The organism is Streptomyces iakyrus (genome assembly GCF_000717055.1).
Lineage (GTDB): Bacteria > Actinomycetota > Actinomycetes > Streptomycetales > Streptomycetaceae > Streptomyces > Streptomyces iakyrus.
On the sequence record NZ_JNXI01000002.1, the window covers coordinates 1 to 115,343 of the forward strand.

Sequence of the window (115,343 nt, forward strand, 5' to 3'; positions counted from 1 at the left end):
GGTGGCGAACGCGTTGGGCAGGTCCATCCGGGAGACGGCCACGCGCGGTTTGGGCATGTCCGCGGTGGCGCACAGCCGGTCGATGACGCCGTGCAGCTGGGGCTGCTCCTCGGGAGTGACGATGCGGCCGCGCATCGCGAACAGGGCGATCCGGTCGGAGAACCAGAACTGCGCCGCCAGCAGACCGGCGGCGATGACCACCACCAGCACCCACGACCTCAGCAGCGCGATCAGCACGGCGACGAACGCCACGTACAGCAGGCCGAGCAGGAACATCGTCAGGCCCATACGGGCGGTCAGCCCCCGGTCGGGAGCGAAGCGGCTGCGCACGGTCATCACCCCTCATCAGCCCGGGATCAGGCCCTCGTCGGCCAGCAGCGCCCGCACCTCGTGCAGGCTGGTGTCCTCGTCGGGGAGGATCAGGTCGGAGGGCGCGAGCGTGTCGGCCGGGAGCGGGGTGCCCAGGGCGCGTACGGCGTCCAGCAGCTCCCGCAGCCAGATGGCGAACGCCGACTCGTCGCCGTCGGCGGCGACCGACTGCAGCACGGCGTCCAACTCGTTGAGCTTGTCCAGGTGGGTGTCGGCGATCTCGTACTGGCCCTCGCCGAGAATCCGCATGATCACGACGGTGCCTCCTTGCCAGGCCCCCGGTCCGCGTCCGCGTCATCGCGGCTCTCCAGTGCGGGCGTCGGTTCGGAGGCGGCGGTGAGCTCGCCCTTCATCCGGGCCAGCTCCAGCTCGATGTCACCGCCCGCGGACGCCCTGTCCAGCTCGGCCTGGATGTCGTCACGGCCGGCCGGGAGAGTGGCGTCCTCCAGGGCGCCGGAGGCGATCAGCTCGTCCAGCGCTCCGGCACGGGCCTGCAACTGCTCGGTCTTGTCCTCGGCCCGCTGGATGGCCATCCCGACATCACCCATCTCCTCACCGATGCCGGTGACCGCCTCGGTGATCCGGGTCTGCGCCTCGGCGGCGGTGTAGGTGGCCTTGATGGTCTCCTTGCGGGTCCGGAAGGCATCCACCTTCGCCTCGAGGCGTTGCGAGGCCAGGGTGAGTTTCTCCTCCTGGGCCTGCAGCGCGACATGCTGGCCTTGCAGGTCGGCGAGCTGCGCGGTCACCGTCGTCCGACGTCCCAGGGCTTCGCGGGCGAGGTCTTCCCGCCCGACGGCGAGAGCCTGTTGGGCCTGCCCCTGGAGCTTGCCGCCGGCCTGCTCCAAGGTGGCCATCTGCAGTTCGAGGCGCTTGCGGCTGGTAGCGACGTCCGCGACGCCGCGACGCACCCGCAGCAGCAACTCCTGCTGCTGCCCGTAGGAGTAGTCCAGCACCTCACGCGGATCCTCGGCGCGGTCCAGCGCCTTGTTCGCCTTGATCCGGAACAGATCCGCGATACGACGAGCGATGCTGCTCATGGTCGGCCCGTCCCTTCTTCGTGGTCCGAGGTGAGTACCTCTGGTGCGCGTGCCGCTCAGTGCTGGTGCGGGCCCTTCTTCGTCAATCCGGTCCGCCCTGGGCCGTCAGGCTGGTGGTCCGGATGGCTCGTCTCGTCCCCGCGCTTGTACGGCGCCTTGCCATGACCGCCATGACCTCCGTGCATGAAGGCCATGCTGAGCGGGCAGGCCGCCACGAGGGCAATGAGGAGCAGTACGTACGGGGGGACACCGAGCCAGAGCAGTACGACGGCGGCGACGGCCGCGACCGCGATGCCGGTGAGCAGTTTCGGTTTCATCTCCGGCTCCCAAGGTTCTTTGTGGCCAGAATTCCCTTGACCTCCACGTTCCCTCGCCTAGGGCAACCCCGCATGGGTACTAAGGGCATTAGCACTGGGCCGAAAGGCCCTCGTCCCGATTCCGCTCATTCCGACCCCGTCTCCCCAGCACGGTTGGTGTGGAGTGTGAGGCGGAGCCAGCAGCCCCAGCCGACCGGCTGAGCGGCCCAGAAGCTGACGACGCGGTACAGCAGCGCGGCGGCGATCGCCTGGTCGGCAGGAATGCCTTGGACGACGAGCAGGGTGCTCAGGCTGGCCTCGGCGATGCCCAGGCTGCCGGGGGTCAGGCGCAGGCTGATGGAGATCTGGGTCAGCCCGTAGGCGATGAGGAGGCTTCGCCACGGCACGTCGATGCCGAGTGCCCACAGGGCGGCCGTCAGCGCGGCGGCGTCGCACACCCAGTTGCCCAGCGCCATTCCGAAGGGGCGGCGCCAGCCCCAGACGCCGGGCTGGATGGTCTCGGCCTGGTGCAGGACGTCGGCGAGGAGTCGTCCCAGCCGTTCACCAGCACGCCATCGCGCGCCGACGTACCGCCCCACGCGCCGTATCGCGCGGCGCAAACGTGATGACCGGGTGAGGCAGACGGCCGCCACGATCACGGCCGCAAGCACCGCCGCAGACGTGAGCACCACGGTCCGCAGTCCCGCACCCGGTCCACCCGGGTCGGCCAGCAGGGCACCCAGCGCCAGCAGCAGCGCGAGGGCCAGTACGGACAGGGCCCCGGCGACGACCAGCATGGCGGCGGCGAGCGCCAGGTCGATGCCCCGGCGGCGCAGCTGGCGGATCACCCACGCGACGGCCAGGGCGCTACCGCCCGGAAGCGCGCCAGCCATCGCGTTGGCTCCGAACGCGAGCCCCGTCATCGTGGCCAGGCCCGGCCGTGCCCGCGCGCCGCGCAGCAACCACCGCTGGAGAGCGGCGAGCCAGACGAAGGAGGCCGCTTCGAGGACGAGGGCCACCGTCAGTTTCGGGATGCTGACGTGCGCGAGAAGACGGGAGGTGGCGGCCAGTTCATGGCGATGCGTGACGGCCGCCACGGCTGCGACCGCGACGACGGCGATCGCACCGGCCCACCATGCCCACACCTGCCACCGGGGCCGCCGGGCCGTCTTCGCGGTGGCGGTCGGCGGGGCCGGTCCGTGGCGAAGATCGTCCGAGGACACGGGAAGGTCGCTCGCTTCGCTGCCGGTCGTTGTCATGGTCTGCTGCTGCCGATGCGAGCCGGGCGGGCCGCCAGGACCTGACGCAGCTCCGCGGCGGCCTGTTCGGGAGGGACGGGATTGACCGCGATGCCGGTGCCGAGTTCGAAGCCGGCGGGCTCGGTCAGACGGGGGGCGATCTGGAGGTGCCAGGCGAAGTAGGCGGTCATCTCCTCGCCGTTGGGGGCACTGATCAAAGCGTAGTTGTAGGGGACGTCGCCGAGCAGATCGCGCAGCCCCGTGAGGACCCGGCGCAGGAGTACGGCGGTCTGCTCCAGGTCCTCGTCACAGGCGTCGGCGAAGGATGCCTGGTGGCGGCGGGGCACGATCCAGGTCTCGTACGGGGTACGGGCGGCGTACGGGGCCAGCGCGGCGGTGTGGTCGGTGGCGGTGATGACGCGCTCGCCATCGGCGAGTTCGGCGGCAGTGTGGTCGACGTACAGGCAGTTGCCGTGGTCGTCGTAGTAGGCGCGGGCGACATCGAACAGCTGACGGAAGCGGGCGGGCACGATTGGGGTGGCGACGATCTGCGAGTGCGGGTGGGGCAGCGAGGTGCCAGCCGCGGCTCCGTGGTTGCGGAAGGGCAGGACGAGGCCGGGGCGGCGGTCGCGCAGAGCGAGGCAGCGGGTGCGGTAGGCGCGCAGGATGTCGGCGACGGCGGTGTCGTCGCCGTCGGGCAGGTCCCAGTCGTGGTCGGGTGATTCGATGACGACCTCGTGGCTGCCGATGCCCTCCGCTTCGGTGTGCAGTCCGGTGGTGTGGTGGCGGGCGGGCCGGGCGGCGGGGGCCACCACGGGGTAGCGGTTGGGCACCACCCGCAGCCGCCAGGCGCCGGGCGCGGTGTCGACGGCGGCGGGCAGGCGCCACAGCTCGGGCGGGGTGGCCTCCTCACGGCCGGGGCAGAAGGGGCAGGCCGGATCAGCGGCAGGAAGCCGGCGTACCGGCGATCCGGCCGGCGTGGGCATCCGCTGAGGGCGCTCGCGGCGTCCGGGCGCGATGGCCACCCAGTCGCGGGTGAACGGGTCCCGGCGCAACTCGGACATGACGGCCGCTCCTTCACGGCTCACGCGGTGGCGGACGCGCCGCGGGCGGCTCGTGCCACGGCGCGCCAGAACAGGTCGGGATCGGCGGCGAACTGGCGGGCGCAGGAGGCGGAGCAGAACCGGAACTCCTGTCCCCGGTATTCCGTGCGGTGGACCCCAGCACCGTCCACCCGCATCCCGCAGACCGGGTCCCTCGCCTCACCCGCCGTGCCTGCGGCCGCCAGCGCCCTGGGGGCGGCCAGGGTGTGGCCGAGCAGGCTGGTGATCAGCCGAAGTTCGTCGCCGATCAGGCGGGGCAGCAGGAAACGCTCGCGCACCAGCTCCCGCCCCGCGGCGGCGAAGCGGCGGGCTTTCCCCGGGTCGGCGAGCAGGCCGAGGACGGCATCGGCGCACTCGTCAGGCGTGTCCACCAGGAGTCCGCCGACCCCGTCCGGCAGTTGCAGCGGGATGCCTCCGGCCCGGCCCGCGACCACCGGAGTGCCCTTCCAGGTCGCCTCGGAGACCACCAGGCCGAAGCCCTCCCGCAGCGACTTCTGGATGACCACGTCCGCGTGCCTCTGGAAGGCGTTGACCTCGATGTTACCCACCCCGGTGAGGTTGGTGAACAGCGAGATGTCCGGATCATCGGCCGCGGCGGACGTGATCTGCCGGTAGACCCGCCAGCCCTCCGGGTCGTCCAGCGCCATCGACCCGACCAGTGCCAGCTGCGCGCCCGGCACCTGGCGTTTGACCGTCCGGTAGGCGTCGATGACGCCGAGCGGGTCCTTCCAGGGGTCGAAGCGGGAGACCTGCACCAGCAGCGGGCGTGCGGTGTCCACGCCGATCCAGTCCAGCACGCCGGCGGCGAATGCCTCATCGATGGGCATGTTCTTCGGGCTGAGCGGATCGATGGCCGGTGGAATGATCTCCACCCGGTTCACCGGGATGCCGGGCGGGACGAACGCTCCCAGGGTGAAGACGGCGGCGTCGTAGACGGAGAGCAGCGGGCGCAGGCGATCCCAGACGTGCGGGTTGGGCTGGGAGCTGTCGATGTGGCAGCGCCACACCCACTTCGCCCCGCCCCGGCCGTGCCGGTGCGGCAGGGCCAGCGGCTGCGGGTCGTGCACGATGACGATGTCGTACGACTCCTCCAGCTGGGCGGCGACCTGCTCCGAGGCGGCGTCGTACACCTGCCACTGCTCGTCGGTCAGGCCCCGCGGATCGCCCTGCAGGCCGTTGTGGAGGGCCTTGGTCACCTCGAAGAAGCCCTGCTCGGCGGTGATGGTCTTCCAGTCGGCGACCACGCCCAGGTCACGCAGCAACGGCACCTCGGAGCGCAGGATCTCCGCCACCCCGCCGCCGTAGGAGGTCGCGTTGACGTGCAGGACGCGTACGCCGTCCAGCGGCGCGGCGAGGCGGTGCAGCTCGTCCACGACCGCGTCCCCCGCGCACCGGCGGTAGGCGTCCAGACGCCGTCGGCCGACATCCACGTTCTGCAGCATGGTCGGTCACCTTTCTCCTCGCCGGTGAGTGGGAGTTTCTCGGGGGTACTGCCGGGGTGTTCCCGGGTTCGCCGGAACCCGCCCGTCCACTGAGCGCGCGGGGGCGCCCTCCGGCACTGCGGCCCGTGGCCGTGACCCGGCGCGGACGGCGGCGGCCGCGAGAGCCGCGGCGGCCAGCGCGAGCGCGGCGTTGATCCACATACCGTCGGCGATGCCGGTGGTGAGATCGGTGCCGGCGGGGCTGGTCTTGGTGAGGTCGTCGGGCCACTGGGCGGCGACGATCGTGCCCATGACGGCGATGCCGAGCGACAGACCGATGGTGCGGGAGGCGTTCAGGGCGGCGCTCGCGATGCCGGTGTGGTGGTCGGGGACGTGGCCGAGCGTGGCGGTGGTGATCGGGGTGGTCGACAGCCCGATGCCCAGGCCGGTGACCAGCAACCCCGGAAGCAGCTGCCAGCTCCCCCAGCCTGGGTCGATGCCGGCCAGCAGGATCAGCCCGGTGGCGGTCAGCAGCAGCCCGGCGCCGATCAGGACACGGGTGCCGACACGAGGGACGAGCCATCCGGTGGCCGGTGCGACCACCGCGCCGAGCAGGGTCAGCGGCAGCAGGGCCAGGCCCGCCCGGATCGGTGTGGCGCCGGTGGCCAGTTGGAGGTACAGCGCCAGGAAGAAGAACACGCTGCACATGACGGCGAGGCTGACCAGCCCCAGCACGTTGCCGACCAGGAAGTTCGGCCTGCGCAGCAGCGACAGGTCCAGCAACGGTGCGGCCGCCCGGCGTTCGATCACGACGAAGAGAGCAAGGGCCGCCACGGCGCCGGCCAGCAGCGCCCACAGCCTCGGCGAGGTCCAGCCGTAGACGGTCGCCCGGGTCAGCGCGAAGATCAGGGCGGACAGGCCGACCGCGGAGGCGACACCACCGGCGAGGTCCAACGGCCCGGTGCGGGCGCGGGGTTGCGGGGCAGGCAGCGTACGGCGCGCGATCGCCCACAGTACGGGTCCGAGGACGACGTTGAGCAGGAAGATCGACCGCCAGCCGAAGCCCGCGGTGAGCGCCGCGCCGAGCAGCGGGCCTCCGGCCAGCGCCGTGGCACCGGCCCCGGACCACACGCCCAGGGCGAGGGCCCGCGACGGACCGGTGAACGCGGCGAGCAGCAAGGACAGGGCGGCAGGACCCATCAGCGCCGCTCCGGCGCCCTGGGCGGCGCGCAGCCCGATCAGCGCCGGGCCGTCGGGGGACAGTCCGGCGGCCAGCGAGAAGACGGTGAACGCCATCAGCCCGGTGAGGAAGACCGGCCTGGCCCCGTACCGGTCGGCGAGCATCCCGCCCCACAGGGTCAGGACCGCGAAGGCGAGGGTGTAGAGGTTGACCACCCACTCCAGGCCGGTCAGGTCGAGGCCGAGGTCCCGCCCGATCGGGGGCATGGCGATAGCGACGGCGGTGTCGTCGGCCAGGACCAGGAACCAAGCCAGGCAGACGGACGTCAGCATCCACCAGCGGTGCGCCGCATTCGGGGGCTCCCGGTGGGTGTCGGCGCGGGTCATGACGCGGCCTTCGGAGGCGTGTCGGACCGGTCCCGGCCGGCAGCGGGCGTCGCGTGTGCGTGACGGGTGCGATGCGCGGCGGGCTCCTTGGCGACGGAGACGCGGCGCGGCGCGATCGTCTCCCCCGTCGGGTGCGCACTCGGCGGCTCGGTGCCCAGCAGGTCGTAGACCACCGTGCCGTCCACGGTCTCCTGCGTGAGGAGCAGGCCGGCCAGCTCATCCAGTTGCCCACGGTGTTCGGTGAGCAGGCCGGTGGCCCGCTGTTCGGCCTCGCGCAGCAGCCGGGCGATCTCCGCGTCGATGGCGGCCTGCGTGGCCTCGGCGAAGGGGCGGCTGGACATGGCGGTCCCGCCGCTGCCCAGGAATACCGAGCCGCCCTGCGGATAGCCCACCGGGCCGAGCGCGGGCGACAGGCCGAACTCGCGGACCATCTTGGTGGCCAACTCGGTGGCTCCCGCCAGGTCGTTGGCGGCTCCGGTGGAGCCCTGGCCGAAGACGACAAGTTCGGCCGCACGACCGCCGAGCCGCACCGACAGGGTCTGGTTCAGGTAGTCCTCGCCGTACAAGTGGCGTTCCACCAGCGGAAGTTGCTCGGTGACGCCGAGGGCCTGCCCAGCGGGCAGGATGGTCACCTTGGCCACCGGGTCGGCGTGCGGGGACAGCGCGGCGACCAGGGCGTGACCGGCCTCGTGGACGGCGACAGCTTCCTTCTCGGCGGGCAGCAGCACGTTGGAGCCCTCTCGGCGGCCGAGCAGGATGCGGTCGCGGGCCGCGTCGAAGTCGTCCGCGAGAAGGACCTCTCGGCCGTCGCGTACGGCGACGATGGCGGCCTCGTTGGCCAGGTTGGCCAGGTCCGCGCCGGAGAAGCCGGGCGTGCCGCGCGCCACCTTCTCCAGGTCGACGTCCTTGCCCAGCTGTTTGTCCTGGCAGTGCACGGCCAGGATGGCGGCACGTTCGGCCAGGGTGGGCAGCGGGATGGTGACCTGCCGGTCGAAGCGTCCGGGGCGAAGCAGCGCCGGGTCGAGGACCTCGGGTCGGTTGGTGGCGGCGAGCACGACGATGCCTTCGGTGGCCTCGAAGCCGTCCATCTCGGACAGGAGTTGGTTGAGGGTCTGCTCCCGCTCGTCGTTGGAGACGATCTGCCCGGCCGCGGCGCGGCGGCCGCCGAGCGCGTCGATCTCGTCGACGAAGACGATGGCGGGCGCCCGCTTGCGGGCCTCGGTGAACAGGTCCCGTACGCGTGCGGCACCGACACCGACGTACATCTCGACGAAACTCGACCCGGCCACCGACAGGAACGGCACCTCCGCCTCGCCCGCGACGGCGCGGGCCAGCAGGGTCTTGCCGGTGCCGGGCGGGCCGACCATCAGCACACCGCGCGGCGCCATCGCCCCGGCGCGGCGGTAGCGTTCGGGCCTACGTAGGAAGTCGACCACTTCGGCGATCTCGGACTTGGCACCCTGGTAGCCCGCGACGTCCACGAACGTGGTCTCGGGCCGTTCCGCGTCGAAGACCTTGACCTTGGACTTGCCGACCCCGCCCAGCATGCCCTGCATGTGTCCGGCCGCGCCCTTCGACATCCGGCGCCAGAACCAGATGATGAGCAGGAACGGGCCCAGGATCAGGATCCAGGACACGATCTGGGAGCCGGCGGAGGGGGAGGTGGACGGCGGCTTGGCCGTCACCGCCACCTTCTTGTCCTCCAGCCGGTCCAGCAGTTGGTCACCGGCCAGCTGGACCGGGACGGCCGTGGTGAAGGTGTGCCCGTTGGTGAGAGTGCCGCTGGTCTCACCGTTGGCCTTGATCGTGACTGACTTGACCTTGCCGTCGTCGACCTGGTCGATGAACTTCGAGTACGTCAGGTCCATCTTCACCGGCTCGTCGGAGCGCAGCCCCGGCAGCCACGCCCACAGGCCGACGGCCAGGAGGACGGCCAGCGGCCATAGCCAGTGCCGCCAGGCGGGCGGGGGCGGTGGCGCGGTCGGCGTCGGCCGGTCGCCCGGGGGCGGGGGTTCGGCCTGCTTGGTCATGGCGGACTCCGTACGGTCTCGGGCGACGGGACGCGGCTACGCTCCGGCGCGGATGTAGCGGGCGGGGTCGGCGTCGAAGTCGGTGACGCACTGCCGGGAGCAGAAGTAGTAGGTATGGCCGTCCACTTCGCGCTGTTCGGCAGCGGCGTCCGGGGTGATCTGCATGCCACAGACCGGGTCGGTGACTGTCGCGGTTTCGGTCTCGGTCTCGGCCGGGGCATCGTGGCTGTGGCGAGCGTGGCGCTTGAAGATGCTCATATCGGTCTCCGTGGTTGGGTCAGGTCGCTCCATGGCCGTGTCGGGCTGAGCGGCGCGGTCGGGTGTCGTACCGGGCCGGATGTCACGGTCCTCGGGTACCTCCACCCGCGGCTGGACCGCGGCAGGGGCGGCGCTGGGCAACGGCGCGGAGCGCCAGCGGCGCAGCCGGTTGGCGTTGGTGACCACGGACAGGGAGGACAGGGCCATCGCGGCGGCGGCGATGATCGGGCTGAGCCGCAGGCCGAGCCACGGGTAGAGGGCCCCGGCGGCGACGGGCACGCCCACGGCGTTGTAGACCAGGGCGAAGAACAGGTTTTGCCGGATGTTGCGCATGGTCGCCCGCGACAGCCGGATCGCGGTGACCACGCCGGACAGAGAGCCGGAGATGAGGGTGACGTCGGCGGCCTCGATGGCGACGTCCGTGCCGGTGCCGATGGCGAAGCCCACGTCGGCGGCGGCCAGTGCGGGGGCGTCGTTGATGCCGTCGCCGACCATGCCCACCCGGCGTCCCTCGGCCTGCAGCCCCCGTATGGCGTCGGCCTTGTGCTCGGGCAGAACCTCGGCGAGCGCGCGCTCGATGCCGACCTCGGCGGCGATCGCGGCGGCCGTGCGCCGGTTGTCGCCGGTGAGCATGACCACCTGTACGCCCATCTCGTGCAGGGCGGTGATGGCCGCTGCCGAGTCCTCCTTGACGGTGTCGGCGACCGCGAGCACTCCGGCGGGCCGGCCGTCGACCGCCGCCATCACCGGCGTCTTGCCCTGCGCGGACAACTCAGCTGCGGCCGAGGCCAGTTCGGCGGTGTCGATCCCGACATCGGCGAGCAGCCGCGCCGCGCCGACCAGCACCGCGTGCCCGTCGACCGTGGCCTGCACGCCCTTGCCGGTCACCGAGTCGAAACCGGTCGCGGTCGGCACCTCCAGCCCCTGCTCACGCGCCCCGGCGGCGATGGCGGCGGCCAGAGGGTGCTCGCTGTCGCGTTCGGCCCCGGCGACCAAGACCAGCAGGCGGTCGGGCTCCACATCGCCGACCGGGCGGATGTCGGTGAGGACGGGCGTTCCCGCGGTGATCGTGCCGGTCTTGTCCAGGACGACCGTGTCCAGCTTGTGCGCGGTCTCCAGGGCCTCGGCCGAGCGGATCAGGATGCCCGCGCGGGCGCCCTTGCCGGTGCCGACCATGATGGACATCGGGGTGGCAAGGCCCAGTGCGCACGGGCAGGCGATGATCAGTACGGCGACGGCCGACACGAGCGCCAGGGTCAGCGCCGGAGCCGGGCCCACGACGTACCAGAGCGCGAAGGTGCCGATCGCGATAGCGATCACGGCGGGCACGAAGTACGCCGAGGTGGCGTCGGCCAGCCGCTGGATCGGCGCCTTGGAGGCCTGCGCCTGCCGCACCAGCCGGATGATCTGGGCCAGCATGGTGTCGGCCCCGACCTTGGCCGCCCGCACCCGAAGTGATCCGGTGCCGTTGACGGTCGCGCCGATGACCGTGTCCCCGGCCCGCTTGGTCACGGGCATGGGCTCTCCGGTCACCATCGACTCGTCCACCGCGGAGGACCCGGAGATCACCTCGGCGTCCACCGGGATCTTCTCGCCGGGCCGGACGACGACCTCGTCGCCGACGGCCACGTCCTCCACCGGGATCTCGGTCTCGACGCCGTCGCGGACGACGCGGGCGGTACGGGCCTGCAGCCCCAGCAGGGCGCGGATCGCCTCGCCGGTGCCGGCCTTGGCCCTTGCCTCCAGCAGCCGGCCCAGCAGGATCAGCGTCAGGATCACCCCGACGGCCTCGAAGTACACCTCGCGCACGTCCTCCGGCAGCGCGGTCGGAGCGAGGGTGACCAGCAGGCTGTAACCATAGGCCGCCACCGTGCCCAGGGTGATCAGCGAGTTCATGTCCGCGGAGCGGTGTGCCAGGGTCAGCCAGCCGGTGCGGTGGATCGGCCATCCCGTGTAGAACATCACGGGAGTGATCAGCGCCAGTTGCAGCCAGTTGTTGAGCATCCAGCCGGGCACCCAGTCCGCGTTGAAGAGGGACTCGGCCATCACCGCGAACAGCACCGGCGCGGTCAGTACGGCGCCGAAGGCCACGCGACGGCTCAGATCCCGGATCTCCGCACGCCGCTCGGCCGCCTCGGCCGCTTCCGCCTCGGCCGCCTGTCCCTCGCTCGGGCCGGCGAAGGGGGCGTGCGTGCCCACCACCCGGTCCTCGTCACCGGGTGGAGCCGCGCCGTTCACACCCGAGCCGTCGCCGGGTTCGACCAGCACCGTGCCGTGGATCATGTTCATCCCGCACGCGAAGGCGTACGACCCGGCCTCCGCCGGGTTCAGCCGCACCGTCGTGCGTGCGTGGGCCGGCAACGCGGCGCTCACGCGCAGCTCCGGGAAGACCACCCGGTTCGTGCACTCCCCGGATTCCTGCCGGTCGAAGACCAGCTCGGCCGGAACCCCCTGCCGCAGCCGGATCACGTCGGGGCTGTAGCCCCCGCGCACGGTCACTTCGACGCGCTGCACACCATGGGCGAGCTCTGCCGCCCGCGCCCGGCGCGGACCGAAGAAGAACCAGCCCATCGCGGCGACGGCGATGACGGAGACGGCGATCACGACCAGGTCGGCCACGTTCATGGCGGACTCCTTCACCCTGTGGGCGCTACGAGATCCACTGTCGTCCCCGTGTACCCCCACCCTGTAGGGGCCCACCGTCCCCGGGCATAGGGCCACCCGGCCCATGCACTAAATCCCTTAGTGAGAGGACGGTGGCTGTAAACCGCCCTTCAGAGGGTGGCTGCCATCCGAGTTCGCCCCTCAGATCCTTGAAGGGATCACCATGATGTTCTGGTACGACGGCAACATGAGCGGCTGGGGATGGTTCGGGATGTCCCTCGGCATGATCGTCTTCTGGGGCCTGATCATTACGGCCTTCGTCCTGCTCTTCCGCGCCCTCAGCCGACCGGCCCCCGGCGGCCCGCACGACGTCACCCCTGGGGCGCCGCCGACACCGCCCTCCGCCCAGCAACTGCTCGCCGAGCGGTTCGCACGCGGCGAGATCGACGAGGAGGAGTACCAGCGCCGGCTACGGGTGCTGCACTCCACCGGTGCCGATCTCACCAAGCACTGAACCGAGCGGACAACTCCCGCTCCCGACCGCGGGCGCAGGCGGGCCCGCGGACCCGTCATTCCTCAAGGGGCGCGGAAACGCGTCATGAGCGAGGCTGACTGCCATGCGTAGACGTCCAGCCCTCCGGCGAGGGCCGCGTGTGTTCCTGTCAGGGGCGGTCGTCGCGGCCGCCCTGCTGATCCCCGTCGGTGTGCCCGGTATGGCCTGGGCGGACGAGGAAGAGAGCGCCGAGTCGGCCGTGCTCACCGAGCAGGCCATCGCCCTGGTCGCCAACGGTGCCGACGAGGACCAGGTGGCCGAGCGCATCGAGGACGCCCTGATGGCCCCGGACAAGGAGGGCGTCCAGCTGTCCAAGGTCCGCGAGGCGCAGGAGCTGGTGGAGGAGCCGGGCTACAGCGCCGCCGTCAGCCGTCAGGTGAAGGGACTGCTGCTGGACTCGCTCGGCGGCAAGCTGCCCTCCGCACCCGAGGCCGGCCGCCCCGCGACCGGTGACGAGACCGGCACCAGCGTCGTCCTCGACGAGTTCCGGCCCGAGCGCGGCATCTCCGACGGCGGCGGCGCCGTATTGCTGGGTCTGGGGGCCGCGGCGATCGGCGGCGGCCTGTGGCTGTCGTACCGGCTGCGCCCGCCGCACACCCTCCGCGAACTGGAACACCGCGACCGCGGGCACCGGGAGGCGTCATGAGCACGCACCGCCCCGAGCGCGCTGCCGCCGCCGGCCAGGAGACCGCCGCACCCCAGTCCGCCCGTCCTGGCCGGTTCCGGCGGGCCGTCGACGCGGTCGACGAGCGCATGGGCATCAAGGCGCTTGCCTATCCGGTGCCCGAGCACGCCAACAACCTGACCTGGAGCCTGGGCGGACTGACCGCCGTGTCCTTCGTGACGCTGCTGGTCACCGGGATCTACATGGCGCAGTTCTACTCACCGACCGCGGAGGACGCCAACCAGTCCGTCCGCGACCTGGTCACCGATGTCTGGCTGGGCGGCTTCGCCCGCGGCCTGCACTACTGGGCGGCACAGGCGATGTTCGTCCTCGCCCTGCTGCACCTGCTGCGCGTGTTCTTCCACGCCTCCTTCAAGAAGCCGCGCGAGGGCAACTGGATCATCGGCAGCGCCATGTTCCTGCTCACCTTCCTCGCGATCTTCACCGGCACCGTCATCAAGTGGGACCAGGAGGGATACGAGGCGCTGGTGCACAACCTCGACGTCGCCAAGCTCCTGGGCGGCGTCGGCATCTGGTTCACCCCCGAACTCACCGACCGGGTGTCCATCGTGCTGCGCCTGTACGTCGCGCACGCGGTCATCGTCCCTGGCCTGATCGTGCTGCTGTTCGTCTGGCACGCGCTGCTCGTCAAGCGGCACAAGATCTCCCCGCACCCGGCAATCCCGAAGCCGGAGGAGGAGGTCCCCGAGCCCTTCACCGCGCATCTGAAGCGGGTGGCCGCGTTCGGCCTCGCGTTGCTGGGCGTGCTGTCGATCCTGGCCGTGGTGCTGCCGCCGGTACTCGGTCCGACCCCGGTCGAGGGCATCGAGATCACCCGGCCACTGTGGATGTTCTGGTGGTTCTTCCCCCTGGAGGAGTGGTTCGGTGTCGCCTCGATCGCCTACGTCATCGCGGGTGTCTTCGGACTGATCTTCCTGGTCCCCTTCCTCGACCGCGGCCCGAAGCGCCTCTGGCGGGAGCGGAAGACGGCGATGGCCATCGCTGTCGTCCTGCTCCTCACGCTGGCCGCCATCACCATCAACGTGTGGGTCAACAACCCCAAGGGGCACTGATGTACGCCTTCAACCCGCGGCGCGCCCGGCGCTGGTTCTGGGCCCTGCTCACCCTCGCCGTGCTCGCGATGGGCGCCCTCTACCTGGGCCTGCGCGCCGAGCCCAGTCCAGGCACCGGCATCCTCGTGGCGGTCAGCGCCCTTGTGCTCGTCGCGTCCACGGTCCAGGCCGCCCGGATCCTGACCGCACTCACCGGCCCGCCCCGGATGCCGCACCGGCTCCGTACGCACCGGGGCCGCCGCCCCGCGGGCGTGCGGCGCAGATAGCGGGACTACCCGCACTCACGCGCTCGCACAGGAATACTAAAACCATTAGTTTGAGGGCGAGGGTCGCGGTCGGTGCTCGGTACGCACACCCGTCACCCGAAGGAGGACAACCCGTGCAGCATCACGTGGATCATCCGATGGGTCACCGCAAGGAGCGCAGCACCGCGGTGCTCGAACTGGGCGGGGTTCGCTGGGCGTCCCAGCAGAACGTCGCCGCCTCCGTCCTGGGGCGCCGACCAGGAGTGCTGGAGGTCGAGGTCAATCCGGTGTCGGAGACGGCGAACGTGGTCTTCGACCCGAACCTCACCTCGCTGGCCGAGCTGCGCCAGTGGGTGGAGGAGTGCGGCTACCACTGCGCGGGACAGTCCGTTCCGGCCCACCTTTGCGATCCGATGACCGAGCCGGACCCTCCGCATGTCGCGGCAGCGGACGGACACGTGGGCCATGAGGGGCATACGGCGGTCGCCGAGCCGCCGACTCCCGCTGCTGCTCACGCGGGACATGTCGCCCACGCCGAGCACGAGGCGCACGCCGCACCGGAGGAGATGCCCTCTCCGCACGAGGTGATGGGCCACGGCGGGCACGAGGGCATGTCGATGGCCCAGATGGTCGCCGACATGCGCAACCGCTTCCTCGTCGCCGTGCTCTTCTCCATCCCCATCGTCATCTGGTCGCCGATCGGCGAGGACGTCTTCGGCCTGGACGTGCCGGTCCCGTTCGGTCTGCGCGAGGACGTGTGGGCGCTGCTGCTGAGCCTGCCGGTGATCTTCTACTCGTGCACGATCTTCTTCGACGGCGCCGTACGCGCGCTCCGCGCCCGCACCCTGGACATGATGGTGCTGGTCGCGGTCGCCGTCGGCTCGGGATGGACGTACTCGCTGATCGTCACGCTCACTGGGGGCGGCGACGTCTTCTACGAGGCGGCCACCGTGCTCGCCTCCTTCGTCCTGCTCGGCCACTGGTTCGAGATGCGCGCCCGCGGCGGCGCCAACGACGCCATCCGCACCCTGCTCGACCTCGCCCCGCCCAAGGCGCTCGTGCTGCGCGACGGCGAGCCGGTCGAGATACCCACCGCCGAAGTGGTGGTCGGTGACCTGCTGCTGGTCCGCCCCGGCGCGAAGATCGCCGTCGACGGCGTCGTGGAGGAGGGCGAGAGCGACGTCGACGAGTCGATGGTCACCGGCGAGAGCCTGCCCGTGCACAAGGCCCCCGGCTCCCAGGTCGTCGGCGCGACCATCAACGCCAACGGCACCCTGCGCGTCCGCGCCACCAAGGTCGGGTCCGACACCGCGCTGGCGCAGATCGTCAAGCTCGTCCAGCAGGCCCAGAACTCCAAGGCCCCCGGCCAGCGGCTCGCCGACCGGGCCGCGTTCTGGCTGGTCTTCGTCGCGCTGCTCGGCGGAGCGGCGACCCTGGCGGTCTGGCTGCTGGCCACCGACCGCTCACTCGGCACCGCCATGCTGTTCGCCATCACGGTCGTGGTCGTCACCTGCCCCGACGCCCTGGGCCTGGCCACCCCCACCGCGATCATGGTCGGCACCGGGCTGGGCGCCCAACGCGGCGTCCTTTTCAAGAACGCCATCGGCCTGGAGGCCTCCGCCCGTATCCAGGTCGTCGTCATGGACAAGACCGGCACCCTGACCAAGGGCGAACCCGAGGTGACCGACGTGGTCACCGCCGACGGCATGGCCGAGGGCGAACTACTGCGCCTGGTTGCCGCGGTGGAACGGGAGTCCGAACACCCACTGGCTGAGGCCATCGTCCGGTACGCCGATGGGCAGGGTGTGGACGGGGTGCGCGCCGAAGGCTTCGAGAACGTCCCGGGACATGGCGCGATCGCCGAGGTCGACGGTCACCGCGTCGTCGTCGGCAACCGCCGCCTGGCCGAGCGGGAAGAGATCGACCTGGGCGAACTGGCCCAGCACCGAAAGGAGTTGGCCACGACAGGTCGCACCGTCGTCATCGCCGCCGTCGACGGACACGCCACCGGCCTGATCGGCATCGCCGACGCACCCCGCGAAACGTCCGCCCAGGCCGTGGCCGAACTGCACGCCCTCGGCGTCGAGGTGGTCATGCTCACCGGCGACAACCAGGCCACCGCCAACCGCATCGCCGAACAGCTCGGCATCGACACCGTGATCGCCGAGGTCCTCCCCGGCGACAAGGCCGCCAAGGTCGCCGAACTGCAGGCCGGCGGCCGCAAGGTCGCCATGGTCGGCGACGGCGTCAACGACGCGCCCGCCCTGGCCCAGGCCGACCTCGGCATCGCCATCGGCGCCGGCACCGACGTCGCCATCGAGACCGCCGACCTCGTCCTGATGCGCTCCGACCCCCTCGACGTCCCCACCGCCCTGCGCATCGGCCGCGGCACCCTGCGCAAGATGCGCCAGAACCTCGCCTGGGCCATCGGCTACAACTCCATCGCCCTGCCCATCGCCGCCGGCGTCTTCGAACCCGCCCTCGGCCTGGTCCTGCGCCCCGAGATCGCCGCCGTGTCCATGTCCGGCTCCAGCATCATCGTCGCGGTCAACGCCCTTGCCCTGAAACGGCTGCGGCTGCCCGCAGCGCCAGCCTCACCCGCCGAAGCCGAGCCACGTACACCCGTGGCGCCGAGCACCACCCACGGCTGAACAGCCCACAGCAACTCCCCGCCTTCCACTGCCCACTCGGGGGAGCTTCCCGGTGAAAGCCCCACGAGCATTCGACTGCCCCTCCGACGCCACCGCCGTTCGGCTTCTCGTCGCCAGCCTGCCTGAGGCGCGGCGGAGACCGGGGCCGGAACGGCCCTGAACGAAAGGGACTCCCGGCAGTTGCGTCAGCGGAATGGTTCCGGCGGCCGCGATCACCATGCCCCCGACGGCTGTCGTGCGGCTGCCGATCCTGCCGACGAGCCGGGAACCGAGGTGGGCGCCGACTCCGGTGGCGACGGCGACCGGGAGGAAGACCAGTCCGGTCCTGAGCGGACTGAAGCCGCGTACGTGCTGGAGGTAGACCGATCCGAGGAAGAAGAAGGCGATCAGCAGTGCGGTGGCGATCAGCATCAGGAAGGCGCCCGCGAGCACCGGCCGTCGGGTGAACATCCGCAGGTCCATCAGCGGGGCGCGGCTTACCCGTTCGACCGCCGCGAAGGTGGCGTACACCACCACCGCGCCGGCCAGCGCCAGCAGCGTGGCGGGGTCCGTCCAGCCCGAGTCCCCCGCCTCGACCAGCCCGTAGATCAGGGCACCGGTGCCCACCGTGACCAGCAGCACGCCTGGGAGGTCGAGCCGGGCGGGCTGCGGAGTGGGCCGCTACGAAGGGTACGAGGAGACCGACCGGCACGTTGACGTAGAAGACCCATTCCCAGCCGGGCCCGTCCGTCAGCGCCCCGCCGAGCAGTACGCCGGCCGCCGCGCCGGTGCCGCCGATGGCCGCCCACACGCCGAGGGCCTCGTTGCGCTCGGTGCCGTGGAAGGTGGTGGTGACGATGGACAGCGCCGAAGGGGAGAGCAGCGCGGCGCCGATGCCCTGGGCGATCCGGCCGCCGAGCAGGGTCTCGGCGTTCTCGGCCAGTCCGGTGACCAGTGAGGCGGCGGTGAAGACGGCGAGCCCGCGAGCAGGGTGCGGCGGTCGCCAAGGGCGTCGGCGAGCCGGCCGCCGAGCAGCATGAGCCCGCCGAAGCACAGCGTGTACGCGGTGACCACCCAGGTCAGTGTCTCCCGGCCGAGGTCGAGGTCGACGGCCATGTCGGGCAGCGCGACGTTCACCACGGTGACGTCGAGGATCAGCGTGAACTGGGCCAGGCAGATCAGTGGCAGGGCGATCCAGCGGCGGGGCGCGGATCGCCGGTTAGATGGTCGTGTTTGGTCTTCCGGCGCGTACGGGGCGCCGGGAGCGGGGTGGGTCATGACGACTCCTTGGAGTTCGTACGGTGATCAGTGGCAGAGTCCGTAGGACGGGAGGGAGCGAAGGCGAGAGCCACGGCGATGCCCACTGCGGTAACGCCGACCGCCGCAGCCATCGCAGGGCCCATGCCGTCGGTGAACGCCCGGCGTGCCGCGTCCGCGAAGGCGGCCAACTTCTCGGCGATCGCGAGCGCGGTCCCGACCGATTCCTGTGCGGAGGGCAGGAGTTCGGCCAGTAGAGCGGCGCTGTGCGGGGCCTCGGCGAGGCCGGAGCGGTAGCGATCGGACAGCGGACTGCCTGCGACCGCCACGCCCGCTGCCGCGCCGAGTTGGATGGACGCGCTGTTGGTGGCCGAGCCGACGCCGAGATCCGCCCCCGGCAGTGATCCGACGATGATGGCGTCGCTGGTGGAGGTGATGACGAATCCGGCGCCGGCGCCCAGGAGCAGCATCGCCAGCAGTGCCCGCCCGTAGCCGTCCCCGGCGCCGGTGGTGGCGAGCACGGCCGATGAGCCGAGCAGCAGCGCGAGCCCGGCCGCCGACACCGCCCGCATGCCGATCCGCGGCGCCAGTACGCCGGCCAGCGGCCCCGCGATCAGCAGCGCCAGTGCCGCAGGACCGAGCCGCGGACCCGTCAGCGCAGCGCTGTAGCCCAAGACGAACTGGAAGTACTGCACGACCACGAACAGCGTGCCGGTGAGGGCGAACGCCCCAGCAGGATGAGTACATCACCGGCCGCGAGGGCTGGCACGGCGGAGTCGCGATGGCCGCAAAGGCCGTCGCCCTCCGCATGGCCCGCTACACATCGGGCATCAGAGATCCACCCGCCGACACGGATGACCCGCCACCTCGCTGCCGAACCGTCCGCCGCGCCACGAGTCTGCGCACGGGCTGGTCAATGGCAGCGCGAGCCGCGAGCCAACCGCCCGTCAGGAACGAACCAGCCGAGCGATGGCATCGGACGCCTCCTTGAGCTTCAGAGCCTTGCCCTCACCGCCCTTTTCCACAGCGTCACTCACGCACGTCGCCATGTGCTCGTCGAGCATCTGAAGGGCGAAGGACTGCAGGCGCGGGTGGTGGCCGAGACCTGGGTCCTTATACTACGAATATGCTTCGTAGTGGTGCGCCACCTTCTTGATCTCGACGGCCGCAAACCATTCGGCCGAGACGGCCCCACAGGGAGGCCGCCTGACTCACGAGCCCCCGACTGCGGGAACCGAGCACGCACGGCGCTCGTCTACTAAACCACTTAGCTACATCTTGGATGGAGGATGACTGTGCAAGACAGCCGACGGGGGCACATGGAGCCCGCAGAGCGACGGCCTCGGCGCAGGCGGCTGGGATTCGCGGCGCTCGCCCTGGCCGGGGTCGTGACTCTGGCCGCCTGCAGCCAGACCGCCAATGGCGCCTCCAAGGAATCACCGGCCTCGGATTCGAAGCCCGGGTCAGAGGTGGACGCGGATTCCGGCAAGAACGGGTCGCCCGCCGTCACGGTCTCTCCTGCCACCGACAGCAAGGACGTCATACCCGGTGAGCCGCTCACGGTGAAGGCGAGCGACGGGAAGCTGGCGTCGGTCACGGTCACCGCCGGTGACGGCAAGGCCCTCGACGGCTCACTGTCCTCCGACGGCACCTCCTGGACCTCGTCCCATGCCACCGGGTACGGCGCCACCTACACGCTCAAGGCCCAACTCGCCGCGTCTGATGGCAAGAAGACGACCCGCACCAGCAGCTTCACGACGCTCAGCAAGGACGAGATCTTCGTCGGCACCTACAACGTCAACAAGGGCTCCACCGTCGGCGTCGCCCTTCCGGTGTCGATCGTCTTCAACAAGGCGATCCACGACAAGGCGGCAGTGGAGCGCAAGCTCAGTGTCACCTCGTCCCCGGCCGTCGAGGGCGCGTGGAGCTGGATGAAGGACCGGGACGGCAAGGACCGCGTGGACTACCGGCCCAAGGAGTACTGGAAGCCCGGCACCAAGGTGAAGCTGCGGATGGACCTGGTCGGCCTGAAGAACGGCGACCTGGTCGGCACGCAGAAGCGCGAGATCGACTTCACCATCGGCAAGTCGGTCGTCAGCACGGTGGACGTGGTCAAGAAGACGATGACCGTGGCCGAGAACGGCAAGGTCGTCAAGACCCTTCCCGTCTCCACGGGCAAGAAGACCTTCGAGACATGGAACGGCACCATGGTGGTGCTCAGCAAGGTCCCGACGATCCGGATGAACTCCGCCACGGTCGGCATCTTCGGCCCCGAGGCGTACGACCTCGGCGCCGTCAAGTGGGACGTCCAGCTCACCCCCTCGGGCACCTATGCCCACGCCGCCCCGTGGAACGAGGGCAAATTCGGCAAGGTCAACGCCAGCCACGGCTGCATCGGACTGAGCACCGCCAACGCCAAGTGGTTCTACGACCGCGTGAACTACGGCGACCCCGTGACCGTCATCAAGTCCACAGACACCGTGGCCGTGAACAACGGCTACGGCGCCTGGAACGTCGACTGGGAGTCCTGGAAGAAGGGCAGCGCGCTGGCCTGACAAACCACGCACCCGACGAGAGCCTTGCCCGACGGCCGTGTGCCGTCGGGCAAGGCTTTGCGATGTGAGGCGTCCGTGACTGAACGGTCCACTGAGATCCGACGTACTAAGTGAGTAAGTAGAAACAGGGCTCAGTGAAGGGAACCTCCGTGATCCGGCAACGTGTTGTCCTGGCCGCAGCCGCAGGCGTCACCTCCGCACTCCTCCTGACCGCGTGCGGCAGCTCCGGGGACAGTTCCTCCGGTACGGACTCCGGCGCCGCCGCGGCCTCCTCGGCCCCCGCGTCCTCCGCCCCGGCCGGCAGCGGTGATGCGGACGGCATGGGCATGGCCACCACCTCCATGCTGATGACCGAGGAGATGGAGGGCATGGGCACCTTCGTCACCGACGACAAGGGGATGACCCTCTATCGCTACGAGATGGACCAGGCGTCCCCGTCCAAGTCGATGTGTACGGGTGACTGCGCGAAGACCTGGATGCCGGTCATGGCGCAGGACTCCGTCAAGGCGATGGGCGTGGAGCAGAGCCTCGTCGGCTCGGTGGACCGCTCGGACGGAATGAAGCAGCTCACCCTCGCCGGCCGCCCGCTGTACCGCTACATGGGCGATGCCAAGGCCGGTGAGTTGAAGGGCCAGGCCAAGGACAGCAAGTGGTACGCGGTCACGCCCGCCGGTGAGAAGGCCGCGATGTCCTCGGACGGCTCCGGCTCGTCCGATGGCACCTCGGGTGGGTCCGGTTCGTCTGACGACATGGAGGGCATGCCCGGCATGTCCTAACGCTCAGCAGGGCCGCGCCGGTCCGGTCCACCGACCGGGCTGTGGCACCGTCACCGAGCCGCACGTGGTCCAGGCACTCATCGGTATGGCTGTCCGGATGCCGGTGGTCGTACGCGGCCGTGGTGGAGACCGCGAGGACGGCAACCCGACTGTCGGGCAGGGCGAGGAGTACCCGCTTGTCGGCGCCTGGGCCGTCGGTCAGCCTGGTTCCCGCTCAAGGGTACCGATCCCCTCCAACTTCCCCTCCTGCTGCGCTCCTTGGCCGACGGCGGCGCCGTCCCGTCACCCCGGGTCACCCACCCGCGGCGTCGTGGACGGCTACCTGGACAACGGCCCCCCCCAGGAAGCGGCCGCCGCGGTGTCGCCCGGTTGACCGAACGCGAGCACGCCGCACTCGTCCTCATCGCCGAGGGACTGTCCAACACTGTGTCCCACGTCTCAGCACAGCCTTGCACTGCATGGCCCCCTCCAGAAAGGCCGGTTCCGGTGCTGAGACCGAAGCTCTCACGCCGCCGAGGCCGTGCAGGCGGCCAGTTGAGATAGAAGGCCCCGCTCTCGGGGCGGACGCATGGGCGCCGTACCGCTGCCCGCAGGACGCAACCCCTTTATCGGATGGGGCTCTTCCTCGCATCCGACGCCTCCTCTCTGTGCGGCGACTCGACCTCCGTGCGTGTAGGTCGCTTAGTAGTGGATGAATCTTTCAAGCTGTGCACATGACAAACTCACGTCGATTCCCCTAATCTGCTTAGCGCTTGGTACCTCTGATCGGCTGGAGCCCCACTGGCATGCCTACGTCGCATGCCACCCAGTCGAACGGTCAGTCACCACCGCAACACCCGCACGGTAGTTCGCGATTCTGGCTGTGCCGACGACGAAGGGGCTCATCCAGGGTCGCGTGTGGCTTCCATCCCCGACCACTGAGGAGACCCCTCGTGCGCATGAAGCTGCTCGCCGCCGTCACCACCGCGGCCGCCGCCACGCTGACGTTCAGCACCTCTGCCCAGGCCAACCACTCATGGGGCGGCTACCACTGGGCTCGCACCTCGAACCCCTTCACCCTCAAGCTCGGCGACAACCTCAGCTCCTCCTGGAAGAGCTACCTGAGCACGGCTTCGAGCGACTGGTCCACGTCCTCGGCGCTCGACACCACGGTGGTTGCCGGGCAGTCCAACAACAGCTGCCGGGCCACCAGCGGCCGGGTCGAGGTGTGCAACAGAACGTACGGGAACAACGGCTGGCTCGGCCTCGCCTCGATATCCGTGACCGGCGGCACTCACATCAGCTCGGGCACGGTCAAGGTCAACGACACCTACTTCAACACCGCGACGTACAACACGCCGTCCTGGAGAACCCTGGTGATGTGCCAGGAGGTCGGGCACACCTTCGGCCTGAACCACCAGGACGAGACCCAGACCAACCCCAACCTGGGCACGTGTATGGACTACACCAACACCCCCGACGGGCCGCCCAGCAACCTCCACCCCAACACACACGACTATGACCAACTGGCCACCATCTACGCCCACGTCGACTCGACGAGCACGGTCGACCAGTCCGCAGCCGTACCGCAGGTCGGTAACGACAAGGCGAGCTGGGGCAAGCGGGTTGGGCGCTCGTCCAACGGCGACACCTACGTGCGGGACTTCGGCAAGGGCAACGCTGTGATCACCTTCGTGGTCTGGGCGCGCTGACGCCCACCGGCCAGGGCAAGGCGGCCGGACTCTCTGGCCGCCTTGCCCTCCCCGCCCGTGTTGGCGGCCGTCGCGTGCGTGGGCGGGATCGTCGCCGCGTCGGCGGCTGCCACGGAGCCCGCCCTGACCGCCTTAGCCTGTCCGAACAGCACACCTAGGGCCGTACCCGAAAGCGGTGAGACGCCGGTCCCTGGCCGTGGGGAATTGCCGAAGTCCGATCCAACTCGCGTGTGGACGCCTCCATGGCCGGTATGGCGTCAACCACCCCGAGCTCACCTGCATCGCGCGAGAAGCGCCCATCGTCGCAGCTGGTGTGTCACGTCAGCTGCCGCGCAACTCGTCCAGCACCTCCAAGCAGGCCGATCGTCCTCGACCACGGCCTGTGGCTCCGCTCCGACCGCGACGCGTGGACGAGACCATTCGCGAAGCCAGCGGACATCAGATTCCCCCGGCCGTCCCTCCTAGAAGCGACGCCAGATCTTCAGCCAGTGCGAGCAAGTTCCGGTCCGAGTAGGTCGGCCCCACGAGCTGGACGCCGATCGGGAGGCCGTCCGCGTTTCGCGCAACCGGCATGACGAGGCTGGGCAGGCCGACGTGGCTGGTGAGGTTGGCCCAGCCGGTCTGGTCGAAGAAGCTCCGCTCGATGCCGTCGACCATGAGAGAGCGGGTGCCGGCCGGGATCGCCGCAGTGGGAGCGGCGGGGGTGATGAGGAAATCGTGCTCGGCGTCGGCGAAGAACCGGTGCCACGCCCCTCGAAACTGGAGGCGCTCCTCGTCGGCGCGGAGCCAGGCGCGGTGTGTCTGCGTTCGGTGGCGGAGGAAGGTGGCCCGTGGGCTCGCGTCATCCTCGTGCAGGTCACGCGCCGCTGCGAGTTCGGCCGCGCCCGCTTCGTCGTCGGTGGTGGCCGTCGCGGTGGCGTGGAGGAGCTGCTCGAAGAGGCGGAGAGAGTCGGCGAAGCCGACCGGCCCCACGGTGCGGCGGACGTCCGCTCCTGCGGAGGCCAGTGCCTGCTCGACAGTGGCGAGAGCATCGGCCGTTTCGCGGTCGACGGGGCAGCGTGCATCCTCGGCCCAGACCGCCACACGGAGGTGGCCGACTGCAGGACGTGCCGTGGGCAGATTGACGCGCCAAGGGCTGTTCTCTGCGGGTGACGGCGTCGTCAGCGCGTCGAGGAGCAGGTCGAGGTCGCGGGGGTGGCGTGCCAGGGGGCCGGGGGTGACCATGTCACTGCTGGTGATCCATCCCGGCGGGCGGGGGATGTGGCCGCGGGCCGGGACGAGTCCGTGCGTGGGGCGCAGGCCGTAGACGCCGCAGTAGTGAGCCGGAAGCCGAAGCGAACCGGCGAGGTCGCTGCCGAGGTCGGCGGGGGTCAGGCGGGCGGCAACTGCGGCGGCGGGGCCGCCGGAGGAACCGCCGGCGGTGTGCCTGGGGTCGTGCGGGTTGAGCGTGGGCCCGAACAGGCTGTTGTCCGTGTGCAGGTCCTGGCAGTACGCCGGGGTGTTGGTCTTGCCCATGATCACGGCGCCTTGATGGCGAAGCCGGGCGACCGCGTCGGCGTCACGTGCGGGTACGTGATCCGCCAGATCCTCGGCGCCGCTGGTAGTGCGCAGGCCGGCCGTCTCGAAGCTGTCCTTGATCGTGAGGGGAAGGCCGTCGAGGGTTCCCCTCTTCTCGTTGCGGGCGCGGCGTTCGTCTGCCGCTTGTGCGGCGGCCTGGGCCGCCTCGTCGTCCCGGGTGATGACTGCGTTGACGTGGCTGGCGTCGATCCGGTCGAGGTGGAGGTCGAGCAGCTCGCGGCTGGAGATCTCGCGACGGTCCAGGGCTTGGAGCTGGACGTGAGCCGGTTGGTGGGTGAGATCGGTCGTCATGCGGAGACTCGCTCAAGGTGGGGGGCTTGTGCGGGCTGGCGGGGCAGGTGGCGAGCGACATCGAGGAGAGCGTCGATGTCGTCCATGGGTCGGCTGGTCTGGCGTTCGGAGTCGGCGAATTCGGTGAGCTGGTCGGGCGCCGGGCGGGCGCCTTCGGCCCTGGCGGCGATTCCGGCGAGGATCTGGTCGGCCGTGACGGCGGCCGACAGCTCCTGGCCGTGAAGCCCTCGGGCCCGGTGGTGGGCTTCGCTGGCCTCGCGTACTGCGGCATCGAGGTATTGGCGGATCACGAACCGGCCGTCCCGGATTTCGACTGCTCGGCGGTAGAGCCGGATCGAGATGCGGCGGAAGCGGCGCCTGTGGGCCGGGTCGACTCGGTCGATCGGCAGCTGGATCTCGGGCGCTTCGCTGTAGAACGCCAGCCACAGGGGGCGCAGGGCGTAGTAGCTGCGGTACTGCTTGATCCGGTACTGGAGGCTCTGGGCCTGGTCGCTGATGGTGGGTACGAGCCAGCCGATGAGCGTGAGCATGGCGCCGACATCGCCGCAGGTCCAGGCGAAGCCCTCCCAGTCTGCGAGGGAGGCGCCGAAGGCGCCGGCGATGACGTTGCCGATGCGGACCGCGCTGTATCCCAGGGTGACGGTGGCGCCGAGGGCGACGATGCGCAGGCCGTAGCGGACGGACCCGCGAGTGCTGCGGCTGGCCAGGCGCCAGCAGGCGCGGGCGAGGAACAGCTCCCCGATGGTGTAGGCCGTGACGTACAGGGTGAGGTACGCGGCGTACCAGTCATCGTGCGCGTAGTACAGCGTGAAGTCGATCGGATGAGGCGCGCTGGGCGTCAGCAGGGCGAACAGCACCAGCAGCCCGGCGATCACTGCGAAGCCGGCTCCGAGCCACCGGCGACTGAGCCGGCGGGCGACCTCGGGCGGGGATCCCCAGTAGGTGAGGACCACCTGCTGGCAGGCCAGGAGGGCGACCACGCAGCCTTGCGCGAGGGGCACGGAGAGGTTGACGGTGCCAAGGACGCGGTCGAGGTAGTTCCACATCGGCGTGATGGAGAACAGGAACGACAGTCCCGACAGCAGGAAGACGGCGGCCAATGCGGTGGTGGCGGGGTCTCGGCGGCGGGTCGGCACGTCCCGCAGGAGGCAGAGGAAGCCGAGCGTGGCGACGACGAGGCTGATCGGATGGAGCAGGTCCTTCACGACCGGGCCTCCCGCCGGCGCAGGAGCGTGTGTGTGACCCGGTCCTGCACTTCGTCCCCGGAGGACTCGTCGCTGCGCAGCCACCGGTCGATGATCCGACGCTGAAGCAGCGAAGCGAGGAGTTCGGTGTCCCGCTCCTCGTCCTCGTCGTACTTGGTGCGCCCCAGCATCATCTGCACGGTGGCCGGGTCCACGCTGGTGATGAACGTCGGGGCCAGCGCGGACACCGGTCGGCTTTCGTGGTGGCCGAGCAGGAGGTGGCTGAACTCGTGGGCGATGATGTGGTCTTGGTGCAGAGGGCTGGTCCGCGGGTCGTAGAACACGTGGACAGCACTCTCCGTAACGGCGCACGCCCCGCACACCGAGGGTGCCTGCTCCCGGGCCTCTAGGACCACCGTCCGTCCCGTGCGGCGAGAGACCTCGTCGCTGAGATCGCGGATATTGATGACGTCCGGGAGCTTCAGCTCGGCCAGGAGGTCAGGCTGGCGGAGCCTACGTGCAGACCACATTGATTTTCCTTGATCACTTACTGAACTAAGCCCGTTTTACACGCCAGTTGAGGGCGGCAGCCCCTCGGATTTTCGTACGCTCTCGACGATCCCCAGGACGGCATCCTTTCCGTCTGCGGATACATCGGATAGACGAAGAAGAACGTTCTTGATCTTCGCGTCGCGAAGCAGCGCGAGCAACTCAAGCTCCTGCACGGTCTTTTCGGCGACGGCGTCATCGAACCAATAGGCGGGCTCCACACCGAAAAACCCTGCAAGCGCTTCAAGATGACGCTTCGTCGGGTTATCGCGCTGCCCCGTCCGCAGGAGCCACAGATACTGGGCCGACAGCTTGCCCAGCCCCCGCTTCTCCATCAGTTCGGCCACTTCGACGTTACTGAAGGGGCCGCGACCGGGCGGGTGCACCGTGTCGAACAGGCGGTTTAGGCGGTCCATGAGCCCCTTGGGGTTCACCTGACCTTCGGTGGAGTCTTTCATGATCCTTTCCCGGGTGGACTTCGCCGTCACTTCGATAACCCTACCCCGCCATAAACACCAGTTGACGGGATGATCCTGCATATGGAAAGTTCTTCCTCGCCAGCACGTTTCCGTGTGGCGCGCACCGCCTGTTTCAGGTCGGCCTGTCCGTTTCTACCGGCAGGAGCATGCCAGGTGACGTGGCGCGAGCCACATTCACCCAGCGACATATGTCACGTCTGGCACGCAAGGCTTTGATCTTCGACCGGAAAGCGCGGGGGCGACAGTGGAAACACCTCATTCACATCGCTTTTCCGCTGCGGGAAATACCAGACACCCGCTCTATTTCGGACACACTGGCACGCTCTTGGCGTACGGGACAACCGCGGCAACGGTGCTCCTCGACGCCAGGGAGCGGCTCGCGCCGAGTGCTACAGATGGCTCCGGCGGTAGATCATGCGGTGACTGTCTGCAACCAGTACAGAGTTTAAGAACCAACTCTGGATCTTGACAAGGGTCCGTGCGTATGTTCGTCGTCCCCGGGCAGCCCGCCCGCGATGACGGACGTGAGGAGCCAGTAAGCACGGACCGGACCGAGAAGGTCCCGTAATACAGCGACGGCGCCCGAGAGCGGTACCTCACGGACGCCGAACGCTAAGTGGCGTAACCGCCCCGGCAAGGGCGGTGATTGCCCACCATCACCACGCTGAGTCCTTCCAAGGGGCGCGTCAGCGTGGCAACACTGCAAAGGGGAGTATCGCATGCCTCCTGCCCTGCGCAAAAGGCCCTTCCGCCTGGCCTGCGCGGCAGCCACCTCCGCCTCGGCGCCTCAGCGCCCCGAGCCGGAACACACCATCCCGGCCCCGGCGGGCCGCTGGCCCCGCTTCCTCATCGGGAGCGGCCGATGAGCAGCGAAGCCCGCGAGTGGGTGTGGGAGCACAGCTCCAGCCGGGGGACCGCGCGTCTGGTCCTGCTGTCGATCGCCGACCGGGTGGCCGACGAGCAGTGCATCTCCTGGGCCTCGCTGTCGAGCCTGGCGAAGCGCACGCGCGCTTCCGTCTCCACGGTGCGCGAAGCCATCGACCGCCTGGTCCACGCCGGTGAGCTGGAACAACTCGACGACCTCACCGGCCCGCAGCGCAGCACCGTCTACCGCCTCCCCCTCGCCGCCAAGGCCGTGGCAGAGACCTCGGAGGACGAGGAAGCCGGCCAGGCGCCGGCGGAGGTGCCCGAGGCCACCCCAGCGCTCCGGATCTCGGCCCTGCGGCGGTGCGGAATCCGCCCCCGTGAGGTGCCGGAATCCCCCGCGAGGGTACGGAAACCGGCAGTACCGGAATCCGGCAGGTCCCGACGGAAACCGGCACCTCGACGTACCGGAAACCGGCACAGCGATATACCGGAAACCGGCACACAGAACCGTAGTGAACCGGATTTGAACCGTAGGTACAGCAGTGGTGGTGCTGCCGTCATCGCGGCTGCCGAGTGGCAGGTCGACCCTGCCACCCACGCCTGGGCCCGCCAGCAGGGACACCTCGACCGCCTCGGCGAGCAGGGCCTGCAGGCTGCCGACGCGAAGTGGCGTGCCCACCGTGCCGACTTCAAGCCCAGGTCGGCGGATGCCTGGGCTGCCGACTGGCGCTCCTGGGTCGCCCGAGAGCACGCCCCCAGCCGCCCGACCCTCTACGCGGTGCCCGGCAAGGCCACTGCCGCGCCGAGCGGCATGACGCGGGCCGAGGCACACACTGCCGCCCTCCTCGCCGCCCTCGACGAGCCGACCGGAACGGAGGGCTGACCGTGGACCGCCGCGAAACCGCCGCCCTGCTGGCCTACATCGGCCGACTCGACCCCCGCACCATCCGCACCGACCAGGGCGAGGCCCGCGACCAGCTCGCCCAGTGGCACGAACTGCTCGGCGACGTGCCGATGGCCACCCCGCACGGCTGGGACGCCCGCGTCGCCGCCCGCCAGCACATCCGTACCTCGCCGTACCAGATCCTGCCCGCGGACGTCGTCCGGCCCTGGGAGAGCTACCGGCGCGACCGCCTGGCCCGGCACTCCGATCCCACGCCGTCCGTCGACCCGGACGACCAGGCCGCCTGGACCGCCGAGCTGGTCGGCACCCGCCGCGCCGTCGCCGCCGGCACCGCGCAGCCCTCGCAAGCCCGGGCGATCACCAGCGGTCGCGACGGGATCGACCCGAGACTGGAGGCACGGCTGCGGGAGATCGGCTCCTGCATCCCGCCCGCTGCCCGAGCCGCCCTCGCGCCCTACCGGCCCGCCCGAGCAGCCCGCGAAGCCGCCGTCGCGCAGGGGCTGCCCGACGCCCTGAGTGTTCGCTGCGAGTGGTGCCTGGCCCAGCCCGGCGAGCCGTGCCGTCGCCGACGGATCGGCCCCGACGACGGGGTACGCGGTACCACCCCGCGCGCCACCCCGCACCCCGGCCGCCTCGACCTCGCCGCCGCCCAGCAGGCCCAGCAGACCGCCATGGCCTGACTGGCGCATCCGGGGCGAGCATCTCGTCCGGTGCACCGCCCCAACATCACCGTCCCGCCCCGGCTGCGGCGTACGCCCGCGCGCCGCAGCCGGCACCCGACGCCGCGCCCGCCGGGCACCGCCCCGGTCGGCCGACGCGGCAGCACATCGGAGAACCCCTTGCGCCACATCACCACCCACGACGCACCGGCCACGGGCCTGCGCGGCATCGGAGACACCAGCTGGCATACCCGCGCTGCGTGCCATGGCATGGACGTCGAGGACGCCGACGCGGTGTTCTTCCCCGGGCCCCGGGATCACGAGGACATCGCGGAGGCGAAGGAGCTGTGCGGCTGGTGCCCGGTACGCCGCGACTGCCTCGACTTCGCCCTGGAGAACGCCCTCAAGGAGGGCGTCTGGGGCGGCCTCACCGAAGCCGAGCGGCGCCCCCTGCACGACGGACTACCCCAGCGCCTCGACTACCGGCGCGTAACGGCCTTCTTCCAGGGACGCGACGTGCACCTGACCGAGGCCGAGCGGCACGTCGTCATCGACCACGCCTACGTACGCGGCTGGCGGCCCGGCCGGCTCGCCGCCGCCCTGCAGATCAGCCACAAGCACGCCCGAGACCTGCTCCGGCAGGCCGCCAACAAGGTCTTCGACCGCGACCGCACCTACGGCGTGCCGCGGCCCAAGAAGAAGCGGAAGAAGACCACCCCGGCAGCAGGCAGCCCCGCGCCCGCTGCACCCGGCACACAGCAGCCGGTAGCCCGTCCGGCAGCGTCGACTCCGGCGCACGCCTCTCTCGGAAAGGTCGCATGACCCACCCCGTCCTGGCCCTCAGCGCCGCTCCGGACCTCCCTCTCCTCCTCGCCGCCGGCGTGCCCGCCGCCCTCGTGCTGGTGCTGGTGCTGGTCGCTTGGACGATCCGGCGCCGGGGTGCGCGCCCGCAGAAACGTCTCGGCGGTCCGGCGGTCAAGGTCGCTGCCCTTGCTGCTCTCGGCTGCACCGCCTACAGCGCCGACACCTCGTGGCGCTTCGCGGCCGACTTCCTCGACATGGCCGGCACCGCCGAGCGGGCCGGCATGTTCGCCGCGGCCGAACTGGCGCTCTTCGCGACCGCGCTGATGGCACGCCAGAACCTGGCCACTCAGGGTGCTCCTGGTCTGCCGGGCACCCTGGTCTGGGTGATTACCGGTGTGCAGGTGATCCCCGCCTACGCCGAGAGCGGTCCTGTCGGCGGCACGGTTAGGGCCTTCGTCGGGCCGGTCATGGCGGCGATGCTGTGGCACCTCGCGATGGGGATCGAGCTGCGCCTGCGCACCCCGGGCGCCGCCTCCCACGGACTGATCGCCGTCCTGGGCCGGGAGGCACGCGAGCGTCTCCTGTCCCGCCTCGGCATCGCCGCGCGAGACCGCGACGCTGCGCAGATCACACGGGACCGGGCCACCACCCGCGCGGTCGCCCTCGCCGCCCGCCTAGCCGAGCGCACACCCGAGCAGCAGCGGAGCTGGCGCGGCCGGCAGCTCACGCGGCGCCTGTCGAAGGCGGTCGGCAGGGCCTCGGTCGGCACCGACCCCCTCCAGCGCGCGAACCTGCTCGACCAACTCGCCGCTCGCCGGCACGCACTCGCGCTCGCTACGGTCCCGCTGCCCTCGCCCTGGTCCCCGGTGCGCACCGCAACGGCAGCCACGGTCCCCTCGCAGTCGGCGTCGAAGGCGCCGGTCCCCGTAGCCGGTCCCCACGGTCCCGACGAGTCGGACGGGGGCCCGGGACCGAGCGCCCCGAGGGGCCCGAGGGGACCGGTCCCCGAGATTGCGGACTCGAAGGCGTCGGCAGGCGCGGGGACCGAAGGCGAGAACGCGGGGACCGGGTTGGGGACCGAGGCCCCAGAAGCAAGCACGGTCCCGGGGACCGGTCCCGCCAATCCGGAAGCCTCGGAGGGGGACGCCCGAGGCGTGGGGACCGAGCGCCTGACGCGAGAAGTGCCTGCTCAGGGCCCAGATTCGCGTCGGGGACCGAACGCCGCCGAGTCGGGGACCGAGCCCACCGGGGACCGGGGACCGACCGACACCGACACGGGGACCGAGCCCACCGGGGACCGGGGACCGACCGACACCGACACGGGGACCGAGCCCACCGGGGACCGGGGACACAAGGTCCCCCTCCGGCGGAAGACGACCACGAAGACCAGGACGAAGAGCAAGGGGAAGCGCGGCCGGTCCCGCACCCCGCAGACACAGCGCCCGCCACGCGAGCTGGAGCAGTCGGTGGACCAGCTCGTCCAGCAGGTCCGCCCCCACGTCCCCGCCCTGCTCGAACGGGACGGCAACGAGTCCGTCACCCGGGTCCAGCTGCGGGAGATCCTCCGCCGCGAGGGCCTGAAGGGCGGCCGGAACGACCGGCTGAGCCTCGTCCTCCAGGAACTGCGGAGCGACGACACCACGAAGACAAGGAGCACCGCCCGATGAAGACCTGCCACGAGTTCGACACCGTCCGTGCGGAGTACGAGCGGGAGATCGGCTTCATGCTCGCCCACTCCAAGCGGCACGAGGGCAGGCCGGCGGCGAAGTCCAGCGCAAAGCAGGCTGCCTCGACGAAGCAGCGGATGGCCCGGGCGCTCAACACCCACGTCGGGCGCTGCCCCGAGTGCGGCTGAACCGGCAAAGCCCCAGCTCAACGCCCCTATCCGCAATGGGTGGCCCGGCTCCGTGCCGGGCCACCGCCCCGCTCCAGGAGACACATAGTGATTCAGCGTCCCCCTCGCACTTCCGAGCCCACCGCCGCCGAGGCCAGCGCCTGGGCGGACGTCCTGGTCCGCCGGCGGCTCCTGCACGCCGCCGTCCTCGCGCCGACCGGCCAGTGGCTCGTCCAGGACCGGCCCGACGGACCCGTCCGCGTCCTCGGAGGGACGGCCGACGTCGTCGCGCTGGCCGCGACCATCCAGCACCACACCCGAACCATGAGGCCCGAAATCCGATGACGAATCACACCCAGAACGGCACCACCCCGGAACCTGCTCGCGACTCCAACTCGGTCTCGGGGCGAGCAAGATGGAGGTTCGGACACTCCCCCGAGGGGGCAGTGTCCGAACCCGTCCCCGCCCCTGGGGTGGCGGGGCCCGACTGGCACCAGGGGGCGCCAGTCGGGAAAGCTGCGACCGAGGGCGGATCGCAGCCAAAAGCCGCCCACAAGGGGCGGCCGAAGGGGCGAGCGCGTCCGCGCGACAAGAAGCAGCGTCGCGCGCACAGCGTCCGCCTCAACCCGTCCGAACTCGCTCTCATCCAGGCCGGAGCAGACGCCGCCGGTATGAGCGTGGCGGGGTTCCTCGCCTACGCCGGGCTAGCCATGGCCCGCGACCAGTCCCGTACCGCCGTCGCCATCGCCACCGAACGCGACGTGCTCACCGAACTGTTCGCGATGAGGCGGCAGCTCGGCTGGGCCGGCAGCAACCTCAATCAAGCCGCCAAGATCCTCAACTCCGGCGGTGACGTTCCCCAGCTGACCCAGGTGCTGGCCGACGTCCGCCGAGCGGCCGACGCGGTGAGGATGGCTGCCGACAAGGTAGCCAACCGGCAGGCAGACGAGGCGCCTTGATTCCACAGATCCACAAGCAGGGCAGCCACACCCTGGGCCTGCTGTACTACCTCTACGGCAAGGGAACCCACGAGGAACACGTCGATCCACATCTCGTCGCCTCCTTCGACGGCATGTCGCCTGACCCCGGACGCGATGCGACAGCTACCAAGAAGGATCTCGGGCAGCTGCTCGACCAGCCCCTCCATCTCCTTGCCGCGGATCAACGCCCCGACAAGCACGTGTGGCACTGCTCGGTGCGTGCTGCGCCCGACGACCCGATCCTGACCGACGACCAGTGGGCGGACATCGCGCGTCGCATCGTCGCCGCCACAGGGATCGACCCGCGCGACGGCGCGGGCTGCCGCTGGGCCGCCGTGCGGCACGCTGACGACCACATCCACATCGTTGCCACCCTCGTGCGCGAAGACGGCCGACGCCCCGACCACCACCGATCCGGTAAACGGGCGCAGGCCGAAGCCCGTCTCATCGAGAAGGAACTCGGGCTCCGGCAGGTCGCCCCCGGCGACGGCACCGCCGCACAGCGGCCCACCAGTGCCGAACGGCACAAGGCCGAACGCCAGGGTCGCGAGCGCACCGCCCGCGAGGAGCTGCGTGAGACGGTACGGCGCGCGGTGTCCGGTGCTAGGAGTGACGAGGAGTTCTTCGACCGGCTCGCCGCCGCCGGCCTCCTGATCCGTAAGCGCGCCGCGCCCTCCGGAGACCTCCTCGGATACAAGGTCGCTCTGCCCGACGACCTGAACAAGGACGGCGAGCCGGTGTTCTACCCCGGCGCGCGCCTGGCCCCCGACCTGTCGCTGCCCCGCATCCGGGAGCGCTGGTCCGGCGACACCGGGACCAATCCGACTCCACGGCAGAAGGACACGATCCGGACCGGGCCCGGTGCCCCGGCCTCCGCCCGCCGCAGGACGGCATCGGCCGCGTGGCAGGCCGTGCTCATCGTCGAGCACGGCGACGACGCGGTCGCCGCCGCCCACATCGCCGCCGCCGGCGAGGTCCTCGACGCGCTCGCGAAGACCTCCGCCGCACACACCCGCCGCGAACTGCAAGACGCCGCAACAGCGTTCGAGCGGGCCTCCCGCTCCCACGTACGCGCCGTACGCGGGCACGACCGCGCGCTACGGCAGGCCGCCCGCGACCTCGTCCACGGAGGGCCCGCCCTCGGCCGCGGTGAGGACGGTGCCACCACCGCGATGGCGATCGACATGCTGTTCTTCCTCATCATCGCCGCCGCCCACTGGCACGCGAGAAAGGGCCACGCCCAGCAGGCTGAAGCCGCCGCGCGGGCCGCCGAGCACCTGCGCACCGCCTACCAGGCCGCCGCCGCCCAGCCGCTCGGCGTGCTCTACCAGCGAGGCCGACGTCTGAGCCGGCCGGTGCTCCAGCGGCAGACCGTGCTGCTGCGCGAAACGCTGCCCCAACTCGCCGAGCAGATCCTCGCCGAGCCCGGCTGGTACGCCCTGGCCGCGACCATCACGGACGCCGAAGCCGCCGGCCACGACCCGGCCGCCCTCCTGTCCGACGCCGCAGGGCGCCGTGAACTCGACACCGCGGACTCGGTGAGCGACGTGCTGGTATGGCGGCTGCGGCGGACGGCCGAACTGCCCGCCGACTCCTCGATCCGGTCCGAGAACGGCACCACAGGGCGCCGTGGGTCCTCGATGCCCAAAACGGCGACCCGCCCCAACTCGCCTGGCAGGCGCCGCAGCGGGGAGGAGACATCGGGCAAGACCCGGTGAGCAGCATGCCGAGTGCCTGAGTGCAGTCCCAGCGCACCACCGAGAGCAAGGACACCGCCCACCGCCGCGCTCGCGGCCCACGGCATGGCCGTACGCCACGACGGCCCCGGCGGCGTGCGGGCCCACGCTGCGGAGCGCGAGCACGGGTGCACACACAGGAGGAAGGGAGTGGCGCAGGTGCCCCGAGTCGAGCCAGCAGGCGCCGCGAAGGTGGACGGCCGGAGAGCACGAGTACGTTCGGGCACACCCTGGGAACGTCACCCCGCCGTTCGGACACACGCTCCGTGGCCAACTCGTCATCCCCTGCCCCGAGCGAGGAGATGCCTTGTGACCTGCGCGAAGGCGACTGTGGACTTTGTGAATTGAAACCGCCGGGGGCGTAGGGCACGATCATGAAGCGAGCAGGACGAGGCAAAGGAGGACGCCAGGGTGTTTCACCGAATACGCCGCCGGACCCAGCAGCCCAGCGAGGCACAACGCCAGTTCGCCGAGCTGCATGCGCGGCTGCAGAACCAGGTCCCGCCCGGGTTCGGGGTGCCGCCGGCCGAGGCGGAGCGCACCGAGCCGACCACCGTGGTGGACGACTTCCTTCCGCCGGAGCTGCGGGTGCCCAGCCACAACCAGCTCGACGGCAAGATGATGCCGTGGAAGCAGCCACTCGTCCTCAACGGTGAGATGGTCTCCTGCGCCGCGTGCGGCGCGTACCGCGACTGGCTCATCCTCTCCACCCGCGACCAGATCTGGCTGCGCTGCCGAGCCGGACACCAGCAGCAGGAGACCCGCCTCGACACCGCCTGGTACAACCGGAACTCCGGGCCGGCGGACGCGACGCACGCCACGTTCGAGGACTGCCTGCGCCACCTCGGGCACTGACCCCCACTCCTACGACCCCACCGGGCCCGCGGGCCCGCACTGACCACCCGTCGCCTAGCACCAAGGGGTCAGTTCCGTCATGCGCGTTCGCGTCGCCACCACCTGCGCAAGCCGGAGCGCCCCACCCAGCACGACGACGTCACCGTCATCGGCTGCCCGGCCCTGAGCGAGCTGGGCGGCGACACGGCGACCGGCGGCACGCTCACCTTCCCGCACAAGGCAAGGGCGGACTTCGCCTACGGCGGCAGCTCCTCGGAGATCTCCGAGGAGCTGTACAGCGACAGCGCGGAGAAACTGTCCGACGGCATCGGCCGGATCTTCGACGCGATGACCGGCTGCCCGACCTATCAGGTCGTCGCGGGCGGCACCCCGATCGACATGGCCTCGCAGAAGCTGCCGACACCCCACGGCCTCGGTGACGAGCAGTGGAGCCAGCTCCTTACGTTCTCCACCGGAGGACGGAGCACCGTGGTCAAGCAGACCGCGATCCGCGACGGCAGCCTGCTGCTGGTGATCTCCGGCTCCCCGGCCCTCGTCGACCGCCACCTCGGCAAGGCCCTCGCCAAGGCCACGGCAGCCGGCTGACCGGCCCCGACGCACTGCTGCCCCCGACCAAGATGGTCGGGGGCAGCAGTGCTGTGCGGCTCGCCACGCTGCACGGTCCAGCAGGTTCTTATCGGGGTGTGAACCATGCTGCGAGTCCACTCCCCATCGTCGTGACGAAGGCCGTGACGACGGCCGCCACCAGCCAGGGCGAGATGCGCTGAACGATGACGTGCACTCCACCGCAACGGAGTTCAAGGGCTGGCTGCTGCTTCTCTTCAGTTCGAGGCATACGACTATTCAGCCGCATAGGAATGTGGCGCCACTACGCCAAAACGTGGCCACCTTGCCCCACTTCAACGTGCCACCGATTACCACATGTTGAGCGGCACCGCTACGCCAAAGCGTGGCCACTTTGCCCCGCTTGAGACGCTGGCGCTACCACCTGAGACGGGCAGGCCCGACACCTTGTACTCGTCGCCGGGTCGCCCTCCTCCGACTCGATGGCTCGCCCGAGCCCTGGAGGGAAATGCCAGAAGCCCGGCCCCCATTCGGGAGGACCGGGCTTCTTCCGTCGGGCTGAGGGGCGCCGTCGATCGCTAGGCCGGCGCCCGCAGCAGTCGCTCCCGGGTGGCCTCGGGCAGCACCCGGCGCAGGACCGGTGCGGTCGAGCTGAGGGAGGCGCCGAAGGCTGCCACGAGGTCGTGCGGGACGCTGGAACCGAAGCTGGCCGCCCACAGGCATGGTGCGCCGAGCGCAGGCTCGGCCCATGCCTGCCATCCGACCGGTCCCGTCTCGTTGGCCTCGGTCGTCAGGGCGCGCGGGTCGGCGTCCTGGATGAGGGGCGGTACCTCGCCGAGGCTGATGTGAGAGGTGAACGTCGGGTCCGTCGCTGCCGCGTGGGGCTGGTCGATGTCGCGGAGCCAGCCGTGGGCAGCGACGGCGTCGAGGACCAGCTCGGGGCCGGCATACGGCACGGCGAGCTGGTCGCGGGCGTCGAGCGCCACGAGGAAGTCGGCCACCGCCTCGCCGGGGACATCGGGGGTGAAGTAGGCCGACCAGTGAGCGAGCGGGGTGCTCGTCTCGGCGCGGGCGGAGATCTGCCAGGCGATCGGCAAATCTCCCAGGTGGAACGGCTCGTCCGCCAGGCTCCACTGGGCCCATCGGAGGGTGTCGGGGCTGATGTGCAGGACGGTACTGCGCAGGACCTGGCGGTCCTCCGGCCCCTCGTCGGGCTCGTGCCGTCCGCGGACGATCGTCAGGCTCGTCCAGCCCAGGCCGGCGAGCGTGTCGGCGACGGTGTCGTAGAGGCGCCCATCGTCACCGGCCAGATGCCGGGGACCCACCCAGAACGCGGGCTGGCCTCCGGGCGGAGTGGACGGGGCGAGCGGGAAGTCGGGGTACAGGGGCGCCTCCAAGGGCTCGGTGCGGGTCTAGTTGCCGCCGGCACTGCGGCGGGGGCGGCGCGGGGGCGGCTGGACGGGGCCCTGCCAGGTCAGGGCGACGGCGACCTCGGGCGGCAGATGGCCGAGCTGTGCGTCCTCGTCCCGCCCCTCGGCGAGGTAGACGACGGTCCGGCCGGTCTCGTCCACGGACTGCACGACCTGCGCCAGGCGGTGCGCCATCGGAAAGAAGGGGTTCATGGCCTGGCGGACCGGAGCATCCCGGTCGCAGGCGGACAGCAGGTCGATGAGATCACCGACGGTCATCTCCGAGGACGTCACGAACAGCCTCCTGGCGTGAGGGGAAACGGTGAGCGATGAAAGGGGCGGAAGCCCGACAGCCGGCCGCCCGCTAGAGCGAGGGCTACTCGTGGGCGCCTGGCTGTCGTACGCGACGTGAGGTCTCCAGCACGCGCGCCACGGCGGCGGCGACGATGTCAGCCGGCGTCTCGGTGTCGAACGACAGGTGGTAGCCACGCACCTTGGCCGTGCCGGTGACGGCGATCTTCCATCCCTCGCCGTCTGTGCCGGGGCGGCCGAGCGGGAACCAGCCGAGATAGAAGCGACCATCCTTCGAGCTGACGTGCACGTCCGCGCGGTCGTCCACAATCAAGTGGAAGTCCTCTGCGGAGAACTGGTCCATGACGAGCGTGGGCTGGCCGGGGCCGAGCTGCCACTCGCGCAGCCGCAGGGCTTCGACGGTGGTATCGAAACCGGGGCCCACGGGCGCTACGGTCAAGGGCAATCACCTCTCTGACCTGGGGTTTCTTGCAAGGTCGTCTACGTTGACATGCCTCCGCCCGCGTTGGCCAGTCTTTCCGCGATCTTTCCTGTCTGCCCCCGGCGAACTGCTGTCCGTTGACAGCCAACCCAGTCCGGTCAAAGTCTCCGACCTGCGCGGACTGGGTTAACTGTCAAAGCCGGTCCTGCCGAACTGGGTGGCTCAGACCCGGCTGATCTGGGACGACTCGGCTGGATGGCAAGGATCGGCGCCGACTGGGTTCGATGGCAACGGACAACTGCCGTCCCTTGCCATTGTGGGATCTCAGGTTCCGTGACCGAATCTCACGACCAATGGCCCCAGTGGCCGATCGGCCGCAGTCCGAGACCGGTTGGTCAGACGGGCGCGGCATGGATCAGACCCCACCTAGGGAAAAGACAGTGACGGTGTCAGGGTCTGCTCCTATCTTCAGACCATGACCGTCACCGCACGGCGGGAGCTGGTGAGCCCGGCGACCCGCAACGCCTTCCGCTCTCTGGCCACGGACCTGACCGTCCGGATTGTGGCCGAGCTGTGGGAGGACCACGGGTTCGCGCCCATCCCGCCAGATGAGCTGAAGTACCAGGACCCAGGCCAGCGGCGGACTGAATTCATGCTCTACGCGGAGGGCGTGGACTGGTCGGATCCGAACCAGGTTCGACGTGCACTCCTGGTCTTCGAGGACTTCATCCGCGCGTACCGGAACCCGGACGATCAGGGAACTCCGAAGTGGCTCAACGACATCAGGGTCCGCTTGGAACGGGACGGCTTCGCTCTCGATCAGGAGGGGAGGATCTCCTGGTCCAACCCTCCAGTGCTGGTCCGCGACCTCAGCACCCTGAGCGACGCCTCCGGCATCACGATCGAGTTGGAGCGTATTCGGAGGGACCTGACCACCGATCCCCACGGGGCCATCGGCGCGGCCAAGCAGCTCATCGAGGCAACAGCGAAGACCGCTCTTGGGGAACTGAACATCGGGGTCGACCGGAACGCCGCGCTTCCAGCCCTGATCAGCACGGTCCAGAAGGCGCTGAAGCTCGACGCTGGCTCGGCTCCTGATGGGCCCGACGGCAGCAAGGCCGTGAAGAAGATCCTTTCGGGCTCGGTGAACATCGCAGTCGGCGTCGCCGAACTGCGCAACCAGGGCTTCGGCAGCGGTCACGGTCAGGCGAGCGCACCGACTGGGCTTGGAGTGCGCCATGCCCGCCTGACGGTCAATGCTGCCGTGACCTGGTGCGAGCTGATCCTCGACACGCTCTCGGACCCCGCCGCGCCGTGGCGCAGGACCAAGGTCTGATCACTTCGGGCGCCGAGGTCCGGCGTGGCCCGGATCAGGGCTCTGTTCGCTCACGTGACCGCTCGCTCACGTGACCGCGGTGGGCAGCAGCGCGTCCGTACAGTAGACCGCCGATGAGGCAAGGGTCTGGCGAAGCCGGTTGAAGGGCCTTCTGGAGAAGCGGAACGAGTGGGCGAGTCGCTGTGGATGACGCGCTGGCTGAGCGTTTTGGCCGCCTGTGCCAGCAACTGCGGGATGCACTTCGGGCCGACCAAGTGGATGAGGCCGCGCGGCTGATTGAGCAGTTGCGAGCGCACCCCCAGGCGGACGCGTTGCTGGAATCGTGGTGGCCATGGCAGGAGATCTACGGTGACCTGGCAGACAGCTACTCCTACCACCGCCGCTACCAGGAGGCGATCACCGCGAAGTACCGTGCGATCGAAGCTGGCCTTGAGCAAGAGCCGGACGGCCGGGCGGACATCGCCGAATGGCTGCTGTGCTCCGGACGCAGGGCTGAGGCAGACGCCCTCTTCGCCGAGGTCAAACGCGATACCCCTGAGGATCCCTGGCTGTACCACAACGCGGGTAACGCGTACGCCGAGCTGGGCGACTCCGAAACCGCCCTGGCCTGGTTCTCGGAGGGCCTGGAAGTAGTCCTGCGCATGCCTGACAGCGACGACGTCTACCTGAAAGGCGCGGTGGAGGACCTGGTGGAATGGCGCTGCGTGAGCCTGCGTGCGCTGGGGCGCAGCCCGCGCGACGCTCTTACCCGGCGGGCCGACGCATTCCTCCTGCGCCGCTCTCCCGAGCCCGCCGGGCGAACCGGCGATGTCTCTGCCCCCGCCAGCTTCAGGATCGCCTGCGGCACTCCTGATGAGCTCGTCTCGGGCTCCGGAGTGCGTTTCGTACGTCGCGGCAATGACGGTGTCGCCGCCACGGATGTGGCCCGCGGCATCCGGCAGGGTCTCCTCGATGATGGCCGGCCGTCGCAGACTTGGGTCTTGCTGTGGGACGCCGACGATCCCTGGTTCCCGTCTTCCGAGGGTCCTCCGGACCGCATCCTGGCTGCTGTGGGGCCCGGCGAGGATCAGCCCGTGCGGTATGAGATCAGCCGGACGCTGTTGATCGAGCGGCTGCAAGTTGCTTGGCACCAGGGTCGCGTCGAGTGGCAGACGCGTCGCCTGGCCCGGGCCTTTGGGCCCGATCACGCAGCCACCGTATCGGGCTTGTCCGAGGAGGGGATCACCCGGAGCATCAGCTCGGGCCCCAGCAAATCTCCCTGATGCCGTGTCAACTAAGCGCGGTGTGGGCGGGTGAAGGCGGCGCCGGACGACGGCCGCTCACCGCGTCCATGTCATCACCACCACCCAGCCGATGACGACCTCGGGTTGGCCGGAGGCGGGACGACTCCTCTGGTGTGGGAAAGCTGATTCCGGCGGCAGTGTGCCGTACCGCCGCGACATCGCGCTGATGTTCGGTACCGCCCGACCCGAACGGGACGGCGAGTCCACCCTTGAAGGCGAATATCAGTACGAGCCTTCACGGCCACGGCGGCTATCGGCGGTACGGGCCAGTCGGGGCGGTGGCGCCGCCTCCAACGCCTCCATCAGCTGGCCCCATATAGGCACCCACGACAAAGCCCCCGGAATCGAACAATCCGATTCCGGGGGCTTTGCGGAGTGAAGCGGGTGAGGTCAGCTCGTGGTGGAGCCGTCGTCGGTGGAGTTGTCCGCGCGTCGGCGACGGGCCGCGAAGAGTGCGCCTCCGCCGGCAGCGATCAGGGCTCCGGCGCCGCCGATCAGCCACGGGGTGGCGTCGGCGCCGGTGTGGGCCAGGGAGCCTGTCGGTGCCTTCTGCGTGGAGTCGCCAGCCGGGGTCACAGCGGCGGTGGACGAAGAGTCGGTATCCGGTGTGCCGGTGCCCGGCGCGGAGGGCGTGGCCCGGCCGGTACCACTGCTCGGCTTGCCCGGGGCGGACGGGGCGTTGGTGGGCTTGTCCGTCGGCTTATCCGAGGGGTCGGGCTTCGGGTCAGTCGCAGTCTTGGCGTTGGTGACGGTCACGGTCACCGGGGCGCCGGGGCCCGCGGTGAACGTCTTCGTCGGCTTGTAGAGGTCGTACCCGGCGGGGGCCTTGATCTCCCTAACCCAGAACTGCGTCTTCCGGCTCGTCACCGGCAGTTCTCCGGAAGCCGTGCCCTTGGCTCCGGTGGTCAGGGTGAGCAGCGTCGAGGTGCCGGTGCCGATGTTCACTGTCGCCCCGGTCAGGAGCTTGCCGGTCTTGTCGTCCTTGGCCTGCAGGAGAACCTTGGCGGCCTTGAACGGGTCGGTGACCGTCAGCCGTGTGGTCGCGCCCGGGGTGACGATGACGTCCTGGTCGGCGACGACCTCGTGGAGGGGACTGCCGGACGCCGTCTCCTTGAGCCGGTAGACGCCCGGCGCCAGGTCGGCGAAGGTCAGCTTCCCCTGTGCGTCGGTCGTCCCGCGTCCGGCTTCTTCGCCGGCGGAGTCGAGCAGCAGGAACGCGGCGCCGGGGAGCGCGTCGCCGGCCGTGTCCTTGGTGGTGATCTCGACACTGCCCGCGTCCGGAGCCGGTGTCTCGGTGGGGGCGGCGGAGGCCGAGGGGGGCGGTTCGGAGGGCTGAGCACTCGCGGCCGGCGCCCAGGTGAGGGTGCCGGTCACCGCGATGGCGACGGCGGCGGATCGGACGAAGCGTGCGTGCACGAGGAGGAGGACTCCTTGGATCAGGTTGCGGGAAAGGTCATCGGGTTCGGCCTGAAACCGGGGCGGGAGGCGGCGGGGCAACAGATGTGGAAAAGTGCGGAACACGCCAAGCTGGCGGTGTAGGCGCGGCTCATCGGGCACGGGTGCCGCTGCGGGCGACCGGCATGGCGGGAGCCGTGTGCGCGGTCCGGCCTGCGGCGCGGCTCGGCTCGGACGCGGTCCAGGCGCCGGGGAACCAGACGGCGGTGTACTGCTCGATGGCGTCGCGCAGCCCGGTGGTGACGGCCCCGTCCCACGGGGGTCGGCCGGGGCGGTGGTACTTGTCGAAGGTGCCGTACTGCTTGGTGTTCGGCCGGGTGTTGGTGGCTTCGTCACGGCGGTGGAAGGTTCCGTGATCCACGAAGCTGAGCGCCACCGCGTCGATCTCGCCGCGTTCCGGGTGGACGATCGCCGCACGCAACCCGCCGTAGGTGTCCGCGTGGATGGTGCGTGTGAAATCGATCCGCAGCCGCAGCGGTACGCCGGGGACGGGAGCGGCGAAGTAGGTGTTGCCCACGACGGTGCTGTCGTGGAAGGGGAGGCACAGCTCCGCGAAGAACTCAGGGGCCTGCAGGGACAAGGGGGTCTCCGGTAGGGGGCGGGCTGGTCCTACCGGCGTGGACCGGGCAGGGCCGGTCGGCTGGTGGTGCTCCAGCGCGGGACGCTGGCCGCGGGGAGCGCGGCCGGGCGGCGGGACGCGACGGACCGCTGCACGTCGAGCGGGGTGGGGGTCGGCGGTCCTGGCGGAAGGATCGGGGTGAGCTCGGCCATGCCCTTGATGTAGCTGAAGGTCTCCTCGCGCCACCGGGGCAGCGGCGCCGGATCGGCGACGCACTCAGTGACGGCGGTGAGCAGGGTGACGGGGGTGTCGGTGCTGGCCGTGGCGTACCAGACGGGCCGGTCGATGGACTTGCCCGCCCACAGCTGCCAGCGGGCGTCCCGCGTTGTCAGTTCGGCTTCCGGATCGAGGTCGCCGGTGGTGAACTCCAGGCCGGCGTGTCCGTCCGGGGCCTGGACCGCGAAGACGCCCCAGCGCGGACGGTCGATCTCCCAGCCCTGTTTCAGGAGCGGGACGACGGCGAGGAAGGGGTCGTGCTCGTCGGTCCCGGAGACCGGCCGGGCGAGGTAGGTGTCCGGACCCTGCTCGTACGCCGTGGCGAGGACGGTGGTGAACGCTTGGACGAACTCGGTGGGGACGCGATCGTTGAAACAGACGCCCCACGCTGGCGGGCCGAACGAGTCCTTGTAGGCGTTGATACGCCACAGCCCGTCGTCCTCGCCCTCGGGCAGGTAACCCAGGCGAACGCGCCGGTCGGGAGCGCTCAGGTACACGTTGGAGTCCTCGTCGTACCGGAGGTCCCAGCCGAGGTCGAGCAGCGGGGCGAGGGCGGGGTCGCCGGTTCCGGTGGTGGAGGCGAGATGGCGCGGGGAGATGTAGACGTCGCCGTCTATCTCGTTGGTGTCGGGCACGAAAGTCCTGGTGGTCGGGGCGGTAGTCGGTGGCGCTGCATGCGTGTCAAACGCAGAGGTCGTTGACCGGGGCGGGCAGCAACTGCGCTTCCAGATCTGCGGGTTGGCCGGTGTAGTGCAGGGTGCGCAGGCCCAGCTCGGCGGCGGCCTGGCAGTTGTCTTCGCGGTCGTCGACGAACAGCACACGTGCTGGGTCGGCGATGCCGGTGGCGGCCAGGGCGTGTTTGTACGTGGCCGGGTCGGGCTTGCACAGGCCCATGCGGGCGGAGTACAGGGCGTCGTCCATCAGCTCGCGCCGCCAGTCGGTGGCGTCCAGGACGTTGCTGAGGTGGGCCGGGGCGTTGGAGAGCAGCACCATCGTCAGCCCCGCGGCCCGGGCGCGGTACAGGATGTCGAGGACGCGCGGGTCGGTGCGGGTCCACATGGCGGTGTCGGCATCGCGCAGGGTGCGCAGCCATCGCGGGCCGGGGTGGTGTCCGAGCACCTTGGCCCAGTAGGCCAGATCGCTGAGTTCCCCTGCGTCGTACGCGTTGCGGGGAGCCCAGAAGGCGTCCTGGAACGAGGGGAGATGTCGGCCGGGCCACTCGGCGAGGTCGGCGAGACGGGTCCACATGGCAGGCGTGGGTTGCAGGCCCGGAACCCCGTTGTAGTCGAGGATCAGGGCGTCCACGCCAGTCGGGGAGGCGGAGGAGCGGGTCAAGGGGTCGTCTTCTCCAGGGCTTTGGGTGCGAACACGGCGACGCTTGCGGCGAGGAGGGCGGGCAGCAGCAGCGCGTGCGGCAGTGCGGTGACGGTGGCGAGAGCGCCGATGAGGGCGGGGCCCGTGAGCAGGCCGACGTAACCGGTGACCGCGACGGTGGCGACCGCGCGGGGTCCGCCAGCGCCGGCGGCGGTTATCAGGCTGGGGATGGTGACGGACAGGCCCAGGCCGAAGGCCGTCCAGCCGAGGAGGGCGAAGGCGATGGTGGAGCCGGCCAGTCCGGTGGCGAGGCCGAGCGCGGCCAAAGCGGCGCCGACGCGCACGACGGCGTCCGCGCCGAAGCGGGCGGTGAGCCGGTCCCCGGCGAGACGGCCTGCGGCCATGGCGGCGCTGTAGAAGCCGTACGCCGCGGCACTGGTCGCGGCCGACGCGCCGAGGTCATGCAGGTGGACAGACGCCCAGTCGGCAGCGGTTCCTTCGCCCAGCAGCGTGGCAGCAGCAAGCGCACCCAGCAGCCACAATCGGCGCCGGGACAACCCCCTCTGCTCGCCCGAGCCCAGTGCAGCACCGTGGTGGACGGACTCGAGCGCAGGGCTGGCGACGGTGCGGGTGAGCCGCGTGGTCGCGCCTGCCGCCGCAGCGGCGCAAGCTGCCACCGCGGCAAACAGAACGGTGTGTGAGGTGTGAGCGGTGGCCGCGGCCAGCGCGGCACCGAGGAGGGCGCCGAGGCTGTAACTCGCGTGCAGTCGGCCCATGATGGGCCGGCCGTGGGCGTTCTGGCAGCGGACCGCCGCGGAATTGGCGGCGACATCAAGGACGCCATGCGCGACGCCGAAGACGAACGCAGCCACCAGGAGGCTCTCCAAACTGCGGCAGGCCCCGAGGACGGCAAGACAGGCGACGAGGGCAATGGCACCGCAGGTCAGCAGCACGGGCAGACGGGCCGGGCGGGCGAGGCGTCCGCCCGCCTGGAGCCCGGCGACCATGCCGAGGGCGGCGGACAGCAGGACCAGGGCAAGCCCGGCGGTACTCACTTCGGCGGCGTTCTGAACGGCGGGCATACGCGCGCCCCAGACGGCCATCACCACACCCAGTCCGGCGAAGTACCCAGTCAGCAGGCGGCGGCTACACATCAGCTCGGGCGCTGCGGTCTGCCTCACGCGGCGTGCTCCCCGGTGGTCAGGGCCGCCGGCGGGACCGGGGCAACCTGGACGTCGAGGTTGCGGTACACCTCCTGGGCGCGGGCTTCGGCGACGGCGGCGGTCAGTCCGGTGGTGATCAGGAAGCCGATACGGGCGCTGTACAGATCGCCGCCGTCCTGTGGCAGCACGAGCGGGTCGCCGGCCTGTCGCTGGAAGCGCACGCGTTCCACTCCCCCGGTGGGCTTCGTGACACGGCGGGCGGTGAGGGTGCCGGAGTAGGCGGGGTAGATGAAGCGGATCGCCGCGGTCTGGTGGCGGGTGGGCGTCAGGTCGGGGGTACGTCCGCAGGCGATGTCTGCGGCGGCCCGGGCGAGGTCGACGCCGGTGGCCAGGTGGACGAGGTGGCCGATCATGTCGCCGCCCAGGCGTGCGTTGACCTCGATCAGCCGGGGCCGGCCGCCGACCAGGCGTATCTCGACGTGCTGCACGCCGTCGGTGATTCCCAGGGCCTTGATGGCAGCAGCGGCGGTCGGTGCGACCTTTGCGAGGAGCGGATCGGTGGCGTCGACGGTGTGGCCGGTCTCGTCGAAGTAGGGTGCGGGGCCTAGGCGCTTGCGGGTCACGGCGACGGCCGTGGTGGTGCCGCGGTGGGTGACGCATTCGACGGAGACTTCGGGGCCGTCGAGGTACTCCTCGACCAGGACGCCGCTGTCCTCGCGGCTGCGGCTTGCGCCGACAGAGGCGAACTCGAAGGCCGTGGGCAGCTCTTCGGGCCGGTCGATGCGGATCACGCCGATGCTGCCGGCCGCTGCGGCGGGCTTGAGGACGGCGGGGAAGCCGAGGGTCCTCGTCGCCAGTTCGGCCTCCCGCAGGGTCCGCGCCTTCATAGAGGCGGCCGACGGCACTCCGTGACGGGCGAACAGAGTCCGGGCGGTGGCCTTGTTGCGGCAGGCCCGCATCACCTCGACGGAGTTCGCGGCCAGACCGAGCGCGCGAGCGAGGCGGGCGGTGGAGATGAGGCGCCATTCGTCCCAGGTGACAACGCCGGCAAGGTCGTGTCGGTCCGCCAGAGCCCGACCGGCGGAGAGCAGCGCAGTGGTGTCGTTCAGATCGGCTACGGCGTGGTCGATGATGTACGGCTTCTCCCACGACGGCTCGGCGCCGGTCAGCAGGACGATGTCGTATGCGGCGGCCACCTGCTCAAGGCAGTAGCCGCGATCCGCCTCATCGCCCGGAGAGACGACGAGTACGAGGGGGCGAGCGGACAAGAAGGGGTTCTCCGAGTCGGTAGGCGGCAGGACGAGGGAAGAGAGACCGGCGTCTCAGGCGGCTCGGCGGCGGCGCAGCTCGAACACGCCGGCCCAGTGGGGGTGGTCGTCGATCAGGCGGCGGGCGTAGAGGGCGGTGAACTGCTCGGTGATGGTGCGACCGCTCGCGCGGTTCGTCCCGAGGATGGTGGTGGGCATGAGGTTCTCCACAGGCTGGGACGCGACAGCGTCAGATGCGCAGGGCGGGATCGGTGCGCAGGCGGGCGAAGGCGCACAACAGGCCGATGGCCTGCAGGCCGGCGCAGACGGTCATTGCGTGGCCCAGCGCGCCGGGCGGGGTGAGCGCGGTGAGTACGCCGGCGACGGGGAAGGGCAGCAGGAGGATGAGGATGGTCGCCGACAGGGTGCTGCCGAACCGGTCCGGGGGGATCAGGCGGGAGCGCAGGGTGCGCAGGACGACCGTCATGCCGCCTTCGGCCGCCATGAGGACCGCGACCAGGACCAGGTAGGACAGGTAGTCGGGGGCCTGAGCGGCGGCTAGGCAGGCGAGCGAGGCGAGGGCGGCGCAGGCGGCGCCGACCGGCCACAGGCCCAGGCGGTCGAGCGCGAACCGGCAGAGCGTGACGCTGACGAGCGTCGCGCCAGCGGCGGCGGACCAGACCAGGCCGACGGCAGTGGTGGACTGCCCGAAGTGCTTGACAACGATCACCGGGCCGGCCGCTTGGAGAAGCCCGATGGCCAGGTTGGACAGGGTCAGCCCGGTCACGAGCCAGCCGAGCGGGGGAAGAGAGCGGATGGTGCGCCACCCGGTGAGGAGTCCCGCACCGGATTGCCCCTTCGGCGCGCGGGCCGGGGCGACGGGTGAGGGGGGTGTGCGTAGGGCGAGCAGCGCGGCGAGAAGCGAGAGCACGGTGATCACCGCGAGCATCGGCGGCGGACCGGCGATCAGGAGTATCCCTGCGAGGGCTGGGCCGGCCAGGGTCGCGGTCTGGTCGATGCCGAGCAGGACGGCCTGGACGCGATGGGCCCGATTTCCTGCTCGGCGGCTGGCGGCGGCGCCCGCCGTCTCGGCCGCGATGTAACTGAACTCCGTGAGCACGCCGGTCGTGGCGGCAAGCACCATCACCGTTGCGCTCGCCACGGTGCCGGACGGGTGGAGGTGGAGCAGGACCGCGCCTGTGGCGAGGGCCAGCGCGCGTCCCAGAGAGGCGAGGTGGAAGACGACGGCCGCCCCGCGCCGGTCGACGATCGATCCGGCCCATCCGAAGGCCGCCAGCCTCGGGATCCATTCCAGGGCGAACGCGGCGCCCGTCAGCGCGGCGGAGCGCGTGGTGGCGAGGACCAACAGCGGAATGCCGTAGGTGGACATCGCGAACGCGAGAGCGTCCGCCGTGCGCGGCAGGTAGATGCTGCGCATCAGCCCGGCGGCGTGGCGGGCATGCCGGGGTGCAACTGCTGCGCTCACGCGACCGGCTCGGGCTCGGACACCCGGGTGACCTGGGGGTTGCCGGACAGCCACTGGATCAGGAGAGCGCAAGGACGGGCAAGGTCCGCCTCGGCCTCGTCGCTGGGCAGCCGCGCGGCGGACGGCCGCGGGAGGCCGTCGGCGCGCTCGGCCGCGAGCGAGGGCGCCAGGAGGTCGAGGACGTGGCGGATGCGACTGCTGAACTCGCAGACCGGTCCCGGGTAGGCGTGGCGTCGGCCCCAGCGCGCAGCCGCGTCGTACAGGTCGGCCAACTCCGAGCCCGACTCGGTGAGTTCAAGTCCGGCGCCGGGTGCGGTCCGGACGAGACCGTGGGCGCGGGCCGCTTCAGCAGCGCGGCGCAGTTGGTCCGAGGAGAGGTCGGGGAGGGTGGCGGCCAGTCGGCGTGGCGGTATCGCCCCGTTGTCGTCGATCTCGGTGACCAGGCGGATCAAGGAGCGCGACGCCAGCAGCTCGACCGCGTTGCGTACTTCGGCAGGGGTGAAGAGGGTGGTCATCGGCGCGGACCTCCCGCCTGGACGGCCGCCTTCGGGCGGGCGGTCATGGCATGGGAGAAGAGATCGCGGTTGTGCCACGCCGGAGAGGACTCACCCGTCCGGGCCTGCGGGAGGGTTGCGGGGGCTGGCCGGGACTGGCTGCTTATCCACGGCCTCGGCGCGGGCTTCGCCTGCGGGTGCCCCCAGACTGGGTGTTGGCGCGCCTGGTTGAGCGGCTGCCCGGCGGACCACGCGGACAGGGCGCCGAGAACGGGGCCCAGGCCGTCGCCCGCCGCGGACAGCCGGTAGGGCCGGCCGATGCCCTCGGTGTCGACCAGGCCGTCGGCGACGAGCTGCCGCAGCGGCGGGTACACGTTGGTCCAGTCGCTGCTGGGCATCACGATCCGGGCCAGGGCCCGCCCGCTGACCTCCTCGCGGGACTTCAGCACCCACAGGATGGCGGCGGCGTGCCGCCGGGTGAGCAGGGTGAGGCTGTCCTCGATCTGCTCGATCGCGGGCAGCGGGCGGTCCGCCTTCTCCAGATGCTCCTCGGCCCAGGTGACGATCATCGGCAGGACCGGCAGCAGGGCGGCACCACGCTCGGTGTGGCCGTAGGTCACGTGCCGTGCGGTGTGTTCGGTGCGCTCGACAAGACCGGCGTCGCACAGAGACTTGAGCTTGGGGTGGAGCTGGCCGTTCTGCAGCCAGGACACCTTGACCGCCAGCTCGCTGTAACGCTGTGGCGGGCCGGAGAGTGCCAGCAGGATCCTCACGTTCCAGCGGGGAGTGATCATGGCGAGGGCCTCGGTGACCCGGGCGATGTCGGCGTCGGTGTCGGGAGGCAGAGCGGTGATGGCCAAGGGAGGAACTCCTGGGTGAATGAAGGGGGGATCGCCTGCGGGTCAGCGGCTGTGCGCCGTGCTCTGGGCCGGAAGAGGCGGAGCCGGAACGGGCGGCGAGGGAGTCGGCGGGGACGGCGCTGAGGCCGGGACGCGGTCCAGGCTCTGCAGAACGGCCAAGACCGACTTGGCCTGGACGTCGCGGACTGCGACTGCCTCGGCGAGCCGGCGGGAGCCGTCGAGAAGGTGGGAGACCTCGTGGCGGCCGATCTGCCGCTCGGGGTGGATGAGCCGGGCGAGGTGGTCGCGGTGGAAGTCGATGCTGCGCTCGGCATTGGCGAGGTCGTCGTGCATGCCGAGCAGGGCGGAGAGCATGCCGGGCGGCTGGTCCTGGGCGTGGGCTTCGAGGTCGGCGAGCGGTGCGCCGTACAGGTCCTCGATCCGTCCGGCTATCTCGGTGGACGTGAGGTGGGACAAGCGGGGGCTTTCACGGTCGGCGGGCCCGGGCCGCCCCGGCACGCTGGGGTGCCGGGGCGGCGGACGGGGGCAGGGATGCGGTGGCGGCCCTGAGTTGTGCCGTGCGGACGGGACGAGCCCGCTGTTCGGGCGGGGGCATGGTGCGCAGCAGCTCATCGAGGGCGGCGCGGTAGCCGTCGCGAGCGTCGAGCGCCGCCTCCAGCCACTGCGCGTCGAAGCGGAGCTTGTCCGCCGACAGGTCGCCCATGTCGCGGTCCGGATCCATGTCCGCGTGAACTCGGTCGCGGACGCGGGCGACCTGCTCCTCGGTCAGAGCCAGGAAGGAGCGCAGTTCCAGGGCACGGGCGAGGGCGGGCGAGGCATCGTGGCCGACAGCCGCCTCGTACAGCTCGGGAATCGGGTTCCCGAAGACTTTCTGCAGGTCGCCGTCCATGGTGCTGGCCTTGACCGGGCTCATCGGGCGGGCCTTCCCGCCCGCCACGCCGACGCCGGCGCGGGTGTACCCACGGGGCGGTGGGGCGCGCTTGTCTGCACCGCCGGCCCGGTTCGGGGGCGAAGGCGGGCGAGCCGTTCGGCGGCGAGGTCCTTCTTGCCCGGAGCGTCCGGGTCGAGGAGCCACCGTACGACCATGGCCCGGCCGTCGCGTGCGGTGACGGCCGCGTTCACGCGGTGGGCGAGGCCCATCGTCGGGTCGTCGACCTCGCTGGGTTGGGTTTCCAGCGCGGCGAGAAGGTCGTCCTCCGCGCTGTTGAGCACGGACTGGGCCTCGACGAGAAGGCCGTGCCACTTGACGACGTCGGTGGCGTCAGGGTTCGCGGTCGGCGCGGCGGCCACCGCGGCCTTCAGCTGGTCCATGTCCATGGCGAAGCGCGCTTCGATCCGTTCGGTGAGGACGCCCACGACATCCTCAGCGTCATCGGATATGCCGTCGGGCAAAAGGAAAACTCCTGTTCTGGAAAGGCCGATGCCTGGGGGAATGTGAGGGGCGGCCGTACCCGGCGGCTCAGTCGCTTACGGCCACCTGCTGAATCCCTGTCAGTCCAGGCACATACGGGTGTCGCGGTAGACGTACGTGCCGGAGACCCAGCCCTTGACGCCGGTCGACTTGTCTGTGATGTAGAGCCAGTTGCCGCTCTTCTTGTGCACGGTGAACTTGTGGCTCTTGTAGAGCACTCCGACCGCGGTGGACTTCGTGGTCGCCTTGGACCGGATGGTCACAGCCGACGCGTGGACCTTGTACGGCAGCGGCGGGAGGTCCGGGCAGGGCGTACCAATGCTCGTGGCCGTCGAGGCGGCAGCGGCGGGGGCCGCAGTCGCGGGCGTGGTGGACAGCATCGGAAGAGCGAGTGTTCCGAGCATCGCCGCGGATATGGCAATTCGGGTGGAGCGCATGCGGAAGAAACCTCCGTGAAGGCATAGGGATTGCATGGGGATGGCGCCGCGGGAGTTGTCCCGGCGGCTGTATAAGAGTCCGGAGAATCGCCGGTTTGGCTAACCGGCGATCGTCGGCTATGTTTCGCCGCCCGCGTCGGCCTTGGCGCTCAGCGCGAGCGGCCGGGCGGGCGCGGAACAGGGGCCTTCGGCACACCGGCCGGGCGGCTGGCTGCGGCTGCCGGGCGGACCGGTGGGAGAGGACCGGCCTCGCCGGTAAGCCGGTCGTCGCACCACTGCAGGGCCTCGCCCACCGTGTCGAAGCCACCCTCGCGCAAGGTGTGCGTCCACGCGTGGGTGTCGACCTCCTCGACCACGACGCGGAACGGGCTGGGGGCTCGCTCGTCCAGGGCGCGCAGGGCCACGACGGTGACCATGTCGTCCGGGTCGTCGCAGGTGTAGGAGTAGCCCATGGCGTAGTGGTCGCCGTCGCCCGCGAGGCGTCGCTCCAGCGCGCGAGTCGCCTCGTCCGCCGGCGGTGGGCCCAGCTCGGGGTCGAGGCCGATGGCATCATGCGGGCAGCCGCGGTGGATGAGCCAGGACTGCGCCATCGCGGGCAGCGGCAGCAGGGCCTGCTCGAAGTCGAACGTCTCCTTCTCCCGGTCCCGCTTCAGGTGGACGGCGACGTAGTGCGGCATGCCTGGGTGCCCGTAAGTGGCGGTGCGGTCGAAGAGGACGTAGTAGCTGTGCGCGCCGTTGGGGGTGTGGTGTTCGGCGAGGGGGACGAGCATGTCCTCTCGGACGGCGACCTGGCGGTAGAAGTCGAGGTACGTCTCCTCGTCGGCATCGAAGTCGTCCAATGCGAAGTCGACTTGGGGGATGGACTTCCGAGCCGGGGCCGGTTCGGTAGGAGCCAACAAGGGCCTTTCGATGGAGTTCAGTGCCGCTGCGCCGGGGTGGACGGCGATGTGCCGGGTCGAGCCGGGACCTTCGGCGCCTGGGTCGTGGGCGTCCGTCGGGCGGCGAACAGCGCGGTACGTCCGGCGTCGGTGAGCGAGACCGGCTGGCCGGCGTGCACGGGGCGGTCGGTATCCCGGACGACCAGGCCGGCGTCCTCCAGCCGCTGCAGCTTGGCGTGAGGGATGCGGGTGCCGGAGGCAGCGGTGACGGACATCCGGCCGGTCAGCAGGTGTTCGTAGAGCTTGGCGCCGCCAGCGATGGCGAGCAGCGCCGCCTGGTCGTCGGTCGCGAGTGGCTTCGCGTCGGGCGCGCAGGCCGCTGCAGCGGCCTCAATGGGCTCCAGGGCGGCGAGCACCTTCCGGGCAGCGGCGTCGCGCGCGTCGGTGGCCCCCTCCAGCTGGTCCACGGTGCGGTCGATGCGCGTGAACAGGGCGTCATCGACGTCGAACTCGCCGCTGGACAGGCGGTTGAGGAGGCGTAGGTAGAAGGTGACGCCGGTCTGGGACTTGGCCAGCTCACGGTGCCGGTCGACCAGGTGGGCGTGTGGCTCGTCGAGGATGCCGCGGTCGCGGTAGACCCACAGGGTGTCGATGTCGTGGCCGGTGACGGCTTCGATGCGGTGGTCGAGCGGGGAGACCGCACGCCGGGCTAGTGTCGGCGCGGGTGCAGGGGGCATAGGCGAGGCTCCGTGCGTTCAGCGGGTGTGATGGTGCGCGGGGTTCTGTGTGGGACGGGGCAGACCCGGCAGTGCGGTGGGCGGTGGACCGGGCCGGGGCGCGGGGCCGCGGGTGGTCAGCTGCGGGGAGCGGGTGCGTGCCGCGTGGGTGCGGGCGCTCAGCGGCCGGCGGGTCATCCCCAGGCGGCGGCCGACCTCGTCGTAGACGTCGTTGCCCGCACGCGGCCGGATGGCGACGACGTGGATCTCCTTCGGGTGTGCGGACTCTGCGGGCGCCGGGCGGACGCCGTAGACGACGCGCCAGTCCTTGCGCGAGTCCACGAACAGCTTGCGGTAGCCCTCCAGGTCACCGTCGAGGCGTAGCCCGAAGCGCTGCGCGTTCACGACTTCCTGGAGGTAGGCGAGGGTGAGGTCGCGGATATCGCTGGGGGCTTGGAGGAGATCGGTCAGCGCGCGGGGGTCGAAGCTCAGTCCGAAGGCGGGCTGTCCCTGTCCCGCGGTCATGACGTCGGCTCGTCCGGCTCGGGTGTCCCGGCGGCTTCCGCCATGGACGCTGTCTCCGTGCGCACGGACGGCGGCGGGCCGGGCAGAAGACGGTGCGCGGGCCGGTCGGGAGAGGTCATGCAGGCCGACAGCGGCCCGCCCGGTGCGCGGATCGCCGCCACCGCGTGGGTGAGGAAGTCCCGGTGCCACACGAACAGGCCGCTCAATCCGGCTTCGGGGTCCTTGTGCTGCTGGTACGCCAGCCAAAGAGAGTGAAGCCAAGCCACGACGTCGTCGTGCTCCTGCCACTGCAGACACCAGGGCGCCGCGGTCGTGACCTCCGCCCCGTACACCGGGAGGAAGAAGTCGTCGACCCAGTCCGACAAGGCATCGAGTTCGTCTTCGCGTTCCTCCCCGTCGAGTTCCAGGATCGGGCGGGGCTCCGGCGGAGCTGCGGCAGGCGGCCCGCCGAGCCCTGGCATGCCGAACGCGGCGAACGGCGATCCGCTCGGTGCTGGGGCGGACGCCAGGTGGTCGATTTGCTGCGCCTGTTGCGCCGACTGCTCCATGAGCCGTCGGACGCTCGCCTCGATTCCTTCCAGCTGCGGATCGGGAATACGAACCGGCTCCAACTCCCCCTCGTCAGGAGGTTTTATGGATTCGGACATGAATAGCTTGGGCCTCCTACGAGACGTGGAATGTGAGGAAGACGGAAGCGGCGACGCGCGGACCGGCCCACGAGCTACAAGTCCGCTTCCTCGGATTGCCGACTAGGTGTATTGCCCTGTGAGGTTGGGGACGCGGCTGGCGGGTGGCTGGCCTTTCAGCGCGGTGTGTCCGCGGTGGTGATTGTAGGTGTGCAGCCACTCGTCGAATGCCTGGCGTCGTTCGGCCTCGGACCGGTAGGGGCGGGCGTAGGCCCACTCGTCCAGCAGGGTGCGGTTGAAGCGTTCGACCTTGCCGTTCGTCTGTGGCCGGTAGGGCCGGGTTCGTTTGTGGGTGATCCCGGCCGCTGCCAGCAGGTCGCGCCAGTTGCGGGAGCGGTAGCAGGAGCCGTTGTCGGTCAGTACCCGTTCCACGGTGATGCCGGCCTGGATGAAGAAGGCGTGGGCGCGGGTCCAGAAGGCGGTGGCGGTCTCCTTCTTCTCGTCTGCGTGGATCTCGCTGTAGGCCAGGCGGGAGTGGTCGTCGACGGCGGTGTGCAGGTAGCTGTAGCCGGCGTTCGTGCGGTTCTTGCGGCCTGCGGCCCGGCCGAGGACTTTGTGGCCGCCGCCGTCGGGGATGTTGCCGAGCTTCTTGATGTCGACATGGACCAGTTCGCCGGGCCGGTCGCGTTCGTAGCGGCGTATGACACGGCCGGTGGCCCGGTCCAGGTGGGCAAGGCGGGCCAGGCCGTAGCGGGCCAGGACGCGGTGCACCGTCGAGGGCACCAGGTGCAGCAGGTGCGCGATGCGGGCCGGTCCCCACCGGCGCAGGATGCGGACCTTGATGATCCGGCGCTCGGTGCGGGTCGGGGTGCGGCGCGGGCTGGTGCGCGGACGGCTGGAGCGGTCGGCCATGCCGGCCTCGCCGAGCCGACGGTAACGGTCGACCCACCGCTGGGCCGTGGTCGGCGAGACCTGGAAGCGTTCTGCGGCCCGTCGCAGGCTCCAGTTGTCGTCTACGACGCAGCGGGCCAGGCGCAGGCGGCCGGTCTCGGTCAGGGGTGCATTACGGTGGGGCACGAGGGCCTTTCTGTTGCTGGTGCAGATGTCGCAATCCACACCAGGCCAGAAGGCCCTCACCCATTTCAAGATCACACGGCAGTGATCGCTGTCACCAACCTCCGTGGGCAGAACAACTAGGGCGCCGGTCGCCTTGGCGGGAGTCGCGCTCGCGGCTCAGGCGGTGAGAATCACGTCGTCTTGCGTGAGGGTCTCGCGGATCGTTTCGGTGAGCCGGTCGGCCGCGATCGACGCGTAGTGCTCGGTCTTCTCCACGCCGATGAAGTCTCGGCCTTCCAGCAGAGCGGCGACGCCCGTGGAGCCGGAGCCGGCGCAGAAGTCGAGCACCGTGCCGCCCACGGGGCTGATCTTGACCAGCTCGCGCATCACCTCGACGGGCTTCTGCGTGATGTGCTGGCGCTTCGCCCCCGAGGGCTGCGAGGCCGAGTACAGGCCGGGCAGATAGACGGGGTTCCGGGAGCCGTCGATCGCTCCCTTCGACGCCCAGACGATGAATTCACAGTTCTGAGTGAACCGGCCCTTCTGGGGCCGTGCCTGTGGCTTGTGCCAGGCCAGCACCCCGCGCCACAGCCACCCGGCCGCCTGAATCGCGTCCGTCGTGATCGGGAGTTGACGCCAGTCGGTGAACAGCAGCGCGGTCCCGCCGGTCTTCGTAAGGCGGTGGGCTTCGGTCATGATCTGCGTCAGCCAGAACCCGTAGCTGCGCTGGTCCATGTTCTCGCCGGTGAAGTCCGGCAGGGTGTGCTGGGCGTCGGCGGAGGTGTACTTCTGCTTCGCGGAGCGCGTGGTGCGCTCCTTCGCGGTCCTACCGCCTGAGTTGTACGGCGGATCGGTGATGACGGAGTCGACGCAGCCGTCCGGAAGGCCGGCGAGAACACTGAGGGCGTCGCCCTGATGCAGGGAAAAAGGCAAAGAGGAACCCCTATTCGGGTGCGGAATCGCGGAGGGAACTAACCGCCTCGCACAGAAATCCTCGCGGGCCGCAATTGGGCATGCAGAAGCCCAGGGCCGCAGACCGAGGAGGGCGAGGGGGAGTCCAAAAACTGTAGAGGCGAAAGCGCCGACGACCAAGAAGTGCGCTGCTGAGGTGCCGGATTCCGGCACCTCACGCCGACTTTTTGGTCAACCGCCGATTCGCGCCTACTGTTTTTGAACCGCCCGGCGCACACCGCCGCTGGCTACTCCCCGACACACCTCACGGAGGTACCCCCTGCCCCGGCACACCTAGCTCACGGCCCGGCCACGCGGAGCGAGCGGCAACTCGCCCACACAGGCCCGTCCTGATCGCCCACCCCGGCCGCCGCGCCCTTCCAATCACGCCTCGCGCACGCGGCACGCCGGACACCGCACCCCGAAGGACACGCTCATGACGTCTCGCTACCCACCCATGCCCGAAACCGCTAGCCCCCGTGCGGTCCGCTCCGATTGAAGTGGCTCGCCGCCGGCATCGGCGTCGTTTTCCTCTCCCCGATCCTGATCGGCGGCACCGGCATGATGCTGGCCTCCTCCGCCGACGCCGTGAAGAGCAGCGGCTCCTTCAGCAGCTGCCTGACCGACATAAACACCGACAAGGTCTCCGAGCAGGTCACCAAGATTCTCGACGGCGCATCCGGCAAGAACGTCCACGTCGAGGGCCTGGACCTGCCCGCCGAACAAGTCCCCAACGCCCAGACGATCGTGGCCGCCGGCCTCTCGCTCGACGTCCCCAAGAAGGGGCAGATCGTCGCGCTCGCCACGGCGATGCAGGAGAGCCGGCTGCGCAACCTCAACTACGGAGACCGGGATTCCCTCGGCCTGTTCCAGCAGCGTCCCTCGCAGGGCTGGGGCAGTGCCCAGCAGATCCGTGACCCGGTCTACGCCTCCGAGCAGTTCTACAAGCACTTGCTCAAGGTGAGCGGCTGGCAGCAGATGACTGTCACCCAGGCCGCCCAGGCCGTGCAGAAGTCCGGCCTGCCGGACGCGTACGCGCAGTGGGAGGACCTGGCCACCGCACTGCAGGAAGCCATCGCCAAGACCTTCCCCGGCGGCAACGACGCGGACGGCAAGGATGCGGACCAGGGCGAGCAGCCGTCGACTGGCACGACCGGCTGCGCGCCGGGCCAGGACGGATCCGGCTTCGGCCGCATCCCCGAGGGAAGCGTCCCGAAGGGCTACGCGATTCCCAAGAACGCCGATCCGAAGGCGCGCAAGGCCATCGAGTGGGCGATGCACCAGCTCGGCACGCTCTACCAGTGGGGCGGATCCTGCACCAACTCGCACGGCCCCGACCCCATGGGCCGCTGCGACTGCTCCAGCCTGATGCAGCAGGCGTACGCGCATGCCGGCGTCACGCTCACCCGCACCACCTACACGCAGGTCAACGAGGGTAAGGCGGTCTCGCCCGCCCAACTTGAGCCCGGTGACCTGATCTTCAGCCGTGGCACGGCCGCCCAGCCCGAGCACGTCGGCATGTACATGGGCGAGGGCCTCGTGATCGAGGCGCCGCGCACATCGAAGCCTGTCCGGATCACCCCGATCAAGGACTGGACGATTCTCGCCGCCCGCCGCGTCTTCTGACGCCGCCCCGTCCCGGCACCGCTCCGGGCGGGCCGCCGCCGCGGCCACTTCCGCGCCCCGAGCGCACCTCCCCCTCCGCTTCCCCACCTTCCCGCGGGCCCTCGCCTGGCCCGCGTATGCAAGGAGCCCCGCCACCCCTATGTCCGTCCCTCTCTCCGACCGCGTCATCCAGCTCGCCTACGACCCAGGAATCTCGCCCAAGGGCGGCGGGTTGCCCGGGCTGAGCGTGCTGAAGAACGTCGTCAACTCGATCAATCTGTTCGGGATCATCGCCGTCGTCGGCGCCCTCGCCGTCTCGCTCGGCGTGTGGGCCTGGGGTCACCACACCGGTGGTCACCAGGCCGAGGCCAACGGCAAGAAAGGCGCGGTCGTGGCCGCGGGCGCCGCCCTCGGTCTGGGTGCCGCGAACGGCATCGTCGCCTTCTTCTCGGCCCTCGGCTCGCAGGTCCGCTAATGCGGAAGCGATTCTCCTCCTTTTCGCTGTCCTCGTACGGCGCAGGCTGGTCGGCCAACCGGCGCATCGCGATCGTCGCCTCCGTCGTCGCCGTCCTGCTCGCCATCGCCGGGATCGTCGCCCTGCTGACCGGCGGCGGGAACGGCCACCCGGCTCCCGACACCGCCGCACCCGCCCCAGCTGACAGCCCGTCCTCCTCAGAGGCCGCCCCGAAGCCTTCCTCCGGATCCGGGTCGGTGCCCAAGCCTCCGCAGATCGCCGAGCCGGTCGCCTACGCCAAGGCGGCGGCCCAGATGCTGTGGTCCTACGACACCCGCGACACCAGCCGCGACCAGCAACTCGCCGGCATGCGCGCCTGGATGACCACCGAGACCAAGTACGCCGACTGGGCCTCGGTCTCCGGCCAGGTGCCCGATCCGGTGCCGTGGTCACGGATGGCCGACCAGGACCAGCACGCCACCGGCACGGTCACCGAGGGCCACTACCCCTCCGCGTTCAAGGCGGCCCTGGCCGACGACCCGTCCGCGATCACCCAGGCATACATCTACGTCGTCACCGTCAACGGCAAGCAGCAGATCGCCTGGAGGAAGGGCGGCGGCGGAGCCGAGGAACGCGCCGTGACCCTCGCCGTGCAGTGCCGCCCGAATCACGACTGCACCTTGGCCGCCATCGCTCCGAGCGTCACGCAGTGACCCGCGCCTGACATAAGAATGGAGGAGTAACTCCCCGTGGGTTTCTGTGATATTCCCCTGGCAGACAAGCTGTGTGCCGTCGGTGACGCGGTGGATTTCGCCTCGGACCCCGGCAAGGCCATCGGCGACTGGATGGCGAAGTCGGCAGGTGAACTGGCAGCCGCCGCTGCCGATCTGGCGGCCGAAGCGGTCAACACCACCACGAAGGTCGACCTGAACGCCGGCTGGTTCCGCGACAACTACAAGATGCTCTTGCCGCTGGGCCTGGTCCTGCTGGTCGCGACGTTCTGCGCGCAGCTGGTGCGGGCCGCGGTCAGACGCGACGGACAAGCCCTCACACAGGCATTCACCGGCACCATGTCGGGCGTTCTGTTCGCCTTCTGCGCCATCGCCCTGACCACGGTTGCCGTCGAGGTGGTCGACGCCGTCTCCGACGGCCTGTTCAAGGCCGCGAAGCTGGACATCGCGTCGGCGGTTCGCCGCATCGTGAAGGTGAACCAGATCGCCGGCCTGTCCGGACTGGGCTGGCTCGTCGCGGTCGTCGCCGGTCTCGGCGCCGCCATCGGCGCCTTCCTCTACTGGTGCGTGATGATGGTCCGCAAGGTCGGCATCCTCGTCATGGTCACCCTGGCGATCTTCGCAAGTGCCGGCGGCGGCTGGGAGGTCGCACGCCGCTGGCGCAAAGGCTGGATCGAAGCCACCGCCACCCTCGTGGTCTCCAAGCTCCTGATGACCGTGATCTTCGTACTCGGTATCGCTGCCATGGGCAAGACCGAGGCCAAGGACGGCATCGCCGCTCTGGCCGACGTCATGTCCGGCATCGTGATCATGATCCTGGTCCTGCTGTGCCCGTACGCCGTCTTCAAGTTCGTGCACTGGGCGGCCGACGGCACCGACGGAGAGTCCATCCACCGGGCCGGTGGCGCTGGAGCCCAGATCGCCAAGGCCCACGCCGAGAAGGCCGCCCGCAAGGCCACCGCAGCTGCGGCCACCGCAGGAACCGGTGGCGCTGCAGCCGGAGCAGGCACCGCACCACAGGGGCCCGACGCCGCTGGCGGGGGCGGTTTCCCCGGCGACGTCGCCGCCAACCCGACCGGTGGAGGCGCAGACGGCAGGGAAGGATCGCAGGGCGACGGCGGAACGGGCGTCTCGCCCGGTGGCGATGCCGTCAAGTCCGGTCTGGAGAAGGCCGTCCAGCCCGGGCCGACGAGCGTGTCGGACGACACCACCGGCCAGGTGGGCGGCAGCCCGGGTCCGGGCGGATCCGGCGCAAGCGCCGCGTCCGGCCAGGGCGGCGGATGGCAGTCCACGGCGCCGACCACGACTCCGCCGCCGCAGGGCGCACCCCCGTCCCCCGGCTCACAGAACGCCACGTCCAGCGGGTCGGCCTCACCGCCGCCGCCACCGACCGGCCTCTGATCCCCTGCCCGACTCCCGGGGGTGGGATGTGCACGCCACCTCCCACCCCTGGGTTCCACCCGCGCCTCCAGGACCCGCCCCTTGACTGATCTCTCCGTCGCCCCGGTCGCGGTGAAGTTCCCGCACCGGTCCCGCCGCGGCATCCTCCTCGGCCTCTCCTTGCCCCAACTCGTCCTCGTGTCGTGCACGTTGGCGCTGCTGCTGATCACGGTGATCTCCACCGGACTGCTCGGCGCCGTCGCCCTGGCCCCGCTGTGGGCTGCGTCGGGGGCGCTCGTCGCCATCCGCCGACACGGCCGCTCCTTGATCGACTGGGCGCCGATCGTCGCCCGCTACGCGCAGCGCCGCCGCACCGGCCAGATGCTCTGGCTCGCCCGGCCCGTCACCCGTCCCCGGCAGGACGGCATCCTTCACCTGCCCGGCACCGCCGCCTCGCTCAAGGTGGTCACCCCCGGCGACTCCGCCAACGGGGCAGCCGCGGTTTACGATCCGCACCGCCAGACCCTGACCGCCGTCGCCCGCGTCACATCCCGAGCCTTCGCCCTGCTGGACGCCGCGACGCAGAACCACAACGTGAACGGCTGGGGGCGTGCGCTGGCGGGCATCGCCCGCACCGGGCACGTCGCCACCGTGCAGGTCCTGGAGCGCACGGTCCCCGACTCCGGCGACACCCTCGTCCGCCACTGGGCCCAGCACGGCCAGCCCCAGACCCCGGTCGCCGGGCAGATCTACTCCGAACTGGTCGCCTCCGCCGGCCCGGCCGCCGCCCCGCACGAGACGTACCTCGCCATCTCTCTCGATCTCAAGGCCGCCAGACGACTGATCTCGCAGGCCGGTGGAGGGCTGCCGGGCGCGTTCACCGTCATGGAGCAGACCACCGCCTCCATCGCCCAGGCCGCCCGCAACGCCGGACTGCTGGTCACCGGGTGGCTGAGCGCCCGGGAGATCGCCGCCGTGATCCGCACCGCCTACGATCCGAAGGCCCTCGCCGCGCTCCAGCAGTGGTCCGACACCGGCCACGCCGAGGCGGACCCGGCAGCCGCCGGGCCCGTCGTCCAGGTCGAGGAGTACGACCGGCTCGCCACCGACACCGCCCGCCACGCCACGTACTGGGTGGAGAACTGGCCGCGGACCGAGATGGGGGCCGGGTTCCTGCACCAGATCATGTTCACCGCCGGCATCCGCCGCAGCCTCTCCCTTATCTACGTGCCGCAAGCGCTCGAGTCCGCGCTGCGGGACGTCCAGCGCAAGAAGGCGGCGATCATCGCCGACGCCAACGAACGCGCCCGCCGCGGCCAAGTCGACAGCGAGGAAGACTCCGTCGAGTACGCCGACGTCAAACAACGCGAGCGCCAGCTCATCGCCGGGCACGCCGACGTCGCCCTGACCGGCCTGGTCACCGTCACCGCCGACACCGATGCCCTCCTCGACGCGGCCTGCGCGCAGATCGAGACCGCCGCCGTCACCGCCGGCGTCGACCTGCGCCGCCTCAACTACCAGCAGCCGACGGCCTTCACCCTCGCCGCCCTGCCCCTCGCCCGCACCGCTCTGTAACGCCCTTCCAGACTCCGGGACATGCGCTGACATCCATCAACGACGACGAACTGAGACGCGAACTGCGCGCCCTGCTCACCTCCTGCCAGGAACTGGCCGCCCGCCACCGCGCCACCCTCGATCAGTACCGCGACAGCGCCGGCAACGTCACCGAGGGGAAGTACGCCGACTACGACGAGGCCAGGATCAATACCGCCCTTGAGGCCAGCGACCGGTTCGACACGGTGCTCGAACGCCTCGCCGACCTCGTAGGCCCGCCGACTCCCCGCGCGTTCACGCTCACCTTCGCCGGACGCGAGCGGCACGAAGGCCAGGCCCCGACGCGCTTCGTCGTCAACGCCGCCAACCTCGACGACGCTGCCCGCGTACTGGCCGGCCTCCCGAGCTGGCACGAGTGGTACCAAGCCGACGTCGCCAGCGCCGAGGAAGGCGCGGACGTCGTCTACATGCCGGAGCAGAGCCATGCCGGCCCGCCTTCCTCGGGCCACTTCGTCGACCTTCGCGGCGAACAGAGCCCGCGCCCGTCCCCGGCCAACGCCACAGCGCCCTCCGCCGCCCGTCACAACGCTCCCGCCACCGGTCCACGACCGGCCGCTGCCCCCGCCTCCCCGGCGGCAAGGACCCCCATTGCCCCAACCCCGCACCACTGAACTCGACGCGCACCCCTACCTCCGCGCCGCCAGCGCCGGAGTCCGCCACCACACCCGGGCCCTGGCCCGGTCAGCGCCCGCCTCCCCAGCGCCGGTGGATCGCGTGCACCTCGACGTGGTCCACGCCCATCTGGCCGCGCTGCACCAGCTGCTCGACCAGCTCGCCGATTCCACCCAGCCCCCGCACCCCGCCGCCGGACGGCACCTCGCCACCGCGCGCACCCGGCTGTTCCAGGCCGCCGCCGGCGTGCACGACGCCTTCCATCTCCTGCCCGTCGCGGACGAACCCCCGACGGACACGGAATGCCGCCCCGAGCGGCTGCCCGAGGGACCTCCCGTCCTGACCATCTGCCAGCGCCACCTGACCGCAGGCCACGTCGTCCGCCGCAAGACCACCCCGAGCGACCTCAACACCCCACTGCACGGCCACACCACCACCTGCAGCCAGTAACCCCCACCACCGAAAGGCCCTCAATGCGCGCCCTGAAGCGCTCCACCTGCGCTGCCGTCATACTCGCCGCACTCGCCGGCACCGCCGCCCTGGCCACCGCCACCCCGGCATCCGCCGCCAGCTACCAGTGCAAGACCAGCAGCCACTCCGTCGACGACCCGTCGTACAACGGCCCCGACTCCGACAACTGGGACTTCGACGTGACGCTCTGCGCCATGCGCTCCGGCGGCAACATCTACACCACCGCCACCGTGTACTGGGACGGCCCGTACACGGCCAAGAACCGCAATACGTACACCTTCAACAAGGCCAAGTTCCAGCTCCAGACCAAGAAGAGCGTCAGCGGCACGGACCCGGTCGTGAAGTCCGCTGCCTACACCGGACTTGAGTACGCGCTCGAACACAGCAGCAGCCACGGCAACGGCTCCTACTCGACCGGAACCCTCAAGTACCCGGCAGGCTCGGGCCGTTACCTCGCCGACGGCTACATCCAGTTGGACTGGTCGGGCGACGGCAAGGACTACCGCAGCCCGGTTCTGTTCACTGCCTCACCGGTCGTCTGACCCCCACGCCACATCCGGACCGCAGTCACGTGAAAGCCGCCCCACCATGAGCCACCGGCCCGCGCGCCGAGCCCGCCGCGCCAGCGCCAGCCCCCTGTTCACCCCACACGGCACCGACCGTGCCTCCCGCAGGGCCGCTCGCCGACAGCTCGCCGAGGCAACAGCGAAGGCCCGCGCCGAAGCCGCCGCACACACCAGCAGCGCCGGCGTAGAGGAACAGGAGATGCCGCCGCCCCTCTTCCCGCCCGCCGGGCGGCCCGGCCCCGCGTCCTCCCGCAACAACAAGCTCAAGCTGCCCGCCCACCGCATGACCACCGCCACCGCCTCTGGGGCGTACCCGTTTCTCGCCGAAGGCGGCCTCGGCGCCGAGGGCATCTACATCGGCCGCGACGTCCACGCCGAAGCGAGCTTCGTCTTCGACCCGTTCGCGCTGTACGGCAAGGTCGAGGGCTTCACCAACCCCAACGTGCTGTTGGCCGGCGTGATCGGTCAGGGCAAGAGCGCGTTGGCCAAGAGCTTCGCGCTGCGATCGATCGCCTTCGGATACCGGGTCTACGTCCCCTGTGACCCCAAGGGTGAATGGACTCCGGTGGCACGGGCGCTGGGCGGCACCTCCATCGCGCTCGGGCCCGGGCTGCCCGGCAAGCTCAATCCCCTGGACGCGGCGCCGCGACCGCCGTCGGTCTCCGAGACGGACTGGGCGGGTGAGATCCGCAAGCGCCGTCTGCTGCTGCTCGGCTCGCTGGCCCGCACCGTGCTCGGGCGGGACCTGCTGCCGATGGAGCACACCGGGCTCGACGTCGCTCTGGACGCCGTGGTCACCCGCGCTGCCGAAAGCGGACGCACCCCGCTGCTCGGCGACATCGCCGCCACCCTCAACAACCCCGACGAACTCGACACGGCCGGCGGCCTGATGTCCGGCCGCCTCGGCGACGCCTCCCGCGACCTGGCCCACGCGATGCGCCGCCTGGTCCACGGCGACCTCGCCGGGATGTTCGACGCCCCCAGCACTGTCACGTTCGACCCCAACTCGCCGATGCTGACCATCGACCTGTCCCGCCTGGGCGGCTCCGGTGACGACACCGCGCTCGTCCTCGCCATGACCTGTGCCTCGGCATGGATGGAGTCCGCGCTGTCCGACCCGAACGGCGGGAGGCGCTGGATCGTCTACGACGAAGCCTGGCGCCTGATGCGCCACCCCGGCCTGCTGCAGCGCATGCAGTCCCAGTGGAAGCTGAGCCGCGGCCTGGGCATCGCCAACCTGATGGTGATCCACCGGCTGTCCGACCTGCTCACCGCCGGCGACGCCGGATCCCGCGGACGTGCCCTGGCCGAAGGTCTGCTCGCCGACTGCTCGACCCGCATCATCTACCGGCAGGAGACTGACCAACTCCATGCCGCAGCAGCGCTGTTGGGCCTTACCTCGGTGGAGACCGAGGCCATCTCTCACCTCAACCGCGGGCGGGGGCTCTGGCGGGTCGCCGGACGATCTTTCATCGTCCAACATCAACTCCACCCGCACGAGCTGGCGCTCTTCGACACCGACGCCCGCATGCACTGAAACGCAAGAGGCTCATGAAACCCGATGTCCAGCGCGAACTGATACCTCGCGACGACACCCTCCGCCTGATCGGCGCGCTCGACGCCCTGAAGGAAAAGCTGCTCGACGCCTCCCAGCAATGGGAACTGCTGGACGAGCACGGACATGTGCCGGCCGAGCCCTCCTACGCGGAACTACTCCAACACGCCGCCGACGCGCAGGACCTCTCCCGCGACGTCCTCCGGCTGGCTGCCGACTTCGCCCGGAGCCCTCACAGCACGAAACGCGCTGGCAGCGCCGTACTCGCCCACCTCGCGACAGCGGCCACCCTGTCGAGCCACGCCGCACCGCACTTCACCGAGACTGCGGAGACCGCCCTATCCCTGTCCCGGCCCTTTGGCCCGACCGACCGGACGTACCCGGAGAACCGCATGGTCATCGACCACGCCACGGCCCGCGCCTATCTGCGGCGCACCTCGGAATCCCTCCGTGACGCGGCCAAGGAACTCACCGCGCACCTCGACTTCCACCGCTTCTTCCCCACGCCTTCCCGACAGCAGAGCCCGGCGCCTGCGCCGCCCAGGCCGAGCGCACGCCACCGGTAGCCCGTGCCGAGGCATCTACGTCGGCATCCCACCGCAAGGAGTCCCCTGAACCGCCCCGCCCATTTCAGCGACGCCGACTGGGCCGAGTACCAGCAGTGCCAAGCCGAGCACGACGACCTCATGGCCCAGGTCGCCGAGCGCGAAGCCCAGATGGAACACGGCCTGATCGACGCCTACGACGAGTACGAATTCGACTTCACCCCTCTTGCGGAGCCAAAGCCCAGTCCCACTCGCCGGACCCCGCCGCTGCGTCGCACACCCTCGCGCGGGAGAAGCCGTGGTCGCTGAGGACAAGAACACCCCGACCGCCTCCCACGCCGACGCCCGCCGCACGTCCGCCGCCGCGTCCGCGCTCGCGCCGCTCCCCGACCACCGCAACGTGGACACCGCCTGGTGGCAGGAACTGTGGCGCCGCCACGCGCACATCACCACGCCACTGCGGCAACGCGGCCTGGAGTGCGACATCGAGTTCGGCCTCAGCGCGTACATCGTGCGCGTATCACTCCCCGACGACAGTTACCTGATCATCGGCCCGCCGCAGGAGCCCTCCTGCGACCGTCCTCCAGGGGACCCGCAGGGGTGGATCGTGACCCGCCAGCATCCCGACGAGCAGGCGCTGTTCGAAGTGATCTACGACTCGGCCCCCTCCGCCGACCCACGTGCCCCGGAGCGGCCCGAAGCCCGCCACGGCGGCAACGCCACGCCCCTGATCGAGGCGATCGACCAGCGGCTCATCCAGCTCGGGCTGCTGCCCGCTCCCTCCTCGTCCACCGCAAGCGCGCTCTTGTCCGCAGCCACGCCGACGCTCCGCCCGCCCAAGACCCTGGACGTCTCCGACAACGCGGACCGCACCTCCGTCTACGTCTACGGCAACGCGCTCCTCGCTCTCACCGACCGGCTCAACGCAACCGAGTCGCATGCGGACGCCGCCGCCCTGCTGCACCAGGTCCTGGACCCCACCAGCGGCCTGCTGGAGCGGCTCGGCGAGTTCTTCGAAGCAGCCGGGGAGAAAGCCAAGGAAGCCGAGCAGGACGACGGATTCGACCTCCACTACGACCTTGAGGACGCCGCAGCCACCTTGCGCAGTCTCGGTGAGGGCCTGCACACCGCCGTCGACCGCATGCGTGCCCTGGCCCCCGCGCGCCAGACCACCAGTGCTGCCCTCCCGTCGGGCCCAAGCCCGGGGCTGCCAACATCACGAGGTCCACGTGCCAGAACCCGCTGAACAGTCGACGCCGCATCGGGTGGCAGCAGCTGTCCCTCGAACTGCGCGGCGCCTCCGAGCCCCTCGGACTGCTCGACCACACCGGCCACGTCCTCGCCCCCTGCCCGTGCGCACGTCGCGGACGCGGACCAGGGCGGGGCGTCGGCCAGAGCTTCATCGTCCAACATCAACTCCATCCGCACGGGCTGGCGTTGTTCGACACTGACGGCACTACAGACAAGACAAGCACATGCCCTCTATTAGCCTCGGCGATCACGACCAGATCGGCGTCATCGCCCTCACCAGCAACGACGCCCCCGCAGCAGCCCACACACTCCTTGCCGAGCACGGCTTCTGGCGCCCACGTGGCGTCTTCGGCTACATCCTGATCCACGACAGGTACGACCACGACGTTCCGGCCCGGCTCGAGCGGTTCCTTGCCGCTGCCGCCCGGCAGGGCATCGGCGTGGAATACCACTTGCCCCGTATCCTCCCGGACGCCGGATCTCCCGCGGCGGGGAAGCGCGTTGAGGAACTGTGGCGCGAGAACCAGGAACGGGAGTACCGCCGTTCACGGCGCCAGGCCGCCCGGATCATCACCTCCGGCAGCGATCTGGAATCCCTTGCCCACGGCCTGTCTCGCCGCCTGCCCGGCGAATGGACGTTCCACGTAACCGACTTCGTCGATCCGGGCAGCCAGCTCGACTTCTTCGACGACCTGTGGGACAACGCGTGCCTTGCCAGCGCCTGGATGCAATTCCGCGTTCCCCGCGCCGCGATTCTCTCCGGCCCCAGCCGCCTGGAGCTGGTCGTGATCGACCGCCCGCTGCACCGCGAACAGGTCCTCGTCGGCGCGCTGTCCCTGCACGGCATCACCCACGACTACTTCGGCGACGACAACGCCCCGCACGCGATCGCGGTCCCCTCCGAGGCGGTCCGCGCCGCACACACGGTCACCCGACGGCTCCTGTCCCGCTACCACCAGGCCGCCCGCCGCCTTAGGAACCCATGCCCGCAACCCGCACCGACCTGTCCGTCTTCGCCACCGCCCTCGCCCAGCACCTGCCTGGACAGTGGTACCGCAAGTACGAAGGCTTCCCTCCTCCCAGAAACCACCGGTTGATCGCCGACCGCGTGTGGGACTGCGGTCCCGCCAATTCGGCCGTCCAGGACTTCCCCGACGCCCCCATCCTGCTCCTCGAAGGGCCCGACGACGCACAGCTGTGTGTCATCGAACGGCCCCGCCACCCCCGCCAGTACCTGGTCGCCCCGCTGGAGCCCGAGGGCTTCAAGCCGCACCACTTCCGCATGGTGGACGAGCCGAACGGCATCGCCGTCCCCGACGATCCGGTCCGAGCCGCCGCCGCGGTCACGCGCCGCGTGCTGCCCCACTACCGGCAGGCCATGGACGCGGTCCGTCTCAACGCCCGCACCCAGCCCGAGCCCCCGCACCGGCTGCCCGCACCGGAGGTCGCCCAGACCCTCACGCTGATCTGGTACCCCGACGGGGTCGTGGGCGCACCGTATAAGTCGGTACCGAAAGACGCCCGCACGGTGCTGTACGGCTGCCGTTTCCAATACCGCCCGCACGAGTCGGCGTTCGTCCTGCCCGCCTCCTACAGCACCAGCGACCGCGCCCTGCTCATCCAGAGCGCCGTGCGGCTGCTCACCGCTCAGGGCATCGGCGTCAACTTCCGCCACGCCGCCCCCGCCTCCGCGGGCTCACCGACCCGCCCGCCCACAGCGGCGCTGGGCACGCAGCTTCCGGCGGGCGGGCCGTCCGCGGCACGGAGGTAGACGCCCCCACTCATCCTGGAGTTGCCGCTGTCCGATCCTGACCAGCGGATGCTGCTGCACGACGTGGCGGACCGGCTCAACACCGTGGCCGAGCACCTCCCGCTCCCCGACCAGATCCAACCCGATCCCGGGCTGAGCGAGATCCTGGACGACGAAGTCCGCCACCTGGCCCGGCTGCTGACCTACCTCGCCGGCGAGACCGCCTTCCGCCACCGGGCCGCCGGCCGCTACCCGACCCGCGTCACGGCCACCCACCGCCGCACCACGCTCGCTCTCGCCCGAGCGGCCGAGCCCACCGGTGCCGCGCTCGCCGCCCTCGGAGCCGCCGTCCACCACCTCGGCCTCCTCGCCGACCACACGCGCCAAGCGCCTGGTCCCGCCCGCACCCGGGCGATCGCCTCCGCGCACCAGGGTCTCGTGGACCGGCTCGGTGAGAGCCGCACCCACCTCGCCCGCGCCGCGAAGCAACTGCGTGCCGCCGCCGATATCCGGGCGACACCAGCCGTGACCGCGCCGTCCCCGCGAGCGGCATCCGCCACCGCATCCCGTACCCGCTAACCCGCTATTTTCCCGGAGCTCCCTGATTCCCCTGCACACCTCCGCCCGCCGCACCGCCCTCCTGCTCACCGCTGTATCCGTCGCGCTGACCGCGTCCGCCTGCGCCACCTCCGACAGCCCGGACGCCGACACCACAGCCACGGCCACCCGCAGCGCCTCCCCCACCCCGACCGCCGAGCCGGCGCTGACGAAGAAGGAGGCCCTCGCCCAGATCGCCCACTACTCCAAGATCAACAATCAGGCCAACGCCGACCGGAACCGCGCCCTGCTCGACACGGTCGAGGACGGCCCGCTGTACGCGATGTCCATCTCTGACTACATAGAGACCGAGGGGCTTCCCGCGGCAGACCGCAAGCCGTACAAGCCGTGGTCCTACGACTCCGCGAACGCCAAGCTGTACATCCCGCGCCTGGCCGCCGGGCAGGACCGCTGGTTCGCCGCCGCGCTTTCGGACCAGAAGGGCAAGGCCCCCTCGCGTCTGGCGGTCTTTGCCGAACAACCCCAGCACAGGCGCTGGGAGTTGGTATCCGTCGTCGACCTCGACAGGCAGAAGCTGCCCGACGTCGCCCTCGACCTGGATGGGTACGCGACGGCCGTCGCCACCGACGGCAACAAGCAGCTGGCAGCCGGTGCCGACCTCCTACGCACCGGCGTGCTCGACAACTTCGCCACCGGAGGCGCGAACACCGGGACGAAGGTCTTCGCCCCGACCAGGGCGAGCAAGCGGCAGATCGAGGTCCACGACAAAACCGGCACCCGCTACGGGAACCAGGGCACCACCGTCTTCGCCGGCGCCGCCAACCGCTATACGGACGCCTACGCCCTCAAGACCACCGACGGCGGTGCGCTGATCCTCTTCTCCCACACGCACACCCAGACCGACGCCGTCGCGCACCCCGGCCTGCAGATCAACCCCGGCAAGGACGACCGCGCCTGGCTCCACGACGTGCCACGCACCTCCATCACGTACACGTTCGTGTGCAACGACGCCGCCACCGTCCCCGCGAAGGCCGAACCATCCCGGCTGATCGGCTACACCTGCGCCCGCACCGACGCCTCCGGCCCCCCGGTCGCCTCCTGGTCGGACCGCGCGTAGACGTGTCCCGTCCCAGGCGCCGCACGCCACCTTGATGGCCGCCGAACGTCCCCTCGCCCTTGCTCAATCTGGAGAACTCCCTGTCCACACGTTCCTTCATTGCCCGCCCCACCGTCGGAACGGGGTACAGCGGCATCCACGTACAGCTCGACGGCGTACCCAGTCACCATCTCCCGCTGCTCCTGGCCGCCTACCAGTACAAGTTCGGACGCGACGTGGAGGCCATGTCCCGGCACCTCATCGACGACGTCGCCGTCGGCTGGGACGAGCTGGGCACCGATCTCCTCGACGGTGCCCCGCCCGCGCTCGTAGCCGCGCTGACCGGCGGCGAGCAGTGGCCCAGCCGTACCCTCGACCACCTGATCACCCCGGACGGCTCCCCGCCGGTGCGCATGTCGGTCACCGACGGGACCGCGGACGAGCAGGACATGCAGTGGGGCTACGTCCTGCACCAGCAGGGCATCGAGGTGATCAGCCTCCTCCATGAGGACATCGGCCCCGTCGTGGACTGGGCCACCGACCCGTGCACCGCCTTCAACGACCACCCGGCGGCCTGGTCCTCCCTCGAGCCCGCACCGGCTATCCGGGCATCGCGCAGCACGCCGCCCCGGAGCGCACCCGCCGCAGCCCCGGCGAAGGCCGGCACCCCACACCCCGCCACGCGCCGCTAGTCCCCCTCTCGTCTCCCCGGAGCCTTCCCTGCCCCCGCACACCACGCCCCTGATCACCGTCGTCATCGCCAGCCGCCTGCGCGAAGACCGGCTCGGCTACCTGACCGCCATGCACGCCAGCCTCACCCGGCAGTCCGTGCCGTGGGAGGCCGTGATCGCGCTCGACGGGGCCTCACCTGATCGCCTGCCGGCCCCGCTCGCGCAGGATTCCCGCGTCCGCACGCTGGTGCTGCCCCGTCCGGTCGGCGCCGCCTGCGCCCGAAATCTGGCCCTCGCCCACGTCCGCACCCGGTACACCAACTGGGCTGATGACGATGACGAGTTCACCGACGACGCCATGTCCGTGCGGCTGAACGCCCTGGAGTCCACCGGGGTCGGCTGGTGTGCGGGATGGAGCGAGGACCAGCACCAGGACGGCTCGACCACCCTGTGGCGATGTCCCACTCCGCCCGGCCGCCACGAGGCGGGCGATGTGTGGACGTACTGGAAGTCGCCGACGGACACCATCCCCATCGGGCCGACCACGATCCTCGCCCGCACCGACCTCGTGCGCGCCGCGCCGATGGGCGGCCTCGTCCAGGGCGAGGACTACTGCGCGGCCCTCGGCGTAACCGCCCTCGCGCCCGGAATCCTGCTGCCGGTCCCCGTGTACAGGTATCGCAAATGGGACGGGCAGATGACGGCCCAGGTCGGATACGACCAGCTGGAGGCGGCGGCCCGGGAGCACGCTTGGGCCTACGGCCGCAGCCTGCGCTCCGTCCTGCGCCGCGGTGAGGACCTGGTCCATGGCTGAGGCGCAGATCATCCTGTCGCACAGCCGGGAGTCCGGGATCGTCGCCATCGCCTCGGGCGAGCAGTACCCGTGGGCGCACACCGCCCTCGTGGAGAGCGGATTCCGGCGGGACGACGAGGGCGTCTACCACCTGCCTGCGGACGGCACCGGGACCACCGTGGTCGACCTGGTCAAGTGCGCGAAACGGCACCGCACCAGCGTGCATACGAGCAGCCGGCGCTTCATCGGCGACGTGGCCCGCGACCTCGCGCGCCACCTGCCCGGCCAGTGGCACGCCTCGGTCGAGATCTACTCACACCCCGCCTGGCAGGAAGACCTGGTGCCCTGGATCTGGGACAGCGGCGAACTCGGCCGTGCCCTCCAGAGCGAGCGGATTCCCTACGCCGCCACGCTCACCGACATGGTGCAAGGCACCATGCTGCTGTTCGTAGAGCGCCCCGGCCGTCAACTCGACTATCTGGTCGGCGCCTTCGCTCCGGAAGGACTCGAAGAAGGCTACGGAGATCCCCACGCTCCGCGCAGTGTCGTCGTGCCCCCGTTCGCCGGCCGGGCGGCCCAGGCCGTCGCCGACCGGTACCTGCCCTCCTACGAGCAGGCCGTCCACGCACGCCGGACCGCAGCCATCGCCGCCGTGCTCGGGGGCATCCGCTCCGAGCACGACACCTGGCAGTCCATGGTCGCCTCCGGCCGCTACAGCGACGCCACCCCGCTGAGCGCCGCCGCCCTCGGCTCCGCGACCGACGAGTTCCTCGACCACGCCTGGCGCCGTTTCCTCACCGTCGTCGACCACGCCCCGACACTGATCGACCGGTGCCGTCCCGCCAGCAGCCCGTGGCCCGACGACGCCACGACGTTGTCCCGCCTGGCCGGCGCCGTGCGCGATGCCGAGACGCTGCTGGACGACGTCGTCCAGGGCAGCCCCCTCGCCCCGCAGGAACGGCGTGCCCGCACGTGGCCGGCCATCGAGACCTGGCTCACCGACGGCGAGATCTTCCTGCGCCAGGCCCGCGTGAGCACACCGCACCGCCGACCGGCCCTCCCCGTCGCCGCGCCGTCCCGCCCCCTTGCCACCGCGGCCCGCCCCGCCCAGCGAAGCCACTGACAGCTTCACCCCGACAGCGTGAGGAGAACCCCTCCCCCTTGCAACCCGGCACCCACTTCGTCTTCGGCGACCACGACACGCACGGCTTCGTCGCCTCCTTCACCGCCTCCATGCCCGCGCACCTCGCCCACTGGTACCTAGAATGCGAGCAGTTCGAGCCCGTTCCCGGAGAACCCGGGCTGTACCGGCTCAGCGAGCCCGAGCGCGACGGCCCCCGCCGCACCCGCCAGGCCGTCCACGATCTGCGCCGCCAGGGCTACACCGTGCGGGCCGACATTCGCCTCGACCCGTCCCTCTCCCCCGGCCCACCACGCCCGGTCCGGCCGAACGGGCTCCAGGAGCGCCGCAGCCGTGCCGCCCAAGCCGCCGCCGGCCGAACGACGCAGCGCTCCACACCGCCCACCACCTCCCCGCCAGCTGCCCGGCCGATCCCGCCGAAGCCCACCTACGCACCGACCGTCCACCTGACGGCCTCGGGCAGTGGACGGTCCCGATGACGCCCGCGAGCAATCCGACCCCGGACGGCTCCGTCCCGGTGACACCGGAACTCACGGACGGTGCACGCAACTTCCGGCTGCGGATGGCGGTCATCGACCGCGAGAGCGAGGTCGCGCTCGACATGACATGCGACCGCTACGGTCGCACCGTCCACGCAGACGCCGCGGCAGCCGCTCGCGCCCACCGCAACAGGGCAGCGGTGGAGGCGTACACCACCCACCTCGCCCCGCACGCCGACACTCTGCTCGACGCCGCCCGCCGTGCGCTGGACGAGTTGCCACCCGCCCGGCACCTGGCCGGGTGGCGGGCCGTGTTGGACGGCCTGGCCGCCTCCGCCGCCGAGATCCGCCGGGCCCTCGACCGGCCGGCTGCCCCCGGCTCCCCGGCCGAACGCGCTCAGCACTCGGCCCTGTGGCCGCACCTCACCGCCTGGGCGGATCACAGCTTCATCGCCAGCGACCTCGCCGACCAGAACAAACACCACCATCACAAGGCCCCGCTGACCGACGAGGAACAGCAGATGTGGACCGAGATGGCCCAGGCCGCGCAGAGGCGAGGCGAGCTGGAGCTGACCGAGTCGTGGTACGCCGCCGACGGCCAGCCGATCACCCTCGCCCACCTCATCGAGAACGACGACTCGACGCTGGTCGCGCTGCGAGGCGACCCGGACGCGCCGGGCTGGCAGGTGATCGGGCACTACGCCCACGAATACGAGGCAGGAAAGGTACTACCTGCCCCGGTCCCGCCCGGCGTACTGCGCGCGGACGTCTCCCGGTTCAACCGCCCAGCACCGGTCCCGGAGCTGTCCCTGCAGGAACTCATCCGCGACGTCGTCGAAGGCCAGACCGCAGGAGACGCCTCCGAAGCTCTCCTCGGCGCCGTACAGCGCGGCTACGACGCGGGCCCGATGGTCCGTCTCCAGGAACTCCTGGAAACGAGCAGCCAGTTCGCCAGCGCGCTGGAGACCGTGCAGGGCCGCCAGATCGCCGCCCGCCTCTCGGCGCTGGGCCGGCAGATCGAGTTCCTCACCCGCGAAGTCGAGGAGGCGGCCGAGGACCTCGGCGCGACCGTCGCCGTCCTGCCCCCACACCGCACCCCCGTACTACGCGTCCGCCCGCGCCCCGCCGTGGACACCGCGCCACCCACGCCGCCGGCTCGCGCCAGCACGACCGCCCGCCACCGCTAAGCGTCGGTGCGTTCCTGACCGTCGTGGTCGCCCTGCGCCCACGTCATCACCGACGCTCTCACCCCTGCGGGCCGCACCAGCGAGGCGTACGCGTGGCTGATCCTCTCGATCGGCGCCGGGCAGTCCGCCGGCACTGCCCTCGCCGGACGCCTCGCCGAGCAGTCACTCGCCAGCGCCGCGCTCCCCGCCACCGGCGCGGCCCTCGCTCTCACCGTCCTTCTCGCCACGCGCCGATGTCTCGGCCCCACCAGACAGCCGCCGCGCGGCCGGCACAAGACGCCCTGATCAGGGCGCAACCCCACTACTTACCGACCCCTTTTGAGGAGATCCATTTATGGCCGTCCGTACGCATTGGACCGTAGAGCACGCCTGCTCCCACCAAGTGGTTCATGACCTGTCCGGCCGTCCTGCCGACAAGCGGGCAGGATTCGCCCGCTGGCTCGCAGCCAAGGACTGCACCGACTGCTGGAAGGCGGCGCGCGACGCCGACACCGAGTCCAAGGAGGAGTGGCTCGCAGCCAAGCGCGCCGCTGAGCAGGAGGCTGCCGTCGCGTGGGCGAAGCAGTTCGACATGCCGCCGTTGGAAGGCCCGGCCAAGGCATTGGACTGGGGCGAGCGCTCCCGCCACCAGCTGATGACGGCCGCGCACACCGCGCTGGTCGTGGAAGGGGCCTGGGACGAGGCGGACTGGGCGGAGCTGGAGGAGAAGGCCCGCGCCATCACCCGCGCCGGATGGTGGATCGACCAGCGCGACACCGAAGGCACTGACCTGCTCGAACTCCTCGACGCCGCAGGCGAGAACGACCGCGGTACGGAGAACCCGTTCCGCTGACGGCGGGGGAACATAGCCGGGAAACGCCGGTTAGCCAAACCGGCGTTCCTCCGGACCATTGTTCCTCCCACCCCGCACCCGATCGCGTGGAAGGAACCCATGTCCCAGCCCCAGCCCACTTCGGCCTTCGCGCCCACGCCCGACCCGCTCACCCCCACCCGGGACATCACGCACCAGCACTTCCAGGCCGGCGACACCGTCGTCGTCCTGAAAGGAGTGGCCGGCGGGGAACTGTGGGGCGACGCGATGCGCGTCGTCGCCCCGTCCTGGCACACGCCGACCGACGAGGACGGGTGGCGGCTGCGTGATGCGACCGGCGGCGCCCAGTCCTACGTCACCGGCCACCCCCGCTACCTCGTGCACCTCTCGCGCCGCTGCCCGGACTGCCTGATCCACCTGCGGGCCATGGAAGACGCGCTCCTGCCGCGGTACGCGGGCCGTGACGAGCTGATCGACTGCGGCTGGTACACCACCACCGCCCTCAACCAGTTGGTGCACATCGCCGACGTCCGGGGCGGCCGGTGATTCCCCGCCTGCACGAGCGGACCCACACGCCGCACGGCCCGCTCGCCGAGGCGCTGGGGCGGCCAGTTTCGCCGAATGAGGGCCTGACGGAGTACACGGTCGTCGCCCACTGGCCGGGCCTGGATTACTTCACACTGGACGACGAGCAGAAGACCTGGACCACCGTCCAGTGGGCCGAGCACCTTGAAGACCCGTACCTGGAGCACCCGTTCGCAGCCAGCCCGGACGACGACCGGCGGGCGATCCTCCACCTCGACCTCCGGCTTCACCCGGACGACCGGGAGCTGACCGGCCCCGAGTGGGCCGAAACAGCCCACCGGCTCGCCCGGGCCGCCGGCATCGAGATTCCGGGCAAGGAGCACGGCTGCCGGTGGATCGCCGTTCAGGCCCAGCCCGGACGCCTCGACCTGATCGCCAACCTGATCCACCTCGACGGCGCGTGGCACGCCCCGCCCACGGACATCCTGCGGCGCCTGTCGGACGAGGCACGCCGCATCGAGCAGGACCTCCACCTGATCCCCGTTCGCACCGGCCCCACGGCGCGGCCAGCCATCCGCACGGCACCCACGGCATCGGCCCAGCTCGCGCGCGTCCTCACGCAGCTCGCCGACGAGCAGGCCGGTCCGCTGGCCACGGTCCGCGGACTCGTCGAGCACACCGCGCACCGGATCGCCCGACAGCCCGGCGCCGCCGGCACCGACGCGGCGCACCGTCTGGAGCTGATCGCCCGCCGCCTCCACGCCATCCAGCAGGACCTGGACAGTACCGCCGCGCAGCTGGTCCAGCCCCGGGTCGCCGCCGTACCGCCCGCCGCTCGGCGCACCGGCCACCGATCGCCGTAGGAGAAACGTCTCTTTGCCCCTTGCCGACCGCTTCCTGGACATCCGCCGTGAGACCCGCACTCCGACGAACTCATCGCCCGCGGCGGGGACTCCGAGGCGCACAGCGTCCTACAGCGCGCGGGTTTCATCGCCGTGGTCCGCGTCCACGAGACCTACCACCGCGCCCCCACCGGCCTCACCAAGGACGACGAGTCCGATCTCGCCATCGACGCCGTCGCCCGCCTCCGGGCCGCCGGATACCACGTCGACTGCGACACAGACTTCGACACCGACTACCGCCCCGCCAGTTACCTGCCGCTGGGCTCCTCCGTCGCCCACCTCGCCGAGCGCATTCGCCAGGCCACCACCACGGAAGAGGCGGCCGACGCCCTGACCGAGTTGACGGCCGCCCACGACGGCGTCCTCGCCGCTCTGGGCGATGTCCTCACCGCCACCGCCGACTTCCACGACGGGCTCGGCCAAGCGGCCGACCCCTACATCGCCCGGCGGCTGCGCTACCTCGCCGACGAGCACCTCCACATCATGCGCACCGACCTCGCCGACACCCGCAACACCCTCGCCGACCGGCACGCCCCGCACCCCGGCCGCAGCACCTGCACCGGGGAGGTCCCCGCCACCGAACGCGAACGCTCCGCCGTGTGCGCCTGCCCGCCCCCACCGCGCACGCTCCCGGCCCCGCCGCCACCGGTAGCCGCCGGACTGCGCCGCTGACCCCCACCTCGCCCAAGGACACCATGAACGACCACGACACCTCCGAGCGCCTCGCCTCATACGCCGACGTCCTCGCCGGCGAACTCCCCGACACCTGGACCAGCACTCACCTCCCGCCGGAGGCCAAAGACGACCTCGCCGAACTGGCCGACCGCATCTGGGACCTGGACCTGGTCGCCGCCTCCCTCGCCGAGCACCCGCTTCGGCAGGCAGCCGTCCTCAGCCGCCCCGACGGCGCCCAGCTCGTCCTTCTGGACCGGCACGACGAACGCGACGGCTTCCTCATCGCCGCCGTCGCCCCCCGCGCCCTGCCCGACGAGGCATACCGCGCCGTCCCCGAACCCAACGGCATCGCCCTGGCGGACGACCCGTTCCTGAGCGCCGAGCAGATAGCCAGCGACCTGCTCGCCCGCTACGACAGCGCGCTCGCCCAGGTCCGGCACAACGCCCTGGGCGGCATCCAGCCCTCCCAGCCGGACCGGGTCGTCCTGACCTGGCAGCCGGACGGCAGCGTCGCCACCGCCCCCATCGACGACCGGGCCAGCACGATCCTCGTCGCCAACGGCTTCGTCCAGGACCCGCAGAGCGGCATCTACCGCCTGGACGGCGACGACACCCAGGCTCAGGCCCGCGCCCTGCGCGAGATCGGCCCGCAGCTGGACGCGCTCGGCATCGGCACCGCCCTCCAGCACCCCGCAGGCCGGATCGCGCCCACCTCCGCCCCGGCTTCCACACCGCCGGTTCCCGCCGGCCCCCGTAGGCCGGCCACCCGGACTCGATGACGTTCAAGGAGCCCGACTTCTGGGTGCTGGAGTACGTCACCATCACCAAGGACCCCCGCACCGGCCTGGTCGTCGCCATCGGCGGCACCGAGAAGGCGGCGGACATCCTCCAGCGAACCGGCGGGTTCCTCTCCGCTCCTGGACCGCGCGGGGACTACCACCGGCTCCCCCACGGCCTGCCCGTCGAGCAGCAGCGCCTCAAGGCGACCACCGCCTCGCACGCCCTGTTCGCCGCCGGTCACAGCGTCCACCTCGACCCCGCTCTGAACGCGCTGGCCACGCCGGACAGCGAACATGACGCGGCCCTTCGCTACCTCGCCCAGCTCGCCGAGCGGGCCTCGGCCGCCAGGACCAGCAGTGCGGTGGCCGAGGTGCTGACCGAGATCGCCGCCCCGGTCAACGGGCTGCTGCCCCTCACCAGGGAAGTGGTCGTCCGGGCCTGGATCGCCGCCAGTGACCTCCAAGGGGCTGCCCCTGGAGAGGAACCCGAACCCCTCGCATGGCTCGGGGACACCGCCAGTTCCCTGAGCCAGGCTGCGCACGTGATCTTGCGCGCCCGCAACCACGCCGCCCGCGTTCCGCAGCCGGCGGCCCCCACACCGCCGCCGAGCACCGCCCAGCCCTCGGCATCCTGCCGCCGTTGATCCCGGAGAGAAATACATGGCCAACCTGGCTGACGAGTACGGCACGGACGTCGAGATCTACATCAAGGCCCTGACGACCACCATCCACGCCGACACCCCCTCCGGCGCCCCCGCCAAGATCCACGACCTGCTGGAACAGCTCGGCCTGGAACGCCACGAATACCCCATGGGCGCGCCGCTCTCCATCTGGCACACCGTGCCCGAACACCTCGGTGCCGACAAACAGAAGCGCCTGGCGACCCGTGCCATCCCCGCCCTGCTCCTGGCCGGGTACGAGGTCAACTGCACGCCCGACGTCTTCGACGAAGCCACCTACCGACAGTCCGTGCATGAGGCCCGCACCCGCGCAGCTCGCCTCGCCGTGCAGAGCCCGGCACCGACCCCCTGCCCTTCGGGCCCCGCACCGGCCCGACGCACTCCGTAGGACGCCCGGGTGGCCCCGGCACCGCGCCGGGGCCACGCCCCGCCCCGCTCGATTCCCGGAGGAACCAGTAACACCCCGTACACCCCCACCGATCAGCCACCGGCTCAAGCCCCGACTCGCAACAGCCCTGTTCCGCCGCTACCTGCGCGCCTGCATCCCGACCGGCCCAGACCGCGCCTCCCCGCTGGCCGGCGCCCGCCCGGAGGCCGTCCTCGCCGAGACGCAGCGCGTCGGCCACCGCCACCACCACTGACCGTCCACCGACCCGGAGGAGCATGACCCACCCCGCCCCCTACCCGGTGAGACTGGCCGACGAGATCACCCGCCAGCTCGGCCAACTCGCCGACCACCTCGCTCAGCTCCCCCCGCCCCAGGCCGCGCAGGTCATCGCCCGCGTCCTCGACCCGGACGCCGGAGTCCTCGGCGGCATCACCCACCTCGTCGCCACCGGCAGCGTGTTCGCCAAGGACCAGGCCGAACGAGGCGCCCTCCCCGCAGAGGTGTGGCTTGCCCTGGGCCGCGCCTCGAACGAACTGCACGACATCACCCTCGACCTGGACGAACACAAGGACACCCTGCAGCACGTCGGCACCCAGCCCGCCACCACCGCGGCGAAGCCCCCGGCACCGGCACCGCTCGTCGTCCGGCGGCACCGGTGAAGAAGAAGCAATGGCAGGGCTGGGGGCCAGGCGAGCAGGCCGAGCAGCACTACCTCGTCCAGCCCCGCGCCCTCGCCGGCGGCGGCGACGTCCGGCACATCTCGGAGTTCCTGCGCGCCTCGGGATGGCGGGACAAGTCCAAGACGAATAGCCCTCTGCTCATGGAGAGCCCGGATCGCACCGTCCGTGTCGCCTACGACCCCTACGTCCTTCCCGGCGGGTGGACCATCCACGGCCAAGCGGACGGCCCCAACGGCGAGTGGTCGGCGCACCTGGGCCGGCAGACCCCGGTAGAGATCGTCGCGGGCCTGACCGACGCCCTCACCCGACCCCGCTCCGCCCACGCTCCCAACGTCTGGGCACCGTTGGAGCAGCAGAACTGGCACACCCGTTTCGAGGGCGAGCACTACACCGCGACCAGCCCCGACGGTACCGCGTGGATGCAGTACCACCACAGCTCGGACGGCACGGCGCTGTGGTGGACCGGAGCGAAGGACAAGCAGGGCAACGGATGGACGGCCAACTTCACGCCCAACACCCCGATGCACCTGGTGCAAGCCTTCTCGGCCGAACTCGCCAACCCGGATCCCGTGATGCGCCCGCGCGGGCGCGTCCCGCACAGCGCACAGATCCGCACCTGGTCGGTCTCCGTCACGCCCTCCCAGCTCAGCGCGTGGCAACAGGCCCGGATCACGGCCGCCCGCGCCGCCACCTGGGCCCGCAACAGCGCCCGAAGCACACGGCCACGCACCACCGCCCGTCCCTATACCCACGCCGGCGGCGCCCGGACCCGCCGCTGATCCGACGCCCCCGTCCCAAGGAGCCCGATGCCCGCACTCACTCCGGACACCATCCACGCCGCGACCGAGACCCTGTCGGACCTCACCGACTACCTGCGCGAGAACCCTGACCCCGTCGAGGCCCTCGCCCTCGTCGAGCCCCTTTTCGATGAGTACACGGGCCTGCCCGTTCAGCTCGCCGACACCCTGCGCGCCCTCGCGCGTGCCCTGCAGGAGCACCCGGACGTCCCGCGCACCGCGCAGGTAGACCTTCTGATCACCGAGTTGCGCACGGCCGCGTGGGAGCAGGCCGACCAGCACGCCCTCCACTACGTCCTGGACGACCTCCGCGACCTGTACGGCAGCGCCGGCACAAGCGAGCGGGGGAGTGCCCGGTGCCCCTGAGCGAACGGCAGCTCGCCGCGTTCGCCGACAAGCACGCCTGGCAGATCCCCTTCGACACCAGCCCCCGCCATCTCGCCGGCCCCGGAGACGCCCGTCACGTCACCCACGGCCTGGCTGCCGCCGGATGGAGCGCCGTCTCCGACCCCCTGAGTGCCGAGATCGTCCTGCGCAGCCCCGACCTGCGCCACCGCCTCCAGTTCGACCCGCAGTCCACCACCTCCGCGTGGTGGCGGCTGCGGGCGGAGCCCACCGACACCGAGCCTGGCTGGTACGCCGAGTTCGGCGAACTCGTGCCCGCCGAGGTCCTCGCCGGCTTCACGGACGCCCTCATCGTCCCGCCGCAACAGCAGCCGGACCCGTGGCAACCGGTGACCTCGGCGGGGTGGCACCGCGACTCAGACGGCACAGCGCGCTCGCCGGACTCCATGTGTCACATCGAACTGCGCCCGTTGAGCGAGTTCCACGACCGGCCGTCCTGGCACGTCGAGACCCGTGAGCCCGGCCACGGAGAGTTCCACGGCCCGCGCATCTGGCACGCCTACTTCGACGAGCGCACCCCCGCCCACCTGGTCGGATCGTTCCTCACCGCACTGGCCGACCGTAGCCCGCTCCAGCGCGGCATGTACGACCGCACCGGCCACTACAGCGCCGTGCAGGAGCCCAGCCCACTGCGCCCACAGCAGGTGGTCGACGCCCACGCCACGCGCCTCACGTCCCTCCGCGCGCAGGCACGCTCCTCCCGCCGGCAGCAGACGAAACCCGCGACGACCCCGGCGAACGTCGGCCCAGCCCAGCCGGCCGCTCGCCGCTGAACCGACAGGACTCCACCTCATCTCCACCGACCACCACGCACACCGCGACTTCCTCCGCCACCTCGACCGCTACGTGAGGGACAGCAAGAAGATCCTCGACGCCTGGGACTCCTACTCCGACGAGCACACCGACCTCGACGGCTGGCCCCACGACGACCACGCCTACGGCATGCGCGCGAGCCAGCGCGACGCCGACACCGCCGAGGCGTTCGAGCCACTCCGCTACGGCGCCCGTCACCTGCTGGCCACCGCCGAGACACAGCTGGCCCAGCTGACGGAGAACACGGTGCAGAGCCGCTGGGTCTACCAGTTGGGCGTCCTGCGCGACGCCCTCGACCGGCTCGACGAACTGCACGAGCAGTGGCTGGAGACCCGAGACGCCCTCCCCACCACCGCCAAACCCGGCACAACCGACTTCGACGACGCCCTCGCCGAGCATCACGCCGAATCGTGGAGCTACCTCGATGACTGGGCCACCCACGGCAAGGCACTCCGGGAGATCAACTCCGCCGCTCGCAAGGCCCGTTCGCCTCTGGCCCCCATACCGGTCCCCGCACCCGCCCGGCGGATTGCGGCACGGAAGTGAACATGCCGCCGACTCCCGAGACCGTCGAGGTCGACGTCATCGCCCCGCACCACCCCGTCGGCGGCGGTGATCCCGCCTGGATCACCGTCCCGTCGACCAAACCGATGCCCTCGGCGCCTCCGCCGGTCAAGAACGGCCGCAGCCGCTGATCCCCTCCGTCCCGCCAGGAAGCACGTAGCCCTTGCCCCCTTCCTCCTCCTCGAACAGTTCCACCGACGGATACGACCTCGTTCTGCGCCTCCTCCTCGGCGTACTCGCGATCGTCGTCCCCCTCGCCCACTTCGCCTGGCTGTCGGGCAACATCACCGCCTACCTCACCGGAGCCGACTGGGTGCCCTACCAGCCGACCGCCGCCCTGCTCCACCCCGAGCAGGTCTGGCCCCGCACGGGAGAAACGTCCCTGCTGATCGGCGCCCGCATCGTTCCCGTCCTTCTGCTCCTGACCCTCGGGGTAGCGGTAGGCGTCGTATGGGCCCGGCACACGAGCCGCAGCGGAGGCCGGAAACAGAAGATCACAGACATGGCCAAGGCCCGGGACATCGAGCCCCTGATGGCCAGGGCGATCACCGACAAGGCCCGCTCCCTGCGGCCGAGTCTGAAGGACGCCAAGAACATCGACGCGAAGGACACCGGCATCCTCCTGGGCAACCTGCAGGGCACCAAGCACGAGGTGCGCATGGGGTTCGAGGACGTCGCCGTCGCGATCATGGCGCCCCGGTCCGGCAAGACGACCTCGCTCGCGATCCCCTCCATCCTGCACGCCCCCGGACCGGTGCTGCTCACCAGCAACAAGGCCGCCGGCGATGCCTTCACCACGGCCTACGAAGCGCGGGCGAAGGCGGGACAGGTGTGGACCATGGACCCGCAGCAGATCGCCCATGCTGCCCGCGAGATGTGGTGGAACCCCCTGGCCAGCGCGACCACCCTGGACGGGGCGAACCGGCTGGCCGGCCACTTCCTCGCCGCGAGCGTCGATGCGTCCCAGCAGGGCGACTTCTGGTCCAAGGCCGGCAGCAACATCCTGTCCCAGCTGCTCCTGGCCGCGGCTCTCGACGAGCGACCGATCACCGACATCATGCAGTGGCTCGCCTTCCCGGCCGACCGGACCCCGCTCGACATCCTCCGTGATCACGGTTTCACCGCCGTCGCCGCCCAGCTCAAGGGCACCGTCGAGGGACCTCCCGAGACCCGCGACGGCATCTACGAGACCGCCCGCCAGTACGCCGCCGCGCTGCTCAACTCTGAGATCGCGGCCTGGGTGACGCCGCAGAAGGACGTCCCCGAATTCCAGCCGGCGCAGTTCGTCACCTCCACCGACACGCTCTTCCTGCTCAGCAAAGACGGAGGCGGCGGCGCCTCCGCGCTGATCGCGGCGTGCGCGGACGCGGTGATGCGAGCCGCGACCGCCCAAGCCGAGCGCGCCGGCGGACGCCTCGACCCGCCCATGCTGGCGATCCTCGACGAGGCCGCCAACGTGTGCAAGATCAGCGACCTGCCGGACCTGTACTCCCACCTCGGCTCGCGCGGGATCATCCCCATCACGATCCTGCAGTCCTACCGCCAGGGCCAGAAAGTCTGGGGTGACGCCGGCATGGACGCCATGTGGTCCGCCTCGACTGTGAAGGTCATCGGCAGCGGTATCGACGACCCTGACTTCGCCGACAAGCTCAGCCGCTTGATCGGCGACCACGATGTCGAGACCACCTCAACCTCACACTCGGAGTCCGGCAAGTCGACCTCCGTGTCAATGCGGCAGGAACGGATCCTGCCCCCCGACGCGATCCGCGCCCTGCCCAAGGGCACCGCCCTGTGCTTCGCCACCGGCATGCGGGCCGCCATGCTCGACCTGCGCCCGTGGTACCTGGAGCCCGGCGCAGCGGACCTGTCGGCGGCGTCCGCCCGCGCATCGAAGGCCATCACCGCCCGCGCCGTCGCGAAGCACGCACCCACCCAGGCCGACTTCGGACCAGCGGCGTGACACACGCCGCCCGCACCCCAGTCCCCCGACACCACGTCCGTCCCTTCTCCATCGCGGAGTTCTTCTTGCAGATCATCGACTTGGCCGAGCAGACCCGCCTCCTCGGCCAGGTGGCACCCGCGCTGGAAACCCTGCGCGACGACGTACGAAAGGTCCGCGAGGGAGAGATCCTCAAGCCCGTCCGGGAGATCGCCCCCGTCGCTCGGCGCACGCAGCAGCTGGCGATGCAGTGCACGCAGCAGCTGCACGACCTGTCCATCAGCCAGTACGCCGCCATCAAGGACGGCCGCCAGAACCTGGCCCAACTGGCTGGTGCCTGCGCGCAGGTCTCTCTGGCCGCCACCCTGTGCACGCTCGCCATCAACAGCCGCACCGAGATCCTGCTGTACGAGGACGCCGACCCCAACCCCGCGGCCAGCCGCGACAACCTGCGACGCGCCGCCGACGAAATGGACCGTGCCCGTACTACATACCGCTCGCTGACACAGCACCTGTCAGGGCGCCTGGCCTCGGCCGCCGCCCGGCGCGAGGACGAGCAGCTCATCGACCGCGCGCTCGTCGGCCCCGGCATCACGACCACGCACTCGCCTGCTCCGTCACCCGCCAGTACTGCGTCCAGTCCGGTCCCGCCCAACTCCACGACGAGCGCCCGTGCGCCAAAGGCGCGCTGACCGCGACCCGCTCAACGGCTCGATCCACCCCGTGCTTTGCGGCCTCAAACCGGGCCCCCACGGACATCACCATCCGCGCGGTCGCCAAACATGCGCACCGGCAAGGCGGCTTCGGCACGGCCGCGTAACCCGGCTGCGCCCCACTCGCCGGCTCGCGCTCACCTCCCAACCATCCGGAGCACCATGGCTCTCATCGACGATTCCGATGTCTTCATCGGCTCGACCGGCGATGGATGGACCTTCGTCGTCCTCAACCGCCCTATCCGCAATGCCTCCCGCATCCTGACCGGGGCGGGGTTCACCGCCCGCGAGCACCAGGGCCGCACCCTCTATCTCCTGCCACCCGAGACTGCCGAGGACGCGCACGAGCGCGCCGGTGTCGCGGCCTACGGGCTGCTCGCGCACACCATGGACTTCGTCGACCTCGCCTGGACCACGCGCCAGCACGGCGCAATCCCGGCCGCCCAGCCCGACGTGAGCATCCGCTTCACCGACCACGCGGTCACCGCGACCGCGGCCACGGACCGAGCACGCGCCGTCCTTGCCCGGCACCGCTTTACACCCTCAGCAGACGGCTCGCTGTACGCGCTTGCGGCCGGCCTCAGTGAACGGGCCGTCGTCAGCAGCGTGGTGCAGACCGAGGCCCACCTCCACGCCGACGGCATCAGCGTGCGCATCGACCTCGGCATCGCCACCCTGCAGGACATCCCACCGGCGCCGCCCCGCCCCGGCGCCGCCCTCTCTCCGCCCTCCACCACACCGGGCAAGCGGCGCAGCCGCTGACCACCGTCCCTCTCACCCGGAGCAGCACCATCCGCCAGATCGACCTTCAAATCGAGATCTCCCGCCTGCGGCAACTCGGCAGCGACTTCGAGGACTTGCACAGCGAGATCCGCTCGCTCACCTTGGCACCCGGCACCGAGGCCCGCCAGCAGCTCACGTCGAAGATCGTGACCACGAACCAGCTGGTCCAACGGGCCATGGAACGCCTCGCCGCCCTCGATGGCAGCCAGTACACCGCGGTACCCGGCAGCCGCCCGTCCCTGGAGGCGCTCGCCTCCGTCGTCCTAGCCGCCAGTCTCGCCGCATCCGACCTGGCTTGCGCGCTGGAGGCCAACCCCCTGGAGGGCGCGGCGTTCCCCGGCCCGCCGGCCGATGAAGCAGCCGTGGCCAAGGCACGGCATGCGGAGGCGACCCCCGCCATGGCGAAGCACCTCACCGACGCCGCCCATCAGCTCAACCTGGCCCACACCGGCTGCTACTACCTCGCCAGCGGCATCACCCGAGACCTGAAGCAGCACGCCGAACAGAACCAGGCGACACCGGCGCCGAAGATCACGGACAGTCAGTGTGCCGTCCTCGCCCGGCTGTCCGCAGGGGGCGGCAGCCGTCACGTGATCAGCCGGTACGGCGTGCTCCGGGCCATCGACAAGGACCGGGCCACCGTGAACGTCGCCACCCTCAACGCCCTGATCAAGCGAGGACTCGTCGCGGTGGACACCACCACGTCCCTGCACCAGGGCCAGCGCCTGAACGTCACCGCCGCAGGCCACCGGGCCCTCGCCCAGCACAAGCCCACCACGGCCCCCGCCCGAGCAACGGCCGTGACGCCCCCAGCGACGAAGCAAACAGCGGGACGCACGCGATGACCAGCGCCACCCCACCCAACCCGCCGTCTCATTACCCGGAGCTCAGCGTCCCCCTGCCCCCCGGTCCTGCCGAACCGCCGTTCTCCACACCCGAACTGTCGGCCATCGCGCGCCGACTGACCTGGCAACAGCGCGCCGCCCTCCGGGTTCTGGCACGGACACCCAGCCGAGTCCGGCAACGGGACAACGGCCCGCAGTATGTGGACACCCAGACCTCGTCGCACATCGCGATCACAACGTGGCACGCCCTGGAACGCAAGGGCCTGGCCTACCGCGACCACACCGCCCACCCCGCCTCCCTCCTCGGACAACGCCTGGCACTGACCGGCAAGGGACTGGCCGTCCTCAACCACCTCTCCCGGGCCAGCTTCCCGCCCTCGGCAACCCAACTGTGGCCACCCGCTCCGCCGCGGCATTACACCTCAGCCCCCAGCGCCCCAAACACCCCGCGCCACTGACCGCGCCGCCGCGCATGCAGCCTCCGGACGCCCGACCCACTTCCCCACCAGGAGCCCCTGCACGCCTACGAACCGCACGACCTCGACGACATGACGCTGGAGGAGGCCCTCGACGCCGTCCTCGCCGACCTGCACGACCACCGCATCACCGGTGACGCGGTTGGTCTGTTCAACGTGATGCGGCACATCGACCTGCTGTGCCGCATCACCTCCCGAGTGACCGGCGAAACCCAGTACTGCCTGTTCTACGACCACGCCGACGCCGCAGACCAGGCTCGGGCCGAGCCGCTCAGCCAGGCAGCCGGGCACCTCGGCCGCGCGACCGCCCACTACGCCCAAGCCCTGGCCCTCGTCGTCACCCTGTGCAAGAGCAGCGCACACACGACGCTGCAAAAGCGACTCGACGCGATCGACGTCCACAGGCACCTCGGCGCGCACCGTGCCGATGCCTTCCGCGCGTTGTCCGACGCCCGCCGCTACCTGACCGAGCCGCGCCCGGCCGGCGGAGACACCGCGCCAACGCCACCTCCCGCCCAGCAGCCCCGCGCCAGCCCTGACCGCCAGCCCGCTCGCCCCTGAAGTCCTCCCCCTGATGACGACATCGCCCGACCCCGATCACACCCCCCTGTTCGACGTGGACGTGCCCCAGCCGCTGACCCCCGTGGCGCGGCTGCTGGCGCTTGCCGACCTCTACACCCGGCACAACGACAGGCTCGACATCCTGGTCTTCGGCCGCACCCCTCAGTGCGAGCCGGATGCCTACGCGGCCTCCGCCCGCCGTCTGGAGCGCGAGGCCCTCGCCTGCATCAAAGCGGTCCGGCAGCAGCCCCTGCCCGCCATCGAATCGGTGACCAGCGCCGTGGTACGACTGAAGCAGATTGCCTACCTGACCGGCGGAGCCACTCGCTACCTCACCGCCGCGCAGCACGTCTGGCCCCCGACGGTGCGCAGCACGAGCCCCCCGACCCCCGGCGCGGGTTCGGCCAGTACATGCGGCTGGCCCGCGAACTCACCGCGCTTGCGCCCCTCACCGTCGTCGAGTCCGCCATCCACATCGCCGGCAGGCTGCCCCGCAGAGCCCGCACCGACGCCACCGTCCCCGGCATTGAAGAAGCCCATCGCGGCGTGCTGCTCGACGTGGCCCGCGGCAACATCACCGTCACCGAGTACGACGGGCATCAGCGCGCCTATTGCCACGACGTGGGTGTAGACGGCGAGATGCTGCGCCACCTGGAATCCCAAGGTCTGGTGACCCGCGAGCCCGGGTCCGCACCCCCGTTCTTCCGAGGCGGGCCGCCACGCGACCGCGCACGTCTGACCGCCCCCGGAATCTCGGCCCTCAGCGCTGTCATCGATTCCCCCCTGCGCATCAGCCTGTCGGCGGCCCGCCCCGTGCCCGTCCCCACTGCGGTCAACACCGCCCGCGCACGGCGCTGACAGCGCTGCCCGCTCCCCCAGCGGCTGCCGTCTCCTCGTTCATGCAAGGAAATCTTGATTCACGCCTCTCCCACCCTCATCTGCATTTCGCTTGGCGCCGGCGTCCAATCCAGCGCCATGCTTGCCCTCTCCGCCAACGGAGTGCTCCCCAAGGCCGATTACGCCATCTTCGCCGACACCGGCTGGGAACCCCGCGCCGTCTACCAACACCTCGACCGCCTGGAACGGGAAATCGCAGCCCCGGCCGGAATACCCATCCTTCGAGTCTCCTCGGGCAACATCCGAAATGATGCGCTCGACCCGGCACACCGGTTCGCCTCCATGCCCCTCTACGTCCTCAATCAGGACGGAAAGCAGGGGATGACCAGGCGGCAGTGCACTGGGGAATATAAAATCAAGCCGATCAAGAAAAAGGTCCGCGAACTTCTCGGATATCCCTATCCCGCACGCATCCCGAAGGATGTCTTCGTCGAGCAGTGGGTGGGAATCTCCACGGACGAATTCCACCGCGCCAAGGACGCAGACGTCAAGTACATGCGCAACCGGCATCCTCTTCTGGACCTCTCCTGGAGCAGGGCCGACTGCGTTCGTTACCTGACCTCGCTCGGGCTTGCCGATACTCCGAAATCAAGCTGCCTGGGATGTCCGTTCCACGGAAATGCGCAGTGGAGGCATATCAGGGACACATCGCCGTCCGAGTGGGCGGACGTCGTTGAATTCGACACGGCCATCCGACAAGGCAATGCCCGCGCCAACGCGGCGGGCAGCCGACTGCTCGGCGAGGCTTTCTTGCACCGCTCTCGCGTCCCGCTGAGCCAGGCGCCGATCGACCACGTCACCGCCGCGGAACGAGCCGCTCTGCGCATCGATGCGGACGAGGCCGACGCGCTGGAGAACGGCGTCGAGGGCGGCTGCTCGCCCTGGGCATGCCGCGGAGATGCGGATGCACTCACGCAGGACGACTTCGGGCTTGCCACGTGATACTTGACCTCTTCGCGGGGCCGGGCGGCTGGAGCAGAGCACTGGGCGTCCTCGGCGTGCGCGACGTCGGTCTGGAATGGGACACGTGGGCATGCAAAACCCGTGCCGCTGCCGGGCAGTTGACCGTCCGGACCGACGTGGCGATGTATCCGACATGGCCCTTCATCGGCCGCACGCGCGGGCTGATCGCCTCACCGCCGTGCCAGGCGTGGAGCATGGCCGGCAAACGCCTCGGCCTATTGGACCAGCCGCTGGTGCACGCGGCGGTCGAGGACCTGGCCGCCGGACGTGACACCCGCGAACGCCTCCTCGCCGCGTGCCGTGACGAGCGCTCCCTGCTCGCAGCCGAGCCGATGCGCTACCTGCACGCCCTCAACACGGTCGGCGAGCCCGACTGGGTCGCGATGGAGGAAGTGCCGGATGTCCTGCCCCTGTGGAAGCAGTACGCAGCGATCCTGCGCACCTGGGGTTACTCGGTATGGGCCGGGATCCTCAACGCCGCCGACTACGGCGTCCCCCAGACGAGAAGGCGGGCGATCCTGCTCGCGTCACGCACCCGTACCGCCGAACCTCCCCCGCCCACGCACGCCAAGACCGCCGAGCCGGAGAGCCTGTTCGGCCCGGGCCGCGCCCGGTGGGTGTCCATGGCCGAGGCCCTCGGCTGGGGCGCCACCGACCGACCGGTGCCGACCGTGTGCGCCGGCGGCGGCCCCGGAGGAGGACCCGAGCCATTCCCGTCCGGCTCACGCAAGACCCTCATCGACGCCCGCAACCGCGGCACCTGGACACCACAACCCGGCCCGGAGAACGTCCTGCGACGCCATCGCGACGGTACTAGCCGGGCACACCGGCAGGGTCCCCTGGCGAACCGCCCGGCACCGGCGCCCACCTCCGCGGAGCACCGCTGGTCCTGGTCGCTGCGCAGCAACAACCAGGCCAACGCCACCATCCGCAGCGTGGACGAACCCGCCGGCACCTTGTTCTTCGGACACCGCGCGAACGAGTGCACCTGGGTCGCCGAACCCACACACGACCCGAACGGCAACTCACCGGCACCGGACCCGATCCGGATCACCGCCCAGGAAGCCGGCCTCCTGCAGTCCTTCCCCGCCGACTACCCGTGGCAAGGCAACAAAGGCCAGATCTTCAGCCAGATCGGCAACGCCGTCCCGCCCCGGCTCGCAGCCCACCTGCTGGCCCCGCACCTGGGCAAGACCCTCACCCCCGACGACTTCACCCTGGCCGCCTAAATGCCCCACCCCACCGACCCGTACGAGGATGACGACCTCGACGACCTGCCCGACACTCATCCGCCGCAACCCGTGCGCTACGCCGAGCAAGCCCTCCTCGGTGCCCTCCTCCTCGATCCGCACCGTCTCGGCGACGTGACCGGCATCACCGCCGACTCGTTCTCCACCGCCGCACATGCCGCCCTGTTCGCCGCGATCAGCACCCTGCCGCCGCCCGACCCCGCCGAGCACGCGAAGAACACCAACTGGCTCAACCAGGTGCTCGCCACGGGACGCGAGCAGGCGCGCGGGCTGACCGCCTCCTACCTGCACACCCTCATCCAGGTCTGCCCCTGGCCCCGCCACGCACCGGCCTACGCGCGAATGGTCGAGGCCGAACGCGCCCGCCGCCGTCTGCAGAGTGCCGCCGAACATCTCGTCCAGACGGTCCACGACGCCTCCCTCCCTCACCCCGTCCAGACGGTGCTCGCCGCAGCCGACGCCCTCGCCGCGGTGGTGGACGACATCGCGAGCCGCTTCCCCCCGCGCGCCGGCGTCCTGCCCCGCACTGCGGCACCACCGCCGGCCCTCGCGCCCGACTACGCCGAGGCGGTCGAGGAGGAGCAACTGCTACTCGCGACCGCCACCGCCCACCCCACCGACATCGAGTCCGTCCGGTGGCTGCTCCCCGACGACTTCCACCTGCCCCTGCACGCCGGCCTGTGGCAATGCCTGACCGCCCTGGCCCGGCGCCGCGAGCCCGTCGATCCCGTCACCGTCCTGTGGGAGGCCCAACAGCGCGGCCTGCTGAACGGCGGCAGTGAACCGGGCGAAGTGCTGCGCATGCTGGCAGACCCGGCTGGTTCCGTGGAGCACTGGGGCGAGCGCGCCCTGAAGCGTTCCCTCCTGGCCAACGCCGATTACACCGGCCGGCGCATCGAGGCGTACGCCGGCGACCCGGCGAACACCCCGTTCCAACTCGTCGTCGGCGCCCGCCGCTCCCTCGCCGACATAGGCGCCATCCGCACCCGCTGGCAGCACGCCACCGGAGCAGTCCCGACGCCACGACCGAGACCCGCGCCCACCACCCGCACCGGCCCACCGACCACCACAGCCGCGCACACCGCCCGCACCGCGCGAGCAACCCGATAGCACCCCGCATACGCGGGTGGCCGGACCCGAAGGCCCGGCCACCGCCAGAGACGACACCCACATGACTCCCACCATCGACGCCCACGTATGCCTCGACACCCACCCCACCCATCCCAGCGCCGTGACCGCCGTCCTGACCGGCACCCAGGCACACGTTGCTCACCTGGGCCTGGAAGCAGCCGACTGGACCGTCGTCGCCGACAACACCCTGGTCCTGGTCCGCATCGACCACGAGGAGCCCTACTGGGCCAAGGACGCGGCCAAGCACCTGGCCGCCGAAGGCATCACCGTCGAGATCACCCCTCGGCTCCAGAAGGCCATGGACGAGGAATGGACCTGGGCGAACTACCCCATGCCCTGGTGCACCCGCAGCGAAATCCGCGAGGTCTCCAATCAGGCGCAGAAGATCCACGACGACATCCGCCACGGCCAGCTCCTCATCCACGCCCACGCCCACGACGGCCACACCACCGTCGCGGTCGGCACCTACCTCGGCCGCAACGGCAAGTCCGTCTACCTCCACGGTGAAGACCACCTGCGCCAGGTTGCCGACACCTTCGACTCACCCGCTGGGGCCATGCTCGCCTTCGAGAAGGTCCACGGCTCAGAGATGCGCCCCGGCCCGGCGCCCCTGACCGACACCGAACGCGCCGCCGCCGAAGCCCGCGCCCCACTCGCCCTCCCCGCAGCCACGCCCGAACCGGCGCGCCAGAAGCCGGAGATCGTCCCGGCCTACCTGGCCGACGCAGGCGACCACGACGCCCTCCTCGACGCGTTCATCAACTCCCACAGCGAATGGGAGAAGTGGCGGACCTGGTCGGACGAGACCACCCACGCGATCCACGAGTCCCAGACCCTGCGCATCGAGCGCGTCCACGAAACACCCGCTCATGAAACAGCGTGGACCGTGGCCGCCTACGAGACACCCGTCTCCGACCGCATGTGGGTCCTCACCGCGACCGGCGCAACCCCCGCCCCGGTGATAGAGGAGCTTCTGAATCACCTCGCCTACGGCGACGGCTGGGACACGGCCATCGGTGCCCCGGTGGACGAGAAGATGGTCACCGCGGCCACGCAGCCCCTCTCCGACGCCGGATGGAAGCACACCGTGGACGGGCGATGGATCCGCTGGACGTCCCCCGGCGGAGACGCGGGCGTCCAGTTCGACGCCTTCACCGCCCAGCACCCGAGCCAGAATCTGGCCACCTGGACGGTCTGGGCCGGTCCCGACTGTGACCGGCCCACCTGGGCCGTCACCGCGTCCCGGCACACCCCGAGTTCGCTGCTGGCCGATCTCTCCGGGACCCTCGCCCATGGAACCGGCCTTCGCCGCCCACAGCCGGCCAGCCCCGAACGCAGGACGAGCCTCATCACCAGCCCGCCGGTCGCTCCCGCAGTCGCGGCCAACCCCGCTGCCAGCCGTTCACGCTGATCATCGGTGCCAAAGAGCGGGGCAACATAGCGCGGGATCGCCGGTTAGCCAAACCGGCGATCCCGCGCATCATTGGTAGTCCACCGCCACGCCCTACTCTCACGTCGAAAGGCATCACCCCACGACCACAGAGCAGCCAGAGGCCGGCAGGCGATCACGCCGCCGCGTAGCTGGCCCGGAACAGATCCTGCGCCCGCTCCACGTCCTTCGGCGTACGCAGCTGCACCTCCAGATCACCCGTCCCGTGGTGACCGAGACCGGACACGTCACGAGTGAATCCCGGAACCAGGTCGACGTCCTGCGGGTCAACCTTCAGGTAGACCAGCAGCTTGCTGCGCTGCGGCGGGCAGAGGCAGGCGAAGTTCCGCAACCGCTGATACGCCCGGTACTGCTTGCGCTCGACACGGTTCACACCGTCCCCAAGCCCGAGCAGCGCCTCATCGACCGCGCTCGCCAGCTCCACCATCGACCCGCCCTGGACGTCGGCAGCCGCCCGGGCAATCCCCTGGCGGCGCGCCCGGCGTGCCACCTGCAGGCCGCCGCTCACGGACGCCACGGTCTCAAGCCCGAGCAGGTCGCTGCCGAAGAGTCGGTAGCGGACCAGGTCGATCGACCTCCGGTGCTCACGCACGGCATGCACGTCGTAGCGCGTGAAGTCACCGGCGATACAGATCAGTCGAGGGCCGCTCCACAGGACCTGGGACGCGGCCGTCACCCCGAGCCGGTCGCGGACCAGGTGCTCGAACTCGGCGCGATGGTCCATCAGCCAGGCCAGGTAGAACAGGCCCTGGTTAATGACGCCGGCGTCGACACCGCGCTTGTACTCGACAATGACGGGCGACCCGTTCTCGTCCAGCCCGAGCGAATCGATTCGACCCCCGTGGACTGGCCCAGTGCCGTACTCGCTCGCCAGGAACCGGACGCCCAACAGCGTCTCCATATGCGCCTCGACAAGGCCCTGCACATCTGCCTCGACCTCAGCAAGACGCGGCGTGACCTCGGTCACGCCGCTATTCGTCGTATCCGTGCGGAACAGCTTCAGGCCCGACACCTTCCCCTCCTCGGCTCGGAGATCGTCAACGCCGAGCCGGGGCAGGATTGTTTCCGCGAGGGGCTTCGGGAGAGTGAAGACGGTGTGAGAAGCTACCTCCGGGTCGCCGCGAGGAACCCGTCGTCCCACGGCTCCCAGGGATCGCCCAGATCCCACATACGTCCCACAGGATCGCGGGACGAGCGCCTGGAAGACTGCGTTTGCGCAGGTCAGCCCCCGTAGCTCAGTGGATAGAGCACGTGCCTTCTAAGTGCTTGGCCGCCCGTCCACGCAGCTGAAGAACGGGCGGCTAGCGGCCCCCTCCCTCCCCTCTTCCGCCTGCAGTTCGAAGCCGTAGCGAGAGGAAGAGGTGCCGCCGGCCACCTCGATTGACCATGTTCGCGCTCGGCCGAGGGCAGGCCATGGTCTCGGACCTAACGGCAAAATCGTCAGGTCGCTCGGTTCGGTCCGAACATCCTGTTCGGCGATCAGTGCCCTCGCCCCAGCGGAGCGGAGTCGCCGCCTTGAAAGGAGCAAGGACGCGAAGCGAATAGCGAACCGTCAGGGCGCCCGCCGGACCGATCCGTTCGATCAGCGAGTCGGACACGAGTAGAAGATCCGGAGGAAGCGCTGCGAGCTGTGCGGACCTGACCGCTGTAGGCCCACTGCCCCCGTGTCTCCCAGTACGCCCTGTTTCCGCAGGACAGCCCCGATTGTCAGACCCTCCCCGTAGCGTTGTGAGTCCTACTCGTGGCGGCTGCGGGGAGCACCAATGGACGACGACATTCAGATCGACAGCGACGAAGACCTCTTCCGCAACCCCGTCTTCTACGAACCGGCCGGCCGCAACCTCGACCTGGACCGCCCCGACCTCGGCGTCCCGCAAGGCCAAGACCTCCTGAACGTGCTCCTGCGCATGCGAGGACGTGTCCCCGTCGAAAAGCGCGGGCTCATCTGCCCCGACTGCCGGGATCTCCGCGGCCGGCGCGTCCCCATGTACCTCGTCCAGCGTGACGGCGTATGGCTTGCCTCCCACTACCGGAAACCCGGGGAGAAGCCCATCAGCCACGAGTCCGACGAGCACCTCGCCCGCAAGGAACGCGTCGCGAAAGACTCCGAAGATCACGGCTTCCACGCCGACATCGAGTCGCAGACCGCCGACGGGCACGCGCGCCTCGATGTACGCATCAACGGCGCCAACGGCATCGTCCTGGGCTACGAGCCTCAGCTGAGCGCCCAGACAGCCCGCGGAATGCGTGCACGGGAGAGGTTCCGACGCCGCGGCGGTATTCAGTCGGTCTGGGACTTCGCCGACCCCGACCACGCAGGCATCGGCACCGTCCCTTACGTCCGCACGCCCAACCTGCCGGCCTCCGTCATCCGCGTGCAGAAGAACCCCATCGCGGTCCAGGACGGCAACTTCGTCCTGGAGGAGGGCCAGTGCAGCCAAAACGGCGCGCTCACCCGGTGCCCGGAGAAGCCCTACGACCCGGAGAACCCCACCGACGCCGGGTACTGCGGGGGCTGGCACCGCGTCCTGATGCCCGCCCATCAGTCGAGCGCCTTCACAGGGGAAGGCGGCCTGACCCTCACCCGGTTCATCGTGGAAGCTGCGGCCGGTGAGCGGATCCCGTTCCAACGGGGCGGCCACCACGGTTGGCTCCCCGCACAGCAGTGGCAGCAGTACCTTGAGGCGAACGGGCCCGCCCTGGACGACAAGGAGCGCCAGCCATCCGTACGACAGGGGGACCGGCGCGACAGGTGCACCGAGGACCGTCCGGCTTCGGAGGAGCGGGCTGAACCGAAGCAAAGACGTGGCAGCCGCGCGATCGTCCTTGAGTCCCGCCCACGGGAAACCGAGGACGCCAGGGTTCCGGTGGATGCGTCGGGTCAAGTGATCCCGCTCTGCCGCTTCGGCTGCGGTCAGCCCGCAAGCCTCCGAGGACCCGAAGGGTTGCCCGAGCACTTCTCGTGCCGCAGGAAGCGTGAGGCGTGATATATCAGCCACCGCTGACCGCCCCTCGCTGCGTCACCTGGTGCCAGAACTCCTGCCCAAGCGCTCAGCGTCGCCCGCCCTCGGTGCCCCATCGGCCTCCGCATGCGCCTCCCCGCCACGCTCCACCTCCGAGCTCAGCTCCTCGCGACCTGACCCTGCCGGCCTTGGTGCATCCAGGCGACGACGTCGAACACACGCAGGACGCCGATGTCCTCACCGATAGCCGCCTGATCGCGGAGATGGACCAACTGATCATGGAAGGCACCGTTGTCCACCCGCAGGGTCGCAGCCAGCGCGGTCCAGAAGGGTTGGTCCGTCTTCGACCGCTCGAACAGTTGCTTGATGCGGATGTCGTAGATGGGGATGAGGTGCGGCCGCTTTGCGGGCCAGCAATTTGCCTGCGACAACCGGGCCGCTGCCGTCGCGTTTGCCGGGGTACTGCTTGGTGCCGGCCAGGCGTTCCCACAACTCCCATGCGGGTCCACCCTCCTCCATGAGCGCATCGCTTCCAGGATTCTCCAAGCGCGCGTCACGAGGGATGAGCGACAGCAGACGCGCCCAGTGCCCCTCAGGGTCGGTCAGCAAGTTCATCGCCCCGTGCGGCTCGAGGGACACACTGAGCGTGGTGATGGCCACCAGGTCGTTGCTGTCGAAGGAGTCCGCGACGTGCTCGGCGTCCCCGCCCCCGCCCAGGCGCTCGAAGCGTGCGCCGGAATAGAACAGGTCACCGCGTGAGCGTCGTCGGGTGAAGTACTCAACCAGCAGGCTCACGGCGGCCTCGTCGTCCCAGTAGATCTCCGGGATCTTCAATTCGATCACCGAGAGGTCCCCCAACTCCCTTGCGACCAGCGATAAGTCGGTGGACTGTACACCAGCTGAGATCATGCAGTGACTCGGGCGGAATGCGCCGCCAACACGTGCACCTGTGCTGCGCCGTTGAGATGTGGGATGGCTTCTGGAATTGGTCCAGGCATAGGCGTCGGTGTCATTGCCGACGAGCAGTGGAAGGCCGGAGCGGTAGCGGGGCCAGCGCTGCGACAGTCGACTACACGAGCGGACGCACATTGCGCGGGCATGCTTCGAAGCGAAGCAACATAGCACGAGATCGCCGGTTAGCCAAACCGGCGTTTCCCCGGATCATTGATGATCCACCGCCGCTACCTGCACCTACGTCGAAAGGAATCGCCAAGACGGCTGTCAATTCAAATAGTCGCGCGGCTGTCAGCTCTCTGCGCTGCCACAGAGCTCCTGTGGAACAGGTGGCATGGGCGCTCAAGATCCCGCGATGCGCGTAGCAGCATCCCCACCTCCCCCGCCGCAGGGGACCGGTTTCTATCACATCCCGAGTGCACCCGGGAATGAAGTTGACCTGCAGCGGGGTGGTCTGCTCATCGGCATCAACCTAAGCGCGCAAGGCGGGGTCACCTCACTTACGTCACTTGCTGTTTTGATCAATTTCCGGGTCGGCACCGTGATCCACTGGCCCTGCCACAGGCATTGGCGCCAGACGTTTTCAGCAGCTTCAAACCCCATCAGCTGCGCGCAAGCCGCACCGCCTTAGCAACTGGAGAATCCGAATTGCACGGACAAACCAACGAGGTGCAAGGCACCCGTTACAGCCCTACACACATCCGCGCCACCTGGGACGGAACGGGCAGCGTGGAAGACGCTTCCAGGGCGTTGGGGTTCTCTCGGGCGAAGGGCTACGACCTCGTGCGTCGCGGAGAGTTCCCGTGCCGCGTGCTACGCATCGGACGTACCACGCGTGTCGTCACTGCGTCCTTGCTCCGCGTGCTCGAAAGCGGAGAGCCGGAGTACAACGGTGCCCACACCAGCCGCTGCACTCCGTCGTAGCCCCTGCGCACAGAAGCCCCGCCGAGCCCCGGCGGGGCTTCGTCGTGTCATGAGCCCCTATAGCGAGCGCCTACAGGAAGCGGACCGGACCGCACTGTGGCACAACTGCCCTGACGTTCCAGGCCAGGTCCCGGGTTGCGGGCAGCGTTCGACAGCGGGCGACGTGTAGGGATGCCACCCGCTACAAGGCCGGCGGAGCAATGCGGCCGCGCGGTGAAGCGGGCAAAGTCCTCCGCGGTGACGTGTGGCAGGCTGGCGACCGTCGCCTCCGGCAATGCCGTCGCGGTCGCTCCACGCGAGCCGCGCGACATCGGGGGGAACAAACAGTGCCGCGGACGCTTCCACAGGCATTGCGCTTTGCAGACGTGAAGGCTACAACCTGATTGGTCGCGAAGAGTTCCCGGGTCGGATGCTGCGCGTCGACCGTAAGACGCGTGTCGTCACGGCGTCCTTGCTTCGGGGGCTCGAGAGAGGAGAACCCGAGTGCAACGGCGCCCACGACGGACACTGGATCCCACCTACTCAGAAGCCCCGCCGGTCCGCACCTGCGGGGCTTCTCGTCGCACGCCGCTCTCACACGCCTATCACCGACTGCGTCGACTCCCCCGGACCAGAACGCCCTGACCTGGCATTACGCGCTCATCTTGGACTGACCTGGACGCCCACGGACGGTCTCTACAACCTGTGCCATGTGGTACCCAGTGAGGGACCCAAGATCAGGACCGGAGCGTCTTCTGGCCCGTCAAAGCGGTATTGCAGGGTGTTCGGTGGTGTCTCGCTCACCCGTCTGAGCCTCTCATCTGTCACGACAGCCCCTATGAGCGGGGTGCTGGCTGCAGCTGTTTTACCAGGTGGAAGACCTCCCGGGCCGCGTAGCGTTTGAGGCAGCGGACGATTTCGCGCCGCGTCTTGCCCTCCTTGATCCGGCGCTCGTAGTAGTCCTGAGTGCGCGGGTCGACCCGCGCGGCCCGCCGCACGGTTCCCGACTTCCTCGCCCACTTCAGCAGATCCCGGTATCCGGCAGCGGTGGCACGGAACTCGTCAGTGGCCAGCACCGCCCCCGTCAAGGAAAGCACCGAAGCCACATGGGCATCGCGGTGCGTATCCACGCCCAGCACCACCTCCCCCGCGGGGCGACGACGGTGGGACTTCGGAGCAGGCAACGTACTGGACATGGTCGAGTTCGCCATACCCGATCCCTTCCCGGTCCTATGACATGTCGCGTTGCCGGTACCGTGCCGCGTCGGACGGTCAGAATCGTGAGGACGCCACAGCGATCGGCAGGCCCCTATCGGGACACGCCCCGCCAGTCCGGTACCGACAACGCACTATCCCCGGCCAAAGGCCAACACTGTGACAGCGGGACACTTCGGTCAGAAATATCATGAGTCAGGCCCCGGGCCCGGGACAGCACCCGCCCATCCTCCCGCTGTCATCTCCCCGGCGCTCAGGGGCCGCAGAAGATGCTCAGTTCCCCTCACTCAACACCCAGAACCTGATTCCAGTCGACCACAACAGCGCACGCAGACAACTGGCCCGTGCAAAGTTCAGGTTCACGACGCCAACGTGACAGCCTGGCCTGGCATGGCGGCACCGCGATGGTCCGATCAAGCGCGCTCCGGTACGCAGCCACTGAAGGTCAACTGAGTCATGTGCTTCGAGCAGGCCGCCCTCCTCGGTGTGCTGCGCTCGGTCATGGCGCAGTCCGGGCCTCAGGGGCCGCTCATCACCAACAACAAGGTGGCCCGGTTCGTCGCCCGGTCGGACGGGCGGCTGCGTGGCGCGGCCGGCGCGGATCTCACCCGACCGGTCCAGGCCGTTGACGAACTACGCGCTGCCGAGTTCGGGGCGACCGAAACATCCCGTTCACACCACGCAAGGCCGCCGTCCAGGTGGTGCGGTCTGCCCAGTCGAAGCGCACGTTGCCGGAACGGGATGCCACCCGCGCTGGAACCCCCGGACCGTCAGCTGCTGCACCATGCGGCGGCCGGTCTTTCCGGTGGCGCCGGTCACCAGAACCGTCTCGTTGCTCATGCCCTCCAGCCAACCCGTCAAGCACGCGGTCGGGCCATTCCAGGATCCGCAACTCTGTTAACAGTAAGGGCAGTTCGTTAGCAGCGGATTGGTAAATCCGCAGCATCGTCAGCAATGACTACGAACAGTAACGGTCGGTTGTGCGGCACTTCCGTCAGCTTGCGGATCGCCGGTTCGACACGATGGGTTCGGCGGTGGCAGCGAGCAGGGCGGTGTCGTCGTCGACCCGGTCGGGGACGTTCAGCAGCTCCAGGGCCCGTTCGATGATCCGCTGGGGGTCGGTGCGGGCGGCGACGGGGAGCGCGCCGCAGGTCTGGCACAGGGACGCCAGGCAGTCGTCCATGGACAGCGCCCGGTTTTCCACCAGGCCGTCGGTGTACAGCAGCAGGCTGGTGCCGGGCGGGAACGCCACCTCGCGGTCGACTGGGGTGCTGCCCAGTCCCAGCGGCAGCGCCGGGGGCAGCTCCAGGTAGGCGGTCTCGGCGGCTACCAGCAGGGGCGGCAGGTGCCCGCCGGCGGCGTAGCGCAGGCTGTGGCGGTGCGGGTCGTAGACCGCGTACAGGCAGGTGGCGAAGCGTTCGGCGGCGAGCGACTGCAGGTAGGCGTCCAGCCTGGCCAGCACCTGGGCCGGGCCGGCGCCCTCCATCGCGAGGCTGTGCAGGGCGGAGCGCAGTTGGCCCATCACGATGGCGGCTTCCACGTCGTGGCCCATGACGTCGCCGATGGCCAGCCCCACGGCACCGTCGGGCAGTGCGAGCACGTCGTACCAGTCGCCGCCGACCTCAGCGCCGCGGTTGCTGGCCCGGTAGTGGGTGGCCAGGCGCACACCGGGCACCTCGGGCAGGCGGTGGGGCAGCAGGGCGCGCTGCAGGGTCAGGGCGAGGCGGCGCTCGTTGTGGTACCGGGTGGCGTTGTCGTAGGCCAGGGCCAGGCGGTGGGCGAGGTTCTCCAGATACTTGTGTTCGACCGCGGAGTAGTCGGTGTGCCGGACCAGTACCAGGGCCCCCAGTGTCCGGTCGTGGGCGAGCAGCGGCAGGGCCAGCACGGCGGCGGGCGGCGGGTGCGGGCCGGCTGGGGCTGGGGCGGTGCCGTTGATCGCGTGGGTGGCGGCGCTGGCCAGGGCCTCGCGGGCAAGAAGGGGTGCGCCGGCGATGTATGCCGGGGGCGACTGGGCCGGGGCGGGTGCCGCTGCGGTGAGGTGGATGCTGATCTGGTCGGCGAAGTCGGGCAGCAGGATCTGTCCGGCGGTCTGCAGTATGTGGTCCGGGTCGAGGGTGGCGGACAGCCGCAGGCCCGCGTCGGCCAGGGTGGCCAGCACGGCCAGCTGGTCGCGGGTCTCGGTCAGGACCTGTTCACGCAGCCAGGACAGCTCCAACCCGGTGCGGACGCGCGCCAGCAGCTGGCGCGCGGAGAAGGGTTTGGCCAGGTAGTCGTCGGCGCCGGCCTGCCGGCCCTGCACGGATTCCTCCTCGCCGGCGCGGGCGGTGAGCAAGACGATCGGCAAACGGGCGGTGCGTGGGTCGGCGCGCAGCGCCCGGACCAGCTCGAAGCCGTCCATGCGGGGCATCATTACGTCGCTGAGCACCAGCTCCACCGGCTGGGCCAGGGCCGTCTCCAGGGCCGCCCGGCCGTCGGCGGCGAGCAGCACGTCGTAGTCCGGGTCCAGGAGCTGGGTGAGGTAGGCGCGCATGTCGGCGTTGTCGTCGACGACCAGTAGGCGGGCCCGACGGGGGCGGTCGGTTTCGTGCGGGCCAAGGCCGTCGGTCGCGGGGGCGGACGGGGCATCGTGGGTCGCTGGGGCGGACGGAGTCTGTGCCGAGGGGCTCGGCGCGGCGGGAACGGGCTCAGCCGCCAGCCAGCCCAGCGCCTCGTCCACATAGGCCGCAGCGCGGCCGGACCGGCCGCCTCCGCCTTCCCTGAGGGTCTCCGCGGGGAATCCGACGCTGTCCGCGGCCGGGTTCGGGCGGGGCCGGTGGGCGGCGGCGAAGGGGAGATCCACGGTGACGGTGGTGCCCTGGCCGGGCCGGCTGTCCACGCCGACGGTGCCGCCGTGCGCTTCCACCAGGTCCTTCACCAGCACCAGGCCGAGGCCGCTGCCCTCGTGGGAGCGGGAGCGGGCTCCGCGGACTCGGTGGAAGCGCTCGAACAGGCGCGGCAGCTCGTCCGCGGGGATGCCGGTGCCGGTGTCGGTCACGGTCAGCCGGGCCCGGTCGCCGGCCGCGGCCACCTGCACTCGGGCGCCGCCGGTGAAGGTGAACTTCAGGGCGTTGCTGAGCAGGTTGAGGATGATCTTTTCCCACATCTCCCGGTCCAGGGACACCGGCTCGGGCAGCGGCGGGCAGTCCACCTCCAGCGTCAGCCCGGCCGCCTCGAAGGCGGAGCGGAACACCCCGGCCAGCTCGGCCGTGGCACGGGCGAGGTCGACCGGCTCAAGGGCCGGGCGTATCTGCCCGGCCTCGGCCCTGGCGACGTCCAGGAGGGTGTTGACCTGCTTCAGCAGGCGCAGAGCGCCGCGCTCGGCCAGCTCCAGCTGCTCGCGCCGCTCGGGCCGGTCCTCATCGGTCAGGGCCTGCTGGAGCGGGCCCAGGAGCAGGGTGAGCGGGGTGCGCAACTCGTGGCTGACGTTGGCGAAGAAGGTGGTCTTGGCCCGGTCCAGCTCGGCCAGCGCCTCCGCCCGCCGGCGCTGTTCGTCGTGGGCGAGCGCGGCCGTCAGCGCCCCGGCCACGGAGGCGGCGAGCACTTCCAAGAAGTCCCGGTATGCCCCGGCCGGAGGGAAGCAGGGGTTGACACCCACCGCCAGGACGCCTCCCACCTGGCCCGCACAGTCCAGCGGCAGAGCCAGCACCTGCTCGACCGGGAGTCGGGAGGCCGCGGCGTGCCGCCCGGCCGTGTTGCCTCCGGTGAACGCGGCAGCAGGCAGCGTGGCAGGGGCACCGTCGGCGACCACCTGCGCCAGCCGGGCTGCGACCTCCGACCCGTCGGCGGCACTCTGCGAGACGGCCTCGGGCGCCTGTTGGAGCCCGGCGGAGGCAGCCGGCCGCAGCACCCCCGACTCGGAGGCCAGGTACACGCCGAGGAACGGGATCTCCTCGGGGTAGGAGCCCAGCACCTCCGCGACGACGCGGGCGACCTCACCCGGCGTGGGCAGCCCGGCGGTGCGGGCGCCGGCCTCGCTCAGCAGGCGCAGCCGACGCTCGCCCAGTACCCGGCCGGTGGTCTCGGTGAGGATCTGCAGCACGCCGCCGGCGGTGCCGTCGTCCAGCAGCACGGGCTGGAAAGAGGAGTCGAAGTAGCACTGCTCCGGAAAGCCGTGGCGCTCCATGATGAGCGGTTCATCGGAGATCAGCATGGACTTGCGGGTGTCGATCACATAGTGGAAGTGGGAGCTCACGGGGGCCCAGACCTCGGGGAACACCTCCTTGTACGGCTTGCCGAGCGCCCAGGGGTGCTTGGCGCCGGGAATGAGTGCGGCGCCCAGGTTGTACAGCGTGGCGAACTCGGGGCCCCAGTACAGAGCCATGCCGTGCTCAGACGTGAGCATGAGGCGCAGGGTGTCCACCAGGGGCCCCGGCCAGGACTCGGGGGGCCCGAGCGGCGTCGCCGCCCACTCGATCCCGGCCAGAAGCTCGCCGAACGCACCGGCCTCGGCGAACATCCGGGCCGCCGCGGTGCGCGGGTCCTCGGGCCGGGTCATGAAGAAATCGTCCTCCTGACGCCTACGTGATCCGCCCGCGCCCCCCAAGGCTGCCGGACGCTACTCGCTGCGGACCTTCGGGCAGAACGCACGCCGGATCCGACGCGTCTGGCTACACTCCCGCCAGAATCACAAGGCCAATTGGGCCCAAACTGCTATTTACTCAGAAGTGTAGGCTTTTAAGCGCCCGCCGACGGAGGTGATCATCAACTCGCAGTCCTGTGGGCGGCCGACATCGGTCGCGAGACTGGTGGGCTCGCATATCGAGGTGTCGCGTATGCGGAGCTGACGTCGGCAGCCCCATGACGCTGAGTGGGCTGTCAGGAGCGGTCGATCGCGGTCTGGGATGATCGCGCGGTGAGTGATGCGAGGCTGCTGGCCGCGGAGGCTGTTGAGTCACATGTCCGGGTGTTCTTCGAGGGGCACTCCGTGGAGGTCGTCGACTACGACCTCGGGCCGGAACGGCGACAGGTGGCCCCCGATCTGCGCATCCTCGTTGTGGGGCCCGGCCCCCGCAGCGACACCTGGGCCTATGTGACCGCCGGGTGCTGGGCCGCGATGGAGAAGGACGGTCATGGACTCGAGTTCGTCATGACTACCCATGTCCGCGACCAGCGGTTCATCGAACTCATGGCGATGATCGCCTACTACCACTGCGGAGGACATCAGCTCGACCTGGAGCACAGCATGCCGATCGGTGACCCGTGGGTGCCGGGTTCAACCTGCGATCACCTACTGATCAGCCTGCCCTATCTCCACGGACCCGACCTTGAACACTGTGCCGTTCCCGGGGGTCACGCCCGCTTCGTGTGGACGCTGCCCGTGACGACAGCCGAGATCGAGTTCCGCAGGCGTCACGGCCACGAGGCGTTGGAGCAGCTCTTCGACGAGGCAGAAATCATCCCCACCGATCCCTTCAGGGCGTCGGTCGCCTGAGTTTCCGGCCTCCGGCGGTCACCGTTTGTGGTCTCCAGAGGCGTACCGGCTCCATGTTCCGCCGGCCTCGGTGACGAGGCGCGTGGCGGTCTTGTCGTGGTAGCCGAGGGCTTTCGCGATGACTGGGGCCGGCGCTTGGAGTTGGCGGATCGCGTAGGCTCTGCCGCGCTGGAGTGGGAGGAGGTCCTTCCCGGCCGCAGAGCAGCCTCGACGGTGGCGTCCAGGACGCGTCGCAGGGAGCGGGTGCGGAAGCCGGAGGAGACGCAGGTGTAGATCGCGGTGGTGGAGACGTGGTCGTGGCCGACCTGCTACTGGACGAACAGCGGGTCGTGGCCGTCCTCGATCAGGTGGGTGATGTAGGACCTGCGCAGCGAGTGGGACTCCAGCGCGGGGTCCAGGCCGCCGGCGTCCCGATAGGCGGCGAAACGGGAGTCCAAGCGTTGGACCCCGATCCGTGCGCCTCGCTCGGAGGGCCAGAGGGCCCGGCTGGTCGAATGCCGCATCCCGGGCCGCACCTCGGTGATCCATTCCTCGATCGTGCCGGGTGGTCCAGACGGTCAGCACGCTGCGGCGCTTGGGCGGCGAGCCCTTCGTGGCCTTGCCGTGGCGGACCAGCAGGGTGCCGTACTCGCCGAGCTCCCGGCCGTCCGGATTGCGGCCGAAGTCGGTGAGGTCCAGCATCCGGTTTTCGTTTCGGCGCAGGCCGTAGGCGTACGCGGTCTTGAACAAAGCGGCATCCCGCAATGCTGGCAGCCAGCCCTTGCGGCCCTTGCCGCGAGCGCGAAAGACTTCCTCGTCAGCATGGTCGAAGAACGCTTCCAGCTCGGGCCTGGTGAAGGCCCGGCATTCTGGCTCACCCTCGGCTTCATCGGCGTACGCAGCGGCATTCCAGGCGTAGACCACCTGGACTGGGTGGGTCCCGAAGAGCCGCAGGCACTCGTCGCCCCAGCCATAGGCGGGGTTGGTCAGGAAGTCGCAGAACTGCCGTACCGAGCCCTGGTAGTTGCGCAGGGTGGAGCGGACACAGCCGTGCACGGCCCGCAGATCGGCCGCCGATATGACTGACCGCCGCAAGGACCCCAACGCCCCCGCACCGGCGGTGATCTCCGAAAAGGTGCTGTCGGCGGGTGGCGGAACTCGCGGCGCTGCTGGTCGTCCCGGAGGGTGCCCGGTGCGGCGACCGGGTCCGGCTCCTTGCGGTTCCTGTTCACCGATCGGTGTCGGGGGTGCAGCCAGATAACTGACTACCCATTAGTATCTGACAGGTCATCAGCTCCAGAGCGAGCGGCGTGCGCCGAATCCGCTCGTCCCGATCGCACACCCCCTCGATCGCACAGAGGAGCCTCCCCCCATGACGCACACCGTTATCGGCGTCAGCCCGTTGGGTGCACCGGACCCCCGCCTCGTCGCCGCCGTCTGCCGGGCCGGTGGGTCCGGTGTCCTCGACCTCGGCCCGGTCGCGCGCGCCGCCCGCGAGGCCCTGACCCTCCTGCGGCAGTGGGCGCCCGGCCGCCACGGCGTGCGGGTCCCCGCCGACTGTGCACTGCGCCCCGAAGAGCTGTGGGTCCCGGCGCCCGCCGGAACGCGGCGCACCGCGGACCCGGCCGCCGCCGGACCGTGCACCGTGCTCCTCGCCCCCGACGCGCCCTGGACCGTCGCCGAGGTCCGGGCCGCCGCCCGCGCCGCCGCCGCGGACCCCGCCGTGCTCGCCGAGGTCCGCGGCCCCGACGAGGCCGTCCGGGCCGTGGCCGACGGTGTCACCGGGCTCGTTTTGCGCGGCGAGGAGTCCGGCGGCCCCTGCGGCGAACACTCCACCTTCGTGCTGCTCCAGCGCGTACTCGGCGCCGTACCGGCCGATCTGCCGGTGTGGGCCTGCGGCGGCATCGGGCCGCACACCGCGGCCGCCGCCGTGCTCGCGGGCGCCCGCGGAGTCGTACTGGACACTCAGCTCGCACTGCTCGACGAGGCCGGTACGGCACCCGCGGCCGCCGGTCTGCTGCGCGCCGCCGACGGCACCGAGACCGTCGTCGTCGACGGCTGCCGAGTGCTCGACCGGAGCCGCCCCGGCCTCCCGGCCGCCCTGCGCGACCGGCCCCTGCCGCTGGGCCAGGACGCCTTTCTCGCCGCCCGGTTCGCCGAGCGGTACGGCACCGTGGACCGCGCCCTCGCCGCCGTCACGGAGGGCATCGACGCCGCCGTGGCCGACGACGGCGCCGTGCTGCGCGGCGGCTCGCCGATGTGCCGGGCGCTCGGCACCGCCCTGCCGGTCGTCCAGGGCCCGATGACCCGGGTCAGCGACCAGGCGCGGTTCGCGGCGGCCGTCGCGGACGGCGGCGGACTGCCGTTCGTCGCGCTCGCCCTGGCCGGGCCCGAGCAGACCCGCACCCTGCTCGAGCAGACCAGGTCCGCGCTCGGCGACCGCTCCTGGGGCGTCGGCATCCTCGGCTTCGTTCCGGAAGAGATACGTACCGCCCAACTGGAGGCCGTCCGTGAGCTGCGCCCCAGCCACGCCGTCATCGCGGGCGGCCGTCCCTCCCAGGCGGCCGCTCTGGAGGCCGAGGGCATCCGTACCTTTCTGCACGTGCCGTCGCCCGGGCTGCTCGGCCAGTTCCTGGCGGCCGGCGTCCGGCGCTTCGTCTTCGAGGGCGCCGAGTGCGGCGGGCACATCGGGCCGCGCAACAGCTTCCCGCTCTGGGAGGCGCAACTGGCCGTCCTGGAGGACTTCCTCGACGCGGCGGCCGACGACGGTCACGCCGATGGCGGTGACGCCGCCGACCCACAGGACGTACAGGTGCTGTTCGCGGGCGGCATCCACGACGAGCGCTCCGCCGCCATGGTCGCCGCGCTCGCCGCCCCGCTCACCACCCGCGGTGCCGTCGTCGGCGTTCTGATGGGCACCGGCTACCTCTTCACCGAGGAGGCCGTCGAGTGCGGCGCCATCGGGCCACTGTTCCAGCGCGCGGCCCTGGACGCCAGGTCGACCACCCTCCTGCACACCGCGCCCGGCCACGCCACCCGCTGCCTGCCCAGCGCGTTCAGCGACACGTACCAGGAGGTCAAGGACGAGCTGCGGACTCAGGGGATACCCGAGCGGCAGGTCTGGCAGGAGCTGGAGCGGCTCAACGTCGGCCGCCTGCGCATCGCCAGCAAGGGCGTCGAGCGGGTCGGCGACGAGCTGGTCGACGTCGACGAGGAGCGCCAGCGCGAAGCGGGCATGTTCATGGCCGGCGAGGTCGCCGTGCTCCGCTCCGCCGTCACCACCGTCGCCGCCCTGCACCACGCGGTCACCGACGGGGCAGCCGACTTCTACGGGCGCCGCACCGCCGAACTCGCCGCGGACGTCCGCCACGCGGGCGGTACGGTACCCGCACGCAACCCGGCCCCCGCTCCCGAACCGTTCGACATCGCCGTCGTCGGCATGGCCGGCATGTTCCCCGGCGCCGCCGACCTGCCCGCCTACTGGGCCCAGGTGCTCGCCGGCACCGACGCGATCACCGAGGTCCCGGACACCCGCTGGGATCCCGCGCTGCACTTCGGCGCGGACGCCGAGGCGGACGACGTGTCCGCGTCCAAGTGGGGCGGTTTCCTGCCTCCGATCCCCTTCGATCCGCTGGCCTACGGAATCCCGCCCGCCTCCCTGGCCGCCATCGAACCCGTCCAGCTCCTCGCCCTGGAGGCGGCCAGGCGGGCACTCGCCGACGCCGGGCTCGACCGCCGGACCTTCCCGCGCGAGCGCACCTGCGTCGTCTTCGGTGCCGAGGCGGGCAGCGACATCTCCGGCGCCGCGACGCTGCGCAGCGTCCTGCCCTCGTACGTCGGCCGTCTTCCCGAGGACCTGGAGGAGCAGCTCCCGAAGCTCACCGAGGACTCCTTCCCCGGCATGCTCGCCAACGTCATCGCCGGCCGGATCGCCAACCGGCTCGACCTCGGCGGCGCCAACTACACCGTCGACGCCGCCTGCGCCTCCTCCCTGGCCGCCGTCGACGCCGCCTGCAAGGAACTGGCCTGCGGTGCCGCCGACGTGGCCCTGTGCGGCGGCGCCGACCTGCACAACGGCATCAACGACTACCTGCTCTTCTCCTCCGTGCACGCGCTGTCTCCCACCGGCCGCTGCCGCACGTTCGACGCGGCCGCCGACGGCATCGCACTCGGCGAGGGCGTCGCCTGTCTCGTACTCAAGCGCCGCGCCGACGCCGAGCGGGACGGCGACCGGATCTACGCCGTCATCGAGGGCGTCGGCAGCGCCAGCGACGGCCGCTCCCTCGGCCTGACCGCGCCGCGCCCCGAGGGCCAGCGCGCCGCCCTGGAACGCGCCTACGCGCAGGCCCGCGTCTCGCCCGCCGAGGTCGGCCTGATCGAGGCCCACGGCACCGGGACCGTCGTCGGCGACCGCACCGAACTCAGCACGCTCACCCGGCTGTTCGAGGAGGCCGGGGCCGCGCCCGGCGGCTGCGTCGTGGGCTCCGTCAAGTCCCAGATCGGGCACACCAAGTGCGCCGCCGGTCTCGCCGGACTGATCAAGACAGCGCTCGCCCTGCATACCGGGGTGCGCCCGCCCACCCTGCATATCGACGTGCCCAACCCCGTCTGGACCGGCCCCGACAGTCCATTCGTCTTCCACAGCGAGGCCCGGCCCTGGGCCGAGCCCGCCGCCCGCCGCGTCGCCGGGGTGAGCGCCTTCGGATTCGGCGGCACCAACTTCCACGTGGTGCTGCGGGCCCACGCCGACGCCGGAGCGCCGCCGCGCCAGAGCCACGACGTCTGGCCCGCCGAGCTGTTCGTCTTCCGCACCCGCGCGGCGGCCGAGGAACTCGCCGGCCTCGCGGCGAGCGGTCACTGGCGGCTGCGGGACCTGGCGCATACCGCCGCACAGCGCGCGGAGACCGGCCCGGGCCCGCTCCTCGGTGCCGTGGTCGCCGAGTCCGTCACCGAACTCCCGCACCTGATACGGAACCTACTCGACGGCACGCCCGGGAGAAGCGGAGTGTTCCCGGCCACAGGCGCCCCCGCCGCGGCGGCCGACGGCGACGGTGGCAAGGTGGCGTTCCTCTTCCCCGGCCAGGGCAGCCAGCGCCCCGGCATGTTCGCCGAGCTGTTCACCGCCTTCCCCGAACTCGGCCGGCACCTGTACCACGCCCCGGCCGCCGCCCTCTTCCCGCCCGCAGCCTTCGACGCCGCCGAACGCGCCGCACAGGTCGCCCGGCTCACCGACACCCGCCACTCCCAGCCCGCGCTCGGGGCGGTCGGCCTCGCCGCGTACGACACCCTCACCGCGGTCGGTGTCCGCCCGGACATGGCCGCAGGGCACTCCTACGGCGAACTCGTCGCGCTCTGCGCCGCGGGCGCCCTCGACTCCGACAAGCTCGGTGACCTCAGCCGGGAGCGGGCCGAGGCGATCCTCGCCGCGATCGGTGCACAGGGGTCCGATCCCGGCACCATGGCCGCCGCAGTGGCCTCCGCCGAGCAGGTGACCCGGGTGCTCGCCGGGGCAGGTCTGGCCGAGCGGGTCGTCGTCGCCAACCACAACGCGCCCGCGCAGAGCGTGCTATCGGGCCCGAGGGACGCCGTCGCCGAAGCTGTCGACGCGCTCACCGCCGCCGGGTTCTCCGTCCGCCCGCTGCCCGTCGCCTGCGCCTTCCACAGCCCGCTGGTCGCCGGGGCCGTGTCCCGCTTCGCCGAGATCCTGACGGCGTACTCCGTGCGCGGCCCCGAGTTCCCGGTCTGGGCCAATCTCACCGGCACCCGCTACGCCGGGAACCCCGCCCGGGTACGGGCCGGCCTCGCCGAGCAGATCGCCGCCCCCGTCCGTTTCGCCGACCAGATCGAGGCGATGTACGACGCCGGGGCGCGGATCTTCGTCGAGTGCGGGCCCGGCACGGTGCTCACCGGTCTGGTCGGCCAGATCCTCGGTGACCGGCCGCACGTCGCCGTCCCGTTCGAACCCCGCCCCGACGCGGGCCTGCGCGGCCACCTCGAGGCCCTGGCCCGGCTCGCCGCGGCCGGTGTCCCGGTGGCGCCCGCACGGCTCTTCAGCGGACGCGACACGGCACTCGCCGACCCGGCCGCCGTGCCGGAGCGGCCCGGCTGGACGGTCGACGGCCACCTCGTACGCACGGCGGACGGCCGGCCGGTGCCGGGAGCGCTGCGCCCGGCCCGGCGCATCTCGGGCATCCCGCGGGCCGGAGAGCGGACCAGTGAGGCGACGACGATGGGCGAACGGGAAGAACTGCTCCGGGAGTTCCTGCGCAACAGCCGGGAGATGCTGGCCGCACAACGGGACGTGCTCCTCGGCTACCTCGGGGCTCCGCCCGCGCCACAGGCGGCTTCGCCGGCCCCCGAACCCCTTCCGGCCCCGGCTCCGGCCGCTCTCGCTGCGGCTCCGGCCCCCGCTCCCGCTCGGGTGGGGGTGGATGTGCTGGCCGAGGTGCTGGCGGTGATCGCGGAACGTACGGGATATCCGGTGGAGATGGTGGGGGCGGAGTCGGATCTGGAGGCGGATCTGAGTGTGGATTCGATCAAGCGGACGGAGATCGCCGGGGAGCTGGGGCGGCGGCTGCTGGGCTCGGGTGCGGATCTGCGGTCGTTGCCGGACGCGGACCTGGAGGAGCTGACCCGGGAGCGCACCGCCGCCGGGATCGCCGACTGGCTGAGGGCCCGCGCGAAGGCGCTCGCCGACCCGGACCCGGCACCCGCCCTCGCCAACTCCGCCCCCGTCGCCGAGGAGTCCCCCGCCCCGCTCACCGGCCGGGCTCCCCACCGCTATCTGCTGCGGCCGGCCCCGCTCGACCCGGCGCCCGTGCCCGGCGCCGAAGGCGCGGCACAGCTGCGCGGGAAGCGGTTCCTGATCGTCGCGGACGACACGCCACTCGCACGGGCACTCGTCACCCGGCTCACCGCACTCGGCGCGCTCGCCGCCCGTGGCGGCCCGGACACCGCACAGCTCGCCGGGCACACCGGCCCGGTCGACGGAGTGCTGCACCTGGGCGCTCTCGCGGGTGCGGAACAGCAACTGCTGCCCGCCAAGCTCACCGTGCTCCAGGAACTGCTGCTGCGCGGCCCGCGCCGGCTGCTCTGCCCCCGCCTCCCCGACGACACCAGCGGCCTCGACGGCTTCGTGCGCACCGCGGCCCGCGAATACCCCGACACCGTGGTCCGCGCCGTGGAGCTCGACCCCGACGAGCCCGCCACCGAGCAGGCCGAGGCGCTCGTCGGGGAACTGCTGGCGCCCGACCGGGAACCCGTCGTGCTGCGCACCTGTGGGCTCCGCCGCGCCCCGGTACCGTACGAGAGCCCTCTGGGCCCGCCCGTCTCCTCCGGCGCCGGGCCCGCCTCCTCCGGCGCCGCCGCTGCCGCGGCACTCGGGCTCGGCCCGGAGTCGGTCGTCGTCCTCGCGGGCGGCGCGCGCGGCATCACAGCCCGGTTCACCCTCGCCCTTGCCGCCGCCGCACGCTGCCGGGTCGAACTGCTCGGGCGTACGCCGCTCGACGACGGCACGGGCGGGCACCACGAGCCGGCCCACGCCACCGACCTGCCCGCGCTGCGTGCGGCGCTCGCCGCCCGGGGCGGTCTGAGCACCATCGAGATCGAGCGCGAAGCGGGCCGCGTCCTGGCCCGCCGCGAGATCGCCGCGACCCTGGCCGAGGTACACGACGCGGGCGGCCGGGCCAGGTACCGGGCACTCGACCTGCGGGACGCGGAGGCCGTGCAGCAGGCGGTCAAGGAGACGTACGCGACGTACGGCCGGATCGACGGGGTCGTACACGCCGCCGGAGTGATCGAGGACCGACTGCTCGCCGAGAAGGACCCCGTCTCCTTCGAACGGGTCTACGGCACCAAGGTGGACGGCGCCCGCGCACTGCTCTCGGCTCTCCGGCGCCTTCCCCGACTGCCCGCCTTCACCGTCATGTTCGGCTCCGTCGCGGCGGTGTACGGCAACCGCGGCCAGGCCGACTACGCCGCCGCCAACGACGCACTCGCCCGCCTCGGCCGCCTCTGGCGAGCCGGTACCGGCAGCCGTACCGTCACCGTGCACTGGGGCCCGTGGGCGCCGGCCGGGGCGCACGGCGGCATGGTCGGCCCTGAGCTGGGCCGGGAGTACGCGCGCCGCGGCATCAAGCTGATCGACCCGGAGGAGGGCGTGCTCGCGCTGCTGCGGGAGCTGGCCTGGGGCGAGCCGGAGACCGACGAGGTCGTCCTGACGGCGTCGGGCCGGTGAACCCCACGATGCGACCGACCGCCCCGCGGCACCGGCAGCCCGTCGCCATCGTCGGCATGGCGGTGACCCTGCCCGGCGCCTGTGACCTGGCCGCGTACTGGCACAACCTCGTCACCGGCGCTGACGCCATCTCCGACGTGCCCAAGGCCCGCTGGGACGCGGACACCTACTACGACCCGGACGGACGGCGCGGCCTCGACGGCGTCTACTGCCGCCGCGGCGGCTTCGTCGACGGGCTCGACGCGCTCGCCGCCTTCGACCCGACCGTCTTCGGACTCATGCCGGACTCCGTGCCCGGCACCGAACCCGACCAGCTGATCGCACTGCGCACCGCCGCGGCCGCGCTCGCCGACGCGGGGGAGGCAGCACTGCCCGAAGACCGCTCCCGGGTGGGTGTCGTGCTCGGCCGCGGCGGTTATCTGAGCGACGGGCTCGCCCGACTCGACCAGCGGGTGCGTACGTCCGCCCAACTGGTGCGCACCCTGCACGAGTTACTGCCCGAGCTGGACGGCGAGCGGCTGGACGCGGTACGGATGGCGTTCACGGCAGCGCTGGGCGGGGAGCAGAGCCCCGAGTCGGTGATCGGCCTCGTACCCAACTTCGCGGCGTCCCGGGTCGCCAACCGGCTCGATCTGCGTGGCCCCGCCTACACCGTGGACGCGGCCTGCGCCTCCTCGCTCGTCGCACTCGACCAGGCCGTCGGCACGCTCGCCTCGGGCAGCTGCGACGTGATGCTCGCGGGCGGCGTACACCACTGCCACGACATCACACTCTGGTCCGTCTTCAGCCGGCTGCGGGCGCTGTCGCCGTCCCAGCGGATCCGCCCGTTCCACCGGGACGCGGACGGCGTGCTGATGGGCGAGGGCACCGGCGTGGTCGTACTCAAACGGCTCGCGGACGCACGGCGCGACGGCGACCGGATCTACGCCGTCGTCCGCGGCGTCGGCGTGGCCGGCGACGGCCGGGCCGGCTCCCTGGTCAACCCGGACCCCGGCGGCCAGGCCCGCGCCGTCCGGCTCGCCTGGGCGGCGGCGGGGCTCGCCCCGGCGGCACCGGGGTCGCTCGGCCTCCTGGAGGCGCACGGCACCGGAACCCCCGGCGGCGACCGGGCCGAACTGGCCGCGCTGGCCGAGGTGTTCGGGCCGCCGGACCCGGACGCCGGGCCCGACGCCGTGATCGGCTCCGTGAAGTCGATGATCGGCCACACGATGCCGGCGGCGGGTGTGGCGGGCCTCGTCAAGGCGGCCCTGGCGGTGCACCACGGCATGCTCC

Annotated in this window: 114 protein-coding genes and 3 pseudogenes (1 of these 117 running past the window's edge); 69 read left to right on the forward strand and 48 right to left on the reverse strand. The window is 70.8% G+C overall.

Annotated elements, in window-relative coordinates; all coding sequences use genetic code 11:
* The 10 genes from OO68_RS02700 to OO68_RS02745 all read right to left on the reverse strand — a co-directional run.
* Positions 1-330, reverse strand: a 330-nt coding sequence (locus OO68_RS02700) for a heat-shock protein HtpX (RefSeq protein WP_033306842.1), incomplete at its 3' end; no start/stop codon positions are given.
* Between the two features lie 15 nt (positions 331-345).
* Positions 346-618, reverse strand: coding sequence for a PspA-associated protein PspAA (gene pspAA / locus OO68_RS02705; RefSeq protein WP_272935033.1), 273 nt, complete (start codon positions 616-618; stop codon positions 346-348).
* Between the two features lie 2 nt (positions 619-620).
* Entirely contained in the window at positions 621-1,406 is a 786-nt protein-coding gene (locus OO68_RS02710; RefSeq protein WP_033306486.1) for a PspA/IM30 family protein, read from the reverse strand.
* A 56-nt stretch (positions 1,407-1,462) separates the two neighbouring features.
* Entirely contained in the window at positions 1,463-1,723 is a 261-nt protein-coding gene (locus tag OO68_RS02715) for a DUF2933 domain-containing protein (protein WP_033306487.1), read from the reverse strand.
* 125 nt (positions 1,724-1,848) lie between these two features.
* Positions 1,849-2,961, reverse strand: coding sequence for a lysylphosphatidylglycerol synthase transmembrane domain-containing protein (locus OO68_RS02720; protein ID WP_078625149.1), 1,113 nt, complete (start codon positions 2,959-2,961; stop codon positions 1,849-1,851).
* Positions 2,958-4,004 carry a galactose-1-phosphate uridylyltransferase gene (gene galT, locus OO68_RS02725; protein WP_051814321.1) on the reverse strand — a complete coding sequence of 349 codons (1,047 nt, stop codon included), beginning with the start codon at positions 4,002-4,004 and terminating at the stop codon, positions 2,958-2,960. Before galT ends, OO68_RS02720 begins: the two co-directional genes overlap by 4 nt.
* Positions 4,005-4,024: 20 nt before the next feature.
* Positions 4,025-5,485, reverse strand: coding sequence for a glycosyltransferase (locus tag OO68_RS02730; protein ID WP_051814324.1), 1,461 nt, complete (start codon positions 5,483-5,485; stop codon positions 4,025-4,027).
* A gap of 6 nt (positions 5,486-5,491) precedes the next feature.
* Positions 5,492-7,030, reverse strand: coding sequence for an MFS transporter (locus OO68_RS02735; RefSeq protein ID WP_063739285.1), 1,539 nt, complete (start codon positions 7,028-7,030; stop codon positions 5,492-5,494).
* On the reverse strand, positions 7,027-9,060 hold the full coding sequence (ftsH, locus tag OO68_RS02740; protein WP_063739286.1) for an ATP-dependent zinc metalloprotease FtsH: 2,034 nt from the start codon (positions 9,058-9,060) through the stop codon (positions 7,027-7,029). The genes OO68_RS02735 and ftsH overlap by 4 nt, the downstream gene beginning before the upstream one ends.
* Before the next feature lie 36 nt (positions 9,061-9,096).
* Positions 9,097-11,943 (reverse strand): heavy metal translocating P-type ATPase, encoded by a 2,847-nt coding sequence (locus tag OO68_RS02745; RefSeq protein WP_033306488.1) that lies wholly within the window; start codon positions 11,941-11,943, stop codon positions 9,097-9,099.
* Between the two features lie 202 nt (positions 11,944-12,145).
* Here OO68_RS02745 and OO68_RS02750 point away from each other — a divergent pair, with 202 nt between their 5' ends.
* From OO68_RS02750 to OO68_RS02770, 5 genes are all read left to right on the forward strand, one after another.
* Positions 12,146-12,436, forward strand: a complete 291-nt coding sequence (locus OO68_RS02750; protein WP_193459450.1) for an SHOCT domain-containing protein — start codon at positions 12,146-12,148, stop codon at positions 12,434-12,436.
* Positions 12,437-12,575: 139 nt separating this feature from the next.
* A complete protein-coding gene (locus tag OO68_RS02755; protein ID WP_033306490.1) occupies positions 12,576-13,121 on the forward strand; it encodes a hypothetical protein in 546 nt (181 codons plus the stop codon).
* Complete coding sequence (locus tag OO68_RS02760) at positions 13,118-14,212, forward strand: cytochrome b N-terminal domain-containing protein (protein WP_078625150.1); 1,095 nt, start codon at positions 13,118-13,120, stop codon at positions 14,210-14,212. Before OO68_RS02755 ends, OO68_RS02760 begins: the two co-directional genes overlap by 4 nt.
* The gene (locus tag OO68_RS02765) at positions 14,212-14,478 is read left to right on the forward strand and encodes a hypothetical protein (protein ID WP_033306491.1); all 267 of its coding nucleotides are present in this window, start codon (positions 14,212-14,214) and stop codon (positions 14,476-14,478) included. The genes OO68_RS02760 and OO68_RS02765 overlap by 1 nt, the downstream gene beginning before the upstream one ends.
* A gap of 113 nt (positions 14,479-14,591) precedes the next feature.
* On the forward strand, positions 14,592-17,108 hold the full coding sequence (locus tag OO68_RS02770) for a heavy metal translocating P-type ATPase (protein ID WP_237481057.1): 2,517 nt from the start codon (positions 14,592-14,594) through the stop codon (positions 17,106-17,108).
* Here the strand turns inward: OO68_RS02770 and OO68_RS48660 are convergent.
* The 4 genes and pseudogenes from OO68_RS48660 to OO68_RS47365 form a co-directional block, all read right to left on the reverse strand.
* On the reverse strand, positions 17,052-17,729 hold the full coding sequence (locus OO68_RS48660) for an MFS transporter (RefSeq protein ID WP_403551915.1): 678 nt from the start codon (positions 17,727-17,729) through the stop codon (positions 17,052-17,054). The two genes, OO68_RS02770 and OO68_RS48660, sit on opposite strands and share 57 nt — an antisense overlap.
* Positions 17,730-17,772: 43 nt before the next feature.
* Positions 17,773-18,365: pseudogene (locus OO68_RS48665) on the reverse strand (MFS transporter); the annotation flags it as partial.
* Positions 18,362-19,045, reverse strand: coding sequence for an MFS transporter (locus tag OO68_RS02780; protein ID WP_051814326.1), 684 nt, complete (start codon positions 19,043-19,045; stop codon positions 18,362-18,364). The pseudogene OO68_RS48665 and the gene OO68_RS02780, both read right to left, overlap by 4 nt.
* Positions 19,046-19,291: 246 nt before the next feature.
* Positions 19,292-19,461, reverse strand: a pseudogene (locus tag OO68_RS47365) (metal-sensing transcriptional repressor); the annotation flags it as partial.
* Between the two features lie 352 nt (positions 19,462-19,813).
* On the opposite strand from OO68_RS47365, the gene OO68_RS02785 reads away from it, so the two are divergent.
* From OO68_RS02785 to OO68_RS02795, 3 genes are all read left to right on the forward strand, one after another.
* Positions 19,814-20,899: a L,D-transpeptidase gene (locus OO68_RS02785; RefSeq protein WP_245236887.1), complete on the forward strand. Its 1,086-nt coding sequence runs from the start codon at positions 19,814-19,816 to the stop codon at positions 20,897-20,899.
* Positions 20,900-21,048: 149 nt separating this feature from the next.
* Positions 21,049-21,675, forward strand: a complete 627-nt coding sequence (locus tag OO68_RS02790) for a hypothetical protein (RefSeq protein WP_051814330.1) — start codon at positions 21,049-21,051, stop codon at positions 21,673-21,675.
* Positions 21,676-22,607: 932 nt separating this feature from the next.
* Complete coding sequence (locus OO68_RS02795) at positions 22,608-23,366, forward strand: hypothetical protein (RefSeq protein WP_106974251.1); 759 nt, start codon at positions 22,608-22,610, stop codon at positions 23,364-23,366.
* A 438-nt stretch (positions 23,367-23,804) separates the two neighbouring features.
* On the opposite strand, the gene OO68_RS02800 is transcribed toward OO68_RS02795, so the two are convergent.
* The 4 genes from OO68_RS02800 to OO68_RS02815 are packed head-to-tail and all read right to left on the reverse strand — an operon-like array spanning position 23,805 to position 27,456.
* Positions 23,805-25,235: an amidase family protein gene (locus tag OO68_RS02800; protein WP_033306494.1), complete on the reverse strand. Its 1,431-nt coding sequence runs from the start codon at positions 25,233-25,235 to the stop codon at positions 23,805-23,807.
* Positions 25,232-26,440, reverse strand: coding sequence for an MAB_1171c family putative transporter (locus tag OO68_RS02805; protein WP_033306495.1), 1,209 nt, complete (start codon positions 26,438-26,440; stop codon positions 25,232-25,234). The genes OO68_RS02800 and OO68_RS02805 overlap by 4 nt, the downstream gene beginning before the upstream one ends.
* Positions 26,437-26,949 (reverse strand): hypothetical protein, encoded by a 513-nt coding sequence (locus OO68_RS47370; RefSeq protein ID WP_245236888.1) that lies wholly within the window; start codon positions 26,947-26,949, stop codon positions 26,437-26,439. Before OO68_RS47370 ends, OO68_RS02805 begins: the two co-directional genes overlap by 4 nt.
* Before the next feature lie 36 nt (positions 26,950-26,985).
* Positions 26,986-27,456 (reverse strand): XRE family transcriptional regulator, encoded by a 471-nt coding sequence (locus tag OO68_RS02815; RefSeq protein ID WP_245236889.1) that lies wholly within the window; start codon positions 27,454-27,456, stop codon positions 26,986-26,988.
* An 853-nt stretch (positions 27,457-28,309) separates the two neighbouring features.
* Between OO68_RS02815 and OO68_RS02820 the strand changes: the two genes are divergently transcribed.
* From OO68_RS02820 to OO68_RS02865, 10 genes and pseudogenes are all read left to right on the forward strand, one after another.
* A complete protein-coding gene (locus OO68_RS02820) occupies positions 28,310-29,197 on the forward strand; it encodes a helix-turn-helix domain-containing protein (RefSeq protein ID WP_033306496.1) in 888 nt (295 codons plus the stop codon).
* Positions 29,198-29,199: 2 nt separating this feature from the next.
* Complete coding sequence (locus OO68_RS02825) at positions 29,200-29,898, forward strand: zinc finger domain-containing protein (RefSeq protein WP_033306497.1); 699 nt, start codon at positions 29,200-29,202, stop codon at positions 29,896-29,898.
* Between the two features lie 159 nt (positions 29,899-30,057).
* Positions 30,058-30,699, forward strand: a complete 642-nt coding sequence (locus OO68_RS02830; RefSeq protein WP_033306854.1) for a WhiB family transcriptional regulator — start codon at positions 30,058-30,060, stop codon at positions 30,697-30,699.
* Positions 30,696-32,348: a collagen-like domain-containing protein gene (locus OO68_RS02835; RefSeq protein WP_033306498.1), complete on the forward strand. Its 1,653-nt coding sequence runs from the start codon at positions 30,696-30,698 to the stop codon at positions 32,346-32,348. The genes OO68_RS02830 and OO68_RS02835 overlap by 4 nt, the downstream gene beginning before the upstream one ends.
* A complete protein-coding gene (locus tag OO68_RS02840) occupies positions 32,345-32,536 on the forward strand; it encodes a hypothetical protein (RefSeq protein WP_033306499.1) in 192 nt (63 codons plus the stop codon). Before OO68_RS02835 ends, OO68_RS02840 begins: the two co-directional genes overlap by 4 nt.
* 87 nt (positions 32,537-32,623) lie before the next feature.
* Positions 32,624-32,860 carry a hypothetical protein gene (locus tag OO68_RS02845; RefSeq protein WP_033306500.1) on the forward strand — a complete coding sequence of 79 codons (237 nt, stop codon included), beginning with the start codon at positions 32,624-32,626 and terminating at the stop codon, positions 32,858-32,860.
* Entirely contained in the window at positions 32,857-33,474 is a 618-nt protein-coding gene (locus tag OO68_RS48670) for a plasmid mobilization protein (protein WP_403551017.1), read from the forward strand. Before OO68_RS02845 ends, OO68_RS48670 begins: the two co-directional genes overlap by 4 nt.
* Positions 33,471-35,213, forward strand: coding sequence for a relaxase/mobilization nuclease domain-containing protein (locus tag OO68_RS02855; protein WP_106974252.1), 1,743 nt, complete (start codon positions 33,471-33,473; stop codon positions 35,211-35,213). Before OO68_RS48670 ends, OO68_RS02855 begins: the two co-directional genes overlap by 4 nt.
* Positions 35,214-35,642: 429 nt before the next feature.
* A complete protein-coding gene (locus OO68_RS02860; RefSeq protein WP_033306502.1) occupies positions 35,643-36,086 on the forward strand; it encodes a hypothetical protein in 444 nt (147 codons plus the stop codon).
* 99 nt (positions 36,087-36,185) lie between these two features.
* Positions 36,186-36,671, forward strand: a pseudogene (locus OO68_RS02865) (hypothetical protein); the annotation flags it as partial.
* Positions 36,672-37,228: 557 nt separating this feature from the next.
* Here the strand turns inward: OO68_RS02865 and OO68_RS02870 are convergent.
* From OO68_RS02870 to OO68_RS02880, 3 genes are all read right to left on the reverse strand, one after another.
* Complete coding sequence (locus OO68_RS02870) at positions 37,229-38,047, reverse strand: SPDY domain-containing protein (RefSeq protein WP_033306503.1); 819 nt, start codon at positions 38,045-38,047, stop codon at positions 37,229-37,231.
* A 15-nt stretch (positions 38,048-38,062) separates the two neighbouring features.
* Positions 38,063-38,353 (reverse strand): hypothetical protein, encoded by a 291-nt coding sequence (locus OO68_RS02875; RefSeq protein ID WP_033306504.1) that lies wholly within the window; start codon positions 38,351-38,353, stop codon positions 38,063-38,065.
* Positions 38,354-38,435: 82 nt separating this feature from the next.
* Positions 38,436-38,810 carry an SPDY domain-containing protein gene (locus OO68_RS02880; protein WP_033306505.1) on the reverse strand — a complete coding sequence of 125 codons (375 nt, stop codon included), beginning with the start codon at positions 38,808-38,810 and terminating at the stop codon, positions 38,436-38,438.
* 457 nt (positions 38,811-39,267) lie between these two features.
* Between OO68_RS02880 and OO68_RS02885 the strand changes: the two genes are divergently transcribed.
* Positions 39,268-40,128, forward strand: coding sequence for an abortive infection family protein (locus OO68_RS02885; protein ID WP_033306506.1), 861 nt, complete (start codon positions 39,268-39,270; stop codon positions 40,126-40,128).
* A 182-nt stretch (positions 40,129-40,310) separates the two neighbouring features.
* Entirely contained in the window at positions 40,311-41,390 is a 1,080-nt protein-coding gene (locus OO68_RS02890; protein WP_033306507.1) for a tetratricopeptide repeat protein, read from the forward strand.
* A gap of 411 nt (positions 41,391-41,801) precedes the next feature.
* On the opposite strand, the gene OO68_RS02895 is transcribed toward OO68_RS02890, so the two are convergent.
* The 20 genes from OO68_RS02895 to OO68_RS02985 all read right to left on the reverse strand — a co-directional run bounded on the left by OO68_RS02895 (position 41,802) and on the right by OO68_RS02985 (position 56,847).
* On the reverse strand, positions 41,802-42,827 hold the full coding sequence (locus tag OO68_RS02895; protein WP_033306508.1) for an MSCRAMM family protein: 1,026 nt from the start codon (positions 42,825-42,827) through the stop codon (positions 41,802-41,804).
* 130 nt (positions 42,828-42,957) lie between these two features.
* Entirely contained in the window at positions 42,958-43,446 is a 489-nt protein-coding gene (locus OO68_RS02900) for a hypothetical protein (RefSeq protein ID WP_033306509.1), read from the reverse strand.
* A gap of 29 nt (positions 43,447-43,475) precedes the next feature.
* Positions 43,476-44,336 carry an SPDY domain-containing protein gene (locus tag OO68_RS02905; protein ID WP_033306510.1) on the reverse strand — a complete coding sequence of 287 codons (861 nt, stop codon included), beginning with the start codon at positions 44,334-44,336 and terminating at the stop codon, positions 43,476-43,478.
* Positions 44,337-44,382: 46 nt separating this feature from the next.
* Positions 44,383-45,036 (reverse strand): HAD family hydrolase, encoded by a 654-nt coding sequence (locus tag OO68_RS02910; RefSeq protein WP_033306511.1) that lies wholly within the window; start codon positions 45,034-45,036, stop codon positions 44,383-44,385.
* Positions 45,033-46,196 carry an MFS transporter gene (locus OO68_RS02915; protein ID WP_078625151.1) on the reverse strand — a complete coding sequence of 388 codons (1,164 nt, stop codon included), beginning with the start codon at positions 46,194-46,196 and terminating at the stop codon, positions 45,033-45,035. The genes OO68_RS02910 and OO68_RS02915 overlap by 4 nt, the downstream gene beginning before the upstream one ends.
* Entirely contained in the window at positions 46,193-47,446 is a 1,254-nt protein-coding gene (locus OO68_RS02920) for an ATP-grasp domain-containing protein (protein ID WP_237481068.1), read from the reverse strand. Before OO68_RS02920 ends, OO68_RS02915 begins: the two co-directional genes overlap by 4 nt.
* 54 nt (positions 47,447-47,500) lie before the next feature.
* Complete coding sequence (locus OO68_RS46710; RefSeq protein WP_167345869.1) at positions 47,501-47,644, reverse strand: hypothetical protein; 144 nt, start codon at positions 47,642-47,644, stop codon at positions 47,501-47,503.
* Positions 47,645-47,675: 31 nt separating this feature from the next.
* Positions 47,676-48,911 (reverse strand): MFS transporter, encoded by a 1,236-nt coding sequence (locus OO68_RS02925; RefSeq protein ID WP_033306513.1) that lies wholly within the window; start codon positions 48,909-48,911, stop codon positions 47,676-47,678.
* The gene (locus tag OO68_RS02930; protein WP_033306514.1) at positions 48,908-49,426 is read right to left on the reverse strand and encodes a hypothetical protein; all 519 of its coding nucleotides are present in this window, start codon (positions 49,424-49,426) and stop codon (positions 48,908-48,910) included. The genes OO68_RS02925 and OO68_RS02930 overlap by 4 nt, the downstream gene beginning before the upstream one ends.
* Positions 49,423-50,265, reverse strand: a complete 843-nt coding sequence (locus OO68_RS02935; RefSeq protein WP_033306515.1) for a winged helix-turn-helix transcriptional regulator — start codon at positions 50,263-50,265, stop codon at positions 49,423-49,425. The genes OO68_RS02930 and OO68_RS02935 overlap by 4 nt, the downstream gene beginning before the upstream one ends.
* Before the next feature lie 42 nt (positions 50,266-50,307).
* The gene (locus tag OO68_RS02940) at positions 50,308-50,721 is read right to left on the reverse strand and encodes a hypothetical protein (RefSeq protein ID WP_033306516.1); all 414 of its coding nucleotides are present in this window, start codon (positions 50,719-50,721) and stop codon (positions 50,308-50,310) included.
* Between the two features lie 10 nt (positions 50,722-50,731).
* The gene (locus OO68_RS02945; protein ID WP_033306517.1) at positions 50,732-51,178 is read right to left on the reverse strand and encodes a hypothetical protein; all 447 of its coding nucleotides are present in this window, start codon (positions 51,176-51,178) and stop codon (positions 50,732-50,734) included.
* Positions 51,175-51,657, reverse strand: coding sequence for a hypothetical protein (locus OO68_RS02950; RefSeq protein ID WP_033306518.1), 483 nt, complete (start codon positions 51,655-51,657; stop codon positions 51,175-51,177). The genes OO68_RS02945 and OO68_RS02950 overlap by 4 nt, the downstream gene beginning before the upstream one ends.
* A gap of 99 nt (positions 51,658-51,756) precedes the next feature.
* A complete protein-coding gene (locus OO68_RS02955) occupies positions 51,757-52,080 on the reverse strand; it encodes an SH3 domain-containing protein (RefSeq protein WP_033306519.1) in 324 nt (107 codons plus the stop codon).
* Between the two features lie 182 nt (positions 52,081-52,262).
* Entirely contained in the window at positions 52,263-53,012 is a 750-nt protein-coding gene (locus OO68_RS02960; RefSeq protein WP_033306520.1) for a hypothetical protein, read from the reverse strand.
* Between the two features lie 17 nt (positions 53,013-53,029).
* Positions 53,030-53,728 (reverse strand): helix-turn-helix domain-containing protein, encoded by a 699-nt coding sequence (locus OO68_RS02965; protein WP_033306521.1) that lies wholly within the window; start codon positions 53,726-53,728, stop codon positions 53,030-53,032.
* A gap of 18 nt (positions 53,729-53,746) precedes the next feature.
* The gene (locus OO68_RS02970; protein ID WP_033306522.1) at positions 53,747-54,232 is read right to left on the reverse strand and encodes a hypothetical protein; all 486 of its coding nucleotides are present in this window, start codon (positions 54,230-54,232) and stop codon (positions 53,747-53,749) included.
* Complete coding sequence (locus tag OO68_RS02975; RefSeq protein ID WP_033306523.1) at positions 54,229-54,780, reverse strand: DUF4913 domain-containing protein; 552 nt, start codon at positions 54,778-54,780, stop codon at positions 54,229-54,231. Before OO68_RS02975 ends, OO68_RS02970 begins: the two co-directional genes overlap by 4 nt.
* Before the next feature lie 201 nt (positions 54,781-54,981).
* Positions 54,982-55,935, reverse strand: coding sequence for an IS481 family transposase (locus OO68_RS02980; RefSeq protein ID WP_033306524.1), 954 nt, complete (start codon positions 55,933-55,935; stop codon positions 54,982-54,984).
* A 156-nt stretch (positions 55,936-56,091) separates the two neighbouring features.
* The gene (locus tag OO68_RS02985) at positions 56,092-56,847 is read right to left on the reverse strand and encodes a DNA-methyltransferase (RefSeq protein WP_033306525.1); all 756 of its coding nucleotides are present in this window, start codon (positions 56,845-56,847) and stop codon (positions 56,092-56,094) included.
* 513 nt (positions 56,848-57,360) lie between these two features.
* On the opposite strand from OO68_RS02985, the gene OO68_RS02990 reads away from it, so the two are divergent.
* The 5 genes from OO68_RS02990 (at position 57,361) to OO68_RS03010 (ending at position 62,610) form a co-directional block, all read left to right on the forward strand.
* Positions 57,361-58,491 (forward strand): C40 family peptidase, encoded by a 1,131-nt coding sequence (locus OO68_RS02990; RefSeq protein WP_033306526.1) that lies wholly within the window; start codon positions 57,361-57,363, stop codon positions 58,489-58,491.
* A 139-nt stretch (positions 58,492-58,630) separates the two neighbouring features.
* Positions 58,631-58,945 carry a DUF6112 family protein gene (locus OO68_RS02995; protein ID WP_033306527.1) on the forward strand — a complete coding sequence of 105 codons (315 nt, stop codon included), beginning with the start codon at positions 58,631-58,633 and terminating at the stop codon, positions 58,943-58,945.
* On the forward strand, positions 58,945-59,637 hold the full coding sequence (locus OO68_RS03000; protein ID WP_033306528.1) for a hypothetical protein: 693 nt from the start codon (positions 58,945-58,947) through the stop codon (positions 59,635-59,637). Before OO68_RS02995 ends, OO68_RS03000 begins: the two co-directional genes overlap by 1 nt.
* 36 nt (positions 59,638-59,673) lie before the next feature.
* A complete protein-coding gene (locus OO68_RS03005; RefSeq protein WP_033306529.1) occupies positions 59,674-61,056 on the forward strand; it encodes an SCO6881 family protein in 1,383 nt (460 codons plus the stop codon).
* Between the two features lie 81 nt (positions 61,057-61,137).
* Positions 61,138-62,610 (forward strand): SCO6880 family protein, encoded by a 1,473-nt coding sequence (locus OO68_RS03010; RefSeq protein ID WP_033306530.1) that lies wholly within the window; start codon positions 61,138-61,140, stop codon positions 62,608-62,610.
* Here OO68_RS03010 and OO68_RS46110 read toward each other — a convergent pair.
* The gene (locus OO68_RS46110; protein ID WP_157852664.1) at positions 62,550-63,074 is read right to left on the reverse strand and encodes a hypothetical protein; all 525 of its coding nucleotides are present in this window, start codon (positions 63,072-63,074) and stop codon (positions 62,550-62,552) included. The two genes, OO68_RS03010 and OO68_RS46110, sit on opposite strands and share 61 nt — an antisense overlap.
* 163 nt (positions 63,075-63,237) lie before the next feature.
* Here OO68_RS46110 and OO68_RS03020 point away from each other — a divergent pair, with 163 nt between their 5' ends.
* The 38 genes from OO68_RS03020 to OO68_RS03200 all read left to right on the forward strand — a co-directional run bounded on the left by OO68_RS03020 (position 63,238) and on the right by OO68_RS03200 (position 94,312).
* Positions 63,238-63,711, forward strand: a complete 474-nt coding sequence (locus OO68_RS03020) for a DUF6238 family protein (RefSeq protein ID WP_033306532.1) — start codon at positions 63,238-63,240, stop codon at positions 63,709-63,711.
* 23 nt (positions 63,712-63,734) lie between these two features.
* A complete protein-coding gene (locus OO68_RS03025) occupies positions 63,735-64,274 on the forward strand; it encodes a hypothetical protein (protein WP_033306533.1) in 540 nt (179 codons plus the stop codon).
* A gap of 46 nt (positions 64,275-64,320) precedes the next feature.
* A complete protein-coding gene (locus OO68_RS03030) occupies positions 64,321-65,835 on the forward strand; it encodes a putative type IV secretion/conjugal transfer ATPase (protein ID WP_033306534.1) in 1,515 nt (504 codons plus the stop codon).
* Positions 65,836-65,849: 14 nt separating this feature from the next.
* Positions 65,850-66,419 carry a hypothetical protein gene (locus OO68_RS03035; RefSeq protein ID WP_086700610.1) on the forward strand — a complete coding sequence of 190 codons (570 nt, stop codon included), beginning with the start codon at positions 65,850-65,852 and terminating at the stop codon, positions 66,417-66,419.
* Positions 66,420-66,696: 277 nt separating this feature from the next.
* Positions 66,697-67,644, forward strand: coding sequence for a hypothetical protein (locus tag OO68_RS03040; protein WP_033306535.1), 948 nt, complete (start codon positions 66,697-66,699; stop codon positions 67,642-67,644).
* Between the two features lie 229 nt (positions 67,645-67,873).
* Positions 67,874-68,746, forward strand: a complete 873-nt coding sequence (locus tag OO68_RS46115; RefSeq protein WP_063739287.1) for a hypothetical protein — start codon at positions 67,874-67,876, stop codon at positions 68,744-68,746.
* A complete protein-coding gene (locus OO68_RS03045) occupies positions 68,743-69,420 on the forward strand; it encodes a hypothetical protein (protein WP_063739288.1) in 678 nt (225 codons plus the stop codon). Before OO68_RS46115 ends, OO68_RS03045 begins: the two co-directional genes overlap by 4 nt.
* A 21-nt stretch (positions 69,421-69,441) precedes the next feature.
* Positions 69,442-69,978 (forward strand): hypothetical protein, encoded by a 537-nt coding sequence (locus tag OO68_RS03050; RefSeq protein ID WP_237482523.1) that lies wholly within the window; start codon positions 69,442-69,444, stop codon positions 69,976-69,978.
* Between the two features lie 184 nt (positions 69,979-70,162).
* A complete protein-coding gene (locus tag OO68_RS03055) occupies positions 70,163-71,074 on the forward strand; it encodes a DUF8094 domain-containing protein (protein ID WP_468725121.1) in 912 nt (303 codons plus the stop codon).
* 98 nt (positions 71,075-71,172) lie between these two features.
* On the forward strand, positions 71,173-71,745 hold the full coding sequence (locus tag OO68_RS03060; protein WP_237482525.1) for a hypothetical protein: 573 nt from the start codon (positions 71,173-71,175) through the stop codon (positions 71,743-71,745).
* Positions 71,746-71,794: 49 nt separating this feature from the next.
* The gene (locus tag OO68_RS03065; protein ID WP_033306860.1) at positions 71,795-72,538 is read left to right on the forward strand and encodes a glycosyltransferase family 2 protein; all 744 of its coding nucleotides are present in this window, start codon (positions 71,795-71,797) and stop codon (positions 72,536-72,538) included.
* Positions 72,531-73,640 (forward strand): hypothetical protein, encoded by a 1,110-nt coding sequence (locus OO68_RS03070; protein WP_033306539.1) that lies wholly within the window; start codon positions 72,531-72,533, stop codon positions 73,638-73,640. The genes OO68_RS03065 and OO68_RS03070 overlap by 8 nt, the downstream gene beginning before the upstream one ends.
* A 38-nt stretch (positions 73,641-73,678) precedes the next feature.
* A complete protein-coding gene (locus tag OO68_RS03075; protein WP_033306540.1) occupies positions 73,679-74,137 on the forward strand; it encodes a hypothetical protein in 459 nt (152 codons plus the stop codon).
* The gene (locus tag OO68_RS03080; protein ID WP_086702650.1) at positions 74,134-75,324 is read left to right on the forward strand and encodes a hypothetical protein; all 1,191 of its coding nucleotides are present in this window, start codon (positions 74,134-74,136) and stop codon (positions 75,322-75,324) included. Before OO68_RS03075 ends, OO68_RS03080 begins: the two co-directional genes overlap by 4 nt.
* Positions 75,325-75,658: 334 nt before the next feature.
* Entirely contained in the window at positions 75,659-76,156 is a 498-nt protein-coding gene (locus OO68_RS03090) for a hypothetical protein (RefSeq protein WP_078625152.1), read from the forward strand.
* Positions 76,157-76,255: 99 nt separating this feature from the next.
* Entirely contained in the window at positions 76,256-76,681 is a 426-nt protein-coding gene (locus tag OO68_RS03095) for a hypothetical protein (RefSeq protein ID WP_033306543.1), read from the forward strand.
* Positions 76,678-77,523, forward strand: a complete 846-nt coding sequence (locus OO68_RS03100; protein WP_033306544.1) for a hypothetical protein — start codon at positions 76,678-76,680, stop codon at positions 77,521-77,523. The genes OO68_RS03095 and OO68_RS03100 overlap by 4 nt, the downstream gene beginning before the upstream one ends.
* A gap of 132 nt (positions 77,524-77,655) precedes the next feature.
* Complete coding sequence (locus tag OO68_RS42060; protein ID WP_245236890.1) at positions 77,656-78,234, forward strand: hypothetical protein; 579 nt, start codon at positions 77,656-77,658, stop codon at positions 78,232-78,234.
* A 23-nt stretch (positions 78,235-78,257) separates the two neighbouring features.
* On the forward strand, positions 78,258-79,016 hold the full coding sequence (locus OO68_RS03110; protein ID WP_033306545.1) for a hypothetical protein: 759 nt from the start codon (positions 78,258-78,260) through the stop codon (positions 79,014-79,016).
* Positions 79,013-79,660, forward strand: coding sequence for a hypothetical protein (locus tag OO68_RS03115; RefSeq protein ID WP_033306546.1), 648 nt, complete (start codon positions 79,013-79,015; stop codon positions 79,658-79,660). The genes OO68_RS03110 and OO68_RS03115 overlap by 4 nt, the downstream gene beginning before the upstream one ends.
* Before the next feature lie 16 nt (positions 79,661-79,676).
* Complete coding sequence (locus tag OO68_RS03120) at positions 79,677-80,084, forward strand: hypothetical protein (protein WP_033306547.1); 408 nt, start codon at positions 79,677-79,679, stop codon at positions 80,082-80,084.
* Between the two features lie 275 nt (positions 80,085-80,359).
* Positions 80,360-80,743, forward strand: coding sequence for a hypothetical protein (locus tag OO68_RS03125; protein ID WP_033306548.1), 384 nt, complete (start codon positions 80,360-80,362; stop codon positions 80,741-80,743).
* Positions 80,740-81,543, forward strand: a complete 804-nt coding sequence (locus OO68_RS03130) for an SPDY domain-containing protein (protein ID WP_033306549.1) — start codon at positions 80,740-80,742, stop codon at positions 81,541-81,543. Before OO68_RS03125 ends, OO68_RS03130 begins: the two co-directional genes overlap by 4 nt.
* A 27-nt stretch (positions 81,544-81,570) precedes the next feature.
* Positions 81,571-81,927: a hypothetical protein gene (locus OO68_RS03135; RefSeq protein WP_033306550.1), complete on the forward strand. Its 357-nt coding sequence runs from the start codon at positions 81,571-81,573 to the stop codon at positions 81,925-81,927.
* The gene (locus tag OO68_RS03140; RefSeq protein WP_033306551.1) at positions 81,918-82,739 is read left to right on the forward strand and encodes an SPDY domain-containing protein; all 822 of its coding nucleotides are present in this window, start codon (positions 81,918-81,920) and stop codon (positions 82,737-82,739) included. Before OO68_RS03135 ends, OO68_RS03140 begins: the two co-directional genes overlap by 10 nt.
* 73 nt (positions 82,740-82,812) lie before the next feature.
* Positions 82,813-83,325, forward strand: a complete 513-nt coding sequence (locus tag OO68_RS03145) for a hypothetical protein (RefSeq protein WP_209442535.1) — start codon at positions 82,813-82,815, stop codon at positions 83,323-83,325.
* Positions 83,326-83,327: 2 nt separating this feature from the next.
* Positions 83,328-83,474: a hypothetical protein gene (locus tag OO68_RS46120; RefSeq protein ID WP_157852665.1), complete on the forward strand. Its 147-nt coding sequence runs from the start codon at positions 83,328-83,330 to the stop codon at positions 83,472-83,474.
* A gap of 32 nt (positions 83,475-83,506) precedes the next feature.
* Entirely contained in the window at positions 83,507-85,303 is a 1,797-nt protein-coding gene (locus OO68_RS03150) for a type IV secretory system conjugative DNA transfer family protein (RefSeq protein WP_033306552.1), read from the forward strand.
* A 65-nt stretch (positions 85,304-85,368) separates the two neighbouring features.
* On the forward strand, positions 85,369-85,974 hold the full coding sequence (locus OO68_RS42930; protein WP_157852666.1) for a hypothetical protein: 606 nt from the start codon (positions 85,369-85,371) through the stop codon (positions 85,972-85,974).
* A 183-nt stretch (positions 85,975-86,157) separates the two neighbouring features.
* On the forward strand, positions 86,158-86,757 hold the full coding sequence (locus OO68_RS03160; RefSeq protein ID WP_033306553.1) for a hypothetical protein: 600 nt from the start codon (positions 86,158-86,160) through the stop codon (positions 86,755-86,757).
* 95 nt (positions 86,758-86,852) lie between these two features.
* Entirely contained in the window at positions 86,853-87,623 is a 771-nt protein-coding gene (locus tag OO68_RS03165; protein ID WP_051814335.1) for a hypothetical protein, read from the forward strand.
* Positions 87,620-88,081, forward strand: a complete 462-nt coding sequence (locus OO68_RS46125) for a hypothetical protein (protein WP_157852667.1) — start codon at positions 87,620-87,622, stop codon at positions 88,079-88,081. The genes OO68_RS03165 and OO68_RS46125 overlap by 4 nt, the downstream gene beginning before the upstream one ends.
* Positions 88,082-88,171: 90 nt before the next feature.
* Positions 88,172-88,660 carry a hypothetical protein gene (locus OO68_RS42935; RefSeq protein ID WP_051814337.1) on the forward strand — a complete coding sequence of 163 codons (489 nt, stop codon included), beginning with the start codon at positions 88,172-88,174 and terminating at the stop codon, positions 88,658-88,660.
* A 411-nt stretch (positions 88,661-89,071) separates the two neighbouring features.
* Positions 89,072-89,518 carry a hypothetical protein gene (locus OO68_RS03180; RefSeq protein WP_033306555.1) on the forward strand — a complete coding sequence of 149 codons (447 nt, stop codon included), beginning with the start codon at positions 89,072-89,074 and terminating at the stop codon, positions 89,516-89,518.
* 117 nt (positions 89,519-89,635) lie between these two features.
* Positions 89,636-90,499 (forward strand): adenine nucleotide alpha hydrolase family protein, encoded by an 864-nt coding sequence (locus tag OO68_RS03185; protein ID WP_209442536.1) that lies wholly within the window; start codon positions 89,636-89,638, stop codon positions 90,497-90,499.
* Positions 90,496-91,749 (forward strand): DNA cytosine methyltransferase, encoded by a 1,254-nt coding sequence (locus tag OO68_RS03190; protein WP_033306556.1) that lies wholly within the window; start codon positions 90,496-90,498, stop codon positions 91,747-91,749. The genes OO68_RS03185 and OO68_RS03190 overlap by 4 nt, the downstream gene beginning before the upstream one ends.
* Positions 91,750-92,880 carry a DnaB-like helicase N-terminal domain-containing protein gene (locus tag OO68_RS03195; protein WP_078625153.1) on the forward strand — a complete coding sequence of 377 codons (1,131 nt, stop codon included), beginning with the start codon at positions 91,750-91,752 and terminating at the stop codon, positions 92,878-92,880.
* A 61-nt stretch (positions 92,881-92,941) separates the two neighbouring features.
* A complete protein-coding gene (locus OO68_RS03200) occupies positions 92,942-94,312 on the forward strand; it encodes an SPDY domain-containing protein (RefSeq protein WP_033306557.1) in 1,371 nt (456 codons plus the stop codon).
* A 154-nt stretch (positions 94,313-94,466) separates the two neighbouring features.
* Here the strand turns inward: OO68_RS03200 and OO68_RS03205 are convergent, their stop codons facing one another.
* Complete coding sequence (locus tag OO68_RS03205) at positions 94,467-95,363, reverse strand: DUF5655 domain-containing protein (protein WP_033306558.1); 897 nt, start codon at positions 95,361-95,363, stop codon at positions 94,467-94,469.
* 751 nt (positions 95,364-96,114) lie between these two features.
* Here OO68_RS03205 and OO68_RS03210 point away from each other — a divergent pair.
* Positions 96,115-97,338: a hypothetical protein gene (locus OO68_RS03210; RefSeq protein ID WP_033306559.1), complete on the forward strand. Its 1,224-nt coding sequence runs from the start codon at positions 96,115-96,117 to the stop codon at positions 97,336-97,338.
* 134 nt (positions 97,339-97,472) lie between these two features.
* Here the strand turns inward: OO68_RS03210 and OO68_RS47380 are convergent, their stop codons facing one another.
* Together OO68_RS47380 and OO68_RS42065 are read right to left on the reverse strand one after the other, a co-directional pair.
* Positions 97,473-97,703: a DUF6308 family protein gene (locus tag OO68_RS47380; RefSeq protein ID WP_245236902.1), complete on the reverse strand. Its 231-nt coding sequence runs from the start codon at positions 97,701-97,703 to the stop codon at positions 97,473-97,475.
* On the reverse strand, positions 97,591-98,157 hold the full coding sequence (locus OO68_RS42065) for a DUF6308 family protein (protein ID WP_245236903.1): 567 nt from the start codon (positions 98,155-98,157) through the stop codon (positions 97,591-97,593). The genes OO68_RS47380 and OO68_RS42065 overlap by 113 nt, the downstream gene beginning before the upstream one ends.
* Before the next feature lie 840 nt (positions 98,158-98,997).
* On the opposite strand from OO68_RS42065, the gene OO68_RS48675 reads away from it, so the two are divergent.
* Positions 98,998-99,192: a helix-turn-helix transcriptional regulator gene (locus tag OO68_RS48675; RefSeq protein WP_276329121.1), complete on the forward strand. Its 195-nt coding sequence runs from the start codon at positions 98,998-99,000 to the stop codon at positions 99,190-99,192.
* Positions 99,193-100,007: 815 nt separating this feature from the next.
* Here the strand turns inward: OO68_RS48675 and OO68_RS47390 are convergent.
* Positions 100,008-100,382, reverse strand: a complete 375-nt coding sequence (locus OO68_RS47390) for a hypothetical protein (protein ID WP_033306560.1) — start codon at positions 100,380-100,382, stop codon at positions 100,008-100,010.
* 998 nt (positions 100,383-101,380) lie between these two features.
* On the reverse strand, positions 101,381-104,920 hold the full coding sequence (locus OO68_RS03225) for a SpoIIE family protein phosphatase (RefSeq protein WP_033306561.1): 3,540 nt from the start codon (positions 104,918-104,920) through the stop codon (positions 101,381-101,383).
* Positions 104,921-105,349: 429 nt separating this feature from the next.
* On the opposite strand from OO68_RS03225, the gene OO68_RS03230 reads away from it, so the two are divergent.
* Positions 105,350-105,856, forward strand: a complete 507-nt coding sequence (locus OO68_RS03230; RefSeq protein WP_245236891.1) for a suppressor of fused domain protein — start codon at positions 105,350-105,352, stop codon at positions 105,854-105,856.
* 308 nt (positions 105,857-106,164) lie between these two features.
* Here the strand turns inward: OO68_RS03230 and OO68_RS47400 are convergent, their stop codons facing one another.
* Positions 106,165-106,359, reverse strand: a complete 195-nt coding sequence (locus tag OO68_RS47400) for a tyrosine-type recombinase/integrase (protein WP_051814340.1) — start codon at positions 106,357-106,359, stop codon at positions 106,165-106,167.
* Between the two features lie 100 nt (positions 106,360-106,459).
* Between OO68_RS47400 and OO68_RS47405 the strand changes: the two genes are divergently transcribed.
* The 3 genes from OO68_RS47405 to OO68_RS03245 form a co-directional block, all read left to right on the forward strand.
* Positions 106,460-106,921, forward strand: coding sequence for a hypothetical protein (locus OO68_RS47405; protein WP_245236892.1), 462 nt, complete (start codon positions 106,460-106,462; stop codon positions 106,919-106,921).
* Positions 106,922-107,207: 286 nt separating this feature from the next.
* Positions 107,208-114,071, forward strand: a complete 6,864-nt coding sequence (locus OO68_RS03240; protein ID WP_033306562.1) for a type I polyketide synthase — start codon at positions 107,208-107,210, stop codon at positions 114,069-114,071.
* An 8-nt stretch (positions 114,072-114,079) separates the two neighbouring features.
* A protein-coding gene (locus tag OO68_RS03245; protein WP_063739291.1) for a type I polyketide synthase crosses the window boundary here: on the forward strand, positions 114,080-115,343 show its start. 3,407 nt of this gene lie beyond the right edge of the window; 1,264 of the gene's 4,671 nt are visible here — the first part of the coding sequence; its start codon is at positions 114,080-114,082; the stop codon falls past the right edge of the window.

What these genes read in the sequence shown, in the direction of transcription:
- pspAA (WP_272935033.1), bottom strand. Translation starts at nt 618, where the DNA reads ATGCGGATTCTCGGCGAGGGCCAGTACGAGATCGCCGACACCCACCTG.
- OO68_RS02710 (WP_033306486.1), bottom strand. Translation starts at nt 1,406, where the DNA reads ATGAGCAGCATCGCTCGTCGTATCGCGGATCTGTTCCGGATCAAGGCG.
- OO68_RS02715 (WP_033306487.1), bottom strand. Translation starts at nt 1,723, where the DNA reads ATGAAACCGAAACTGCTCACCGGCATCGCGGTCGCGGCCGTCGCCGCC.
- OO68_RS02720 (WP_078625149.1), bottom strand. Translation starts at nt 2,961, where the DNA reads ATGACAACGACCGGCAGCGAAGCGAGCGACCTTCCCGTGTCCTCGGAC.
- galT (WP_051814321.1), bottom strand. Translation starts at nt 4,004, where the DNA reads ATGTCCGAGTTGCGCCGGGACCCGTTCACCCGCGACTGGGTGGCCATC.
- OO68_RS02730 (WP_051814324.1), bottom strand. Translation starts at nt 5,485, where the DNA reads ATGCTGCAGAACGTGGATGTCGGCCGACGGCGTCTGGACGCCTACCGC.
- OO68_RS02735 (WP_063739285.1), bottom strand. Translation starts at nt 7,030, where the DNA reads ATGACCCGCGCCGACACCCACCGGGAGCCCCCGAATGCGGCGCACCGC.
- ftsH (WP_063739286.1), bottom strand. Translation starts at nt 9,060, where the DNA reads ATGACCAAGCAGGCCGAACCCCCGCCCCCGGGCGACCGGCCGACGCCG.
- OO68_RS02745 (WP_033306488.1), bottom strand. Translation starts at nt 11,943, where the DNA reads ATGAACGTGGCCGACCTGGTCGTGATCGCCGTCTCCGTCATCGCCGTC.
- OO68_RS02750 (WP_193459450.1), top strand. Translation starts at nt 12,146, where the DNA reads ATGATGTTCTGGTACGACGGCAACATGAGCGGCTGGGGATGGTTCGGG.
- OO68_RS02760 (WP_078625150.1), top strand. Translation starts at nt 13,118, where the DNA reads ATGAGCACGCACCGCCCCGAGCGCGCTGCCGCCGCCGGCCAGGAGACC.
- OO68_RS02765 (WP_033306491.1), top strand. Translation starts at nt 14,212, where the DNA reads ATGTACGCCTTCAACCCGCGGCGCGCCCGGCGCTGGTTCTGGGCCCTG.
- OO68_RS02800 (WP_033306494.1), bottom strand. Translation starts at nt 25,235, where the DNA reads ATGACGACCGATCTCACCCACCAACCGGCTCACGTCCAGCTCCAAGCC.
- OO68_RS47370 (WP_245236888.1), bottom strand. Translation starts at nt 26,949, where the DNA reads ATGTGGTCTGCACGTAGGCTCCGCCAGCCTGACCTCCTGGCCGAGCTG.
- OO68_RS02820 (WP_033306496.1), top strand. Translation starts at nt 28,310, where the DNA reads ATGAGCAGCGAAGCCCGCGAGTGGGTGTGGGAGCACAGCTCCAGCCGG.
- OO68_RS02835 (WP_033306498.1), top strand. Translation starts at nt 30,696, where the DNA reads ATGACCCACCCCGTCCTGGCCCTCAGCGCCGCTCCGGACCTCCCTCTC.
- OO68_RS02840 (WP_033306499.1), top strand. Translation starts at nt 32,345, where the DNA reads ATGAAGACCTGCCACGAGTTCGACACCGTCCGTGCGGAGTACGAGCGG.
- OO68_RS48670 (WP_403551017.1), top strand. Translation starts at nt 32,857, where the DNA reads ATGACGAATCACACCCAGAACGGCACCACCCCGGAACCTGCTCGCGAC.
- OO68_RS02885 (WP_033306506.1), top strand. Translation starts at nt 39,268, where the DNA reads ATGACCGTCACCGCACGGCGGGAGCTGGTGAGCCCGGCGACCCGCAAC.
- OO68_RS46710 (WP_167345869.1), bottom strand. Translation starts at nt 47,644, where the DNA reads ATGCCCACCACCATCCTCGGGACGAACCGCGCGAGCGGTCGCACCATC.
- OO68_RS02930 (WP_033306514.1), bottom strand. Translation starts at nt 49,426, where the DNA reads ATGACCACCCTCTTCACCCCTGCCGAAGTACGCAACGCGGTCGAGCTG.
- OO68_RS02945 (WP_033306517.1), bottom strand. Translation starts at nt 51,178, where the DNA reads ATGAGCCCGGTCAAGGCCAGCACCATGGACGGCGACCTGCAGAAAGTC.
- OO68_RS02955 (WP_033306519.1), bottom strand. Translation starts at nt 52,080, where the DNA reads ATGCTCGGAACACTCGCTCTTCCGATGCTGTCCACCACGCCCGCGACT.
- OO68_RS02965 (WP_033306521.1), bottom strand. Translation starts at nt 53,728, where the DNA reads ATGCCCCCTGCACCCGCGCCGACACTAGCCCGGCGTGCGGTCTCCCCG.
- OO68_RS02970 (WP_033306522.1), bottom strand. Translation starts at nt 54,232, where the DNA reads ATGACCGCGGGACAGGGACAGCCCGCCTTCGGACTGAGCTTCGACCCC.
- OO68_RS02975 (WP_033306523.1), bottom strand. Translation starts at nt 54,780, where the DNA reads ATGGAGCAGTCGGCGCAACAGGCGCAGCAAATCGACCACCTGGCGTCC.
- OO68_RS02995 (WP_033306527.1), top strand. Translation starts at nt 58,631, where the DNA reads ATGTCCGTCCCTCTCTCCGACCGCGTCATCCAGCTCGCCTACGACCCA.
- OO68_RS03000 (WP_033306528.1), top strand. Translation starts at nt 58,945, where the DNA reads ATGCGGAAGCGATTCTCCTCCTTTTCGCTGTCCTCGTACGGCGCAGGC.
- OO68_RS46110 (WP_157852664.1), bottom strand. Translation starts at nt 63,074, where the DNA reads ATGGCTCTGCTCCGGCATGTAGACGACGTCCGCGCCTTCCTCGGCGCT.
- OO68_RS03025 (WP_033306533.1), top strand. Translation starts at nt 63,735, where the DNA reads ATGCGCGCCCTGAAGCGCTCCACCTGCGCTGCCGTCATACTCGCCGCA.
- OO68_RS03030 (WP_033306534.1), top strand. Translation starts at nt 64,321, where the DNA reads ATGAGCCACCGGCCCGCGCGCCGAGCCCGCCGCGCCAGCGCCAGCCCC.
- OO68_RS03035 (WP_086700610.1), top strand. Translation starts at nt 65,850, where the DNA reads ATGAAACCCGATGTCCAGCGCGAACTGATACCTCGCGACGACACCCTC.
- OO68_RS46115 (WP_063739287.1), top strand. Translation starts at nt 67,874, where the DNA reads ATGCCCTCTATTAGCCTCGGCGATCACGACCAGATCGGCGTCATCGCC.
- OO68_RS03070 (WP_033306539.1), top strand. Translation starts at nt 72,531, where the DNA reads ATGGCTGAGGCGCAGATCATCCTGTCGCACAGCCGGGAGTCCGGGATC.
- OO68_RS03080 (WP_086702650.1), top strand. Translation starts at nt 74,134, where the DNA reads ATGACGCCCGCGAGCAATCCGACCCCGGACGGCTCCGTCCCGGTGACA.
- OO68_RS03090 (WP_078625152.1), top strand. Translation starts at nt 75,659, where the DNA reads ATGGCCGTCCGTACGCATTGGACCGTAGAGCACGCCTGCTCCCACCAA.
- OO68_RS03095 (WP_033306543.1), top strand. Translation starts at nt 76,256, where the DNA reads ATGTCCCAGCCCCAGCCCACTTCGGCCTTCGCGCCCACGCCCGACCCG.
- OO68_RS03110 (WP_033306545.1), top strand. Translation starts at nt 78,258, where the DNA reads ATGAACGACCACGACACCTCCGAGCGCCTCGCCTCATACGCCGACGTC.
- OO68_RS03115 (WP_033306546.1), top strand. Translation starts at nt 79,013, where the DNA reads ATGACGTTCAAGGAGCCCGACTTCTGGGTGCTGGAGTACGTCACCATC.
- OO68_RS03120 (WP_033306547.1), top strand. Translation starts at nt 79,677, where the DNA reads ATGGCCAACCTGGCTGACGAGTACGGCACGGACGTCGAGATCTACATC.
- OO68_RS03125 (WP_033306548.1), top strand. Translation starts at nt 80,360, where the DNA reads ATGACCCACCCCGCCCCCTACCCGGTGAGACTGGCCGACGAGATCACC.
- OO68_RS03135 (WP_033306550.1), top strand. Translation starts at nt 81,571, where the DNA reads ATGCCCGCACTCACTCCGGACACCATCCACGCCGCGACCGAGACCCTG.
- OO68_RS46120 (WP_157852665.1), top strand. Translation starts at nt 83,328, where the DNA reads ATGCCGCCGACTCCCGAGACCGTCGAGGTCGACGTCATCGCCCCGCAC.
- OO68_RS03160 (WP_033306553.1), top strand. Translation starts at nt 86,158, where the DNA reads ATGGCTCTCATCGACGATTCCGATGTCTTCATCGGCTCGACCGGCGAT.
- OO68_RS46125 (WP_157852667.1), top strand. Translation starts at nt 87,620, where the DNA reads ATGACCAGCGCCACCCCACCCAACCCGCCGTCTCATTACCCGGAGCTC.
- OO68_RS42935 (WP_051814337.1), top strand. Translation starts at nt 88,172, where the DNA reads ATGACGCTGGAGGAGGCCCTCGACGCCGTCCTCGCCGACCTGCACGAC.
- OO68_RS03180 (WP_033306555.1), top strand. Translation starts at nt 89,072, where the DNA reads ATGCGGCTGGCCCGCGAACTCACCGCGCTTGCGCCCCTCACCGTCGTC.
- OO68_RS03185 (WP_209442536.1), top strand. Translation starts at nt 89,636, where the DNA reads ATGCTTGCCCTCTCCGCCAACGGAGTGCTCCCCAAGGCCGATTACGCC.
- OO68_RS03195 (WP_078625153.1), top strand. Translation starts at nt 91,750, where the DNA reads ATGCCCCACCCCACCGACCCGTACGAGGATGACGACCTCGACGACCTG.
- OO68_RS03200 (WP_033306557.1), top strand. Translation starts at nt 92,942, where the DNA reads ATGACTCCCACCATCGACGCCCACGTATGCCTCGACACCCACCCCACC.
- OO68_RS03210 (WP_033306559.1), top strand. Translation starts at nt 96,115, where the DNA reads ATGGACGACGACATTCAGATCGACAGCGACGAAGACCTCTTCCGCAAC.
- OO68_RS47390 (WP_033306560.1), bottom strand. Translation starts at nt 100,382, where the DNA reads ATGGCGAACTCGACCATGTCCAGTACGTTGCCTGCTCCGAAGTCCCAC.
- OO68_RS03225 (WP_033306561.1), bottom strand. Translation starts at nt 104,920, where the DNA reads ATGACCCGGCCCGAGGACCCGCGCACCGCGGCGGCCCGGATGTTCGCC.
- OO68_RS47400 (WP_051814340.1), bottom strand. Translation starts at nt 106,359, where the DNA reads ATGCGGCATTCGACCAGCCGGGCCCTCTGGCCCTCCGAGCGAGGCGCA.
- OO68_RS03240 (WP_033306562.1), top strand. Translation starts at nt 107,208, where the DNA reads ATGACGCACACCGTTATCGGCGTCAGCCCGTTGGGTGCACCGGACCCC.